A 115343-nucleotide genomic window follows, 5' to 3' on the forward strand; every position below is an offset into this window, starting at 1 on the left:
TCGCCAGGTTCAGCACACCCCGGACCCCGGTGTCGAAGAGCGCGTCCCACTGCTCGTCGGTGGTCTCCCACAGCGGCGCTCCGCCGGCCATCACGGCCGCCGCGGCCACGGCCGCGTCGAGGCCGCCGAACTCCTGTTCCGCCAAGGCGACCGCGGCGTCCACCGCGGACTGGTCGCGCACGTCGGCGACGACGTCGAGCACCTGCCCCGGCCACTTGCCCGCCAGCGCGGCCAGCTCGGCGCGGGTGCCCAGGGGGTAGTCCACGCCGGGCAGGTCGGCGCCCACGTCGACCGCGACGACGTGCCAGCCCTGGTCCGCCAGCCTCCCGATGACGGCCGCGCCGATGCCGCGCGCCGCGCCGGTGACCACTGCCACGCGCCCGGTCACGGCAGGTACCCGTGCTCGGTGAGGAACGCCAGCAGCTCGTCGGCGGCGGCCTGCGGGGTCTGCGGCGTGACGACGCGGGAGCGCACCTCGGCGCCGGACGCCCCGATGAAGGCGTGGATGCGCTCCCGGGGCGATTCCACCGTCGCCCCCGGCAGCTCCCGGGGTCTCGGCCGGTACGGGCGCACGGAGGTGACCGTCACCCTGGTGTCGTCGGACACCGGGCAAGGCAGGACCGGGATCACGGCGTCCTGGGCCGCGAGCACGGCGGACAGGGCGCCACGCCGCAGTCGCACGCCGGCGGGCTCCACCGAGCACACGGCGGGGTACCCGATCCGCAACCGCTCGCGCCGACCTCCGTCGAGTCGCCGGACGCCGTGCAGGGTGCCGTCCGTCAAGCTCAAGTCGGTGAGGCCGAGCGCCTGGTGGGCGTCGAGGTAGGCGGCGAGGAACGCCGGGGTGGTCCCGGTGCCTCGGTCCGACGAGCGGTCGCCGCACAGCACCACGTCCGGGGTGCCCACCGCCCGCAGCCCGGCGAGCAGCGCTGCCGCCGTTCGGCTGCCGTCGTCCGTGTGGTCGTGCACCGGGCCGTCCACCCGCAGCACCTCGTCCACGCCGACTTCGAGCGCTTCCCTCAGCACGCTGTCCGCTCCGGGCGGGCCGATCGTGACGGCGACGCTGCGGGCGTCCGGGAGCGCGGCGGTCAGGCGCAGGGCGTGTTCCAGCGCGCAGCGGTCGGCTTCGGACAGCCCGCTGGTGAGCGGGTTGTGCCGGACCTGCGCGGTGAGCCGGTCGACCGAGGCGTGGCGGTCGGTCCAGCGCAGCGCGGCGGCGACGAGCATCGTCCTCATCCCTTCGTGAAGACGACGCCCTGGCCGCCGTCCGGGTAGGTCCAGGTGATCGCGCCGGGACTGTCGCACACGAGGTAGCAGGTGCCGCACTCGAAGCAGTGCTCGTAGTTGAACAGGATGCCGCCGTCCGCGGTCGGCACGAACAGGTCAGCGGGGCAGGCGTGCACGCACACCTGAGAGGTGCAGGAGGCGCAGATGTCGCTGTCCACCTCGATGTGCGCCCGTTCGCCGACTCGGAACTCCACAGTGGACATGACGTCGTCGAGCGATCGGCCGGTGTAGCGCTCGTTCATCCGAATCCCCGCATCCCGGTCACGGCGTCGCGCACGAGTTGCCGCAGCCGCAGGCCGTTGTCCTTCGCGCTGCGCCGCAGCAGCCGGCGCAGTCCCGGCTTGGGCCGGGGGTTGTCGACCTGGAACATCGACTGGGCCAGGTCGCACACCATGCCCGGGTACTGGTGCTGCATCCGCTCGGACGTCACCAGGCCCGGGATGTCGCGCAGCTTGCGGTGGTCGGCGAGCACGAAGGAGCGTTCCAGCGCCTTGCGGTAACCGGCGAGCCCGCGCTTGGACGTGTCGCCCGCGGCCAGTGCCCCGACCGCGCTGCGCCCGGCCTGCGCGCCCGAGCCGATGGCGAAGTTCACGCCTTCCAGCCAGATACCGGCCGCCAGGCACAACCCGGCCGCGTCACCCGCGATGAGCAGGCCGTCGTCGGCGAGCCGGGGCAGGTTGCGGTAGCCGCCCTCCGGGATGAGGTGTGCCGAGTACTCGACCACCTCGCCGCCCGCGACGAGTGGCGCGATCGACGGGTGCCGCTTGAGGTCGGCGAGGACGGTATCGGGGCGGATGCGCGCGGCGGCCAGGCCGGGCAACGTCAGCACGACACCGATCGACACCTCTTCGCGCTGGGTGTAGAGGAAGCCGCCGCCGGGGACGGCGCCGGTGCAGCCGAGCATCTCGATGTCCACGCCCTCGTCGCCGCGCACCGCGAACCGCTGCTCGATCGTCCTGCGCGGCAGGGCGATGGTCTCCTTGACCCCGAGCATGGTGTGCTTCGCCTGGCCTTTGACGTCGAACAGACCGGCTTCCTTGGCGAGGAAGGAGTTCACGCCGTCGCAGGAGATCACGACCCCGGCGCGCACATCGCCGTCCGGCCGGTCCGTGCGGATGCCGGTGACCTCGCCCCGGGGGCCGCGCAGCAGGCCGGTGGCGACGGTGGAGGTCACCAGCACCGCGCCCGCGTCGACCGCGAGCCCGGCCAGCCAGCCGTCCAGGTCGGCGCGGTGCACGGTGGCGCCGTTGTAGGGCGGTCGGCCCCAGTCCTGGGTGCGGAAGTCGATGGTGAGGGCGCGGTCCTCGGTCATGATCATGGTGGAGCGGCGGGTGACCCAGCGCTGCACCGGCATGTGCTCCCACCAGTTCGGCACCAGGTCATCCAGCACGCGGCCGTAGACCACGCCGCCGTAGACGTTCTTCGAGCCGGGGAACGGTCCCCGCTCCACCAGTGCGACCGAACGACCCGACCGCGCCACCTCCAGGGCTGCCGCCGACCCCGCCGGTCCCGCGCCGACCACCACCACGTCGAAGTCGTTCATGCGCCCAACCTCGCGGCCAGTTCGGACAGCACCGCCGGCGCATCGGCCACGATGCCGAGGTGCGCCATGGCCGTCATCGGACAGGATCGGTCGCTGTTCACGCTCACCACGTGCTCCGGCGTCCCGAGCCCACTCGTGTGCTGCACCGCGCCGGATATCCCGAACGCCACGTAGAGCCGGGGGTTCACCACGACACCGGTGGTGCCGATCTGCCGCTCGGCGTTCATCCAGTCCGCGTCGGTGACCGCTCTGGTCGCGCCCGCGGACGCCCCGACCGCCTCCGCCACCCGTGCCATCACCGCCACGGCGTCCGCACCACCCACTCCCGCGCCGGCGCCGAAGATGCGCGGTGCGTCGGCGAGGTCCACGGTGGCGGGGTCGGGTGCCAGCACGTCCTCCACGGTCGGGTCGCGGCCGTCCTCGGTCCGGTGAGCCGTGGTCAGGCACACGACGTCGGGCGTGCCGTCGACTGCGGGGGCGTCGCGGACGCCGGGGAGGAGCGTGGCCACGAACGGGCCTTCGACGGTGAGGTCGACACTCACCCGGGCGTCCCAGCGCACGACCTCCGCTCCACGGTCGGACACCCGTGCCGCACCGGGCAGCAGCGGGCGGCCGAGCGCGACGGCCAGTCGCGGGGCGAGGTCACGGCCGTCGGGTGAACCCGGCAGGATCACGCAGTGGTGGGCGGCCAGCTCGGACACCAGTTCCCGCGCCCACCGGCAGGGTGCGAACGCCCCGGCCTCGACCAACCTGCCTGACCGCAGTGTCCGCAGCCCTTCAGCCGCGGCGCGGGTGCCGGTGCCGACCACCAACGCCACCCCACCCGCCTCGGCGACGGCTTCGTCCGCCCCGAACGGCAACGCGCCGTCGCGGACCGGCACCACGGCAACCCGCCGGGCGCCGGCCTCCACCTCCGGGGCGCCGTCCTGGCCCGGTGCCGCCGCGACCTCCGGACCGCCATCCCGCCGCGACACGGCCGCGACCTCCTGTCCGCCCACGGCCGCGTCCTCTCCGAGCGCACCGCGAACAGGGGTGCCGCCGCACTCGGGCGCCATCGGCTGCCGCCCGCTCACAGCGCCACCGCCGTCCGGTACCCCTCGGCCACCGCCGAGTCGGCCCGACGCGGGGTGAGGCAGTCGCCGATCCGGTGCACCTCGAACGGCGCGTTGTCGCGCAGGTCGTGCCACAGGCCGTCCTCCGGGTCCTGGTGCACCGCGCACACCACCCAGTCGTACCGCTGCCGCTCCGTCGCCCCGGTGGTGTGCGTCATCACCTCGACCAGCACCCCGCCGTCGTCCACCGCGTCCGCCCCCATCACCACCTCGTCGGTCCCCTGCCCGATGCCCTTGGCGTGCGCGCGAATCGTGAAGGTCTCCAGGTCCAGGGTCAGGCCGAGGTCCTGGCCGACGACCATGCCCGGCGTGCTGATCCGCACCGCCGCCCCGCGATCAGCGAGGAGTTCGGCGACGGACGTCGCCTGGTGGAAGCCCAGCTCGTCCACCACCAGCACCTCGCCCGTCGGGTCCGCCCGGCCCTCCAGCACATCCCGCACGTCGACCACCCGCGCCAACTCCCCCGCCCACCAGGGCCGCTTGGGCCGGGCGCCGGTGGCCAGCACGACCACCTCCGGCGCCTCCGCCCGCAACCACCCCGCGTCGACCGCCACGTCCGTCTTGATGTCCACCCCGGACCGCCTGCACTCGGCAACCAGCCCGCGCACCAGCTCGCCGAACTCCACCCGCCCCGGCACGGTGGCCGCGACCGCGACCTGCCCACCCACCTCGCCGGCACGTTCGAGCAGCGTCACGTGGTGCCCGCGCTGCGCCGCGGTCGCCGCCGCCTTCAGCCCTGCCGGACCACCGCCCACCACGTGCACCCGCCGCCCGCGCCGCCGGGGAGTCGGCAGCACGACCGTCTCCCGACCGGCACGCGGGTTCACCACGCAGCCCAGCCAGCGCCCCATCCCGACCCGGCCGACGCACTCCTGGTTGCACGACAGGCACGCGTTGACGTCGCCCGCGTGCCCGGCACGCGCCTTCGCGGCGAAGTCCGGGTCCGCGACCTGTCCCCGCACCACCCCCACCAGGTCGCACCGACCCTCGGCGAGCGCGCGTTCGGCCTGCGTCGGGTCCTTGATCCGCCCCGAGCCGACGACCGGCAGCCGCACCGCCTCCCGGATCGCGCTCGCGATGAACAGTGCGTACCCCGGCGGGATCGCCATCGAGGCTTCGATCATGAACAACGTCGAGGTCGCCACGCCGATCGAGGTGTTGACGTAGTCGACCGAGCCGGTGGCCTCGACCATCCTGGCGACCTCGACGGCCTCCTCGATCGTCGTGCCGTGCTCGATCAGCTCGTCACCGCACAGCCGCACCCCGAGCGCCCGGTCGGGCCCGATCGCCGACCGCACCGCGTCGATGATCTCCAGCAGGACGCGGGCGCGGTTGCGCAGCGATCCGCCATAGCCGTCCGTGCGCAGGTTCGTCGCGGGCGACAGGAACCCGCGCACGATCGACGAGTGCGAGCACTGCAACTCGACCCCGTCGAACCCGCCTTCCACGCACTGCGCGGCCACCGTCCGGTAGCCGGCGACGACTTCGGCGATCTCGCCGTGGTCGATCGCCTTGGGCACCTCGCGGAACAGCGGGTCGGGCACGGCGGACGGCGCCCACACCGGCAGCCGGGAGTACATCGAGGACGCCTGGCCGCCGTTGTGGTTGAGCTGCGCGAAGATCGGGACGCCGTGCGCGTGCACCGCGTCGGTGATCCGCCGGTAGCCGGCCACCGCCTCACGCCGGAAGCCGTGCACCAGCTTCTCGTACGGCCAGTCCGTCGGGTGGGTGGAGTGCTCCTCGGTGATGATCAGCCCGGCGCCGCCCGCGGCCCGCGCGGCGTAGTACTCGGCGTGCTCCTCGCCGGGCAGCCCGTCGCGGGCCTGGTTGGTCAGGTGCGCGGCGAACACGATCCGGTTGGGCACCACGACCGGTCCGATCCGCAAGGGCGAGAAGAGGTAGCGGTAGCGCGACACGTCACACCCGTTCCGGGACGGCCGCCGGCCGGGTGGCGACGGAGCTGATCAGGGTCAGGGCGGTGCGCCGGCCTTCGAGGATCGCCTGGTACGCCGTGCGCGGCGCGACGCAGTCGCCCGCGGCGGGCCACCCGGGCGCGAGCGGGTTCGGCAGCCGGTGGCCGCAGTGGACCACCACGCCGCACTCCACCGAGGACGTGACGCCGGTGAGGGGGTTGACCAGCTCGGCCTGCCCGTCCCGCACCTGCCGCAGCACCGCGCGCTTGAGCAGCCGCACGCCCGCGCGCTGGAGCCGGACGTTCGCCGCGGCCAGGTCCCCGGTGAGGGAGAGCTGGGTGCCGATCACGGGGTCCTGGCTCGCGATGGCGGTGTCCCGACCGGCGGCGGCCAGCAGTTCCGCGACGCCCGCGCCGGTCCAGTCGCCGACCGGGTCGACCACGAGCACCGGCCCGGCGGGCACCACGTCGTCCACGACCGCGCCGGCTGCGAGACCGGCGAGCAGGTCACGCGCCTCCACCACAGGTCCGTCGGTCGAGTAGCCCCGGGGCCCGGCGACCGAGCCGGTGGCCAGCAGCACGGCGCGGGCGTCCAGATCGGCGGCCCCGAACCTCGTCCCGGTCTCGATCCGCACACCGAGCCGCCGCACTTCCCGTTCCAACCAGTCCACCAGCGCCGCGAGCCTGGACCGGCCGGCGAGCTGGGCCGCCACCAGCAACGTGCCGCCGACCCGGTCCTCCTGCTCGACCACCCGCACGGCACGCCCGCGCAGCGCCAGCACCCGCGCCGCCTCCAGCCCGGCCGGACCCGCGCCGACCACGAGGACCTCGTCCGACGCGGGGGACGCACTCCCGTCGTCCACCGGCTCGTCCTCGGTCTCGTGGCCGCTGCGGGGGTCGGCCACGCAGCTCACGATCGGGTTCCGGCTGTCCCGCACCCGGCAGAACTGGTTGCACAGCACACAGGGCCTGATCCGCTCGGTCGTGCCGGCCCGGACCAACGACACCAGGCGGGGCTCGGCGATCTGGGCCCGGGTCATCTCGACCAGGTCCGCCGTGCCGTCCGCCAACGCCGCACCGGCCGCGCCGGGGTCGACCACGCTGCCCTGCAACACCACGGCGGCACGTCCGGACACCGCCTCGCGGACCGCACGGCACAAGGCGGTGTTGAAGCCGGACCCGGTGTGCAGGTCGGGCCGCGTCGCCGACACGTTCATCGCGGACCCGCGCACCGGCACGACGTAGTCGACGGCCTCGGCGACACCGGCGGCGAGCCCGACCGCGGCCTCCGGCGTGATGCCCGCCCACGGCGCCAGCTCGTCGCACGACAGCCGCAGTCCCAGCACCCGCCCCGCACCGACCTCCGCGCGCACCGCCGCCAGCACCTCGGCCAGGAGCGCCGTCCGGTCCTGCCCGTACCGGTCGTCGCGCTGGTTCGTCAGACCGGAGAGGAACTGCCGCAGCAGCGAGTGCTGCCCGGCGTCGACCTCCACGCCGTCCAGGTCGCACGCCACGGCAACGGCCGCGGCGGACGCGAACCCGTCCACCAGCGCGGAGATGTCCGACGACTCCATCTCGACCGGCAGCTCACGGCTCACCACGTCGGCCACCCGCGACGGCGCCCACAGCGCGCGCTGGCTGAACGCGGAACTCCCCTGTGAACCCGCGTGACCGAGACCCGCCAGCACCAACGTGCCGTGCGGGCGGCACGCCGAGACCACCGCACGCCAGCCGTCACCGCAGTCCGCCGCCAGCGGCGCGCGCTCGTACGGCCAGTCCGAGCTGTGCACGCTCGCGGTCTCGGTGACCAGGAGCCCGGCGCCGCCCGCCGCCCGCCGCCGGTAGTACGCGACGTGCCGGTCGGACAGCCCGCGCCGGTGCCCCAGGTTCGTCTCGTGCGGCCCGAACAGCACGCGGTTCGGCGCCGTCCTCCCGGCCAGCACGACCGGGTCGGTCACCCCGTTCACCGCGACACGTCGAATCGGCTCAGCGGGCTGGTGTCACAGGGCCGGTCGGCGGGTGCCGGGACAGCCGGCGGCCCGAACGTGAGCTGCAACGGCACGGGCTTGCGGCGGGAGTGGTCGACGTCCGAGCGGGGCGCCGAGCCCACGGCCGCCAGTGCCGGTTCGCCACGCCCCTTCACGCACTCGGGGTCGGGCCCGTCGAGCGGCAGGCCGGTGAAGAACTTCGCCGCCATGCACCCGCCCTGGCACGAGTCGTACGCGGAGCACGACGAGCACGCGCCACCACCGGAAGGCAGGCGCAGGCGGGCGAACAGCTCGGACTCCCGCCACACGGACGTGAAGCCGCCGGGCTCGCGGACGTTGCCCGCCAGGAACTCCTGGTGGATGGCGAACGGGCACGCGTAGACGTCGCCCACCGGGTCGACCAGGCACACCACCCGACCGGCGCCGCACAGGTTCAGGCCGGGCAGCGGCGTCGCGCCGAGCGCGTTCAGGTGGAAGAACGAGTCGCCGGTCAGCACCTTCTCGCCGTTCGCCACCAGCCAGTGGTACAGGTCCACCTGCTGCCCCGCGGTCGGGTGCAGCTCGTCCCACACGTCCGCGCCACGACCGGACGGGCGCAGCCGGGTGATCCGCAGCTGGGCACCGTACTCATCCGCGATGGCCGCGAAGTCGTCCAGCTGACCGACGTTCTGCCTGGTCATCACCACGCTGATCTTGAAGTCCCGGAAGCCTTCGTCGCGCAGGTTGCGCATCGCCCGCACGGCCATGTCGTACGAGCCGGGGCCGCGCACCGCGTCGTTGACCTCGGCGGTCGCGCCGTCCAGTGAGATCTGCACGTCGACGTAGTCGGACGCGGCCAACGCGCGCGCACGCCGGCGGTCGAGCCGCACGCCGTTGGTGGAGAACTTCACCCCCACCTGGTGGTCCACCGCGTAGTCGACCAGGTCCCAGAAGTCGGCGCGCACGGTCGGTTCGCCGCCGCCGATGTTGACGTAGAAGATCTGCATGCGCTGGAACTCGTCGATCAGCGCGCGGCACTCCTCGGTGCCCAGCTCGCGCGGGTCCCGCCTGCCCGACGACGACAGGCAGTGGACGCAGGCCAGGTTGCAGGCGTAGGTCAGCTCCCACGTCAGGCAGATCGGGGCGTCCAGGCCCGACTTGAAGTGCTCCGACAGTCTCATCGTGGGCCTTTCAGCGCGGTTCCCCGCTCGGTGGTCGGCGTTCGATGGTCCCTGCTTCGGCGAGCCGCGCGAGCGCCGCCAAGTACGTGCCGTACTCGTTCGGCGGGACACAGGCCACCTCTAGCGCGGCGGTGGCCGTGGGCTGGCTCTCCAGCGCCCGCACCACTTCGACCAGCTTGACCGACTTGAGGAACGACAGCCGACGGGTGCCGAAGTGGTAGGCGAGCGCACCGAACGGCTCCGGTCGCAGTGCGAGCGCGGGCGCGCAGCGGTACGGCCGCTCCGGGTGGAAGTCCATCTCTAGTAGACGCCGCACATGCCGTCGATCGACACGTCCTCGACCAACAGGTCGGCTTCGACCAACGGGTTCTCCGAGTCGGGCGGCGGAATCGGGGTGTCCTGGGTGCTGCTCATGACTGCGCTCCCTCACGACCGGCGCTGCTCAACCGTTCATCACGGACGGTAATGACGACGCGATGGCCGCGTAGCCCCTAGCGCCCCTTAACCCACCCCACCCGATCCCTGGTCCGCGTCCGGGCCGGGCCGGAAACCGGGTGCGCGCGGTCGACCCGGTGGTGTGTGATCGCGGATATGGCGATCGTGCTGGGCGAGCCTGGGGTCGACGGGCTGGGTGACGCTGTGGGCGTGCTGCGGGAGTGGCAGCACGACGGGGCGCCGGTGCAACTGCACCCGGGCGACCTGGGCTGGTTCTGGCGGTTCGGCGCGGAGGCGACGGCCGCGGCGGTGCGGACGTGGAGCGGCGGCGGACGGATCCTCGCCGTCGGGCTGCTGGACGGACCCGCGCTGGTGCGGCTGACGATCGCGCCGGACGCCCGGCGGGACGCGGAGCTGGCGCGGCAACTGGTCGCGGACCTGACCGGGCGCGGTGTGCTGCCGGCGGGCAGGGTGTGCGTCGAGGCGCCGATGGACGCGCTGGTCCAAGACCTGCTGGCCGACGCCGGCTGGCGCGCCGACGAGCAGTGGACGCCCCTGCGCCGCGACCTCGCGGAGCCGGTGGAGGACCCGGGCGTGCGGATCGAGGTGGTCGGGCGGCCGGAGCGAGCACAGGCGCGGGCCGAAGTGCAGCGGGCGTCGTTCGACGGTTCGACGTTCACGGAGGAGCGATGGCGGGCGATGGCGGCCGGGCTGCCGTACGCCGACGCCCGGTGCCTGGTCGCGCACGACGACCGGGGCAACGCGGTGGCGGCGGCGACGGTGTGGTCGGCCGGTCCGGGCAGGCCGGGGCTGCTCGAACCGATGGGCGTGCACCGGGACCACCGCGGTCACGGCTACGGCAAGGCGATCACCGTCGCCGCCGCGGCCACGCTCCGGGAGCTGGGCTCGTCATCCGCGGTGGTCAGCACCCCGAGCGTCAACGTCGCCGCCGTCGCCACCTACGAGTCAGCCGGCTTCCGCCGACTCCCCGAGGTCCGCGACCTCTGCCGGCACGCGTAAGGCGGTGCCGTTCACGCCTCCTTCGCCACGTCGTGCACCCGGCAGCACAGTTCCTTCGTGCGCAACGCGTCGGCGTAGTCGCACACCACCAGGCTCGGGTCCTGGTCGCGCACGGCGGCGAGGAGTCGTTCGTCGGCGATGACGAGCGGGTCGCGGCCGATCGGGGTGTCGTGGCTGCCCTCGGCGTCCTCACGGCGCAAGGACTTGTGCCTACAAGCCGATCGACACCCAACCGGACCAGGTGACCCAGGTGGTGTTCGGGTTCACGGAGGACTGATCAGCGGCCGGCGGGCTTCGGGACCGGTGTGGCGGACGCCCGTCCGCCACACCGGTCCGGCGTCAGCCGGGGGTCACCGCGTCCGCGGAGGTGAGCACGGCGGTGGACAGGCGCGCGAGGATGGCCGCGCCGTTGGTGGTCAGGATCGACTCGGGGTGGAACTGGGTGGAGGCGAAGAACGGACCGCGCAGGGCGTCCACCTCGCCGGTGCGGGCGTCCCGGGCGACCTGCACGGTGAACCCCTCGCACAGCAGCACGTCGGTGTCGCTGCGCGCCGCGTAGGTGTTGTAGAAGCCCACCTGCTCGACGTCGCCGAACAGGTCGACCTCACGCTGGACGCCCTGGTTCGGCACCTGCCTGCGCACCACGTCCAGCCCCAGCCGGGAGCTGAGCACCTGGTGGCTCAGGCAGACCGCGAGGAACGGGCGGCGGTGGGCCAGCAGCCGGTCCACGGCGGCACGCAGGTGGGCGGTGCGCCGCTCGTCCTCGGCCCGCGGGTCGCCGGGACCGGGGCCGAGCACGACCAGCTCGTGCTCCTCAGGGTCGTGCGGCTCGTCGAACCGGCGGACGGCCACGTCCATACCCGCCGAGCGCAGCAGGTGGTCGATCATGGCGGTGAACGTGTCCTCCATGTCCACGACCAGCACCCGCCGCCCGGCCACGGCCGCGACCGGTGCCGCGCGGTCGTCGGCATCGGTCAGCCAGAAGTCGGCGAGCGTGAGGTTGCGGCGGGCCAAGGCGGAGCGGATCTCCGGGTCACCCGCGAAGGACGCACGACCGGTGGACGAAGCACCGGCGATCGAAGCCGGACCTGCCGGAGTCGCACGTGTCGGAGCCGGACGTGCCGGAACCCGGCCTCCCGCGACCGCCGGTGTCGCACAGCCGTCCGCCTGGAGCGGTGTGAGCAGGCTCGCGGCCTTGGCCCGGGTCTCGGCGGCCTCGGAGCACGCGTCCGAGTGGCGCACGAGCGTCGCGCCCACGGAGATCCCGACGTGTCCGGTCCGGTCGATGTCGGCCGTGCGGATGAGGATCGCCGAGTCCATGACGTCGTCACCGTGCTCGTCCACCCCGATGAGCGCCACGACACCGCTGTAGTACCCGCGACCGGCCGGTTCGTGCCGTGCGATCACCCGACAGGCGTTCTCCAGCGGGCTGCCGGTGACGGTCGGCGCGAACATCGTCTCCCGCAGGATGTCCAGCGGCCCGCGGGTGGTGCGGCCCTCGATCAGGTACTCGGTGTGCGCGAGGTGGGCCATCTCCTTGAGGAACGGTCCCACGACCCGACCGCCGCGCTCGCACAGCCGGGCCATCATCTTCAGCTCCTCGTCGACCACCATGTACAGCTCGTCGGTCTCCTTGCGGTCGGCCAGGAACTCCAGCAGCTCCTCGCAGGTGGGGCCGCCGGGCGGGTACCGGTAGGTGCCGCTGATCGGGTTCATCACCGCGACTCCGCCGCGCAGGCTGACGTGCCGCTCCGGGGTGGCGCCGACCAACGTGCGTTCACCGGTGTGGACCACGAAAGTCCAGTAGGCGCTCTGCTCCCGACCCAGCAGGCGGCGGAAGAACGACAGCGCGCGGTGCGGGCCGTAGTCGGCGATGTCCGCCGTGTACGACCGCTTCACCACGAAGTTCGCGCCCTCCCCCGTCCCGATCTCCTCGGCCACGACCCGCCGGACGATCTCGCCGTAGCCGTCGTCGTCGGGCTCGTAACGCCCGTTCTCCAGGTGGATCGGCACGTCCGGCAGCGCGGCGGCCACCTCGGCCAGGGACAGCGTGGTCTGCTCGGTGACGGTCATCGCCACCAGCGGAGCGCCGTCGTCCACGCACGCGTACCCGCGCTCGGCGATCTGCCGGTACGGCACGAGCACCAGCGCGCGGTGCGCCGCCTGACGCGACCCGCCCGGCATCGGCACCGCTCGCGCCGGGTCTGCGTGCGTCGGCACACCGGCGAGCGTGTCCGGGGTGGTGACTTCGCCGATGATCAGGTCCACGGTGTCCGCGCCCGAGGTCGCGGGGCGGTGCACCAGGGCGAACGGTGGCGGCTGGTCCGCCAGCACCCGGGCGAGGAGCGGGTTCACGATCCTTCGTCCATTCGCGCCAGCAGTCCCTTGGCGGTGTCCACGACCGCGCAGCGCTGCGCCGCGTACTCCACGGCCATCCGGTGGTGCGCCTCGGTGAAGTCGGCCACGGCGTCGGCGACCACGAACGTCTCGATGTCGTTGGTGAACGCCTCGACCGCCGTCATCAGGATGCCGACGTGCGCGTACACACCGCACACGATCAGCTGGTCCCGGCCCGCCGCACGCATCCGCTCCAGCAGGTCCGAGCGGAAGAACGCGCTGTAGCGCCACTTCGTGAGCAGCCAGGCGTCGTCGCCGGGCGCGAGTTCGTCCACGATCTGCCGGTCGACCGGGTCGACCCGCATCCCCGGTCCCCAGAAGTCCTTGAGCAGACCGCGTTGCTCGTCGGTCATCCCGCCCGGCTGGGCGGTGTGGGCCACCGGCACGCCCAGTTCGAGGCAACGCCGTTGCAGCGCCACGCAGTTCTCCACCAGCTCCTGGCGCAGCGGCTCGGCGAACGGCCGCAGGAAGTACCTCTGCATGTCGTGCACGAGGAGGACCGCACGGCTGGAGTCCGCGTGCCAGGGCGCGGTGTTCCCCGGCAGGTCGCCCGCTGTGGGCATCGGGTACGGCTCGATCGCAGGGATGCCGGTCATCTGGGCTCCTGTCGGTGGGTACCCCGGCGTTCACGCCGGGGAGGAAACCGATGCTCTCGACCGCATCGGCAAGGCTCACTTGCTGGATTGCTAATGTGCAGGGCATGTCGTCGGTATCGGTGGTGAGGCGGGCGTTCCGGTATCGCTTCTATCCGTCTCCCGTCCAGGAAGTGGAGTTGTTGCGGACGTTCGGGTGTGTGCGTCTGGTGTATAACCGGGCGTTGGAGGCCCGCACGCAGGGGTGGTACGGCGAGCATCGTCGGGTGAACTACGCGCAGACCTCGGCGCTGTTGACGGAGTGGAAGCGCTCGGAGGGGTTCGGGTTCCTCAACGAGGTGTCGTCGGTGCCGTTGCAGCAGTCGCTGCGGCACCTCCAGACCGCGTTCACCGCGTTCTGGGAGAAGCGGTCCCGCTATCCCCGGTTCAAGTCCCGCAAGCGGGGCAGGGTGTCGGCGGAGTACGCCCGGTCGGCGTTCCGCTTGCGCGACGGCCGGCTGACGTTGGCGAAGATGGCCGAGCCGCTGGACGTCGTGTGGTCCCGGCCGCTGCCCGAGGGTGCCGAGCCGTCCACCGTGACCGTCTCGCGTGACCCGGCCGGCAGATGGCACGTGTCGATCCTGGTCGAGACCACCGTAATTTACGCCCCACCCACAGATCACGTCGTGGGTGTCGATGCGGGGATCACTTCCCTGGTCACGCTGTCGACCGGCGAGAAGATCACCAACCCGAGGCATGAGCGACGGGACCGGGAACGGCTGGCCCGCGCCCAGCGGGCGCTGGCCCGCAAGCAGAAGGGCTCGGCGAACCGGGCGAAGGCACGGCTGCGGGTGGCGCGTGTCCATGCCCGTATCGCCGATCGCCGGCGGGATCTGCTGCACAAGCTGACCACTCGACTCGTCCGGGAGAACCAACTGGTCGTGATCGAGGGTCTGGCGGTCCGCAACATGCTGCGCAACCGGTCGTTGGCGCGCGCGATCTCCGACGTGTCGTGGTCGGATCTGCGGTCGATGCTGGAGTACAAGTGCGACTGGTACGGCCGGGACCTCGTCGTGGTCGACCGCTGGCTGCCCAGCTCGAAGACCTGCTCGCACTGCGGGTTCCTGCTCGACACATTGCCGCTGCGGGTGCGCGGGTGGACGTGCCCCGGCCGTGGGGTTTCGCACGATCGCGACGTCAACGCCGCGCGCAACATCCTGGCCGCCGGGCAGGCGGTCACGGCCTGTGGAGCCGGAGTGAGACCGACCCGACGCTAGTCGGCGAGGCATCCGGCGAAACCTCCCTTCCGGGGGAGAAGAAGCAGGAACTGCCGGGCGCGAGCCCGGCGGAGAATCCCCACCCTCAGGGCGGGGAGGTTGTCGAGCTCGTCCTTCCTGGACGGACTGGACTCTTCGTGGTCACGTGCCGAGGGTGGCGCCGCCGTCGACGGTCAGCTCGTGCATCGTGATGTGGCCGGCGTGGTCGGACAGCAGGAAGGCGACCGCGCGGGCGACGTCGACGGGCAGACCGATCTTGCCCAGGGGGATGCCGTTCTTGTAGGTCTCCAGGCTGCCTTCGACGGTGTTGCGCGCGCCGTCGTCGTCGTGCCACATCGACCGCAGCATCGCGGTGTCGGTGGAGCCGGGGGCCACCACGTTGCACCGGATGCCGTACCTGGCCAGTTCCAGGCCCAAGCACTTGGTGTACATGGTGGTGGCGGCTTTCGACGCCGCGTAGGCCGCCATGAACATCCGGGGCGTGTGCGCCGCGTTGGACGCCACCGTGACCACGGAACCCCTCCCGCGCGCCACCATCCGGTTCACCACCGCGCGCGACACGTGGAACACGCCGGTGGTGTTGACCGCGAACGTCTCCGCCCAGTCCACGTCCGTGATGGCGCGCGCCTCGGCCAGCCGCAGCACGCCGGCCGCGTTGACCAGGAAGTCCACCGGACCGAGCACGGCCTCGACCGCCTCGACGGCCGGTTCCACCTCCTCGGCCCGGGTGACGTCGACCGGGAACGCCTCCACCCGCAGGCCGTCCGCGACCATCTTGTCCACGACCTCGCGCAACGCCAGGGCGTCGCGGTCCAGTGCCGCGACCGCGATGCCGTCCTCCGCCAGCGCGCGGACCACGGCCGCACCGATCCCCCCGGCAGCGCCCGTGACGACGCCGACCTTGTTCTGCATGTGAGTGTTCCCTCCACGTGAGCCGCACGGCGGACGAGCAGGTCAGTCCAGGATCAACTCGGGGCGGTACAGGTCGAACCAGGCGTCGAAGTCGAGCACCCGGTCCAGGTTGGTGCGAGTGGTCGGGGGCATCGTCGCCGGGTCGAGTTCCACCGTCGCCTGCAGCCACGAGCGCTCGACGAGGGCGAACACCGGGTTGTCCGGCGACAGCAGCAGCTCCTTGGCCTGCTGCTGCAGGGCCGCCGCGTACTGCGGGTCCTGGGTGGACGGGTAGGGGCTCTTGACCCGGTCGGCCACCGACTGCGGCAGCACGTGCCGGGTGGCCTCGCGCAGCAGCGACTTCTCCCGCCCGTCGAAGGACTTCAGCGACCACGGCGCGTTGTAGACGTACTCCACCAGCCGGTGGTCGCAGAACGGCACCCGGACCTCCAGGCCGACCGCCATCGAGGCGCGGTCCTTGCGGTCGAGCATGATCCGCACGAACCGTTGCAGGTGCAGGTAGGACATCGTGCGCATGGTGCGCTCCAGGTCGCTGTCGCCGTCGAGGTGGTCCACCTCCCCGACGGCGGTGGCGTACTGGTCGGCGATGTAGCCCTCCACGTCCAGCGCGGCGGCGAGCCCCGCGGGCAGGTGGTCGGGCTCGGTGTTGAGCGGGCTGGGCGCGGCGACCCAGGGGAACGTGCCGGCCCGGCGCACCGCGTCCAGGTGGAACGAGCGGTAGCCGCCGAACACCTCGTCGGCCGACTCGCCGGACAGCGCGACCGTCGACTCCTCGCGGATCGCCTTGAACAGCAGGTACAGCGAGGTGTCCATGTCGGACAGACCGACCGGGATGTCCCGCGCGGTGATCATCGCCCGGCGGACGTCGGGATCGGTCAGGTCACGGGCGTCCAGCACGATGTCGCGGTGCTCGGTGCCCACGTGCCGGGCCACGTCCCGGATGTAGGGCGAGTCGGGCGTGTCCCGCATGACGTCCGGGCGGAACGCCTGCTCCTGCCCGGCGAAGTCGACCGAGAACGTGCGCACCCGCTCGCCGTCCTCGGCCAGCCTGCGCGCGGCCAGTCCGGTGATCGCGCTGGAGTCCAGACCACCCGACAGCAGCACGCAGCGCGGCACGTCGGCCACGAGCTGGCGGCGGACGATGTCGTCCATCAGCTCGCCGACCCGCGCGATCGTGGTGTCCCGGTCGTCGGTGTGCTCGGTGGTCCGCAGCTCCCAGTACCGGTGCGTGCGGATGCCTTGCGCGTTCACCGTGACCACGGCGCCCGGTGGGACTTCGGTCATGCCGCGCCAGAGCGACCAGCCCGGCGTCTTGACCCACCCGAACAGGCCGCGCAGACCGTCCATGTCCACGGCCCGGCCCGCCAGCGGGTTGGCCAGGATCGCCTTCGGCTCCGAGCCGAACAGCACGCCGTCCGGGGTTGGGTAGTAGTACAGCGGCTTGACGCCCAGCCGGTCGCGCACCAGGAACAACGCCCGCTCGTGCGAGTCCCACACGGCGAACGCGTACATCCCGTTGAGGTGCTCGGCGACCTCCACACCCCATTCCAGGTAGCCGTTGAGCACCACCTCGGTGTCGCTGTCGGTGTGGAACCGGTGGCCCCGGCGGCGCAGCTCGGCGCGCAGCTCGGTGAAGTTGTAGGCCTCACCGCTGTAGGTCAGCGCCACCTCGCGGTCGGGCGTCCGCCACGACATCGGCTGGACGCCGCCGGGCAGGTCGATGATCGCCAGCCTGCGGTGGCCGAGCGCGACGTGGTCGCGCACCCACGTGCCCGAGTCGTCCGGGCCTCGGCACGCCATGGTGGCGGTCATCGCCGCCACGGTGTCGTCCTGGGTGGTCAGGTCGGTCTGGTAGCCGACCCAGCCGGTGATGCCGCACATGCGCAGTCAGCCCCTTGCCGGTCGTGTCGTGACTGGGTTGCGCCGTCCACTCGGGACGGTCATGGGACGAGGCCGCCGTCGACGCCGAAGACCTGGTTGGTGATGTAGCCGGCGCGCGGGGAGACCAGGAACGACACCAGGTCGGCGACGTCCTCGGGGGTACCGGCGCGGCCGAGCGGGATCTGCTTGAGGTGGCGCTTGCGGTCCCGCTCGGAGAGGTCGGCGGTCATGTCGGTGGTGATGAACCCCGGCGCGACCACGTTGGCCCGCACGCCGAAGGGTCCGCACTCCTTGGCCAGGGCGCGGGTGAAGCCGATGATCCCCGCCTTGGACGCCGAGTAGTTGGTCTGCCCGGCGCTGCCGTACACGCCCGCCACCGACGACATGGTGACCACCGACCCGCGCGAGCGGGACATGAACGAGTAGACCGCCGCGCGGCACACGTGGTACGTGCCGGACAGGTTGGTGTCGATCACCTGCTGCCAGTCGTCCTCGGCCATCCTCGCCAACGCGCCGTCCCGGGTGACGCCGGCGCACGTGACCAGCGCCTCCAGCGGGCCGAGCTCGTCCTCGGCGGCGGTCACGAAGTCCTTGCACTGCGCCGCGTCGGCCACGTCGACCGCCTTGGCCAGCACCCGCGCGCCCGCCTCCTGCGCCAGCGCGGCCACTTCGTCGGCGGCGTCGGGGCGGCTGTGGAAGCAGAACGCGATGTCGTAGCCGTCGGCGGCCAGCCGGGTGACCACGGCCCGGCCGATCCCCCGCGACCCGCCGGTGACGAGCGCTACCGGTCGACCGGTCACGAGTCCGCTCCGCGCTTCAAGGCGACCAGGTCGCGCACGTCGGAGAAGGAGTCGACCGCCTTGAACTCCTCGTCGGTGACCTTGATGCCGTAGCGCTTCTCCAGGTTGATCACGATGTGCATCGCGCTCAGCGAGTCGACTTCGAGTTCGTCGATGAAGTGCGCGTCGTCGGTGACCTCGGCGACCGGCAGTTCCAGGATGTCGGCGATCAGCTCCCGCAGGTCCTCGGCGTCCTCGGCGAGTTGCTTGTCGTCGGCCATGGTGGGTCTTCCTCTCGGGTGTCGCGTCCGGATCAGCGGACGGGTGCGGTGAGCAGCAGTGCGGCCGTCTCGTCCGTGCCGGTGATGGTGGCGAGCACCGGCCGGGCGTCGTGGTCGAAACGGGCCGCGGCGGCGGCGCACTGCAGGACGCCGAGCGCGCCGGAGCACTTGCCCAGTCGGGCTTCGAGGTCGAAGCTGTCCACGTCGGACAGGCCGGGCACGGCGGCGTCGTCGTTGGTGAGCCACAGGCCGGGTTCGTCGTCACCCAGCGCCTTGGCGATCACGGCGGCGCGGTCCACGCCGTAGCCGTAGCCCTTCACGATGGCGCGTGCGCGTGCACCGCGTTCTGCCGACGCGTCCTCCAGCACCAGCGCGACCGCGCCGTCCACGACGCCGGCGCCGACGAACTTGGCCACCACGCCGTCCGCGGGCTCCACACCGACGACCACGGCCACCTGCGCCCGTCCGGCGGCGATCAGGGTGTGCGCCCAGTGCACGGCGTCCAGCCCGCCGGTCTCGCCGTTGCACAGGGTCAGGTTCGGTCCGCGCAGGCCGTACCGGATCGCCACCGCACCGGCGATGACGTTGCTGGAGGTCTGGGGCAGCACCAGCGGGTTGAGCGCCTCGACGGTCTCCTCGGCGATCAGGTCCGTCATCCGGCACACGCTGTCGAGGTTGCCCAGGTTGGAGCTGACGACCACGGCGATGGCGTCGGGCGACACGGTGAACGCGTCGTCCGCGTCGAGCAGGCCGGCGTCGCGCAGCGCCGGTTCGACCGCGCGCAGCGCGAGCCTGGTGGCCCGGTCCTTGTGCCGCAGGTCCCGGCCGACCAGGGCGGTGACCGGGTCGAACCCGCCCTCGCGCCGGGCGCCGAGCAGTTCGTCGGCGGCGGTCAGGCCGGGCACGGCGAGGCCGGTGCCGGTGAGCGCCACGTCGGTGCGGGTCTTCATCGTGCCGCCTCCAGGATCGCCACCGCGTTGATGCCGCCGAAGCCGAACGCGTCGACCTGGGCAGTGCCCACCCGTGCGTCCAGCGCGGCGTCGCGGACCAGCCGCAGAGCGGCGGCCTCGTCGATGGGGTCGTGCAGCCCGAGCACGGGCGGCACCCGGCCCTCGCGCATCGCCAGCGCCGCGACCACGAGGCTGAGCAGGCCGGAGCCGCCGAGCGTGTGGCCGGTCATGGACTTGACGGCCGTCATCAGCGGCCCCGCGCCGGCGTCGGCGAACACCTCGGCGAGCACGCCCGCCTCGGTCTCGTCGTTGCGCGGGGTTCCGCTGCCGTGCAGCATCACCAGGTCGATGTCCCCCGGTCCGACACCGGCCCGCCGGTGGGCGTCACGCATCACCGCCGTCACGGCCGACGCGTCGGGTGCGGTGGCGTGGAACCCGTCGCAGTTGACGGCCACCGAGCGGACCCGTGCCCGCACCCGGGTGGGGTCCGCGCCGGCGCGGCGCACCACGACCGCGACGGCGCCCTCCCCCATCACCATGCCCGCGTGCGACTTGTCGAAGGGCCGCAACGACTCCGGCGTCTCGTTCTGGACCCGGTCCAGGGTGCCGAACGCGCTCTCGGTGATGGAGTCGGTGCCCGCGACGACGACCGCGTCTGCCAGGCCCAGCTCGATCATGTCGGTGGCCATCGCCAGCGCGTACAGCGCGGCGGCGCAGGCGTTGGCGAAGGTGTAGGTGCGGGAGAAGCCGAACTCGGCGCGCAGTGCCCGCCCGAAGTCCAGGTCGACCGGGTCGAACCCGGCGCCCTCGCGCCACCACAGCTCGACGCTGCGCTGCTCGCGCAGCGTGGTGCCGACCAGCACGGGCACGTCGCCCAGGTCGTCCAGCCCGGCGTCCGCCACCGCTTGGGCGACGGCCGTGCGCAGCCAGGACGAGGCGCGCAGCACGGTGTCCTTGCCGGGTTCGGGCCGGTCGTCGACCTCGTAGGCGTGCCGCATCCGGTACTTGCTCGCGTCGAACGCCCGCAACGGCGCACGGGCGTCGCGCGCGGCGCACAGGGCTGCGTAGATCTCGTCGGGGTCCGCGCCGACGTTGGCGACCGCACCCCATCCGGTGATGTCCCAGCTCACGTCCGAGTCACCCGTTCCCTCAGCTTGTACTTGGCGACCTTGCCGGTCGTGGTGACCGGCAGGGTGTCGAGGAACTCCAGCCGGGCGGGCCGCTTGAAGGCGGCCAGCTCGGTCCGCAGCCGGCCGCGGATCGCGCGGCGGACGTCGTCCTCGGCGACGCCGGCCGCGGGCACCACGTAGGCCACCGCCTGCTCCAGGCCGTGTTCGTCGGCGCCGCCGACCACGGCGCACTCGCGCACCCCGTCGGTGCCGCGGATCACCGTCTCGATCTCGGCGGGCGCGACCTTGTAGCCGCCGAGGTTGAGGATGTCGTCGGCGCGGCACAGGTACTCGAAGACACCGTCGGCGGTGCGGCGCACCAGGTCCCCGGTGTACGCGCCGCCGTCGGCGAACGTCCGCGCCGCCGCGTCGGCCTGCCCGATGTAGCCCATGGCGACCGTGGGGCCCGCGACGTGCAGGCGGCCGGGCTTCCCGTCGCGCACCGGCTCGCCGTTCTCGTCGCGGACGGTGGCGGTCACTCCCGGCGCGGCCACCCCGACCACGCCGTGGGGCGGGCGGTCCGCCGGCGACGCCAGGACCACGTGCATGACCTCGGTGGCGCCCAGGCAGTTCATGAACTCCGCGCCGAACGCGGCGGCGATGCGCTCGCTCAGGCGCGGCGGGCAGTTCTCGCCTGCCGAGACGCAGAGCCGGGGCGAGTCGAACGCGGCGGGTTCCTGCTCGGCCAGTTCCACCAGGTCGGCGTAGAGGCGCGGCACCGAGCACAGCACGGTGGGCCGGTGCCGGCGCAGCGCCGCGGCCACCGCGTGCCGGTCGACCGCGCCGCGGATCAGCACGACGCCGGCTCCGGCCGAGAGCGCGCACAGCACGGAACTGCCGAAGCCGTAGCCGAAGGACAGCCTCGCGGTCGCGAGCACCAGGTCGTCCGGGCCGATGCGGTCGACGCTGCCGAAACCTTCGAGCATCGCCGCGACACCGCCCGCGCTGTGACGCACGCCCTTGGGCATCCCGGTGCTGCCGGAGGTGTACTGCACCAGGGCTTCCTCACCGGCGGCCCGCGTCGACGGCCCGGGTGCAGCGGTGGAGGTCGTCAGGAGGTCGGCGCGGACCTCGTCACCGGTGCGGACCAGCTGCCAGTCGCGCGCCTCGCGCAGGGCGGACTGCTTCGCGGCGGGCAGGTCCAGGTGGACCAGCCGGGCGTCGCTGTCCTCGGCCACGTACCGCAGTTCGGCCGCTGTCAGCGCCGGGCTGACCAGCACCGGGACGCACCCCGCCCACCACAGGCCGAGCACGGCGACCACGGTGGCCACGGAGTCCTCGGCGACGACCAGTCCGCGGGTGCCCGGTTCCACGCCTTGGGCGCGCAGGGCTGTGCCGTAGGCGCCGACTGCGGCGTGCAGCCGGACGTAGTCGACGTCGCCGACGTCGGGGTCGAGGTAGGCGCGACGGTTCCCGGCGTTGGTACGGACGTGGCGGCCGACGAGCAGGTCGACCAGGTCCACCTCCGTCGTCGGTGTCCCGGTCCGGTGGGCCAGCAGCGCCGCCACGTCGTCCACGTTGTGGACCGAGGTGGCCTCGGCGTCACCGATCGACACCCCGAACTCGCGCTCGAAGCGGGTGATCATGGCGACCTTCTCCAGCGAATTCGCGCCGAGTTCGTCGTAGAAGGAAGCGTCGAAACCGATTTGGTCCACCTCCATCTCCAAAATGGAGGCCACGATCTCACGAACACGGTCGCGGGTTACCGGAATAGGGTCGGGCGACATTGCGATGAACTCCTCGTCGCGGTCCCGAACACGGCCGGGAAGACGGCCGAGCGTCTGCGATGAGCAGGGAAAGCCGCTCGGGAACGAAGCTACACGGCAGGTCAGGGCCGGACACTACCTGGACAGGTAGAAATCACCTACCGGAGCGAGTAGTCCCGAATTCGCATATTTCCGGTACCTTCCGATGGCGGCTACGGCCGACCCGGCGGAATTCATCACCACATCCGAGGCAAGGTGGACAATGGGACCGAGTCACCGCACGATGATCGACCCTCGGCTGCGCACCGAGCTCGCGGAGCGCACTGATTTCGGGGGTGGGAACGCGTGGCGCGTCGCGCTGGAAACGAGCCCTTCGCCCGACGCGACGCTCGTCCGCACGGACCGGCCGCTGGTGGACCAGGACGGACGTGACCGCACGGAGTTCAGCATCCGCGCGCTGGTCGACCTCGCCGACGCGTGGTCGGCGTGGTACCTGGCGCAGGGTGTCGGCCCGCGCGACCGGGTCGTGGTCTGGTTGGACGACTCGTTCGAGGACCAGGTGCACCTGGCCGCGTTGGCCCAGATCGGCGCGATCGGTGTGCTGATCAACGGCCGGATGCCGGCGGACCTGGCGCTGGGGCTGATGCGCCGCACCGCGCCGGTGGGCGTCTACACCGACGAGCGGCACCGACCGGTGGTGGACGGCAGCGACGGTCGACTGCCCGACGTGCGGTGGGTGCGCACCCGTGCCGAGATCGGCGCGCTGACCGCCACCCTGCCGGAGTCCGCCCGCTACGCCCACGGTGACGACGACCCGGTGGTCATCTGCCACACCTCGGGCACCACCGGCAACCCCAAGCCGGTGATCTGGGCGCACCGGCAGAGCGTGGCCGGCGTGCAGTACCGACTGGCCAACCACCCCGAGCCGGACGACGCCGTGATGCTCTCGGCCGCACCGCACTCGCACTCGGGCGCCATCGCGTTCACGCTCTACGTGCTGCTGGCCGGTGTGCCGCTGGTGGCGATCTCCGACATCACCGGCGAGGGCCTGGCACGCGGTATCGCGGAGCACCGCCCGACGGCCGTGCTGTCGTTCAACCAGACGCTGGTGGAGTTGCTGGACACCGATCCCGACCCGGCCGACCTGGCCTCGGTGGCGGTGTGGGTGAGCATCGGCGACTCGGCGCACGACGCGCACAACCGGGCGCTGATCCGGTTCGGCAGCCACGTGGTCGACGGCGAACGCGTGCCCGGCTCCATCGTGGACGACGGCCTCGGTTCGTCGGAACTGGGCTGGGCCGCGCTGCGGCACGTCGTCACCGCCGACACCCCGCCCGACCCTCGGCACCTCGGCACCGTCGTGCCGATCGCGGAGGTCGCGGTGCTGCGCCCGGACGGCACCGAGGCCGACGCCGACGAGGTGGGCCTGCTCGGCGTGCGCAGCCCGTCGCTGGCGCACGGCTACTGGAACGACTCCGACACTACCTACCGCAGCCAGTTGGCGGGCTACTTCCTGTCCGGTGACCTGGTGTACCGGACGGCGGACGGCGACTTCTACCAGGTGGACCGCGCGGTGGACGCGATCCGCACGGAGCGCGGTGACGGCTACTCCATCCTGATGGAGGAGGTCCTGCTGCTGAACCTGCCGGAGATCGTCGACTGCGCGGTGGTCGCGGGGCGGCACGAGGGCGCGACGGTGCCGGTGGCCGTGGTGCGCCCGCGTGACGGCGGCGGCCCGACCGACCTCCTGCCGCGGGTGAACAAGATCCTGCGGGAGGCGCGTCAGCCGGAGGTGGCGGTGCTGGAGGTCGCGCAGTCCGAGGACGACATCCCGCTGGGTGCGACCGGCAAGATCCTCAAGCGGCGGATGCGGGACAAGTACGCGGACCTGGGGACGTACCTGGCGACCCGCACGGCCGCGACGACCGCGACGACGCTGGGCGACCTGTCATGATCACGACGATTGGACCGAACTGCATGGACGTGGCCGACGAGGTCAACCGGGCCGGGGCGACGACCCTCGCCGAACGGCTGGGCATCCGCTTCCTGACCGCGTCCGCCGAACTCGTGGTGGCGACCATGCCGGTGGCGGGCAACACGCAACTGCACGGGATGCTGCACGGCGGCGCGTCGGTGGCGCTGGCGGAGTCGTTGGGGTCGATCGGCGCCGCGCTGCACGCCGGCGAAGGCCGGATGGCGCTGGGCGTGGACGTCAACGCCACCCACCACCGCGCCGTCCGCGGCGGCATCGTCACCGGAACCGCGAAGCCGCTGCTGCTGGGCCGGTCGATCGCGACCTACGAGGTGGTGATCCACGACGAGGAGGGCGCCCGCGTGTGCACCGCCCGGATCACCTGCGCGATCCAGCACAAGGGCCGCAGACCACGCCACTGATCACGGGCGGGAGCGGGCGAGGGCGCCTTCGGGCAGCCGTTCCAGGAGGTCCGCGACCGTGACCCCGCGCAGCGAGTCCCGCCACGCCTGGTGGGCCGCGGTCATCACGGAGTTGACGGTGCACGGCGTGGTGCACAGTTCCGGTGGAGCGGCGCCGCGTCCGCGCCTGCGGATCTCCTGGCAGGTGAACGGCGGCGCGGTGCCCTCCACCGCCTCCACGACGTCCAGCGCCGTGATGTCCGCGGCCGGACGGGCGAGCCGGAACCCGCCGTTGGGGCCCGAAGTGGACTGCAGGATGCCCGCCCGCACCATCGAGTGCAGGTGTTTGACCAGGTAAGCCTCGGGCAGGTCGTACTCGGCGGCCAGCTTCTGCCGCGACACCGGCGGACCGTCCGGCGTCACCGCCAGCAGCACGGCGCAGTGCAGGCCCCATTCGACACCACGGGAGAGCTTCACGGTGACAGCTTAACCGCCCTATCGTGGACATTGAATGTCTTCTATAGTCGGCGCGTCGAAGATCCTCCGCCCGGCTCGGTCCGGGCCATCGTGAAGGAGCGTCATGACCAAAGCGGTCTCCCAGGGGCCTGCGGAGGTGACCGAGTCCCGGGGCAGCTACGCGGTGATGCTCGTCGTGCTGCTGTCGGCGACGTTCATCGTGCAGTTCGACTTCTTCGTGGTGAACGTGGCGGCCCCGTCGCTCGGCACGGACCTGCGGGCGAGTGCCGCGGCCCTGGAGCTCATCGTCGGCGGCTACGCGTTCGCCTACGCCAGCGGCATGATCACCGGTGGCCGGCTCGGCGACCTCCACGGCCACCGCAAGCTGTTCGTGATCGGCGTCATCGCCTTCACGGTCACCTCGCTGCTGTGCGGCATCACGGTCACCGCCGAGCAGTTGGTGCTGGCCCGGCTGGCCCAGGGCCTGGCGGGCGCGCTGATGGTGCCGCAGGTGCTCGCCGTGATCACCTCCGACTTCCCGGCCGAAGCCCGTGGCCGAGCGTTCGCGGGCTACGGCATGGCCGCGGGCCTGGGTTCGATCGCCGGGCAGGTGCTCGGCGGCGCGATGGTGCAGGCCGACGTGGCCGGGCTCGGCTGGCGGCTGATCTTCCTGATCAACGTGCCGATCGGCATCGTGACGGCGATCGTCGCGGCCAAGGTGCTGCCCGAGAAGAGGAGCAACCCGCAGACCGGGCTGGACCCGCTCGGCGCGATCGGGCTGTCGGCGGCCTTGGCGCTGCTGCTGGTGCCGTTGGGCATGGGCCACAGCGCGGGCTGGCCCGCCTGGACGTGGATCTGCATGGTGCTGGCCGTTCCGGTGGCAGCGGCGACGCTGCGCTGGGAGCAGCTGCTCGGCCGTCGCGGCAAGAGCCCGATGCTGGACCTGGCGCTGTTCCGGGTGTCGTCGTTCCGCGCGGGGCTCATCGCCGGTGTCGCGTTCAACATGTACTTCGGCAGCCTGATGTTCACCCTCACGTTGTTGTTGCAGTCGGGCCTCAACCTCAGCCCGTTCATGGCGGGTGTGGTGTTCTCGCCGATGGGCGTGTTCTTCTCGCTCAGCGCCATGTACGGCGGCAAGCTCACCGCCCGGTACGGGATGAACTCCTTGGTGTGGGGCAGTTTGGTGACAGCGGCAGGGCTCGTGCTGCTGGCCGTGGGCCTCAACGTGTCCGGAGCGGACATCGGCCTGGGGTGGCTGCTCTTCTGCCTCGCACTGGTCGGCCTCGGCAACGGCGCGGTGCTGCCGTCGCTCATGGGCGCCTCGCTGATCAAGGTGCAGCCGCAGGCCGCCGGTGTGGCGTCCGGTGTGCTCACGACCTCGCAGCAGTTCGCCATCTCCGGCGGCGTCGCGGTGATCGGCGCGCTCTACTTCAGCCTGATCGGCGACCGGACCGGCGGCGCCGTCCACGCCTCGGCCATGCAGTGGGCGTTGTGGATCAACCTGGCGCTGGTGTTCGCGGTGATCGGCATGGTGCTGGTGCTGAAGCGGATCGAGAAGGAGGCGCAGGCTTCCTGAAGGGCGGACCCCGGTCCAGCGGCGCGCACCGCTGGACCGGGGTCTTTCACGTCCCGACGATCCCCGTCCGCACCGCGTACGCCGCGGCCTCGGCCCGGTTGCGGACCTGCAACTTGCGGTACGTGTTCTTCAGGTGCCACTTGATGTTGTCCGACGTGCAGCACAGGGTGCGCGCGATCTCGGAGTTGAGCGCCCCGTCGCACACCTGCTCCAGGATGTCCCGTTCGATGGGTGTCAGCATCGGGTCCGGGTGGGCCGACCTGGACAGGAACCGCACCAGGCCGCTGCCCAGTCGCGGCGGCAACCAGCTGCCGCCGCGGTGGGTCTCCACCACGGCCAGCGCCACCTCGTTCACGTCGTCGGCCGAGGCGAAGCCCCGCACACCGACCCTGGCGGCGGCGTAGACCTGGTCGTCCCCCATTCTTTCCGCCGCCAGCACGACTTTCGCATTGGCGCCGATCACCAAGCGGAGCACCGGATCGGTGACGTCCGACTCGGCCATGAGCACCACCACCACGTCGCATTTCGCGCGGCGCAGGTCGGCGAGCCGGACGGAAGTCCCCGACCTGCCCGTCAAACGGAGCACGACCCGCAACCCGGACCGCTCGGCCAAGTCGTCCGCCAGGTCGTCGCCCGATTCGGAATCCGTGCACACCACAGCTGTTCGAATGTCACGCATGTCCGCCAGCCCTCGAGTCACTCCGCCGTGGACGACCGCCGGTGTTCCGCCAGCCGTCCGGCATCACAGTGCTGCCCAGTTCACAAACCGTTAAAGGATGTAACCTGATCTTGACCACGAATGGCATCCGCCATCTGCCGCAGGATACGGGCATCCCACCGCAGCACATGACGATCCGTGATCGACCTGGTAGTCCATTCGATTTATGTCGCACCCCGGGGACCACGACAGCGGCGCGGTGATCAACACACAGTAATGGAAAGGAATGTGAGCAAACCCCTGGACGGAGTAGCCCGGACGAAACACGAGCGCTTCAGCTTCCCGAAACACGTGACAATACAATCCGGTATCCCGAACGCGTTTCCGGATGACCGTAGCCATCCGGCCGCGTCCCGCTCCACCGTTTATCCCACCGGGCAGGGCATCCCGCCGCCATGCCGATCCCTGGACCGATCCGGGCACCGGACCCTCGGCCGCCACCGGCCGGAACCCGACTGTTCACGACGACCCGGTGGACGAATTCACCAATTAACAGCTCATCGCCGGGTGCTTGTGCGAATCACGGCATCAGTCGTACTTGTCCTGGTTCAGGAACCGGGCGAAGCCGCGCCACGAGTTCGCCCCCATCACGCCGTCGATCGGGCCCGTGTAACCCCACCGTGCGGCCAACCGCTGCACGGCCGCCCACGTGTTGGTGCCGGGCACCCCGTCGATCGGGCCCGTGTAGCCGTACGCCCGCATGGCCCGCTGCAACGCCGCGTAGGTGCTCGCGCCCGGCACACCGTCGATCGGGCCGGTGTACCCCTGCTCGATCCGCAGCCAGTTCTGCGCGCGCTTCCACAGGACCGTGCCGGGGATGCCGTCCTGCTCCGTGGTGGTCTTCGGCAGGCCCGTGCCGCCGCCCATGAACGTCAGCGGGTTGATCCGCGTGCCGCTCGGGTTGATCATGTGCCAGTGCAGGTGCGGGCCGGTGGACGAACCGGAGCCCGGTGCGCCCGCCGCGCCGCCGGAGAGTCCGACGACCGCGCCCATGCCCACCCGGGTGCCGTTGGCGAGCAGGAACTGCGACAGGTGCAGGTACTGGGTGCGGTAGCCGTTGTCGTGCTGGATGGTGACGGTGTGACCGCCCGTGCCGTTGTACGGGATGTTGGTCACCACGCCGCCACCCGCCGCCGGCAGTCGCGTGCCGACCGACATGCCGTAGTCGATGCCGCCGAGCGAGCCCCTGTTCAGGTGGTCCTGCCAGGTCCCGGTGATCCGGTAGGCGCTGAACGGGTTGTAGAACCCGGCCGGGGCCGCCCCGGCCGAGCCCGCCCCCACGCCGAACGCGGTGACGACACCGACCCCCACCGTTCCGTGCAACAACGCCCGCCTGCTGATCCCGTCGTCGGCCATTGATCGACTCCCACGTTCGAGGGGTGTGTGAGCCGAGCGTCAGGGACGGCGCGGACCGGCGACAGGGTGCGTTCGACCGACGGCCGTTCGGGTGGACCCCCGCGGGGTCACTTCTTCCAGGTGATCGGAGACTTGAGGTAGTCGTCGCCCTTGTCGTACGTCGCGCCCGAGACGCCGGCCCCTTCACGGGCGCCTTGCAGGACGCAGGTCTCGTACGTCGCCCCGGCGGTGGTGAAGTCCTTGCCGGCCGAGTTCGAGTCGCACTGGGCCGTCTTACCGCTGATGATCACGCCGGTCGACTTGCCGTCCATGCCGATCGCCCGCATGCTCACCGACGTGTGGGCCAGGTCCGTGCCGCCGACGTTCTCCACGGAAACCCTGATGTAGTAAGGCGTGATGCCCTTGGCCTTCTCGCCGAACGCGGCCAGGTCGGCGTTGTCGCCCTGGTCGATCGCGGTGACGACGAGCGCGATCGTGCCTTCCTTGTCGGTGCCGTACTTGTACGGCACGACCGCGCGCTCGCCGACCTTGAGGGTCGAGCCGGGCGCGGTGATGTCCCCGGCGGGGGCGTTCGTCGGCGTCGCGGCGCTCGACTTGGTGCTGGACTTGGGCGTCGACTTGGACGTCGTCCCGGTCGACTCCTCGGTCGAGGCAGTTGCGGTGGAGGCGGGTGCGGCGGTGCCGGCGGTGCTCCCACCGCAGGCCGAGAGCAGCAGGGCGACCGCGCCCACGGCAGTGATCAGTGCGCCATTGACGTGCAGCATGGCCGCACCCTATCCGCTGTCCGGCCGGTGCACTGTGGTCCGTTCGTACCACAGTGGTCACGATTCGCCCGGTGGCCGCGGAACATCAGGTGGCCGCGGAACATCAGGTGGCCGCGGACAGTCCGGGCGATCACGGACAGTCCACGTAGGTGGTCACAGGTCGTCAAGGTGGACCAGGCCGTCCTGGATCGCGCGCGCCACCAGGGCGGCCTTCGTCGGCGCCTCACGACCGCTCATCGCGTACTTGACCCGGATACGCTCCAGGTGGGAGTTCACGGTGCTCAACGAGATCCCCAACTGCTGCGCCACGAAGTCCTTGGACTCCGATTGGAACCACTGGACCAGCACCTCGGTCTCCCGCGCCGACAACGCCGGCCGGTGGGCGGAGCGGTCGCCGGCGAGCGCGCCCGCCAAGGCCGGTGGCGTGTACGGCACACCGGCCGCCGCCGCCCTCGTGGCCTGGAGGATGTGCTCGGCGCCTTCCGCCTTCGTCAGGTAGCACAACGCGCCCAACTCCAGGCACTGCAACGCGATCTCGTCGTCGGCGCGCATCGAGTAGACGACGACCCTCCGTCCCGCTTGGACCAACCGGCGCAGGTCGCCCAGTGCCGGGTTCGGTCCGCTCAGGTGGAGGTCGAGGATGACGACGTCGGCCTCCGCCCCGTCACCGACCCACGCGACGCGGACGTCCTCCCCCGCGGCGGCCACCCGGATGGGCGGAGTGCCGGACGACAACCAGTGGGCCACCCCGGCCCGCACCGCCGGGTGGTCGTCCACGACCACGGCACTCAGCTGCTGGTCCGCCGCCACCTGGCCTCCATTCGCACGTGCCCACCATAGGTGCCGCAGTCGACCTCGACCCTCGGCGACGAGGCGGCGGCCACCTCGGCGGCGGCGTCCGTGACCACGGCGACCCGCACCTCTTCGTCGGTGCGCAACACGCTCACCCGTGCGCGCGCCCGCGCCGCCGACAACGCGGTGACGACCGGGCCGGTGAGTTCACGGCGGACGTCCGCCGGCACCGGCGTGGACGTGCCGCTGACCGCCAGGGACACCTCGACACCGCGCCGCTCGGCCACGTCGACGCACGCCGCGACCTCGTGCACCAGCGGGTCGGGGACGTCGTCGTTCTCGGCGAACAACCGGCGGAGCTGGGTCGCCGCGAGCGCGGACCGCCGCCGGGTCTCGTCGTCGCGGGGGTCGAGCACGCCGTCGGCCATGTCCGCCAACAACGGCAGCGTCACGCCCAACTGCCCGGCGAAGATGTCGCGCTGCCCCTGTTCCCACTGCTCGGCCATCGCCACCCTGGTCACCATCCGGTCCCGCTCGGCGGCCACCTCCATCGCCTGGCGGGTGCTGCGGCGCAGCAGCTCGGTGATCATCAGGACCGCCAGCTGGACGCTGACTGTGCCCAGCGCGACCGCCCCCGCAGCGCCGACCTCCGTCCGTTCCGGCATTCCCGCCACCAGGAACTGGGCGACGCTCGCCGCCATGTGCGCGGCCAACGCGGTGAGCAGCACCGCGACCCGGTCGAGCAGGAGCAGCATCAGGTGCCACCCCACCAGGCCGAACGACCAGTGGGGTGGGTGGAAGAACCCGTCCGGTGGCAGAGCGGCGGCGACTCCGACCGAGGCGACCAGCACCACCACCGTGCCGACCACCGCAACGACCGGCGGCAACGGCTTCCGGCGCACCACCCACGCGCCGCAGGTGGCGGTGACGGCAGCCAGTGCGGTGAACGCGGCCACGGCGACCCACTCCGGCCGGTACTGGGGCGCGTGCCCGACCAGCGGCCCCAGGCACAGCCCGAACTGCACCACGCCGACGATGCTGAGCAGCGCGATCCGCATCGTGGCGTGCACGTGGCCGGCGGCGGCGCGGTTCTCACCCACCGGGCCACTCCAGTCGCACGGACGTCCCCGCACCGGGACGCGAGGTGACGGTAGCGGTGCCACCGACGCCGGTCATCCGTTCGACCACGGACCCGCGGATGCCACGGCGGAAGTGCGGGACTTCGTCGAGGTGGAACCCCAGACCGGCGTCCCGCACCTCCACGACGACGCGCTCGCCGTCACCGTGGACGCTGAGCGCCGCGTTCCGCACGCCCGCGTGCCGCTCGACGTTGGCCAGCGCCTCGCGCACCGCGCGCACCAGCGCGAGTGCCACCGACGCGGGAACCACCGATCCGGTCCGCCAACGGGCGTGGACGGTCAGCGGGCTGCGCTCCACGACGGCACGCAGCGAGGCGGTCAGGTCGACCGGGCTGTCCTGGGGCGTGGGGCCGCCCGAGGAACCCGTGAGCACGGCCAGGTCGCGCTGCGCGTACTCGGCGACCTGCGCCGGATCGGTGTCACGACCGTGCACGGCGACGAGGAGGAAGGTCGCGGAGGCCGTGTCGTGCAGCAGCGCGAGGTACTCCCGTTCCCGCCGATGCCGTTCCAACGCCACCGCCTCGGCCCGTTCCAGCGCCGCCCGGCGTTCCCGCAACACGTCCACCCGCTTGCTCGACCGCCGCATCAGCACGAAAGCCAGGCGCGTCAGGCCGACCTCGACCACCAGCCGCAGGACGGTCGCGCTCCCGTCACCGAAGCCGACCACCGCGAGGTCGACCGCGAGCAGCCCGGCCGTGGCCGGCAGCGCGATCCTCGGCGGCCATTCCCACTGGAAGGTGATCGCCGTCGTGGTGAGCGCGTGGAGCGCCCACTGGTGGGGAGGTCCGCCGGTCCACTCCTGGGTCGCGCAGATCGCCGCGACCCGCGCCACCGCGAACGCGAGCGCCAGTGGCCTCGCCCGCCCGGAAGCCCCGACCCAGCAGTCCACCACGGCTCCGACCACCACCAGCCCGAGCAAGGCGAACCCGAGCGGCAGGGCGTCACCGGGCACCGCCAGGAGCCCGAACACGCTGATCAGCACCAGTCCGACCCCGCGCACCGGTGCGGCGAACCTGCGTGCGGTAGCCAGGAACTCGGCCTCCACGCCACCCCGTGGTGAACGCGGCGGCACCGGGCTCTTCGGCCGGCGCCATGCCGACAGTCGCACCACAGGTCCGCGAGCGGTGCCGACAACCACGCGTGAACCCTAACAACGCAGGACGGCCCGGGTGGTCGGCTCGCGGCGACGGCGTCGAACTCGAACGGCGTTCCGGGCAGGGCGGGGTGGCGACGCCGAGGAGGGCCTGCGACCCGACGTCCGCCGCTGCCGACCGGAATGCGGACACCGGAGCCCCATTTGTTCACGAGTGTGATCAGCACCCTTCGATTCTGTTCACAAGTATGACTGCCCCATTGATCCGGTAGCAGGTTGATGATCGGCTCGAATGCCTCCCACCTCGGTGTTCGATCGCATTCGACACTTACCTCGGCGGGCGCGGGAAAACCGTTGTTGACCAGCCACTTCCGCACCATCTAACATCCGCAGGAAAGCGATTTCCACCACAACGACGTGAGGAAGCGCCCTGGACGCACGGTATTGGCCATCGCGCGCCGGCGGATTCTTGCCCCACCGGCTTCCGTCGCGCGTGAATAGTCGCCGATGCCAGTTCCGACGTCCGGGCGAGTCAGAAGCGGAGTAGTCGATGAGCATTCAACCTCCAACCACGCGGGCCGCACGGCCGCGCGGCGCGCGATGGCGGGCGGGCTTGGCCGCCGCGGCGGGTGTGACGGCCGTGGCCGCCACGCTCGTCGTCTGGCCGATCACGTCCGCCTCGGCGGCGATCGGCGCGGGCACCTACACCGTGAAGAACGCGGGCAGCGGGCACTGCCTGGACGTTCCCGGTGCGACTTCCGCCGCGGGCGTGCAGCTCCAGCAAGCGGCGTGCGGCACGGCGAGCAGCCAGCAGTGGAAGCTCACGGCGGTGAGCGGCGGGTACCGGATCAGCTCGGTCGCCACGGGCCTGTGCGTCGGCGTGCAGGACTCGTCGACGTCGGCGGGCAAGGCGGTCCAGCAGGCCGCGTGCACCGGCGTCGCCGGCCAGACCTGGACGTTGACCGCGAGCGGCAGCAACTACCGCGTGGTCGACACCAACGGCGGCAAGTGCATGAACCTCAAGGACAACTCCACCTCCGTCGGCGCGGTGGTGCAGACCAACTCCTGCGACAGCGTCGCCACCAAGCAGTGGACGTTCACCCCGGTGAGCGGCGGACCGACGTCGACGTCCACCGCGACGTCCACGTCCACGTCGACCACCACTCGGACGACCACGACGACCACGTCCCCCGGTGGTGGCGGTGACGGCAGCGGCCCGTGGCCCGGCGACACCGGCAGCGTGCACCAGACCACCACCCGCAACGTCGGCACCTACTTCGACGGCGGCATGAAGCGCTACTACGGCATCGGCGACGGCGGCCAGGGCGAAGGCCAGGACCCCATGTTCGTCGTCGCCAACGGCGGCACCATCCAGAACCTCCTCATCGACGCCCCCGCCGGCGACGGCATCCACTGCGAAGGCTCCTGCACCATCCGCAACGTCTGGTGGAACGACGTCGGCGAGGACGCGGCGACGTTCAAGTCCTCCAGCTCCTCCGCCACCTACCTCGTCGACGGCGGCGGCGCCAAGTCCGGCACCGACAAGGTCTTCCAGCACAACGGCGCCGGCACCGTCACCATCCGCAACTTCCAGGTCCACGGCTCCGGCAAGCTCTACCGCGCCTGCGGCAACTGCTCCACGTCGTACCAGCGGCACGTCGTCATGGACGGCGTCACCGCCCGCAGCACCAAGGTGCTCGCCGGCATCAACACCAACTGGGGCGACACCGCCCGCTTCTCCCGCATCACCGTCTACGGCAGCACCGTCATCTGCGAGAAGTACCAAGGCGTCCCCAAGGGCTCCGAACCGAAGAAGATCGGCGAAGGCGCGGACGGCAGGAACTGCTTCTACTCACCGTCCGACATCACCCAGCGCTAGTGGACGATCGGTGGATCCGGGGTCGGGGCCGCGGCCCCGACCCCGGATCCACCGATCGTCCACGGACGTGCCGCCCGAAGCGCTATGGTCCTGATCAACACCACGTGCGATCAGGGGGGATCCTGGCGATGTCGGGCGACGATCGAGCGCGCCTCGAAGCGCGCAACGCCGCCATGAAGGAACAGGTCAACGGCCTGTTGGACACCTTCAACCGGCAGGCCGAGATGCTGCGCGACGCTCAGGCCGCGGCTGCGCGGACCACCGCGTCGCTGACGTCCAAGGACGGGTTGGTCCGGGCCTCGGTCGACTCCAGCGGCGTGCTCACGCACTTGGAGTTCGCGCCGTCCGCGTTCGAGCGGTCCACCCCCGAGGCGCTGGCCAGGTCCGTGCTCCAGCTCGCCCGTGACGGCGCGAGCCAGGTGAAGCAGCAGGTGAACGACCTGATGTCCCCGCTCACCGAGGGACTGCCCGACTTGTCCGACCTGGTCGAGGGCGCGCCCTCCCTGTCGGCGCTGCTCCCCCGGTTCGACGCGCCCCCACCGCCGCCGGTCACGCCGGACGACGGCTCGTTCGAGGACCGCAGCGCGCTCGCCGCCCGGACCGAGCCGGCACCGCCGCCTCCTCCGACTGCCGCACGCAGGCGCACCGCGTCGTCCGATGACGACGACCAACCCCACACCTGGCTCAAGGGGAGCTACTGATGGGCGCGGGCGGCGCGGGCGGCTTCGGCATCAACCCGGAGGCCGCGACCACCGCCGCGTCCGACCTCGCTTCGGCGGCGGACCAGTTGGAAGCCGCCGGCAGCGCGCTCGCCAACGCCCTCTCCGCCGCCGGCGCGTGCTGGGGTGGCGACGAGTCCGGCCAGGAGTTCGCCAAGGACTACGTGCCCGGTTCGGAGGGCGCGGTGCAGGCGTTCACGTCGTTGGTGGAAGGGCTGCGCGGGATGCGCGGCAGCGTGGTCGACGCGATGACGACGTACCGGGCCGTCGAGGACGCGCACGCCGAGACGTTCACGCGCGGGATCTGAACGGCGATGCAGACCGGTTCGGGGCCGAAGACGGCGTGGCGGGGGTAACGCTCAGTGGGCATGGAGATACCCGACGAGGTCAAGTGGCTGCTGCCGATCGTGGTCGGCGAGAGCTGGCCGGAGGGCGACGAGGACAAGCTCCGCGAGCTGCGTGACGCCTGGCACCGTGCGGCGGGGGCGATTCCGCAGGTCGGCTCGACCGCCGACCGGGGTGCGACGTCGATCATCGGTGAGTGGACCGGGGACAGCGCCGAGGCGTTCGAGGCGGCTTGGGGCAAGTACGTCGACGGGGACGAGGCGTACTTCACGTCGCTCACCGAGGCGTGCCAGGCCCTGGGGGACTCGTGCGACGCGACGGCGCTCGACGTCGAGTACACCAAGTACATGATCATCGCGTCGCTGATCATGCTGGCGATCTCGATCGCGGCCATGATCGCTTCGGCGGTGGTGACGTTCGGCGCGTCGACCGCCGGCATCGTGCCCGCGCAGATCGCGACGCGCATGACCGTGCAGATGATCTTCCGGCAGCTGTTGCAGAAGCTGATGCAGCAGGGGTTCAAGAAGGTCGCGCAGCAGGTGTTGCAGCGGGTGCTGCGGGAGGTCGCGACGAACGTGGCCACCGGGGTGGCGCTGGATGCCGGTATCCAGGCCGTGCAGGTGGCCAGTGGGGACCGGAAGTCGTGGGACTGGGGCAAGACCGGGGACGCCGCCGTCGGTGGTGCGGTGGAGGGCGTGGTCGGCGCCGCGTCGAACGCCGTGCCGGCGGGTGCGACCAGGGGGATGACCGACAGCGTCGGTGGTCAGGTTGCCGACGGTGCCGTGCGTGCGGCGACGCGTGGTGCGGTGGAGGGCGCGGTCACCACCGTTGGCGAGGCGGCGGTGACGGGTGAGCTGGACCAGCTGTCGGCGAAGGACGTGCTGATGGGCGCGTCCGGCGGGGCGGTCGATCGGGGTGTGAGCGGGGCGACCGATTCCCTCGGTGCGGTCAGGGATCTGAACGCCGACACTCCGGCCTCCCCCGGTGCGGGCCGTTCCACTCCGGACACGGGTCCTGGTCCGTCGCGGTCCGGTGGCGGTGTGGACGACCTGCCGGGTCGGGAGGCGTCGACCCGGACTTCGGGCTTGTCACCGAGCGTCACGGACCGGACGGACGGCGCTTCGCTCGGCGGGCAGGCCGGTGCGGGTCAGGCCGGTGCCGGTCAGGCCGGCGCGGGTCAGGCCGGTGCCGGTCAGGCCGGCGCGGGTCAGGCCGGAAGTCAGACGTCCAGCCAATCCCCCGCCTCCGCCCCGGCGTCCCAGGCGTGGGTACCGCCCGGCGGGACAAGCCCTTCCGGCGCAACGCCGCCCAGCAGCACCACACCGTCCAGCAGCAGCACCGCTGCGAGCCAAACCTCCACCCAACACCCGGCCGCCCAACACACCGCCGGTTCCCCACCACCGGGCAGCGCAAGCCAGCCCACACCCTCTGCCGCGCCTGGCCAAGGATCACCCGCGCCAACCGGGACCAGTCCCGGCAGCGCCGCCACACCTGGCAGCGCCACCAACTCCACCGCCGCACCCAGCACCGGCACCAGTCCAGGCACCGCCACCAGCCCAAGCTCCACCACGGGCACGGGCACGGGCTCCAACTCCAGCACCGCCGCCGGCACGGGCACGGGCACGGGTTCCAGCCCAGCAACCTCCACCGGCGGTTACGGGAGGGCACCCGCACCAGGCGGCGGGCACGGCACGGCTCCCCCTTCCCCCGGTGGTTTCGGCCCCCAGCCGGGCGGCTACCCCGTCGACCCCGGCCGCCGGCATCCGCCCCACGGCAACGTTTTCGCCGCAGGAACCACCGGCCCCCAGTTCCCGCCGCGTTTCGACACCCCACCTCCGCCACGCCACGACGCCCCACCCATCCCGCAGCAGCACAGCGCCCCTCCACCGCCGATGCCCGGACATCAGCCCGGCGGCACACCTCCGCGTTCCTTCAACCAGGGACCGCCGTCACGCGGACCGCAAGGCACACCGCCACCACGCGGCCCGGTCCCACCACCACAGCGCAGCCCGCACGGCTCGCCACCACCTCACGGCGCTCCGCCACCCCGCGCCGACATGCCACCAACCGGCCGCCCCACGCCGCCGCCCTACACACCAGCACCGCCGCCGCCACGGACCCCGATGCCGCCTCCCGCGCGGCCGATGGGTCCTCCGCCGCCACACCGCCCACCCATCGGTCGCGCGCCGATGCCCCCACAGGGCTACGCACCGAACGCCCCTCATCCCCAAGGCCCGCCACCCCAGCGCCACCCTGGGCCTCAACCGGCCTTCCCACCACCCAACGCACCCCGACCACAAGGCCCACCCCCGCCCGGCCCGAGCAGGCCGCCTGCCGGCACGCGTCCAGCCGGCCAGCCGAACCCGACTCACACTCCCGAGCCGCCCAGCCCGCCCAAGACCTGGGCTCCCGCGCCGGTCACGCCGCCCGACTCTGCGCGCGCCCCCGAGCCGTCGACCCCACCCGAGCCCTCGCGCGACCCCGAACGCGCACCAGCCGCACCACACCGGAACCCGACGCCCGCCCCCGAACCGACGCCGGACCAAGCGCACCCCAAGCCACCGGCAGACCAAACGATCGACACCGAACCACCCCGCACCGAACCGGACAGCGCCGAACCGACCAGCGCGAACCTCGACCGTGCCCGACTAGATCCTGCCGAGCGGAACCACACCTACCCCGACCGCACCGGCAACGACCCCGTCGACACAGGTGCCGTTGACACGGACCCCGTCGATCCGGATCCCGTCGATGCAGGCCCTGTTGACGCGGCCCCCGCCGCCGACCCGGTCGACACGGACCCCGGCCAGTCGGACCCCGGCCAGGCGGATCGCGTCGACACCGATCTCGGCGAGGACTACCTGTTCGACCCGGACCACCGCGCCACCGTCGCCGACACCGCCGCGATCGCCGCCGGTATCTCCAGCGACGCCCGCCGCCTCCAGATCACCCGAGACGCGCTCGCGCACCGGGACGCCTCGAAGTCGCTCTCCCGCCTGTCCGACGAAGGCGCGATCGCGCTGCACGCCTACACCGGCCACGACCTGTTCGCCTCGACCAACACCGCGCAACGACTGGGCCCCGACGGCAAGCTCGCGGACGACAAGCCCGTCGACTTCCAGCGCGCCCGGCACCAGGTACGGGCGATCGTCTCGGCGATCAACGAGTTGGACCCGATCGAAGCCGAGCTGGTGCGCGGCATCGACGTGATGGGCAGCCCGGTCCTCGCCAAGATGATCGCGGACCAGTACGTGCCCGGCCGCACGACCGTCGAGCCGACCGTCGTCAGCGCCTCGATCAAGGAGTCGCCGGACTTCGTGTCCAAGTTCGGCGACGACGTCGAGATCCACATCCAGGCCAAGACGGCCCGTGACATCCACGAGCTGTCGCAGAACAAGGACGAGCGCGAAGCGGTCTCCAAGCCGGCCACCCAGTGGTACACCCACGCCAAGGAGACCTTGGAGGTCCGGCAGGGCGAGCACGTCAAGCAGAAGACGATCATCCGGGTCGAGGAGGTCCTGCCCGGCGACCCCCGCTACCTCGACCGGACCGCGGCGGAGCAGGAGATCGCCGACCGGCGTGCCGCGAACAACGCCAACGCGAAGACCTTCGACGCGCTGATCAAGGAAGCGATCAGAGAGCGGCTGGAGGGTCGCAAGTCCGACCAGCCCGAACGGTCGAAGCCCGCCGAGAGCACCATCACCACCCGACTCGGCGGCGGCAACAGCAGCAGCTACGCGGGCGCGGACCCGATGCTCGACGGCGGACCGCTCGACGTCGACACGACCGGCAGCCACGACTGGTCACCGCTGTCCCGAGCCACCAACCCGCCCTCCGAGCCCGCGATCCACGCCGACACCGCCAACGCGAACCAGTCGGCCAAGTACGTCGCCGAGCGACACCCGCACCTCGCCGGCGTCAACCCGCGCTTCCACGAGGCGGACGCCTTCGAGCAGGGGTACCAGACCAACTGCACGCGTGGTGTCGTGGCGAGTGCGCTGCGGCAGTCGGGCATCGACACCGAAGCCGGACCGCTGCGTCCCGACCAGATGGAGTCCCTGGGCACCCTGGACCACGTCCAGGAGCAGCTGGGCGGAGAGTGGCGGTCGCACAACGACTACGACGACGTCATCCGCGCGATGCGAGACCTGCCAGTGGAGTCGCGCGCCGTGATCGCGGTCAAGTACATCGGGCCGGACGGCGTCGAGTACGGCCACGTGGCGGAAGTCGTGCACACGCGCGAGGGCGTCGCGTTCGTGGACCCGCAGACCAACTCGCTGATGAGCCTGCCCCACCCACCGGTGAAGCTGGACCTGCTCCCCTACGACCTGGCCGAAGTAGCCGACCGCCAAGCACCACGCGCCGACACCGAGGCGTCCACGAAGGACACGACGGCCGCCGGTGACACCGGCTACGGCGCAGCGGAGCCGAACCAGCGAAGCGACGACCGCCCACCCCCGACCCGCGAGGAAATCGGCCGCTACCTCCAGGAGCCGCGCGTCCAGGAAGCCATGCGGCTGGCCGATGCCATCAGCCAACGCGACCCGGACTCCCGGATCGCGGTCGACGGCCGGAAACTGCACATCGGCGAAGCCATCGCCGCCCTCCTGCCGCGCCATCCCGAGATGGCCGCGCTCCTGCGCGACGTCCCGTTCCTGGAGAACTCGCTCCTCGCCCGACCTCAGACGTTGGCCAACCTCCTGAGGCACCCGCAGGCGATCGAGGTGCTGGACGACTGCGTCCGGGAGGTCCGCGAGCACGAGGACGGCCCGGAAGTCCTCGCCGACCACTACGACGCGGAACCGGCCCCAGGCCCCGCGCTACTCACGCCCGAACAAGCGGAACTGTCCGAACGTGCCCAGAATCTCGCCGACGACAGTCCCGCTTCGCACCGGGTGCAACCCGACTTCATCATTGCGAACCAGGACACCGGTTATCTGGCCCAGTACCTCGAAGGACTCTACCGCGACTGGTCAGTCAAACAAGGGCAGTTGCACGCGCTTGCTGACGAGGTCGCCACGGCGACGGGAGGCGAAGCCTTCTCCCGGAAGACCGAGAAGAGCAGGGTCCGGGCGATGGACAAGATCGCCGGGTACAAGGGTGACGCGGCCAAGCTGGTCGACCTGGTCGGGTCCAAGATCCAGTACAGCACTGTCGCCGATGCCTACAAAGGCTTGAGAATCTTGCTGGACAAAGTGGAACAGGACGACTCCAAAATCAGCGTCGTCGACTTCGACGACCGGTTCCTCACTCCGCAGAAGAGCGGTTACCGCGATCTCCAGTTCAACGTGCGCCTCCAACTGGCAGACGGCACGTCCCACGTGGCGGAACTCCGACTGCACTTGAAGGCGATCGACGACGTCGCTGATTTCGAGCACGCGCTGTTCGAGGTCCGCCGGGACTTCAAAGCACTCGCCAAGGAGCAGGGCCGTACGATGACGCCGGAGGAACGTGCGCTGACCGGGTCGATCCTGGCCAGGGAGCAGGAGTTGTTCGGTGAAGCGTTCAGGCAGGGGCGGGGAACCGTCCAGGATGGTGATCGGTAATGGTGCAAACCCCAGCCTACTTCAAGTACTACGGATCCACCTTCGTCCTCGACACCGACCCCGAAGGCAACTGGATCGGCCACCTGCTCAACACCGAAACCGGTGAATTCGAACTGGACAACAGGCCGATAGTCGAGGTGCTACTGGCCACTTCGACCAGCGATGTCACGGTGATCGACCGGGAGAGGTTCATCTGGCGGACAGAGGAGGAGCGAGGTCGACTCCGTGGGGACGGGCCGGTCTTCGCACTCTACGAGACGATCGACGCCATGTACGAACAAAAGGAACGGGAAGGCCGCAAGGCGTTCACCCCCGAAGAACGCGCATTGATCAGATCCATCCGACGCCGCACGTTCACGATGTGGGAAGACGAAGCCGCCCGACGCGCAGCGGGTGAACCGCCGACGTTCACCGTCGAGCGGTCGCGATGACGACAGGGAAGGGTTGAGCAGGGGTGGAGACCGCGGAGGCGGTGGCCAAGGTCGAGGAGTGGCTCCGGGCGGTCCACGGGGCGCGAGGGCTGCGGGTCGATTACGGGAAGGTGCGCCGGGTGCCCGAAGGGTGGTCGGTTCCCTACAACTCCGTGGCCTACCTCGACGGGGGCGATGCGGGCAAGGAGATCTTCCCCCCGCCACGGCTGATCGTGCGCGAGCCGGACGGGCAGTTGCGTGAGGCGAGCCCTCGGCCCGGCGGGCTGAGCGTCCCCGCCCGCACTCCCGGCGAGGGGTACTGGGCCGAAATCGTCGATCCCGAGTTCGCGGCGTCCGGTCTGGGCTACCTCGGTGTGCCGGGGAGGGCGCTCGGCGGCTGGAAGTGGATCGAGCCCGATGGCACGCCGACCACCCGGGAAAGCGCCAACAAGAACTACCGCGCCGGTCCGATGCGGATGGGCTTCCTCCCCCCGGCCAACCAGCTGGAGTGGATGCTGCTGTTCGCCGCCGTCGGCTGGATGGACGACGACCGGCTGCTCACCGGCCTCACCCAGGCGGAAGTCCTCGTCCCCCACACCGGCCTGGTCGGCAAGCGGACCTCGGACTGGTACCCCGTCTACACCTCCACGCAGCACCTCCCCGAGGACACCACCCAGTGGCGGCGGGTCGATCTCGCGAGCCTCGTGGCGAGCCTCCCCGAGCCGACCACGCTGACCTTCACCAGCCCCGCCGGGACGACGGACGTGTCCACGGCCGACCTGGCAACCGCGCTGCGGGAGTTCCCCCGCCTGCGTCCCCCCGTCGACGTGGCGGAGGCGAGGTTCGAGGTCGGCGAGGAGACCGCCCGTCTCACCGCGGACATGGCGGCGAAGCTGGGACTCCGCTCCCCCGCCGACATCCCGGTGCACGAGGCCCGCTACGCCCGCGCGAACGGCTTCGAGCTCACCGACGACGAGATCCGCCGAACCGTCGTCGGGAAGTCCTGGGAACAGCTGGTCCACGAGACCGGCGACCCGCAGCGATGGCCCGCCGAAGCCGACTACGCCGCCAACGGCCTCCAACCCGTCTACAGCGACGACGGCCGGATCACCCCGCAGGTCAACGCGTTCGGCAAGTACTGCGTTCACGCACCGACAGGCTTCAAGTACGGCTACGGGCGCGTGACGGGCGCGATCGTCGGCTTCGCGCTGGGCGAGGCACTGGGCCAGGCGGTGGACGCCCTCAGCTGGGACGAGATCCAGGCCCGCTTCGGACCGCACGGCGTCGGCGACCTGGTCTCCGGCGAGATCGGCTCGCTCACCCAACGCCTGCTGTTCCTCGTCGAAAGCGTGATCCGCAGCCACCACAACCGCCCACCGGACGGGGAGGCGATCCTCGCCGACGCCGCCACCGGTGGCCTGCTGCGCTGGCTGCACACCCAGGGCGACACGGTTCCGCGCGAGATCGACGGGTGGCTCGTCAGGGTCGCCGGCCTCTACGCCGACCGGCTGCCCGATCCCGACGAACTGGCCGCCATCCGCGACCTGGCCCTGGGCCGAGCGGGAACGGGCTCCGGTCCGGCCGCGCTGCTCGCCGCACTCCCGGCCGCGCTCACCGAAGGCGGTCCCGGCACCGGGCTCGCACAAGGCCCGAGGACGGCCGCACGCGTCATCGCCGGCCTGACGACGCAGTCCGAAGAGGACATCGCCGCCACCGAGTACCTGACGGGCGTCTTCCGGATCGTCCTGGACAAGAAGGCCAACCCGACACCGCTGTGGCTGGCGGGCCGCGACGTCCAGGTGGAGGGCGTGGACGTGGTGTCGGCGCTCCCCAACTACAACAAGTTCGGCCTGGTGGACGCCTTCAACCCCGAAGAGATGGGCGCCGGGCGCGACACGACCACCGTGCTGCGGCAGGCGTTCTCTGCGGTCGCCGGGCACGAGAACCCCAGGGCGGACAGAGCGTTGTTGCGCGCGGTCAACCACTCCGGGCGCAGCGCGTTCACCGGTGCGGTGGCGGGTGCGCTGCTCGGTGCGCGCGTCGGCATCCCCGGCCTGCCCGCTGCGTGGCTGGAGCGGTTGGAGCTGCGCTACCTGGTGGAGAACCTGGCCACCGACGCCTTCCGGCACTTCAACCGCGCCTCGCCGCTCAGCGGCGGCACCGGCGACTGGACGACGAGATACCCCAGGACGTGAGCATGTCAGGCGATTTCCTGTCCGATGCCGACCTCGCGGTGCTGGCGGACCTGGTGCGCCGGCAGCACGCGGCCGACGCCCAACCGGCACGGCCACCGCGCGACGTGCTGCGGGTCGAGCTGCACATCGGGATCGACGAGGCGGGCCGCAAGTTCATCACGCGCGCGCCCGCACCCGCCGGTCCGGACGCGTTCCTACCGGTGGTGTCCGGAGTGGACCCGAGGCGCTGGCGGGGCTGCGTGCTGGCCGGCGCCGTGGCGGACGCGCTGGGCGCACCGATCGAGTCCAAGCCGATGGACCAGATCCGGGAGCTCGCCGGGCCGCTCGGCGTGACGGGCATGATCCCGGCCTACGACGGCGTCGGGCGGATCACCGACGACACGCAGATGACGTTGTTCACCCTGGAAGCGGTCATCCGCGCGCACGCCCGACAGCGGCGTGACGGCAACGGTGACGTCGTCCGCTCACTCCGGATGGCGTACCAGCGCTGGCTGCACACCCAGGGCACGGCGTGGGCGAGGGCACGCGGCCCTCAGCACACCTCGGAGTCACCCGACGGGTGGCTGGTGGGCGTGCGCGGGCTGTTCAAGCGGCGCGCGCCCGGGGCGACGTGCTTCTTCACGCTCCAGGACTACGGGCTCACCGGCCGCGCCGGCACGGTCGCGCAACCGGTCAACGACTCCAAGGGCTGCGGCGGCGTGATGCGGGCGGCCCCGATCGCGCTGTGGTCGCCGGACCCGGCGGTGGTGTTCGAGGTCGCCGCCGCCTCCGCCGCCATCACGCACGGCCACCCGAGCGGCTACCTGTCGGCCGGTGTGCTCGCCGTGCTGGTGCACCAGTTGCTGCGTGGCGTGCCGCTGCGGCCGGCCCTCGACGCCGCCCGGACCCACCTGGTCCGCTGGGACGGCCACGAGGAGACGTCGGCCGCCCTCGACGCCGCCGTGGCGCTGGACGGTCCGCCGACCCCGGAGAAGGTCGCCTCGCTCGGCAACGGCGCGGTCGGCGAGTCGGCGCTGGCGATCGCGGTCTACGCGGCGTTGACGACCGACACGCTGAACGCGGCACTGCTGGCGTCGATCAACCACGACGGCGACAGCGACTCGACCGGCGCCGTGTGCGGCAACATCGTCGGCGCCCTCTACGGCGAGGACGCCATCGACCCGACGTGGTTGGCGCAGCTCGAACTGCGTGACGTCATCGAACGGCTGACCGACGACGCCACCGCCGAGTTCGGCCCGAACGCCCCTGCGCACGACGACTGGCACGCCCGCTACCCCGGCGACTGAGGCGGATCGGGCCGCCGCCCTGCCCGAGCCGCTGCGGGGAGTTCGACCGGCACGTGCGGTGTTGGTTGCTCCCGGCCGGGTCGTCCGCGTGAACCGCTGATCACCCGGGCCGGCTCGTCGCGAGCACCCGGCGGCAGAGGGCGGCGAGTTCACGACCTCCCGGCACGCCCTGCACGGCGTCGAGGACCGCCGGCACCGCGTCGAGGCAACCCAGCGCCGCCCGCGCGAAGAGGGCGTTCGCCAGGTCCAGGTCCTCGTAGACCTCGTCTTCGCGGTCCTCGGCGAGCAACGCGGTGATCTCGCCCTCCACGTCCCGCTCCGGCAGGGCCATCACCTCCAGCTCGGCCCGGCTCTCCGGGTGGCACGCCTCGGCCACGACCTCGGCCAGGAACGCGAGCAGCTCGGCGCGCAGCCAGTCCGGCACGCGGTCGTCCGCCAGCAGCCCCGCCACGTGCACGACCACTTGCGGCGTGGCGAGCCAGGGCGTGCTCTGGTGGATGATCGCCGAGTTGAGGTGCCGCACCGCGGCTTTCCGGGCGTCGGTGTCGCCGTGGACGAGAGCGGCGAGGTGGTCGGGCGTGTCGGTGGCGGGACCGTAGGCGTGCAACACGGTGACCTCGGCTCCGTCCTCGCTCAGCCCCCGTGGCCGAGTCGCTCCCGAGCCTACGATCCGGCCGTCCCGGATCGGCGGGCGCCTGAAGCCCGGGGTGCGCGGACGCCGGAGAGACGACATCCGCGCACCGGAGGGGGAACAGGTCAACTCGCGGAGCAGGAGGCGCCAGCGCGCCGTTGTAGGCCGCGTTCCGGGCCGTCACGGTGGATCCGGTGCTGGTGACCGTGGGCGGGATCGTCCTCGACGGGCTGGTCGCGCGCCACGAGTTCCTGCACTGGACCGACGTCGTCGACCCGCAGAAGGTGCTGCTCACGGGCGACGGGCTGCCGCTGTACGAGGTGGCGTCGAGGCTCGTGCACGACCGCATCGAGGACACCTACGAGGACGACCCGGACCTGATCGAGCTGGACGTGCAGCCGTTCGACTTCAGCGAGTGGGCGCGGTCCGGCGCGGCGCTCGCGGTCAAGGCCACGATCACCGGGTCCATCCGCGACCAGCCCCATCCCCACCCCTCGACGCGTCGGACGCCGTTGACGTCCCTCGAATGGCGGAACCCGGACACCGGTGACCGCGTCGGACGGATCATGGCAATCAGTCGGGTGGCGTCCCGGATGGCGGTCGTGGCGGCGCTCGCCGCCACGATGGTGGCAGTCGACCCGGCGATGTCCGGCGCGTGCGCCTGCGGGGCGTTCGTCGCGAACGAGAAGCTGTCCGCGCAGCAGGAGACCGCGCTGGTGGAGCTGACCGGTCGCACGGAGTCGATCACCCTCTCGGTGCAGGCGCACTCCGAGGCGACCCAGGCGGCGTTCCTGATGCCGGTGCCCGCCCGCGCCCGGTTCGAGGTGGCAGACGGGGAGCTGTTCACCGAACTCGACCGGATCAGCCGCCCGGACGTCGAGGTGCGGACCGTGACGGTCTACGGCGACGGCGCGGGCAGCGCACCCGGGTCCGAGGGCGCCACCGTCGTCGACCACGTCGAGGTCGGGCCGTACGAGGTCGCCCAGCTCGCCGGGACCGACGCCACCTCCGTGACGCAGTGGTTGGGGGACCACGACTTCACCCTGCCCACCGCCCTCGAAGGCGCGCTCTCGCCGTACCTCGCGGAGGGCTGGCTCGTCGTCGCCGTCCGCCTGGCCCCGACCTCCGGCAGCCTGGCCGAAGGGCTGCCGCCGATGCGGCTGGCGTTCGAGACCGACACCCCGGTCTACCCGATGCGCCTGTCCGCCACGGCCGAGACCCGGCAGCCGCTGCGGCTGTACGTGCTGGCCGACCACCGGGTGGACGTCAGCAACCCGGCGCCCGAGGGCAGCGCGCCCGAGCTGGCGTTCGCGGGTGAGGTGAAGCCGGACCCGCGGTACCCGGCGCTGTCCGCCGCGTTGACCGGTTCGCGTTTCCTGACCCGCTACGACGCCGAGTTCCGGCCGGAGGAGATCACCGACGACATCCGCATCACCCGCGCCGCCACCGACGACCACCACCGCGCGGTCGTGACCGTCGTGAAGGCCGTCCACTCGGTGTGGCCGTTCCGGGAAGCGCCGTGGATCCTGCTGGCCCTGGTCCTGGTCGTCAGCGCCTTCCTGATCACCCGCGGGGTCCGGTCCCGCCGCTCGCGCGTCTCGGCCGAGGCCTGACGCTCACCGCACGACCAACCCCCGATGGTTCACCCTGGCCGCAGCCACCGTGTGCGGTCGTCGTACGGGAGGGGGAAGAGTGCCTCAGGTCGATCCGACGTCCGGGCGGCGGACGTCTTGCGGGTCGCTGTCGGCACGGAAGCCACGCCAGGACGGATGCCGGAGACGCCGGTCGGTGGTCCACTGGCGGAACTCGACGGCGCCGACGAGAACGGGGTCGACCCAGAGGGCGTCGCGGGCGTACTCGCGTGGGACCGGCGTCGCGAACGGACAGGTGGAACGTCGCAGCCCGGCCAGACGTCGCTGCACGTCGACCAGTGCCTCGTCGGTGAAGCCGGTGCCGACGTGACCCACGTAGATCAGGCCCGGCTCGTCGTAGGCGCCCAGCAGGAGTGACCCGACGGTGCCGGAACGACGGCCCTGCCCGGGTTTCCAGCCGCCGATGACGACCTCCTGCGTGCGACGCAGCGGCGTCTTGATCCAGGCGGCCGAACGTCGTCCGGCCTCGTAACGGGAACCGGCACGTTTGCTGACGATGCCTTCCAAACCGTGCTGCTCGGCGACACGGAGGATCGTCGCGGGCTCGGTGTCGGGGAAGCTCGGCGGGACCTGGATCGGGTGATCGCCGGGCAGCTGGAGCGCGATGAGCATGGCCCGCCGCTCGTGATACGGGAGGCCCTGCACCGATCGCCCATCGAGTACCAGGAGGTCGAACACGTAGTACGCGACGGGCGCGGTGCGCAACACCCGGACACCGGCGGTGCTGCGAGAGCGCCGTTGGAGCAACCCGAAGTCCGGGCGCTGGTCGGACCCGAGGGCGACGATCTCGCCGTCGAGCACGGCGGTGCGCCCGTGCAGCAAGTCCGGCAGGATCCGCAGCTCCGGGAACCGGTCGATCAGATCCAGGTGGTTGCGGCTGAGCATCCGCACCCGGTCGCCCGCGCAATATGCCACGCCGCGGTAACCATCCCACTTGAACTCGACCGCCCACCCGTCCCCCGTCGGCGGCTCACCCGCGGTGGCCAGCATCGGCGGGACGAACGGCAGGTCACCGACCACGACGGCTGCGTGCCCCACCTCCTACCACCTCCTGGGGACCGACAGGTATTCATCCTCACCGGGAATCTGCCGGGACGCGACCGGAGAGGGTCGGTCGACCGTGCGCACGGGCCCCGGGGCAGGCGCGACGTGACACGCGCAGTCGTCGGCACGACTACTACGCCACCCCGGGCGTCACGCGAGGTGATCCGCGCACCGGACACCGTGGACACCACGTCGAACGCCACGCCTCCGACCTGCGCCGCAGCCCGATGGGCGGGAAGTCGGACTCACGTCCACGGCTGCGACGACCGCCGCACCGGGCCGCAGGGGCGCGTCCTTGTTCGTCGTGCCCGGTGGCCGACTAACCTTGGTCCGGTGTCCGGGTCTTGACGGGCCGGTGCACGGCGAGCAGGGGAGGCGGCAGGTGACCCGGGCAGAACTGGGCAAGGCGGTGCTTCTGTCGAGGGAGATCGCCCAAGACGTCGTGGCCCCGCGGGCCCGGGCCGTCGACGAAACTCAGCAGTGGCCCGCTGAGGGGATAGCCGCTCTGCGCAGCGCGTTGGGTGGGTTGGTGGTGCCCGAGCGGTTCGGCGGGATGGGCCAGGGGCTGTCGGCGGTCGTGCAGGTCGGTGAGGCGACCGGCCGGGCGTGTGCCTCCACGTCGATCTGCTTCGGCATGCACCTGGTCGGCTCCGCGGTGATGGCTGCCAAGGCCACGGGCTTCCACTCGGAGCGGTACCTCACCCCGATCGTCGAAGGGCGGCACCTGACGACGCTGGCGTTGTCGGAGCCGGGGGTAGGCGGCGAGTTCTGGCTTCCCCAGACCAGCATGGAGCGCAGCGGTGCGGACGGGTTGCGCTTGACGGGCGTCAAGAGCTTCGTCACCAACGGTGGTCGAGCCGACTCCTACGTCGTCTCCACCGTCGCGACCGACCCCGGGGTACCGCCCGGCGAGTTCTCGTGCACGGTGGTCGACGCCGACACCCCCGGCATGGTCTGGGGCGAGCCGTGGAGCGGCTTCGGAATGCGTGGCAACGAGTCGCGGACCCTGGAACTGCGAGGCGTGGAGATCGGCCGGCCGCACCTGTTGGGTGAGCAGGGCGAAGAGATCTGGTACGTGTTCAACGTCATCGCCCCCTACTTCCTGATGGCCATGTCGGGCACCTACCTGGGGGTGGCGGCCTCCGCGTTGGACGAGGCGCGCTCCCACGTGCTGGCACGCCGGCACGCGCACAGCGGTCGTGCGCTGGCCGCTCAGCCGCTGGTCCAGCACCGGCTGGGGGTCATGTGGGCACGGGTCGAGCGGACGCGGCGGCTGCTCTACCACGCAGCCGCGGCGGCGGAAGCCGGTGATCCCGATGCCTTGCCCGCGCTCTGCTCGGCCAAGGCGGAGGCCGCGGAGTCCGCGGAGGCGGTGGTCAATGACGCCCTGACCCTGACCGGAGGAGTCGGCTACGCCAACGACTCGGCGTTGCACCGCCTCCTGCGAGACGCCCGCGCCGCTCACGTGATGTCCCCGGTCACCGATGTGCTGCGCGTTTGGGTTGCCAAGGCCCTACTCGGTGAACCCCTACTCGGTGACTGACGAATCGGCCGTGCCCCTCGTCCTGCTGATCGGCGCAGCCGAGGAAGTCGCACTGAACCTGCAGACCGAGCTTCGCGACGAGGTCGAGACCGCCCGCGCCACCGTCGAGGACCTCCTCACCCTCACGGCGGAAGCGTCGCGCGGGTCCCGTCCGGTTCTCGTCGTGGTCGGCGACGAGCTGCCGGCCCCGGCGGGTCTGGTGCACTCCCTGAGACCCGACGGGGTCGACGTGACGGTCGTCGTGGTGTCCGCGCCCGGTGCCGAGGGCGGGACGGCGATGTTGCCGCTGCTGTTCTCGGCCGACCAAGTCCGCCGCCTCCCTGCCGGATCCAGCGACCGGCTCGGGGACGTGGTGCGGAACGTGCTGGAGTCCATGGCGCGCCGCCGCGCCTACACCGCCTCGCTCGACGCCGCCCAACGGCAGTTGGCCGATGGCGCGGTGATCGTCCGACAGGTCGGTGACCGGGTGTTCGGCCGGTTCCTGGCCGAAGCGCCGATCGGTGCTGTGGTGGTGGACGACGCCGAAACGCTGACCGGGTGGAACCACAGGGCCGCAGCCATCCTGCACCTGACGGATCCGGCATCGCTCGGACTGCCGCTGCACACGCTGTTCCCGGCACGAGTCCACGACGATCTGCACGCGTTCCTGTCCAGTCGAGACGCCGCCGAGGCGACGTTCACACGCACCGTCGGGGCGGAAACGGAACAAGTCCTCCGTCTCGCCACCCAACAGGTGATGGACGCGAACGGGGCCGAACGCACCCTCGTCCTCGCCGAGGACGTCACCGCTTCCGTGCACGCCCAACGCCGGTTGGCGGAACGCACCAAACACGCCCTGCTCACCGCGGACGTCGCCGCGGCCATGACCGCACCCGGTGAGCTGCCCGAACACCTGCGCCGGTGCGCCCAGGCCATCGCGGGCCACCTGGACGCGGCGTGCGTGCACATCTGGACCGTCGGGCCACGTGGCACCCAGCTGACCGCCGCCGCCGAGGCCGGGGAGTGCCCGCGCCTCGACGACGCGCAGCACGCCCACGAGCCGCCCGGACCTGTCATCGCGGAGATCGCGGCACAACAGCGCCCGCACCTGGACAACCCGCAGCAGGACCACACCGATTCCGCCCGGGAGCGCTCGACCGGCTTCGCCGGCTACCCGCTCATTTTCGGCGGTCAGCTCATGGGCGTGCTGCTCGTCACCACCGCACAACACCTGAGCCAGGACGCGCTCACCACACTGGCGGGGGTCGCCGACCAGGTCGCCGTGGGCATCCGGCAGGACCTCCTGCTGCGCAGGTTGCGGAGCACCGCCGAGGCGCTCCAACGCCCCCTGCTGCCTCCTCGCCTGCCCGAGCTGCCCGGATTCGACCTCGCGGCCCGCTACCACCCCTTCGGTCACGACGACCAGATCGGAGGTGACTTCTACGACGCCTACACCACTCCGGACGGGCGCCACGTGCTCGTGCTGGGTGACGTCTGCGGCAAGGGCCCGAAAGCAGCCGCCGTCACCGGTCTGGTGCGTCACACCTTGTGGACCGCGGCCCAGCACAGCACCGAACCGGACCACGTCCTGTCGCTGGTCAACCAGGCACTGCTGCGTCAGAACAGCCCCTTCTGCACCTTGGTCTACGCGGTGCTCGACACCTCCGACCGACCCACGCGCCTGCGCATCGCCTGCGCGGGCCACCCGCTGCCCCTGCTGCGCCACGGCGACGGCCGCATCACGCAGCTGCCCGTGGGCGGCCCCGTGCTCGGCGTGCTGGGCGAGGTCCGGCACGAGGTGATGGAAGTCCCGCTGCACCCCGGCGACACGCTGGTGCTCTACACCGACGGCTTCACCGAAGGCGCGGGTGGGTACCGGCAGCGCGAATCCCAGGACCTCGCGGCCGTCCTGGACACCTTCCGGCTCCGGACGGGCGCTGACCACCCAGCCGACGAGATCGCCGAGGCCTTGCTCACCGACGCCCGGCAGTGGTGGGGTGAACGACTGCGCGACGACATGGCACTGCTCACTCTCACCGCCCTACCCGTCACCCACGGCGACCAAACCGACCACCAGCGCGAGTTCGCCCTCGACACCGACCTGCCGCCACTGACCGAGGTTCGAACCTGGACCCGCGAGTTCCTGGCCGACCTCGACGAGGACGTGGTCGGTGATGCCGAACTCATCGTCACCGAACTGCTCACCAACGCCTACGAACACGCAGTCGGACCACGTGCCCTGAGGTTGCACCGCAGCTCCGCAGAACCGGTCGTGCGCATCGAGGTCGACGACGCCACGCCCCATGGGCTGCTCCAGCCCGGCACGTCGTCCCTGAGCCCGTTCCGGGGCCGCGGTCTGCTCTTGATCGACACCATCAGCACTCGATGGGGCGTCGAGAACCACCGGAGCCACAAGACCGTCTGGGCCGACATCCCCGCGGGTGCCGCGCCGGCTGACGTCGAGCCCGCCGGCGGATCGGCGCGCTGAAGAGTCGGGCCATCCGTTCCGTCGGTCGCCGCGCAGCCGCTGCGGAGCACCCCGGGGAACCGGACCGCGACAACCCCCGGGCTGGCCTCGCGCCGACCAGGCACTCCAGGCCCGGCCGTGCCGTTCCCGCCTGGGTCCCCGGTCGCGAGGGCAGCGCACGAGCACCCGTTCACCACGAACGTCACAACGCACCAAGCACGCCCCCGTGTCGGGAGGTGAGCGGCTCGTCAGGGTCATCCGGTCGTCACATCCAGTGAACTATCACCGATGATGTTCCGCGTCCCGAACGCACGCCGCTAAGGTCTGGCCGGCTCGCACGCCGAATCTGACCCGTACGGAGGTGGCGCATGACGGCCGAAGTGGTGCTGGGACCCGGCTCCGTCACCTGGGACCGCCTGGGGCAGTGGCGGCTGCTGTTGGTGATGCACCGGTCACTGGTGCTGCAAGCCGCCCATCCGGCGGTCGGTGCGGCCGTGAGTCGCTTCTCCGTCTACAACGCCCGGCCCTGGCGGCGGTTGTTCCGCACGCTCGCGAGCCTGCAGACCTACGTTTACGGCAGCGCCTCCGAACGACGCCGCGAGTTGGAGCGCTTGGAACGCCTGCACCGCCGGATGCAGGGCATCGACGACCACGGCCGCGTGTTCACCGCCGCGGACGTGCAGGCGCGGGCGTGGGTCCACCTGACCCTGTTCGACGCCGTGCTGACCATGCAACGGCTGGGTGGAGACCCCTTGTCACCCGAGGAGACCGAACGCTTCTACGAGGAGTGGCGGCGTCTCGGTCATGCCTTCGGCTTGGCCGACGACGACATGCCCGCCACCACGGCTGATTTCCGCGACTACTTCGACAGCACGGTCGCCGACGTGCTGGAGGACAACTCGACGGTTCGCGACCTGCTGTCGGGCAGCATCCACCGGATCCCGCCACCGCCGGGGCTGCCGATCCCAGCCCTGGTCTGGGCGCCCCTGCGGTACGTCGTGGTCTCCGCCGCCGTGCAGGCCACCACCGCCACGCTCCCCGAGGTCTACCGCGAACGCCTGCGCCTCACCGTGGTCCCCGGCGCGGACCTGCTCGTGACCGGCCTGCACCACGCGGCACGGGTGGCCACGAACCTGCTGCCGCGGCAATCGCGCTACATGCCGTTGGCCTCGGTCTCGATCCGGGCTGCCGCGGTTCCCGCGACCCCCCGCGTCACGCCCACCCCCGAGTCGTTCTTCACCACCGTGCTCGACCAGACCGGCGACGGCGTGCTGCGGTGGAGCGACCTGCTGGCCATGGCGCGCGAGATCAGCACCCATCTCGACCTCGGCGAGGAGGCGGAGAACGCCGTCCACGACGCCTTCGAGTCCTGGTGGACCCAACTGCGCACCGCCACCGGCACCCCCGAGGACGGTGCCCTCACCCTCGCCGCCTACCGCGCGGCGCTCGCCGAGAACCGCTACCCCGGCCCGCCGGACCCGGAACACGGCTACGGCGCCGTCGCCTCCACGATCCGCCACCTGATCGACCGGGACGCCAACGGCGAGGTCGGACTCGCCGAGTACAGCCGCCTGCTCGACCACAGCCCACGCCGCCACCAGATCGTCGCCGCCCTGCGCGACCTGGACCGCAACGGTGATGGCACTCTCCACAGCGACGAATTCGAAGCGGCTCTCCAGGAGTTCCTGACCGGCCACCGCGACCTCGACGCTGCCCGCTACCTGCTCGGCCGCGTCTGACCCCGTACGCGATGGCCCGAGCCGCAGCCGAAGCGGCCGAATCCACCGAGGGCGAGGTCCGGCTGCGCAAGGTGCGCGAACTGGCGCGCAAGGAGCCATCACCGGGCGACCAGGGCTGGGCCACCCACGTCAGGCAACCGCAGGACGTCCCTCGGCCGGCACTGCGGCAACCCCTACGGCACGAGCCACGTCTCCGACGACGGCCAGACCCCCGGACGGCGCGAGCCGGAGGCGTCCGCGGCCTGGGACCTGGCGCGCCGAACCAGTCGCTCCGATCTCGGTACGCCAACGGCCGGTACCGCGTCGGCGCCGGTTTTCCGACCGAGCACTACACCGGCAACCACTACTGGGTGGACGTCGACGTCACACAGTGACCCGCCGCAGTGACCCCCAGCCGGGCACCTCGCTGTCCGCACCCACGGCGATTCCCGGGACGGCGCGTAGGTGCCCGACCCGGACCAGGCATCCCGGTGTCAGACGGGATCGAGCGGGTATGCCGATCCCATGTTCCCCAAACGGCCAGTGGAAGGCCGGGTCGTGCTGGTGACGGGCGGTTCCGCCGGCATCGGGCGGTCGATCGCCGCGCGCCTCGCAGCCTCCGGCGCGACCGTCGTGACGTGCGCCCGTGACGAAGCGCGGTTGCGGACAGCTGCCCGGCACCTTCCCTGGGAGGTCGACGCGGTCGCTTGCGACCTCACCGACGACCGGCAACGCCGCCAGTTGATCGACCACGTCATCGAGCGCCACGGTCGCCTCGACGCGCTCGTCAACAACGCCGGCACGGGCCGAGTGGGACGGCTCACCGACCTGGACGCGAACTCCACCCGCGACGTGTTGACGCTGAACGTGATCGCGGTCGCGGACCTGACCCGGCAGGCTCTGCCACACCTCGTGGAACGGCGCGGCGACGTGGTGATGATCGCCTCCGTCGCCGGATGGGTGCCGGTTCCACCCCTGTCGCTGTACTCGGCCTCCAAGGCAGCGGTCGACGGACTCGTCCACGCGCTGCGGCGAGAATCGCCCGGTCTCCACATCCACAGCGTCAACCCGGGTCCGGTGCGCACGGAATGGCTCCTCCGCGCAGCCGGCCTGCGCCCGAGCGACGACGAGGGCCGACGAGGGCGCTCGTTCGGCACCCGGCCGGAGCGCGTCGCCGATGAGGTGTACCGGTGCCTCACCGGGCACCGACACCGCACGGTCACCGTGCCTCGCTGGCTCGGCCCCGTGCGGTTGGCCGGCGCTCCGCCGCTGAGCAACGCCCTCGACCTCGTCCTGGCGCCGGTCGCGCCCCTGGTGGTGCGGTGGGCCCGTCACTACCAGGACACGCTGGTCGACCGCGCCCGCGGCAGGGGGCACGAAGGCGATGAAGGGTCAACCGGCCGCACGACGAACCGAGCAACGTAGCTCACGGGACGACTCTGCCCGGTTCCCGAGGGCCGGCAGACGTGGTGGACTTCGAACCTCATCGGGCATGCGCGATCGGACCGCCGCCGCCGTTCGTCGCCGTCCGCCGCTGCGGATCACGTCAACCGGTGGTGCACGCGCAAGGTCGTACCGCTGGACGCGACTCGCAACTCCAGCAGGTCGCAGAGCTGGTTCACCAACCACAGCCCTCGTCCGCCGGGCACGTCGGGCGCGGGCAGGCGGCGCCCGATCAGCGGGTGCGCGACGAACCGCCCTCCGTCCCGCACCTCGCACAGCAGCGTGTCGCCGTCCCGCCACAGCCTCAGGACACCGCCGCCGGCGCCGTGCACGGTGCTGTTGGTGACCAGCTCGTTCACGGCCAGGACCAGCCGGTCCACCGTTCCACCGTCCCCGCCGAGCTCCACAGCGTGGCGTCGGACGAAGGACCTGGTGGAGGACAGCGACCCCGGGTCGGGACCGAATCGGACCACCGCCGCCGCGGGTGGCGGTGGCGGCAGTGGGTGGTCGAGCGGTGCGGCGCCGTCCCGGTAGTCGGCGCTGTCCTCGCGTACCCCGTCGGTGATCACGGTCGGGTGGCTGCGACGTGCTTCGGCCACCACGCGGGCGTCCAAGCCGGCCACGTCGTACGGGCACAGCAACGGCCACGGCGGACCGTCGGCGAAAGCGACGTTCAGCAGCGCCTCATGGGTCTGGCACTCCACCACCTCGGCCGGGCCCCGCCCCGGCCACAGCGGCTCGCCGATCCCGCGGGCGGACCGTCCAGCGGACCGGCAGTCGTCGAGGAACCGCTGCCACCGGGGGATGATGCGCGCGGGATTGCGGCCCACGACCGCCATGTCCGCGAAGTCCACGCGGTCGGCCCGAGGCCCGAGCGCCGCGCGCAGGAGGTCGATCTTCCCCTCGTCGACCACCACGAGGATCGACTCGTCCCGCGCCAGACCCTCGCGGATGAACGGCACCGTCCCGGCGAGGAATTCGTCCTCGTTCCCGTAGAGCAGGGCTGCGTGGGCGAACCCCGGAGCCGCGACCGGGGCGCTCACCGACCGCCTCCCGTCGGCTCCGGTCCGCCCGCGGGCCGCACCACCACGGCGGGGGCTCGTCGCCCGAACTCGCACACGTCCCAGCAACGGACCAACGAGTCACAGGCGTTGTCGACCACGAGGCTCAGGTTCGGCCGCGCGGCCGCGACCGACGCCAGGGCCGAGACGCCCGCCAACGCGACGAAGTCCAACCCTCCGGTGCGCAACCGCAGCTCGGTGACGCCCCGTGCGGCGGTCTCCAGAGCCCGCCGGAACGGTCCCGCGTTGTCGATGTCGATCTCCCCGGCGAGCTGCCACTCGCCCGGCGCGACATTCCACATCCGGAACCCCGGCGCTACGGCGACCCGGCCTGCGGCGACCGGATGCACCGCGACGACCTCGGCGACCGTCTCGGCGTCGAAGTTCCCGGTCCGGTACGCGCACACCACGGTCGCGTCCAGCTCTCGAACCACCTCGTCGAGCACCAGTTCGAAAGAGGCGATGTCCGCGGTGCGCGTCTCGGCCGGCAGCCAGTCCATGTCGGCGACCAGCCGGAGGCCGCTGTACCCCTCCCGCCGGGCGAGCGCGCTCTGCTCGCGGAACATCGCGTACATGACCTCCGGGTCCAGCGCCTCACCACCGAGGAAGCTCGTCCGCGGATCGGCGACCACGACCGGTCGGTCGGCGGACAGCCCGCGCAATGCGTCCTCCGGGCCGAAGCGGAACAGCTTCTGCCCCTGCCGCAGGCCTTCGTCGAGGCAGTCGACGGTCCAGGCCTCGAACGGGGTCGCGGCGTCCACGACGCAGCACACGTGTGAACCTGGTCGCAAACCGACCAGGTCCGGCAGAACGCCCGCTTGGCGCTCGGCTGTCTCCACACCCCTACGATAGGGCCTGGCGTGCGGCCCACCAAGGTCGTACCCGCCTCTAGTACATCCGCGCAGGTGAGAGGCAAGGCACGGGGCCGCCTCGCCACGAAGCTGATCGACGCCGCGCGTGCGTGTTCGGCGGGAGTCTCCGCAGGAGCCGGGAGGCTTCGAGCCCGGAAGTCCCCGCCTGCGCGGTCGACGAGCCCACCAGCTGCGATGTCGGCCCACGTCCGCATCCTCGCGCCGACTTGACGACCCGCAGGCTCCGATAAGTCGATTGCGGTCGCTCCGCTGTTCCCCCACGATGCGACAACGGTCGGACGAGCGAGGGATTTTCACGTGGTGGAGCACACCTACCGGGTCACGGTGCGCGGTCGGTTCACCGACCTCGACGACGCCGGACGCGATCGGCTGCTGGCCGAGGTCGAGCGGCACGGGTTGCTCACCAACGGCTTCTCGGAGCAGGGGGCACTGTCCTACGACAGGTCGTTGGACTTCTTCAGCTTTCGCGTGCAGCTGCGCGCGGAGGTGGAGACGACCGACCGCGCCGTGTGCGATCGCGCGCGTGCGCTGGCGGCCCGCGCGATCGAGGATCTCGGCGCGGACTTCCGCGACATGCGCGCCTCCGCCACGGACATGGACCTGATCAAGATCCGCCGCCCCCGGTAGCACGACGCCGCCGGGCACCGGTTCGTCCGGCGTGCTCGGCCACGCACCGGACCCGACGAACCAGCCTGGGGATCGTTGCGCCGTGCGCCCGTTTCAGCTCGAAGCACTGTGGACTGACACCGCGTAGTCGCCGCCGGTGAACGGTTCGCGGTCCCAGGTGGCGAACCGCTCGACCAGCCGCAGCCCGGCCGCGGCGGCGTGCGCGTCGTAATCGGCGACGGTGTACCCGCGGTCGAGGCTGAACCCGGCGATCAGCAGCCGGCCGACGTGCCGCGCCACGCCGGCGACCAGCGCCCGCTCCGTGCCGGGCGGGGTGAACAGGGGGACGTTGCCCGCCATGACCACGACGTCGAACACCCGGCCGAGGTCGAGCCGGGCGAGGTCGGACTCCACCCAGGTGATCGTCGGCTCCAGCCGGCGGGCCGTCGCCAGCATGGACGCGTCCACGTCCGCCCCGACCACCTCGATCCCGTGCCTGGCCAACTCGACCGCCACCCGCCCGGTGCCGCAGCCGGCGTCCAGCACGCTCGCCGGCCCGTACGCGCGGACGAAGTTCGCCTCGCCGTGGACATCGGCGCCGGTCGCGGCCAACTCGTCGAACCGGCGCTGGTACTCGTCGCCATCCCACCTGGTCTCCGTCACGCGGCCAGTATGGGTCGATGCCTGCGGACAGGGTCGGGTGGCATCACCCCGGCAGGCTCCGCGTGATCCGGTCACGCACCCCCGTGCACCATCGGCCCCAGCGTGACGCAGACGGACACCGCGGTGTTCGGGTCCAATGAACGACACCCGCACCGGCGGCCTGGGCATCGACACGATCGCCGGCAGCGCCGGCGACGACACCCTCGTCGGGGCTTCCAACGACGGCAGCCAGGACAGCCTCGACGGTGGTCTGGGCACCGGCGCCGGGGGCACTGCCGGTTGGACGGGGTCGGCGCGCCGCCGGCCGGCTTCGCCGTCGTCCGAACTCAAGCGCGCAACGTCCGCTCCACCCGCTCAACCAGGTCGTCCTCCGTCACCCAGGCCCCGACCTCGATCACGGGCAGGGCCCACTGCTCCGCTTCCCGGCGCAGGCGTTCGGTGAACATCCGATCGCGATCGAGCAGGTTGCGCAGCGCGCGCTCCGGGTCGCCGGTCCGCCGGGGTATGTCCCACAACGTGCCGCGGCTGTCGAACGCGGCCCGGCGGAAGTCGGGGGTCGGGAGCAGCCACACGGCTTGGCCGGGGCCGGTGAGGTGGGGCGCGACGAGGTGCGGCAGGAGCCGGAAGCCCTCCACGATCACGCCGGGTTCCGCGGGGAGTCGGAGGAGGTCTTCCACGATGAGGTGGAAGCCCTCGCCCTGGAACCAGTGGAACGTCCCGAGCATGGCTTCCGGCGAGCGCCGCACCCACCGCTCGTCCATGTCCATGGCCGCGAACCCACGCAGGAACGGCGCGTCTTCAGCCGTGCAGCGACCGGCGTGGTCCGACATCACGTCGTCCGTCGAGTAGACGCGGAGCCCGTGCCGATCCGCCAGCCGCCGGGCGACGGTCGACTTCCCCGCGCCGCTGCCACCGCCGATCCAGCGGACGTGGCGGAGTCGGGCGCGGACCTCGGCGGCGTCAGTCATCGTGCATGGGTAGCAGAGGCGCCAGACGGGTGAGGCGCTCGGCCAGGTGGTCCAGGTCCACGGAGGGTTTCCGCAGTTCCTCGTCGACCACCTGGCGGATGAGGCCGACCAGGTATTCCAGGGTGACCTCCCGCCTCGCGGTCCGGGGCCCGGGTTCCAGGTGCCCCAGGGCGAACTCGGTCAGCCTGCCCCTGGCTCGCAGGACCACTCCGCGCAGGCGCGGGTCGGCGGTCCCCCAGTCGCACCAGTACAGCCGGGCCTGGTCCGGGTGGGCGGCCAGCCAGTCCACGACCGACGCGACGATGGCGGTGAAGCGCTCGTCGCACCTGCCACGGCCCACCCGGTCGAACCGGCGGTGGAGGTCGTCCACCGCTCGGACGAACACGGCAACGGTGTCGTCATGTACCACTTCCCGCATCGCGCACGCACCAGGTAGAGGGTCCACTAGCATCAGGCGGTCCAGCCCGAGCCGATCACGACCGGTCAACGAGGAACGTGGGTAGCAAGTCACGGAAACCGCACCAGTTGCCGCCCGGGAGGCACGGCCTCAGCAGTGACTTCGTGGCGGGCAACCAGCGTGAGCGCATCCTGACGGCGCTGGCCGGAGCGGTCAGCGAGAACGGCTACGCCAACACCTCGGTGGACTCGATCATCAAGTTGGCCGGCGTCTCGCGGCGCACGTTCTACGAGCACCACTCCAGCAAGGAAGACGCGTTCCTGGCGGCGTTCGACAACGCGGTCGGGCGCATCACGTCCGAGGTCGTCCGCGCCTACAGCGGCCACGACGACTTCGTGGAAGCCGCCCGCGCGGGTCTGGAGTGCTGCCTGCGGGTGCTGGCCGAAGACCCCGCCGTGGCCGGGATGGTGATCGTCGAGGTGCTGTCCGCCGGCCCGGAGGCGCTGCAACGGCGCCGTGAAGTGCTCAGCGCGCTGACCGACCGGATCGTGCAGGCCTCGCAGGCCCTCCCCGAGACCCCGATCGGGCCGGAGCTGACGGCCGAGACGATCGTCGGCGCGGTGCTCCAGGTGATCTACAACCGGGTGTCGCGCGGCGAGGCCGACCGCCTGCCCGACCTGCTGCCCGACCTGCTCTACAACGTGCTGGTGCCGTTCCTCGGGCACAGGCGGGCCGCCGAGGAGCGGGCCAAGACCCTGCCGAGGTCGGTCTCCTAGCGCTTCCGGACATCGAGCGGAAAGCGCCTACCCACGGCTACCCCCACCACCGTTTCGGCGGAGTTCGGAAATCGAATGGCGGCATGGAGATTCCCTTTCCCGAGCCGAAAGTAATCGGTGTGGAGGCTTCTTGACACCCTAGAAACAGTGCTGTTTCTATAAGGGCCCTGCACCCCACGGGGATGACGAAAGGAGCACTTCGATGAAGAAGATTGCCACCTTCGGGCTGACCGGGCTTTCCCTGCTCGCCGCGGTCGCCCTGATCGCTCCGGCCGCCGGCGCCGCCGCCGGGACCACCATTCGCGCTGATTCCGCGACCGGTGCGGCCTATTCGGGCAATGTCAGGGGGACGCTGATCTCGTCCGCCGTGAGGTTCGCCAGCTCGGGGGCAATGCCACCTGCAACCGGTCGACGCTGACCGCGTCGGTGCGGTCCGACGGGATCGCGTTGACCGTGTCCGCCCTGTCGTTCAGCGACAGCGGCTCGACCAACGGCTCGTGCCCGAACGACCAGGGCGGCCGGACCACCATCACGCCGACCAACCTGCCGTGGAGCGGCGGCAACGTCGCCTACGCCCCGGTGGCGGGCGGCCGTGACGGCACGATCACGCTGAACGACGTCACCGCGCGAGTCGACTCCTCCAACTGGCTGGGCATCAGGATCACCTGCTACTTCGTCGGCGCGGGCGCCGGCAACAGCATCACAGGCGAGGTCTACAACAAGGACAACGCCAACCGCCCGGTCGCCTCGGTCGCGGACGCCCAGGCGTCGCTCTCCGGCGCGAGCCTCCGGTTGACCAGCGGCAGCTCGCCGTGCCCCGGCACCGCCACGCTCACCGCGGTCTACCGGCTGCTCGGCGAGCAGGCAGCCGGGTCGGGCACCTTCGACCGGGCGCTCTACGTCACCGGCTGATCGACCCGACGACGGACGAGCCACGCCTGGCGTCGGGCGCGTGGCGGACGTGTGCGGGGCCGGACCCCCGGTCCCGCACACCGGGCTGAACCGCCGCCGACACCGCACTGGAGCGGGGCTCTCACGCGGCCCCGCTCTCCTCGGTCACCCGGTGCCCGGTGACGCGGTGCGGAACAACTCGTGATCGTCACGGTGATCGGAGACCGCCGTGGCCACGTCGCTCAGCTTCACGTTGTGACCGCGCGCGTAGTGGCGCAGGGCGGCGAACGCCGTGTCCATGTCGACGCCGAGGCGTTGGGCGATGAGCCCTTTCGCCTGCTTGATGACCACTCGGCTGTTCAGCGCGCTCTGCAGCTGCTCGGTCAGCACCTCCTGGTGCCGGATGCCGCGCTGCTGGAGCAGCCCGATGGTGGCCACGTCGACCAACGCGCGAGCGGTGCGGGACGCGGTGTCGTCCAGGTCCCCGGGGCTGGTGCGGAACAGGTTGAGCGCGCCGATGACGTCACCGCGCAGGCGCATCGGCAGGGCGTCCACGGCGGCGAACCCGCTCTCCGAGGCGGCGGCGGCGAACCGGGGCCACCGCTCCCCCGCGGTCGCCAGGTCCGGGTGGCTGACCCGGACGCCGGTGGCGAACGCTTCCAGGCACGGGCCTTCGTCGGACTGCACCTGGAACAGCTCCAGCAGCCGGACCCGCTCGTCGGAGGTGGCGAGCAGCCGGAGGTTGCCGTGCCGGTCGGCCAGCAGCAACCCGGCTGCGTCGATGTCGAGCAGTTCGACGCAGCGGTCCACCAGCAGGTGCAGGAAGTCGATCACGTCGAAATCGGCGACCAGGGTGTCGGCCAGTTCGACGAACGTCCTGAGCAACCGGTCATCACCCACCGGGCGTCACCTCCGGCCGTTCACGATAGGGCAACTCCGCCGGCGGCGGCACGTCGTCTCCCGGATCACGATTCAGTCCTTTGTGGACGAGCTTTCTTACTGGCCCTTCACCTGGACGGCTGCATGGTGGAGGACCGGACGACCAGCTCGGTGGCCAACTCGACGCGGTCGGCTTCGGGCGGGCGACCGGCGATCAGGTCGGCCAGCATCCAGCCCGCCAGCCTGCCCATCTCCGCGAGCGGCTGGCGGACGGTGCTGAGCGCGGGTGAGGACCGCCAGGCCGTCGGCAGGTCGTCGAAGCCGATGACGCTCAGGTCGTCCGGCACCGACAGACCCCCGAACCGGGCCGCCTCGATCACGCCGAGCGCCTGCTCGTCGTTGGCCGCGAAGACCGCCGTCGGTCGATCGGCCAGGCGCAGCAGCTCGTGCGCCTCCCGGCAGCCGCCCTCACGGGTGAAGTCCGCGTGGCGCACCAGCGCGGGGTCGAACGCGACACCGGCGCGGTCGAGGGCGACGCGGTAGCCGTCCAAACGGGCACGGCTGCACAGCACGTCACGCGGACCGCCGACGAACCCGATCCGGCGGTGGCCGAGTGACAAGAGGTGCGTCGTGGCCGTCACGCCGCCCGCCCGGTTCGTGGCGGCGACGCTCACCAGGTCGGGCGTGGTCGCGTCGACCGGGTCGATGTGCACGAGCGGCATCCCGGCGCGGGCGAGCACGGTCCGCTCGGCGGCGCTGATCGGGCACGTCACCAGCAGCACGCCGGCGCGACGGGCGTTGACGACGTCGACGGCCCACGACGCGCCGCGAGTGGTCGCCGCCGACATCACGACGTCCACCCCGGAGGCGACGACGCCGCACATCACTTCCATGGCCCACGCGGTGTTCAAGGCGGGGAAGACGAGCTCCACCAGCGGCGCGGTGCGGCGCCCGGTCGGCAGTTCCGGCGTCCGGCTCTTCGGCGGCCGGCGCACGTGGCACTTGCGCTCCAGGACCCTGGCTGCCGTGGGCGGTGACATCCCACCGGCGGCGGTGACGCCTGCCCATCTCGATCGACTCACGGTCCGACACTATCGACATTTCTGCGAAACACAATCGAACCGCTGAACTGCAACGATTCACCTCGCGCCCCGTGAAGGTCAGGGGCGGAAGAGCGGATCCCCGCGAATGCGAGCGAATACTTTCGCGGAAGTTTCGAAGCCTTGCGCACAGTCCGCGCGAGTACGTGTGCCGGTGTCGAGTCCGATGTGGACAGGTTCGCCGCCCTGCCGGGCAGGCCCGGCGCACACCGCGGAAAGCGGGGGCTTGCCGGGGAAGGCCCAGTAGGCTGGGGGAAGACTTCGGATCCGCCGACCCAAGGGACCACGCATCGTGAACGTCGAGTCGATCCGCGAGGACTTCCCGATCCTCCGTCGCCGGCTGGCCGACGACCAGCCCCTCGTCTACCTCGACAGCGCGAACACCTCGCAGAAGCCCTGGCAGGTCATCGACGCCGTCGCGGAGCACTACCGGTGCCACAACGCGAACGTCGCGCGCACGGTGCACCAGCTGGGCGAGGAGGCGACCGCCGCGTACGAGCTGGGGCGGACGAAGGTCGCGGAGTTCGTGCGAGCCGACCCGGACGAGATCGTGTTCACCAAGAACGCGTCCGAAGCGCTCAACCTGATGGCCAACGTGCTCACCTGGAAGTCCCCGTACCAGGTCGGCCCCGGTGACGAGATCGTCATCACGGCGATGGAGCACCACTCGAACATCGTGCCGTGGCAGCTGCTGGCGGAGCGGACCGGCGCCCGGCTGCGCTGGTTCGGCCTCACCGACGACGGCAGGCTCGATCTGTCCACAATGGACGACCTGATCAACGAGCGGACCAAGGTCGTCGCGCTGGCGCACGTGTCGAACATGCTGGGCACGGTGAACCCCGTGGCGCGGATCGCCGAACGGGCGCACCAGGTCGGCGCGCTGGTCGTGCTGGACGCGTCGCAGGCCGTGCCGCACATGCCGTACGACGTGGCCGCGACGGGCGCCGACGCCGTCGCGTTCACCGGGCACAAGATGGGCGGGCCCACCGGCATCGGCGTGCTGTGGGGACGGCGTGACGTGCTCGCGGAGCTGCCGCCGTTCCTCGGCGGCGGCGAGATGATCGAGTCGGTCCGGCTGGAACGCAGCACGTACGCCCAGCCCCCGCACCGGTTCGAGGCCGGCACGCCGCCGATCGCCCAAGCCGTCGGCCTCGGCGCGGCGGTGGACTACCTGACGTCGATCGGCATGGACAACGTCGCCGAGCACGAGCGCGCCGTGACCGACTACGCGCTGCGCGGCCTGGCCGGGGTGCCGGGGCTGCGGATCCTGGGCCCGACGACGGTCGAGGACCGGGGCGGCGCGATCAGCTTCACGTTCCAGGACGTGCACCCGCACGACGTCAGCCAGGTGCTGGACTCGCTGGGCATCGCGGTCCGGGCTGGCCACCACTGCGCCGCGCCGGCCCACCAGTGGTTCGGCGTGCCGGCGACCACCCGTGCGTCGTCCTACCTCTACACGACGTTCGCCGAGGTGGACGCGCTGATCGAGGGCCTGGAACGGGTTCGCGGCTTCTTCGTCCGCTGACTCCCGCGGTGAGGCGGCGCGCGGTGGCGCGGCGACCCGATGGCCGCCGCGCCACGTTGGCGGGTTGGACTGGGGGGTTCAGCTCACGGTGATGTTGGAGTTGCCACTGCTCTGGTAACCCTCGGTCGCCATGATCATGTAGTACCGGAATCCGCCGAGGTTCATCCCCGCGCGGGCCCACGCGTCGAAGTGGTTGCCGGTGGTGATGGTCCCGCCCGTCTTCTTCGACGTGCGGACGCTCCAGAACTGCGGGAACGTCTTGGTGCCTTCCACCGAAGGCGCGTTGTACCGCATCGTCTGGTAGATGTCGTACGTGCCGCCGTCGCTGCTGACCGAGCCCTTGCGCGTGCCCGTCGGCCGGTAGGTGCCCCAGTTGTCGACGATGTAGTACTCCACGAGCGGGTTGGACGTCCAGCCGTAGAGGCACAGGTAGCCGTTGCCGGACGGGTTGAAGCTGCCCGAGTACCGGACCGTCCGGCGGCTGCCGGTGCTCCACCCCTTGCCGCACACGAAGTTGCCGGTGTTGCGCCAGGAGGTGCTGTACTGGCCGCCCGATCCCATGGTCATCGAGACGGTGCCGTTGGCGTCGGTCCAGAACGAGTAGTAGTAACCGTTGTGGGTGCCTGTCTGGTTGTTGGTGACGGTCTGCGCGTGGGCGGTGCCGGGCAGCAGCAACGCGGACGTGGCCAGAGCCAGGCTACCGGCGCCACCGAGGAACAATCTCCGGCTGAGCGGGTGCGCGGGTCGGGCTTGGGCGTCGTCGTCCATGTGCATGCTTCCTCCTCGTTGAGGCCGGCAGGGGTCAGGCGGCGGGATACACCTGGCAGGCCTTTCGGCCGAATTCGACAGCGGGTCGAGGCTTGTCGATGCGGACAGTGTTCGTCCGACTCCGAGGCGTTGTCAACGATTCTCGAAAGCTTTCGAAAACGTTCGTCGTGCCTTTCGGCTACATCCGGCTGAGGATCAGGTTGTTCCACCACAGGTCCAGCCGTTCCAGCGTGTCCTTGGTCGCGCCGGGAGCGGTGGTCAGCACGCCGGTGGTGAGGGTGTCCACGTCCGTCCACACCAGACTGCCGATGTCGGCGTCCAGGTAGCAGGTGGTGAACTCGCCGTCGAGCGGGCCGGACGTGTCGCGCCAGTACGTGGAGTAGTGCAGGGGGTGGGTGGTCGGACGGCAGCCGCCCTGCGAGTCGTCACGCGGGATGCCGCGGGTGGTGACGATGCCCTGGAAGTGCGCGTCCTGGGCGGCTCGGGTGGTGAAGAGGCGGAACTCGGCGCGGGTCGGTGGGGGGAACCGGTCGTGGCGCTCGTTGGCTTGGGTGCACACGACCTTCGCGGCGACGCCGTCGCCGTCGGCGGGTTCGGTGACGCAGGACGTGTTGCCGCGGTAGACGCCGGGCAGGGCGCCGAGGAGTTTCTGCTCCTCGGGGTTCGGCGCAGACGCCGTGGTGGCTCCCGTCGTGGTGGTCGAGGTCTTGGTCCTGGACGACGTGGTGCTCTTCGACGGCTCGGTGGTCCCGGAGCCGGAGGTCTGCGAACCGGCGGTTTGCGAGCCGGTGGTCTGGGAGCCGGTGGCCGCGCCGGACCCGCCGATGACGGTCTTGGCCGTGCCGCTGAGCATCGAGTAGACGACAGCGGCCACGGTCACCAGCACGACCACCGAGGCCGCCACCACGCCGAGCACGACGCTCCGGGCCCGCGACTGGTCCGCGTGCCGGGGCGGGACCGACGCGGACGGCACCGGACCGTGCGACCACGGGACTTGGGGTGTGCCACCGCGACCGGTGCCGTGCGCCGGGCCGGTGCCGGACCCGCCACCGGTGCCGGCCGAGCCACCGCTGCTGAGCGCTGGGCCGGGTGCGGCGGTGGTGCCGGTGCCGGATGCGGGGGTGGTGCCGGGCGCTGAGCCGGGTGCGGGGGTGGTGCTGCGGGGCGGTGGGACGGGCTCGGTCCGGGCAGGGGCTGCGGGAGCGATGTGCGGTGCGGGGGCGAGTGCGGCGCGGGCGGCGGTGGCCAGTGCGCCGGCGGTTTCGTGCCGGTCGGCCGGGTCCTTGGCCATGCCCCTGGCGATCACGTTGTCCAGGGCGGGCGGCACGGCCGGGTTCGTGGCGTGGGCCTTCGGCGGCGGTTCCTGCACGTGGGCCCAGATCTGGGCCGCGGTGCCGTCCACGTCGAACGGCCGGCGTCCGCTCAGGCACGCGAACAGCACGCACGCCAGCGCGTAGATGTCGGACCGCGCGTCGACCGCCACGTTCTCGAACCGCTCGGGCGCCATGTAGTCGACCGTGCCGATGACGTCACCGGACGCCGTGATCTGCGTGTCGTTCGCAGTCGTGGCGCGGGCGATGCCGAAGTCCACGAGGTACACGAAGTCGCCGGGCGTGACGAGGATGTTGGACGGCTTCACGTCCCGGTGCACGAGCCCGTCGGCGTGGGCCGCGTCCAGTGCGCCGGCCACCTGCTCCACGATCCGCACCGCGCGCTCGGGCGCGAGCGGTCCGCCGGCGATCAGGTCGGTCAGGTCCGCGCCCTCCACGAGGCGCATGTCGAGGTAGAGCCGGCCGTCGATCTCGCCGTAGGCGTGGATCGGGATGACGTGCGGCTCGCGCAGCCGCGCCACGATCTGCGCCTCCCGTCGGAACCTGGCCCGGAACGCGGCGTCGTCGTGGAAGGCGGGTGAGAGCCGCTTGAGCGCCACCGTCCGGTCGTGCGCGGTGTCGTGCGCGCGGTGCACCTCGCCCATCCCGCCGCGCCCGATCAGCGGCCCGATCCGGTAGGGCCCGAACATCTCGTCTGCCATGTCCCCCGCGTTCTCCGTGACGCCGTCCGTGCGATCGACGCAACGAGCGCCGTGACGGTTCCCCCGTCCCCGCGAGCGCGATTATCCGCAGCGGTGGAACGCGGTCGGCAACGGGCTCCGGGTCACCGGACTCGTCACGGTCGGCGAAGCCGCGTTCACCTGCTTCGGCGACCTCGCGGCACCAACGGGTCATCCCGGTTTCGGGCCGTTCTCCACGGCGGTCGCGGCACCTACGGTTGCCCGACCACACCAAGGAGTTGACGTCGATGTCCGGTGCCCCGCGAAGTCTGGTCCTCGCCGCCGCGATCGCCATCAGCGCGGCGGCGCTCACCGCCACGGAGGCGCGAGCCGCCGAACCGGCGCTGCCCGCCGCGGTCGTCTCGCTCGGCGACAGCTACATCTCGGGTGAAGCCGGCCGCTGGCGTGGCAACGGGCTGGAGAACTCGGGCGACAAGTGGGGCACCGACCTCGCCACCAAGTGCGACGCGAACGGCTGCACGACCACTCCGCAGTGGATCTACGGGGACACGCACACCGCCACGAACATGTGCCACCGCTCGACCTCCGCCGAGATCATCAGCGCCGCGATCCCCAACGCCACACCGGTCAACCTGGCCTGCTCCGGCGCGACCACCCACGACGTGCGCGACGGCGACGCCGCGCGCCACCAGCCCAACCAGCTCGACCTGCTGCGCGCCACCGTGCGGGAGTACGACGTGAAGCTGGTCGTGCTGTCCGTCGGGGGCAACGACCTCGGGTTCGGCGACATCATCGCCGACTGCGTCAAGGGGTACCTCCTCGGCTACGCGTGCGCGCCGACGTGGGACCCGAAGGTCACCGCGAAGCTCGACCAGCTCCGGCTCGACGTCAACGCCACCGTCAGGGCGATCAAGGAGGTGCTGAACGCCGCCCAGGGCGCCGGCACCTACCAGTTCGTGCTCCAGTCCTACCCCGCGCCGATGCCGGCCGCCCGGAACTTCCGCATCCCCGAGGAGGGGCCGCGGTTCTCGGTGGGCGGCTGCCCGGTGTGGGACGCGGACGCGAACTGGGCGCGGCAGCAGCTCGTGCCGACGCTCGCCGCGCAGCTCAAGAGGGTGGCCGCCGCCCGCGCCGTGCGGTTCCTCGACCTCCAGAGCGCCTACGACGGCCGCGGGGTGTGCGCGACGGATTCCCAGCAGGCGCAGCAGGGCAACAGCGCCGCCAACCCCCTGCCCGGCACCACGGCGGAGTGGGTGCGCTGGGTCGTCAGCGGCCACACGGCGCAGGGGGACCAGCAGGAGAGCATGCACCCGAACTTCTACGGCCAGCGCGCGCTCGGCGCCTGCCTGCGATTGATGCACGAGAAGACCACCGGCGACTTCACGTGCCACAACACGCGCGGCGCCGGTCCGGGGCGCATGACGCTGGCCCCGATCTCCGCGACGCGCGGCCTGTGACGCCTACGCGACGCTGCCGCGTCCGGGCAGCAGCACGCCGGGGTTGAGGATGCCGGCCGGGTCGAGGGCGGCCTTGGCGGCGGTCAGGGCCGCGGCGAACGGTTCCGGCCGCTGGCGGTCGTACCAGGGGCGGTGGTCGCGGCCGACGGCGTGGTGGTGGGTGATCGTGCCGCCGTGTGCGGCGATGGCCTCGGACACGGCGGCCTTGACCTCGTCCCACTGCGCGACCGTGCTGCGCCACCGGCCCGCGGCGTAGACGCCGAAGTACGGCACGGGACCGTCCGGGTAGACGTGGGTGAACCGGCACGCGGTCTCGAACGTCTCCACGACCATGCCGATCCGGGCCGGCGCGTCGCGCTGGTAGGGCATGCGCAGGAACGACGACCGCCAGTCGTCCGCGATCGCTGACGTGCGCCCACCGCCCCCGGCCGACTGGTCGGCAACGCCTCCGTGCGCGCGACGCAGTTCGACGGCTCGGGCCAGCGACGCGTCGACCGGGTGGTCGGCCGATTCGAACGCGAGGACCAGCACCCCTCCGCCGGCGCTCAGCCCGGCGTTGAGGAACGCCTCGGCCGCGTCGAGCAACCGGCAGTTCGACGGGTGCAGCCCGGACTGCGCGACGTCCCGGGCCACGTCCCGGAACGCCTTGCCATGGGTGTGGGCCGCGCGGTCGGTGGCGTCGTCGGAGCAGGAACCCGCCAGCGGAGCGGGTGGCCGCAGCCGTGCCGGAGGGAGGTCCAGGTCCACCGGGTCCGGCGGCTCGTGGCCGGTGAGGTCCTGCCCGGGCAGCAGGGCCGCCACCCGCTCCACCAGCGCGGCCGCTCAGCGCCCGTGACCACGCCCTCGACGGTGCCCCAACCCCACCACGACCTCGTCATCCGGACCTTACCCACCATTTCAGGGGTCGGATGTCCGAAGTGCCCGCGCGTATCGCTGAACCGCATTCCGGGACCCGACGTACCCAGGGCATGGCCATTTCACAGAAGGCGTGTATTGACAATTTAACACCTCCGGTCGTTCTTGACCGGTTAACTGCGGACAGCGGCGTGGTGGTGGTCGCTCGCGAGGACGTTCTCCCTGGTGGGACGAAGCAGCGGGCGATCGGCCCGTACCTGCTGGACGCCTTGGACCGCGGTGTCTCGACATTCGTCTACGCCAGTCCGGCGCCGGGGTTCGCGCAGGTGGCCCTCGCATACACGAGTCGCTTGCTGGGCGCCGAGTGCATCTTGTTCTGCGAGTTGCTCGGCGGTGATTTCCACGAGTTCTCGCTGCTCGCGGAGTCTTACGGCGCAAGAATCCACGCCTGCGACTCCCTCTACGACGCCGAGGAGGCGGCGGAGGCCTTCAGGGGTGACGACCAGCGGGTGCTCAAGCTGCCGCTGGGCTTCGGGTGCGCGGAGTACACGTCGCACCTGCGCCGGGCGCTCACCCGCGAGTGGGCCACCGTCGTCGCGGAACTGGGGACGGCGCCGCGCCGGCTGTGGCTGCCCGTGGGCAGCGCGACGCTGGCGACCGCGTTCCGCGAGGTGCTGCCCGCGACCGTGGAGCTGCACTGCGTCGACGTGCGGATCCTGGAGGAGAGCGACGAGCGGATCAAGCAGCTCGGCGAGCTGCCCGGCGTCGTGCTGTACCGGAGTGACCAGGAGTTCCTGGAAGCCGCCACCACGCCGCCGCCCTTCCCCTCCAACGCCTTCTACGACGCGAAGCTCTGGCCGTTGATCAAGGAGCACGCGGCGGACGGCGACCTGTGGTGGAACGTGGCGCGGTGAGCCGCCCTCGGTCGATCACGCGCTGATTGCCGACTATCGGCGGGCTGACACTTTCGGGTGACGCGAGGACCATCACATCGTGTGACCATCCCTGCTCACAAAGTGAGGTGACATCAGTGCGGAGAACCCTGCAACTCCTCGCTGGCGCCTTGCTCGTCGTGCCCCTGCTGGTAGTCGGAACCGCGTCCGCGGCTCCCGGGCTCGTCGAGCAAGTCCAGAAGGTCGGCGAGGACGAGGTCGTCTCGACCGTCCTCGGCGGCAAGAACCGCTCCACGACCGTCGAGCGACCCGGTTCGTGGTACCTGAAAGCCCACTTCGCCGGCCTGCGGCTGATCGCGGGCGACGTGCTCACGGTGGCCGACCCGACCGGCGCCGAGGCCTACCGCTACACCGCCGACGTGACCGCGTCGGGCACGGCCACCGTGGACGCGACCGGTTTCTGGGCGATGTCCGTGACCGGTGACCAGGCCGTGATCAGCCTCAGCGGTCGGGACGGCGGACCGGCGCACCCGGCCAGCCGGGTGACCCTCGACAAGATCACGCGCGGGTACACCGACGCGGAGATGACCGCGGCGGCGGAGATCGCGCCGCAGAGCATCTGCGGCACGAACGACTACCGCGACGCGGTCTGCTACCAGTCGAGCAACCCCACCGAGTTCGGCCGCACCAGGGCGGTGGCCAAGCTGCTGCGCAACGGCGGTTCGCTCTGCACGGCGTGGCGGGTCGGCCCGAACAACCGGATGCTGACCAACAACCACTGCTTCACCAGTGGCACCGGCATCGAGGTGTGGTTCAACTACCAGTGCCCGACGTGCGGCGGCACCACGTCCGCGACCGTCACCAAGGTGCTGGTGTCGTCCGTGCTCAGGACGAGCGCGGCGTTGGACTACACGTTGTTCAGCGTGACGAACTTCGCCGGGCTGGCGTCGTTCGGCTACCTGGAGCTGGACGCGCGGGTGCCGGCGGTCGGCGAGGAGATGTACATCGTCGGCCACCCGGCCGGGAAGCTCAAGAAGCTCTCCCTGCGCGACGACCAGAACGCCGGCGGGTACTGCAAGGTGTCGGCCGTCCGGGTGAACGGCAGTTCGTCGCAGTCGGACATCGCCTACCGGTGCGACACCGAAGGCGGCTCGTCCGGTTCGCCGGTGCTGTCCCGGCAGACCCATAAGGTGATCGGGCTGCACCACTACGGCGGCTGCCCGAACCAGGGCGTCCGCATCGACCTGGTCCACGCCCAGATCAGCTCGCTGCTGTAAGCGGTCGGGTCGCGTTCGGACTTCCGAAGGCCGGACGCGGCCCGTCAATGTTAATAATTCACTGCTCACCTAAATGGCTGGTGATTTCTTACCCGGCGTGTCGACACTGGGACGGTCCTGCAACCGCCTTTCCCTGCGGAGGCTGCCATGATCCCTCGCCTGCTCGTCGGGGCGTCCGTCGCCACGTTGCTCGCCGCCACACCGCTCCTGTCACCCACCGCGGTCGCCGCCGCGCCGAAACCCGACGACCTCGACTCGATGGTGGTCGCGGAGATGCGGGAACGCGGCGCGGCGATCGCCGACACCAGCCGGACCGCCAAGGTCAACGCCACCAGGAAGGCCGGCGAGTGGGCGTTCGGCACCGCCGTGCTCACCACCGCGCAGGGCTCCGACGAACACCCGGAGGGCTGGCTGTTCGTCGCCCAGCGGGTCAAGGGCGCGTGGACGGTGGCGCTCGAGGGCGAGCCGGCGTTCGCCGACCTGACGGCGCGCGCGCCGTTCGTCGGCGACGAGGAGCGCAAGGTGCTGGCCGAGCAGGACGGCCGCCAGATCGGCGCCACCAGCGCCGGCGACGGTCGCACCGGCATGGCGCTGCCGTGGGCGGTCGGGCAGACCTGGGGCATGCCGGGCGGTCCGCACGGCTGGTCCGGCACTGCCGCGCCGTGGAGCTCCCTCGACCTGGCCGGCGGTGACCAACGCGTGCTCGCCACCCGCGGCGGCACCGCGTACACGATGTGCACCGGCTGGATCCGGGTGATCCACGACCGGGGCTACTCCACCGACTACTACCACCTGTGGAACAGCATCAACGTCAACGGCGCCGGCGTGAGCCAGGGAACCTTCCTCGGCCACACGGGCACGGACGTGACGTGCGGTGGCTCGGCATCGGGCCGGCACGTGCACTTCGGACTGCGGCAGAACGGCGTCTACATCGGCATCGCCCAGCACAACATCGGCAAGTGGGTCCTTCAGAACGGCGGGTCGGCGTACCAGGGTTCGGCGTTGCACGGCAGCGCACGCGTCTACGCCGGCGGCTCGCTGTACAACTACGGCGCGCTCGGCTTCACGCAGGGCTTGATCGACGCCAACGGCGGCGGCTCCGTCAACAAGCGCACCGGACCGGGCACCGGCTACGCGCTCGCGGGCTCCGTGGGCGACGGCGCCACGGTGACGGTCTCCTGCTCCGCCAACGGGACTTCGCACAGCGGCCGATACGGCGCCACCAGCCTGTGGAACCGGCTCACCGACGGCACCTGGGTCACCGACGCCTTCATGTGGACCGGCGTGAACGGCCCGATCAACGGCTGGTGCTGATCCGCTCCGCGCACCGCGCCGCCCGGCGACCACCCGGGCGGCGCGGTGCGCTGTCGACGGGAGACCCCCATGACGATCAGCCGCCTGTCCCCCATCCTCGCCCTCGCCGTGGCAGTGGCGACCACGGTGATCCCGACCCCCAACGCCGACGCACGACCGGACTCCCCCACCCTGGCCACGGTGGTCGGAGAGGCCGCGCGGGCACGCGCGGCGACGGAACCCGCCGCGACCACGTGGACCGGCACCAAGGTCACCGTCCTCCGCTCCGAGGACGATCGCTGGACCTTCGGCTCCGTCGTCCTCGTCGCCCCTCGGCAGGACGACGCCCGACCACGTGACTGGCTGTTCCTCGCCGAGAAGCACGGCGGGCGGTGGCGCGTCGGACTGGACGGCCAAGCCGCGTTCGCCGAGCTGGCGGCGTCCTCACGCGTGGTGACCGACGAGGAGAGAGCGGTCTTCGCCGCACACGGGAGCACGCCGTCGACCACGGTCGCCGGCGACTACCGCACGGGCATGCAACTGCCGTGGGCGGTCGGCCAGTCCTGGTCCATGCTCGGCGGTCCGCACGCGCACGACGCGGGCAGCGGACCGTGGAGTTCACTCGACCTGGCAGGCGGTGACCAGCGGGTGCTGGCGGCGCGCGCCGGCCTGGCCTACACGACGTGCGTCGGCCTGGTCAGGGTCCTGCACCCCGATGGCTACGCCAGCCGCTACTACCACCTCTGGAACCACGTCCAGGCCGACGGGCTCAGCGTCGCCGCGGGGACGTTCCTCGGCTACACCGGCACCGAGACGGGGTGCGGTGGCGTCGCGCGGGCCCGGCACGTGCACTTCTCGTTGATGCACAACGGCTCTTTCACCGCCATCGCCCACCACATCATCGGCAAGTGGGTCCTCCGCAACGGATCCGCCCAGTACGGCGGGTCCGCCCTCCACGGCAGCACCCGGGTCGACGTCGGCGGCGCGCTCCACAACTACGGAGCGCTCGGCCGAACCCAGGGCCTGGTCGACGCCAACGGCGGCACGGTCGTGAACCGCCGCTCAGGCCCCGGATCGAACTACCCTGTGGCGGGCACGGCGGCGGACGGGAGCACCGTGGACGTCCGGTGCTCGTCGAACGGCACCACCCACACCGGCCGCTGGGGCACGACCGCGTTGTGGAACAGGATGTCCGACGGCACCTGGATCAGCGACGCCTTCACCTACACGGGCATCGACGGACCGGTCAACGGCTACTGCTGAGCCCCACGACCCGCTCACCCCCGCCCGGAACTGCACGTGACGTCCGGGCGGGGTGTGCCGGGGCCGTTCGCGGTGAAGCCGAACGTCGTGGAACCGTCCACGGGCAGTGTCGCGTTGTGGTCGGCGTTGACCACCCTCACCGACCCCCCTTCCGCCGTGAACCTGCCGTTCCACAGGTTGCTGATCACGTGCCCGGCCGGCTGCGGCCAGGTCACGACCCACTCGGTGAGCGCGCGCTCGGCGGCGTTGCGCACCGTCACCAGGGCCTGATAACCGCCCGGCCAGGAGTTGGTGATCGTGAAGTCGGCGTCGCAGTCGACTGAAGACGTCACGGGGTCGGGCTCTGCGGGGCTGGTGACGTCGGGAGCGGGGGCAGCCGTGGTGGTGGTGGTGGTAGTAGTAGTAGTGGTTGCGGCGGAGGAAGGGGCAACCGCCGACGTGCTGGTGCCGCTGCTCTGACCGGGCAGAGCCCGGTCACCCCGTTCGCCGCCCCGCAGGGCGTCGACGACCACCACACCACCGGCGACCAACGCCGCGGCAGCGGCCAGTGCCCCGGCCACCAGCGCGGCCCTCCGCCACGGCGTCCGACGCGGCATGACCAGCGGCATCGTGTCCCGGACCGGTTCCGGGTCGGGCACCGCGCCGGACACCGCCCGGCCCTCCACCACCGCGCCCAGCAGCCCGTGCAGCTCGGCCATCGTCGGCCGTTCCGACGGCTCGCGCCGCAGCACGTCCATCAGCACGTCACCCAGCGGCCCGGGGAACCGCAGCGGCGCCACCTCCGCCTCCGACACGCGGCGCAACAGCGCATACGGGTTGTCGGTGGTCCCGAACGGCGGGTGGCCCTCCAGCGCCGCGTACAGCGTCGCGCCCAACGAGTACACGTCGGACGCGAACACCGCGTCCTCCCCCGCCGCCACCTCGGGCGCCAGGAACGCTGGCGTCCCGACGATCGCACGGGCGTCCGTCACCGTGCCCTCGCCGATCGCCCGCGCGACGCCGAAGTCGGCGATCTTCGCGGTGCCGTCGTCGGCCAGCAGGATGTTGAACGTCGAGACGTCCCGGTGCACGATCCCGGCCGCGTGCGCCGCCGCCAGCGCCGACGCGACCTGCCACCCGACGCCCGCCACCAGCTCCTCGGGCAGCGGACCCCGCTCGTCGACCAGCTCGGCCAACGTCCGTGACGGCAGGTACTCCATCACCAGGCACGGCTTGCCCCCGTGCTCCACCACGTCGTGCACGGTCACCGCGTGCGGGTGCCGCAGCCGGGCCGCGACCCGACCCTCCCGCAACGTCCGGGCCACCGCGTCCGCCGAGCCGCCGGCGCCGAGGAACTTGACCGCGACCGCCCGCCCCAGCCGCTCGTCGTGCGCCCGCCACACGACACCACCGGCCCCTCGGCCGACCAACGCCACGAGCCGATACCGCCCGGCAATGACCTCGTCCCGTTCCGTCACGACCAGACGCTACTTCGCCACCCGACCCACCGGCCACCTCCACCGACCAGTAATACGGGATTGCTCACTGCGCGTGACCGGCCGGTGCGAGCGGTCGGGGTGTCGCTCCGCACGACTCGCTACGTACAGTCCGAGGCAACCGACGCGACACGACCGCGCAACCCGCCCGACACCCCCGCCGTCCTTTGTGGAGAATCCCGGCACGGGACCCGGCCCTCAAGATTGTGGTGTTCGACTCTCCGCCGTCATCCGCACTTCAGTACGGTGTGGTGACCATTATCGTACTGGGAATATCGCGCCGACTGTGCGCATGGATTTCGCAAGCACACCCCCTGGAGGCTTCATGAGCGGCTCACGCCGGTGGTTCGGTCTAGCTGTACTGGTGTTGCCCTGCCTGCTCGTCTCCATGGACGTCAGCGTCCTGTTGCTCGCCCTGCCCTTCATCAGCGCCGAACTGGGGCCGAGCGCCACCGAGCAGCTGTGGATCATGGACGTCTACGGCTTCGCGCTCGCCGGGCTGCTGATCACCATGGGCGCCATCGGTGACCGCATCGGCCGGCGCAAGCTGCTGCTGATCGGCGCCGCGGCATTCGGTGCGGCCTCGGCCGCCGCCGCCTACTCCGGTTCGGCCGAGATGCTGATCGCGACCCGGGCGCTGCTCGGCATCGCCGGCGCGACGCTGATGCCGTCGACGCTGGCACTGGTCCGCGCGCTGTTCACCGATCCGACCGAGCGCAAGACCGCCATCGGCATCTGGACGGCCGGGCTGACCGTGGGCGCCACCATGGGCCCGATCGCCGGCGGCCTGCTGCTCGACGACTTCTGGTGGGGCTCGGTGTTCCTCATCAACCTGCCGGCGATGGCCCTGCTGCTGATCATCGGTCCGTTCCTGCTGCCGGAGACGCGGTCCGGCGAGACCGGCCGGTTCGACTGGCTCGGTTCGGCTCTGTCACTGGTGTCGCTGTTCGCCCTGGTCTACGGGATCAAGCAGGCCACCGTGCACGACCTCGACCTGGAATCGATCTCGGCCATGGTGATCGGCCTCGGGCTCGGTTGGTGGTTCATCCACCGGCAGCGCACGATCTCCTACCCGCTGATCGAGATCGGGCTGTTCCGCAACCCGGCGTTCAGCGCGGGCGTGTGGGTCAACATGATCGGCATGTTCTGCTCGCTCGGCATGGCCCTGTTCACCAACCAGTACCTGCAGCTCGTGCTCGGCATGCGCCCGTTCACCGCCGCGCTCTGGTCGCTCACCGTCATCCCCGCGATCGCGGTGGCGATGGCGGCGTCCGCGATGCTCGCCAAGAAGGTCCGCGTCGCGGTGATCGTGGTCAGCGGGCTCGTCGTGCTGGCCGCCGGTTTCGTCGTGCTGACCCAGGTCCGGGTGGACAGTCCGCTGTGGCTGGTGCTCACCGGGTGGGCGGTGGTCGCCGCGGGCATGCTCGTGACCGTCTCGCTCGCCGCCGAGTTGATCCTCACGGCGGCGCCCGCCGAACGGGCCAGCACGGCGTCGGCGATCTCGGAGACCGGCAGCGAGCTCGGTGGTGCGCTCGGCATGGCCATCCTGGGCAGCGTGGGTGCGGCGGCCTACCGGTCGACCATGACGTCCGAGGTCGAAGGCCTGCCCGCCGAAGCCGCCCGCATCGCTGAGGACACGCTGGGCGGGCTCGTGGCGATCGCGCAGGAAATCGGCGCGGACGCGTTGGTGGCGGTCGGCAAGGAGGCCTTCACCGACGGGCTGAACGTGACCGCGATCGCGGGCTGCGCCGTGGCACTGGTGGCCGCGATCCCGGCGTACCTCGGCCTGCGGCACGTGCCGGTGACCACGAAGGAGTCCACTGAGGCGGTCGAGGCCGGCAAGGGCTGAGCCGACACCCGGGGCACCCGGAGCGCACCGCCGAGGGGTGCGCTCCGGTCGTCTACTCCAAGACGTCCCCAGTAGTCACGGTGAACCGCTGGTCACGCGCCCAGCCGGAGCGGCAGGCTCTCCAGCCCGCGCACCAGGATGCTGTCCCGCCAGACCACCTTCTCCGGCTCGACCGCCAGTTCGATCTTCGGGAACTTGTCCAGCAGCGCGCCGATCACGATCGCGGCCTCGGCCCGGCCCAGCATGGCGGCGACGCAGTGGTGGATGCCGAAGCCGAACGCCAGGTGCCCGGCGGCGTTGCGGGTGATGTCCAGGCGGTCCGGGTCCGGGAAGCGCTCCGGGTCGCGGTTCGCCGACGGCAGCGCCAGCACCACGAACTCGCCCTCGGGAATCGTCGTCCCGCTCAGCGTGAGCGGCGCGACGGTGAAGCGGAGGGTCGCCATGTTCAACGGACTCTCGAAGCGCAGGAACTCCTCGATCGCGTTGGGCATCAGCGAGCGGTCGGCGCGCAGCTTCTCCAGCTGGTCCGGCGCGCGCAGCAACGAGTACACGCCGCTGCCGATGAGGTTCGCGGTCGTCTCGTGCCCGGCGATCAGCAGCAGGAAAGCGATCGAGACGACCTCTTCCATGCTGAGCTTGTTGCCGTCCTCGGACGCCCGCACCAGCTCGGTGAGGATGTCCTCGCCGCCGTTCTCCATCTTCGCCATGACCAGCCCGGCGATGTACCCCGCGATGCCCTCCTCCGCCTCGGCCATCGCCTCCGGCGAGGAGTTCCCGGCCAGGGTGAACGTCCAGTCGCGGAACTTGTCGCGGTCCTCGACCGGAACGCCGAGCAGCTCGCTGATCACCGCCATGGGCAGCGGGTAGGCCAGCTCCTCCATCAGGTCCACCGGACCGTCCGCGCCCTTCACCGCGAGGTCGTCGACCATCTCGGTGGCGATCTCCTCGACCCGCCCGCGCAGCCGCGCGACGGCACGGCCGGCGAACGCGCGGTTGACCAGCTTGCGCAGCCGGGTGTGGTCCGGCGGGTCGCTGTTGAGCATGTGCGAGTTGAGGTCCGCGCGGAAGTCCGCCGCGGTGCCCTCCGTGTGCCGCTCGTACAGGTGCGCCGCCGAGGCGTGGTCGTTGCTCAGGGCGGGCGAGGCGAACGCGGTGCGCACGTCCTCGTAGCGGGTCACCAGCCACACCTTCAGGCCATCGGGCTGGCGGATCTCGCGGACCGGCTCCGTCTCCCGGAGGCGGGCATAAATCGGGTAGGGGTCTTGGAAGAATTCTGGAGTGAGTCGCACGTTCTCGACCATATCCGAAAGTCGTTACCGGTGGACCCTTCACCGCCCCCTGCCGGCCGCCGAACAACTTGCGACGCCAAGCAATCCCTATGCACGACCGTCCATTCAGGCCTGATGGCACGGGGAGCCGAGCGCGCGCCTTCGGCTCTCCGCAGAGCCCCGAACTATTCCGTGTTTGACATTCACAGACCTGAAATCCGCCAGGCCCGACGCACAACGGCCGGATCGGAACAGGAATCCTTTCGGACTCCGTTCCGATCCGGCCGCATCAGGGTCCACGCCGGGTCGCGCTTACGTCCGCCGTGGCACCGGCACGACGTAGCGGCCGAACACCAGCTCGCGCAGCACGTCGTCCCCACCCTCGACGATCGAGACGTAGCGCATGTCCCGCATGAGCTTCCCGATCGGCATGTCGTTGGTGTAGCCGAGCCCGCCGAACATCTCGGAGCCGACGCTCGCCACGTCCCAGCCCGCCTGACCGCAGAACATCTTCGAGGTCAGCGCCGACTTCACCGTGCCCTGCCGGGTGAACAGGGCCGGCGCGTCCGGGTCGGCCATGATCTTGTCGAAGTCACGGGCCGAGCGGAGCAGGTGGCTCTTCATGACGTCGATCTGCATCTCCATCTGGCCCAGCCGCTGCGCGAACACCGGGCTCTCCAGGAGCGTGCCGTCGCGGAAAGGCTTCGTCTTGGCGTAGTTCATGCAGTGGTCGCGGATGCGGCGCGCGATGCCGAGCGCCGTCGTGGCGATCAGGATGCGGCTGGCGTTCAGGCCGATCTCCAGCAGGCGCAGGCCGGAGCCCGCGAGCTGGTTGCCGGCCGGCACCCGGACGTCCTTCAGCGACACCTGGTAGGTGTGCGACGCGCGCAGGCCGATGACGTCCCACCGCTTGACGATCTCCACGCCCGGCGTCCCGCGCGGCACGACGATCGCCGGGTAGTCCTCCGGGTCGTCCGCCGAGCGGGCGATGACGACCAGGAAGTCGGCGAAGTCCGTGTTGGTGGAGAAGAACTTCTCGCCGGTGAGGACGAGGTCTCCCCCGTCCTTCCGGACCACGGTCTCGATCTTGCCCAGCTCGCTGCCCGCGGTCCGCTCGCTGCCCAGGGACGCGCAGAACGTGCCGCCCGCCGCCATCGGCGCCAGGTACCGCTGCTTCAGCTCGTCCGAGCCGTACAGCTGCACCATCGTGGTGCCGAGGATCGAGATGAACAGCGTGAAGGCCACGCCCGCGTCGCCGTAGGACAGCTCGTTCACGATCTCGACGCTGTCCTCCAGCGTGAGCCCGCGCCCGCCCAGCTCTTCCGGGAGCCACCAGTTGGCCAGCCCGGTCTCGCGGAACTTCTCGTACACCTCCAGCGGCTTCTCGGTCAACGCGTCGAGTCGCGCCTCGTCCGCGCCGAGTTCGTCCCGGACGAACCGGCGCACGGCCTTCAGGTCTTCTGCCCTCATCGGTCCCACCACTTCATTCCGAGAACGCGCGATTGATGAGGTCGTCGAGGTCAAGGCCGTCGATCTCCTCGTCCAGTTCGTCCTCTGCCGTGTTGTCGTCCGGTTCCCCCGGCTCGGACCCGTCCTCGCCGAACAACTTGTCGACCAGGTGGTCGGCCAGTGCGGCGGGCGTCGGGTAGTTGAAGATGATCGTAGCGGGGATCTCCACGCCGGTGTCCTTCTTGACGTGGTTTCGGAACTCGACGCCGCTCAGCGAGTCGAAGCCGATTTCCTTGAACGACATGTCGGCTTCGATGTCGTCCGTGGACGGGTATCCGAGCACCAGGGCCGAGGTGGACAGCAGCATCCGGAGCATCTCGTCCGTCCGCTCCGACACCGGGAGGTCGGCCAGCCGCTGGACGAACGGCGGCACGCCACCGGTTTCCACGACCTTCGGCTGCCGCGGCGCGACCATGCCGTGGAACAGCGCGTGCACGGTCTCCTGCTCGCGCAGCCCGGCCCGGTCGACCACCGCCGCCACGACCAGCGCGGAGTCCAGACCCAGCGCGGTGTCGAACAAAGCCGTCCCCGTCGCGGCGGGCAGCGGCACGAGCCCGGCACGGCGGAACCGCGCCAGGTCGGCTTCACCGAGTTCGCCCGCCATGCCGAGTTCCCACGGGCCCCAGGCCAACGAGACCGCCGGCAGACCCTCCGCGCGGCGTTGCGCGGCCAGCGCGTCCAGGAACGTGTTGGCGGCGGCGTAGTTCGCCTGGCCCGCCGTGCCGAAGACACCGGCGACGGACGAGTACAGGACGAACGCCGACAGCTCCAGGCCCGCCGTCAGCTCGTGCAGGTGCCACGCGGCGTCGACCTTCGGCTGGAACACCCGGTCGAGCTGGTCCGGCGTCATGGTCTCGACGCCGGCGTCGTCCAGCACGCCCGCGAGGTGCACCACCGCGGTCAACGGCGCTTCCGCCGGGATGCGCGCGAGCTCCGCCGCCAGCGCCTCCCGGTCGGACACGTCGCACGCGGCCTGCACGACCTCGGCGCCGAGCGCGGTCAACTCCTCGGCCAGCACGCTCGCGCCGGGCGCGGCGGAGCCACGTCGGCTGAGCATCAGCAACCGCCGCGCGCCGTGCGTGGCCACCAGGTGCCGGGCGAACAACGCGCCGAGGCCACCCGTGGCGCCGGTGAGCAACACCGTGCCGTCAGTCCACTGAGGACGATCGGCGGACGGTGCCGGGGCCGCCGCCAGGCGCGGCACGTGCACCACGCCACCGCGGATGGCCACCTGCGGCTCGGCCGGGTCCAGCTTCTCCAGCGCGGCCAGCGACGCCTTGTCGCCGTCGATGTCCACCAGCACGAACCGGTCCGGGTGCTCGGCCTGCGCGGACCGCACCAAGCCCCACACCGGCGCGAGCGCCAGGTCCGGCTTCTCGTCCTTGCCGACCGCCACGGCACCACGGGTCACGACGACCCGACGCGTGCCGTCGTCCAGCCACTTCCGCACCTGGCCCAGCATCTCGTGCGCGGTGGCACGGGCCGACGAGGGCAGGTCCGCGCCCACGCCCGCCATGACGTGCGTGAACTCGGCATCCACCGCGCCGGAACCCGCGGCGCCCGGCAGAGCCGTCCAGTCCACCGTGAACAGGGCGTCCGCAGTCGCGCCGGCGGTCAGCTGCTCCACCGACGCGGGCATCAGGGCCAGCGAGTCGACGGACAGCACCAGCGCGCCGTCCGGCCGGGTGATCCGGAGCGACACCTCGTTGACGCCGATCTTCGCCACCCGGACCCGCAGGTCCGGACCGCCGACCGCGTGCCGGGACACCCCGGACCACGCGTACGGCAGCAGCGCCTGCTTCGAGTCCGCACCGGCCAGCAGCGACAGGATCGGGTGCAGCGCGGCGTCGAACAACGCCGGGTGCACGACGAACCCGGACGAGGCGTGCGGGACGTCGTCCGGCAGCCGGACCTCGCCGAACACCTCGTCGTCGCCCGAACGCCACAGCCCGCGCAACCCTCGGAACGCGTGCCCGTAGCCGTAGCCGCGGTCGGCCAGCTCCGGGTAGAACGCCTCCAGGTCCACCGGCTCGGCACCCGCCGGCGGCCAGACGTCCGAACTGGATTCGGGGGCAGGCGCGGCGACGGCCAGCACACCGGCGGCGTGCCGGGTCCACGTCCGCGACCCGGCCGCCCGCGAGTGCACGCCGATCTCCCGCGCGCCCGCGTCGTCGGCCCCGCCGATGGTGATCTGGAGCTGGACGGGATCGGCCGCGAGCGTCAGCGGCTTCTCCAGGGTCAGCTCGGCGACCCGGCCGCACTCGGCCACGTCCATCGCCCGCATCGCCATCTCGACGTAGGCCGCACCGGGGAAGACCACACCGTCGAAGATGCGGTGGTCGGCCAGCCAGCCGTCGGTCGAGGGCGAGACGTGTCCGCTGAGGACGATCTGGTCGCCGACCGCCAGCTCGGTGGCCGCCGACAGGAACGGGTGGTCGATCGCGGTGAGACCGGCGCCGGTGACGTCACCGCGCGGAGCCTCCGCCTTCACCCAGTACCGCTGCCGCTGGAACGCGTAGGTGGGCAGGTCGACCGGACGCCCGTGGATGCCGACGGCGGCGAAGTACGCGCGCCAGTCCACAGCCACACCGACGACGTGCAGCCGGGCCAGCGCCTCGGCCAGCGAACGGGCCTCCGGCCGCTTCTTGCGCACCACCGGCACGGCCGTCACGTCCGGCGCGACCTCAGCCAGGGTCTCCTGCGCCATGGCGGCCAGCACGCCGTCCGGCCCGACCTCCACGAACACGCCGACACCGGCGGCCACCGCGGCGCGCACACCGTCCGCGAAGCGCACCGCCTCCCGCACGTGGCGCACCCAGTACTCGGGCCGCTCCAGCTCGCCCTCGCCGGCCAGGGCGCCGGTCACGTTCGAGATGACCGGCAGGCGCGGCGGCGCGTAGGACACCGACCGCGCGACCTCCTCGAACTCCGCCAGCATCGGCTCCATCAGCGGCGAGTGGAACGCGTGCGAGACCCGGAGCCGCTGGGTCTTGTAGCCGGCGCCGGAGAACATCCCCTCGATGTCCAGGACGGCGTCCTCTTCACCGGAGACGACCGTCGACAGCGGACCGTTGATCGCGGCGATCGAGGCGGTGTCCTCGTACCCCTCCAGCGCCTCGCGGATCTCGTCCTCGTCGGCCTGGATGGCGACCATCGCCCCGCCGCGCGGCAGCGCCTGCATCAGCCGGCCGCGCGCGGCCACCAGCTTCACCGCGTCGGAGAGGGAGAAGACGCCCGCCACGTGCGCCGCGGCCAGCTCGCCGATCGAGTGCCCGGTCAGCACCGCCGGGACCACGCCCAGCGACTCGACCAGCCGGAACGCCGCCACCTCGAAGGCGAACAGCGCCGGCTGCGTCATCGCGGTCTCGTCCAGCAGCGCGGCCTGGTCCGAGTCGGGCTCGGCCGCGACGACCTCGTCGATGGAGTGCTCCAGCAGGGGCGCGAACTCCGCGCACACCGCGTTCCACGTCTCGGCGAACACGGGGAACCGCCGCACCAGCTCGCGGCTCATGCCGAGGCGCTGGCTGCCCTGCCCGGAGAACAGCACGCCGACCTCCGGCACGCCGTTCGCGGAACCCGTGACCAGGCCCGCCGCGCGCTCGTCGGCCGCCAGGGCTTCCAGCGCGGGCAGCAGCTCCGCCCGACCGGACCCGAAGACGACCGCGCGGTGGTCGAGGACCGCACGGCCGGTGGCCAGGGTCGTCGCCACGTCCGCGGTGCGCGGCGCCGGGTCCTCGGACACCGCCGCCAGCAGCCGTTCCGCCTGCCCGGTCAGGGCCGGGGCGTTGCGCGCCGACAGCAGCCAGGGCACGACGGCCTCCGGCTCCGCGTCGTCGGCGGCCGGCTCTTCGACGTCACCCTGCTCCAGGATCACGTGCGCGTTGGTGCCGCTGATCCCGAACGAGGACACACCCGCGCGGCGAGGCCGGTCCGCGTCGGGCCAGGAACGCCGGTCCGTCAGCAGCTCGACCGCGCCCGCCGTCCAGTCGACGTGCGGCGTCGGCTCGTCCACGTGCAGCGTCCGGGGCAGCACCCCGTGCCGCATCGCCATGATCATCTTGATCACGCCGGCCACGCCGGCGGCGGCCTGCGTGTGACCGATGTTCGACTTGACCGACCCGAGCCACAGCGGCTCCGGCCGGTCCTTGCCGTAGGTGGCCAGCAGGGCCTGCGCCTCGATCGGGTCGCCGAGCTGGGTGCCGGTGCCGTGCGCCTCGACCGCGTCGACGTCCGCCGTGGACAGGCCGGCGTTGGCCAGCGCCTGCCGGATGACCCGCTCCTGCGAGGGGCCGTTCGGCGCGGTGAGCCCGTTGCTCTCGCCGTCCTGGTTGACCGCGCTGCCGCGCAGCACGGCCAGCACGCGGTGGCCGTTGCGCCGGGCGTCGGACAGCCGCTCCAGCACCAGCATGCCGACGCCCTCGGACCAGCCGGTGCCGTCGGCGGAACCGGAGAACGCCTTGCAGCGGCCGTCGGCGGCCAAGCCGTTCTGCCGGGAGAACTCGATGAAGATGCCGGGCGTGGACATGATCGTCACACCGCCGGCGAGGGCGAGCGAGCTGTCACCGGAACGCAGCGACTGCGCCGCCATGTGCAGCGCCACCAGGGACGACGAGCACGCGGTGTCCACGGTCACGGCCGGGCCCTCGAAGCCGAGGGTGTAGGCGACGCGGCCGGAGACCACGCTGGACGCGGTGCCGGTCAGGGCGTGGCCGGCCACTTCGTCGGGCACCTCGCCCAGCCGCGGCAGGTAGTCCTGGCTCATCGCGCCCAGGAAGACCGCGGTCGGGGTGCGGCGCAGCTCGGCCGGGTCCTGCCCGGCGCGCTCCAGGGCCTCCCAGACCACTTCCAGCACCAGCCGCTGCTGCGGGTCCATGGACAGCGCTTCACGCGGGCTGATGCGGAAGAAGCCCGCGTCGAAGTCACCGGCGTCGTGCAGGAACCCGCCGACCGAGGCGTAGTCGCCCCCGGACGTCGGCCAGCCGCGGTTGTCCGGGAAGGGCGTGATCGCGTCGGCGCCCTCGGCCACCAGCCGCCACAGGTCCTCGGGTGACGCCACGCCACCGGGGTACCGGCAGCTCATGCCGATGATCGCGATCGGCTCGTCGTACCCGGCGGCACGGGCGGGCGCGACCTCGCGCTCGTCGGCCCCCGAGCCGGACAGCTGGTCCTGCATGTGCCGCACGACCGCGCTGGGGGTCGGGTGGTCGTAGAGCAGCGAGGTCGGCAGCTTCAGGCCGGCCGCGGCGTTGAGCCGGTTGCTCAGCTCCACCGCCGTCACCGAGTCGAAGCCCAGCTCCTTGAACGTGTTGTCGGCGCCGACCGCCTTGGGGTCCGACAGGCCGAGCACGGCGGCCGAGTGCGACCTGACCAGCGTCCACAGGTCCTGCTCGGCGAGCCGCTTCGCGGTCCGCTCGGAGTGCGTCTCCACGGGCTCGACCGCGGGCGTGCCGACCGGCCGCGGCGCCTCGCGCTCGACGCGGTCGCCGGAGACCCAGAACGACTGCCGCTGGAACGCGTAGGTGGGCAGCGGAACGCGGCGGGCGCCCTCGAAGAACGGTCGCCACTGGACCGCGACACCCTTGGCGCACAGTTCGGCCATCGACAGCAGCAGGCGACGGGACTGGTCCTCGTTGCGGCGCAGCGTGCCCTGCACCACCGCGTCGCCCACGGTGTCCTGGATGGCGGCGGTCAGCACCGGGTGCGGGCTGAGCTCCACGAACGTGTTGTGGCCGGCGTCGGCCAGCGCCTTGACGGTCTCGCTGAACCGCACGCGCTCGCGCAGGTTCCGGTACCAGTACTCGGCGTCCAGCTCGGCCACGTCGACCAGGCCGGCGGTCACCGTCGAGAAGAACGCGATGCCGCTGTCCGTCGTCGCGATGCCGTCGGCGACCCGGAGCACCTCGTCCCGGACGGACTCCACGTGCGTCGAGTGGGACGCGTAGTCGACCGGGATCACCTTGGCGCGGATGCCTCGGGACTCGCAGTCGGCCACGACCGCGCGCACCGCGTCGACCGCACCGGAGATCACGACGGAGTTGGGGCCGTTCACCGCCGCGACGGAGACCTCGTCCTGGTCCACGTCCTCGGCGGGCATGGCCAGCGACGCCATCGTGCCGCGACCCGAAAGGCCCGCATCGATGGCCTTGCTGCGGCCGACCACGAGCCGCAGCCCGTCGGCCGGCGAGATGATGCCCGCCGCGCAGGCCGCCGCGATCTCGCCCTGGGAGTGACCCACGACGGCGTCGGGCACGAGGCCGGCCGAACGCCACACCTCGGCCAGCGACACCATCACCGCGAACAGCGCGGGCTGGACGACGTCCACCCGGGCCAGCGCGGCTTCGTCGGCCAGCACGTCGCGCAGCGACCAGTCGACCAGACCGCCCAGCACCTGCTCGCACTCGGTCATGCGGGCGGCGAACACCGGCGAGGAGTCCCACAGCTCAAGGGCCATGCCGACCCACTGCGAACCCTGGCCCGGGAAGACCCACACCACACCGGAGCCGGGGGTGGCGGAGCCCGTCACGACGTTCGCGGCGGGTTCGTCCGCCGCCAGTGCGGCCAGGCCGGCCATCAGCTCCATGCGGTCCGCCGCCACGACGACGCCGCGGTGCTTCAGCATCGACCGGGTCGTCACGGTGGAGTAGCCGATGTCGGCGGGGCGGGCGTCGGCGTCGGCCGTCACCCAGTCGCGCAGGCGGTCGGCCTGGGCCCGCAACGCGGCGGCGGAGTCACCGGAGAGCACGACCGGCACCGGGCGGGGAACCCCCGGCTCGACGGCCGGGGCTTCGACGGGGGGAGCTTCGACGGCGGGCGGACCCGCGACGACGACGTGGCAGTTCGTGCCGCCGACGCCGAAGGAGCTGACACCGGCCAGCTTGGGGCCGTCGCCCGGCCACGCGCCGGAGGCGGCGTTCACCGCGATGTTCCACTCGTCCATCGGGATGGACGGGTGCGGCTCGGTGAAGTTGAGGCTCGCCGGGAGCACGTCGTGCTTGATCGCCAACGCGACCTTGATCAGGCCCACGACGCCGGCGGCGGCGTCCAGGTGCCCGATGTTCGTCTTCACCGACCCGACGAGCAGCGGCCGGTCGGCGTCGCGGACGGAACCCAGCACGGAGCCCAGCGCGCCCGCCTCGACCGGGTCGCCGGCGCGCGTGCCGGTGCCGTGCAGCTCGACGTACTGCACGTCGCCGGGGTTCACGCCCGCACGGGCGTACGCCTCGCGCAGCAGCGCCTGCTGCGAGTCGCCGTCGGGCACGGTGAGGGCCGAGCCGTCGCCGTCGTGGTTGACCGCGCCGCCGAGCAGCACGCAGTGGATTTGGTCGCCGTCGGCGATCGCGTCCTCAAGGCGCTTGAGGACGACCATGCCGGCGCCCTCACCCCGGACGAAACCGTTGGCGCGGGCGTCGAACGTGTAGCTGCGGCCGTCCGGGGACAGCGCGCCCGCACGGGCCAGCGCCAGCGTGCTCTCCGGCACCAGGTTCAGGTGCACGCCACCGGCCACGGCCAGCCGCGCGGCGCCGGACAGCAGGGTCTCGCCGGCCAGGTGCACGGCGACCAGCGAGGAGGACTGCACGGTGTCGACGGTGATGCTCGGACCGTGGAAGCCGAACCGGTGGGACACCCGGTTGGCGATCACGCCGCGGCTCAGGCCCGCCAGGGAGTGGTGGGACACCGCGTCCGTGCCGTGCCGCTGCACGAGGGACGCGTAGTCGTCACTCGCCGCGCCGAGGAACACGGCCGTGTCGCTGCCGCGCAGGTCTTCCGCGGCGACGCCGGCGTCTTCCAACGCCTCCCAGGTCAGCTCCAGCGCCAGGCGCTGACGCGGGTCCATCGCCGCGGCTTCGCGCGGTGAGATGCCGAAGAAACCGGCGTCGAAGCCGGACACGTCGTCGATGAACCCACCCCGGCGGTACGGGGCCAGGTCGGGTAGGTCGTACCAGCGGTCCGCGGGCGCCTCGGTGATGGCGTCCACGCCGTCGCGCAGCAGCCGCCAGAAGGCCTGGACGTCCTGTGCCCGCGGAACTCGGCACGACATGCCGACGACGGCGACGGCACGCCCGACCGTGTCGCCCGATCGCTCGGCCTGATTCCCGTACATCACTTCACACCTTCCCCAGCAGTGCGGCGGCAGTTCATCAATCCCGTGTCGGCGACCCGGACGTCGACCGGCAGCGGTAACCCGTCCGGCGTGGCCGGACCGCGGCCGACCGGCTCGTCGCGGACGAAGCGCTGCACGTCGAGCAGCTGCTGGGGCGCGATCATCTTGTCCTCTTGTCGGGTGGTGTCCCGGCCGGGAACCGGCGCGGGACCAGGGTTGTCACAGGCGGCGACGAGCCGTCGCACGTCGCCGCGGCGGCCGGCCTGCTCAGTCGGAGGTCGTCGAGCCGACGGACGTGCGCGAGGCGGCTTCCTTGCGCACCGCGCGCACCTTCCCGTCCATGTACCAGCGCATCACCGGCGCGATGACACCACCCCAGCGGAGCATCACCTTGCTGAAGCCGTCGAGGCAGATCACCGGCTTGCCCCGGTCCAGTCCGCGCAGGATCCCGCGCGCGACCACGCCCGGCTGCAACGGCTTGATGGCCCCGGTGATCGCGGCGGTCTCCGCCGGCTTCCACCGGTTCTCCTCCTCCAGCTGCGGGGTGTCGACGTCCGGGGGGAACACGCCGGTCACCCGCACGCCCTGCGGCACCAGTTCGTTGCGCAGCGCCTCCGTCAGACCCCGCACCGCGAACTTGGCCGCACCGTAGGCCGTGTAGCCGTACACCCCGGCCAGCCCGGCCGTCGAGATGATGGTGACCACCGTGCCCCGGCCCCGGCTCGTCATGCCGGGAGCCACCGCGCGGACCGCCCAGAGGGTGCCGAAGTAGTCGACCTCCATCATCGTGCGGAACACGTCGTCGGACATCTCCATGAAGTGCCCCGGCCGGGCCTGGCCCGCCGACGTCACCAGCACCGCGCAGGGACCGGCCTCCGCTTCGAGCTCCTCGATCGCGACCGCCAGCGAGGCCGGGTCGGTGACGTCCACGCTCCGCGTGTGCACCTTGCCCCCCTTCGCCCGCAGTGATTCCGCCGCCGCGTCGAGCCGGTCCTGCCGACGCGCCACCAGCGACACGACCGCGCCCCGTGCGACGAACTCGGCGGCCAGCGCGAGCCCGATCCCGCTGGACCCCCCGGTCACGACGACGTGCTCGCCCGGTCGCAACCAGTCCGTACTAGCCATTGTCTCCGCCTCTTTCCACCAGACGACGTGCTGTCCCGAGCAGCTGTCGGCCTGGAATCGGTGCATCCGCCAGGACCGGGAGTGCCTTCACCGGCGGGTTACAGGTAACCCTCGTTGCGCAGCTTCTTCGACACCTCGAGGAAGTTGTCGATCTGCTCGTCGGTGTGCCCCGCGTTGACGATGATGCGGAGCACCGCCTGGCCGCGCCGGGCCGCCGGGTACAGGTACGGGGGAACGCGGATCCCGTGCTCCAGGTACTTGCCGTACAGCTCCACGCACTTCCGCTCGTCGCCGACGATGACAGAGGTGAAGCAGGTCTCCGTGTCGGTGATCGGCAGCTCGATGTCGAGCATCTTCTTGCGGAAGTCGGCGACCTTCGACAGGTAGTTGTCGACGATCTCCGGCTCCTCGTACGCGAGGAGCCTGGTGATGTACGCCGTGCCCGCCGCCGCGGGGGCCAGCATTCCGGCGGTGAAGGACCCGGTGCCCGAGAGCAGTTCGAACGACTCGATGGCGTCGCGGTCACCCGCGATCAGGCCGCCTTCGAGACCGACGGCCTTCTTCATCGACACCATGATGAACGAGGACCGGAGCATCCCCTCGTACTCCTGGTGGAAGTTCCGGTGTGCCGGGCCGTAGACGAGGAAGCCGTTGGCGTCGTCCGCGAAGGAGAGTGCGCCGTACTTCTCGCACATGTCGACGATCTCGTGCATCGGCGCGACCGTGCCGTCGATCGAGTACACGGACTCGAACACCACGACCACGCGCTTGCCCTGCAACTGCTTGAGGACCTCTTCGAGGTTCTCGACGTCGTTGTGCCGGAACGTGAAGATGCGCTCGCCGAACTTCATGCCCTCGGCGGCTTTCCACAGCGACCAGTGCGCGTCCCGGTCGTACACGAAGACGACGTCGCGGTTGACCATGGCGACGCCCTGCATGAACGACTGCGTGCTGGACATCGCGTTGATGAAGCCGATGTTCGCGACCGTGCCGGTGGCGAAGCTGATCGCCGCTTCCTTCTTGAGGTACTCCGCGACCGTCTGCTCCATGTCGAGGTGCGCGGGAGTGATGCCCTGGATGACCCGGGTGCCGCCGCTGCCGAGGCCGTACTGCCTGGTGGCGGCGACGAGGCACTCCATCACGTCTTCACGGCGCTGGAGGTTCAGGAAGTTCACCGAGGCGAAGTTCGTCACCATGGCGTTCTCGTCCGTGCCGTGCAACGCCCCCGGGATCACCCCGGACACCGGCACGTTGTTGATGCCGAGCGCCCGGATCCCCTGGGCGAACTTGTCGAAGTTCCAACCTGGCATAGATGTCATCGTCTTGCGACCTCGTCCTTTTCTAGAGCTTTCGAATGTGGTGGTGCGCCGGGCGGTCAGGTGTACTTCGGCCAGTTGCGGCCGATCGACCGGACCAGCTCCGGGAGCACCAACGCGCGTCGGAAAGGCTTGATCGCGGTCATGTAAGCCTTGCCGAGGGCCCCGTTGGGCTTGACCAGGACGGTCATCTGGCCCTGGTACCCGCCCTTGCCGTCCTCGATCCAGCCGAGGTGCATCAACGTGTGCACGGTCCGGTTGGCCATCTCGGCCACGAACTCCCGCTCGGTCTGGTAGACGGGGTGGAACGGGACCACCTGGAACTCCGGGCCGCGAGGTCCGTCGCGCAGGTCGTCCGGCAGCCGCTCGCGGAGCGACTTCACCCGCTTGCCGAGACCCGCTTCCTTCTTGTCCAGCCCGAGCAGCCCACCGAGCTTCCAGCGGAGCTCGAACAGAGCCCGGATGACGGCCCCGGAGATCTCGTCGTCATCGTCCGACGTGAACTGCCGCACCAACCGGTCGAGGTCGTCCGGGCCGCCTGGTGTCGGCAGCACCCACACGTCCTCGACCTCGAAGTCGTCGGTGAATTCGTGGACACGCCACTGCTGTTCGGCGTACGTGCTGTCCGGAACCCTCATTGCGCGGCGTTCCCGGCCAGGCTGGGTCCCTTCACCCGAGGCTTGAGCGCCACGCGCGCGCCGTACTTGGACGTCATGGTGACGGTGCGGCTCTTGGGCGGCTCCGGCTTCTGGTCGGGGCGGTGGAGTTCACAGGTGGACAGCACCGCGCGGAGCACGGCCTTCATCTCCATGACCGCGATCCGGTCGCCGAGACAGCGGGTGTGGCCGCCCCCGAACGGGATCCACGTGTAGGCGCCGGGCTTGACACCGACGAACCGCTCGGGGTTGAACGTGTCGGGGTCCGGGTAGACGTCCGGGTCGTGGTGCATCAGGTAGCCGCTCGCCCACAGCTGCATGCCCGGCTCGTAGCGCACGCCGCCGATCTCGATCGGCTTGACGACCTCGCGGGGGATGATCTGCGGGGTCGGCGGTCGCATCCGCAGCACCTCGTGCACCGTGGCGGTGAGGAAGGTGTCGTCGGCGCCCTCGTCGATCTCGGCGACGAGCCGCTCGCGCACGGCGTGCTCCCGGCTGAGGAACTCGAGCGCCCAGGTGATGCCCGCCGCGGTCGTCTCGGTGCCGGCCAGGAACATGGTCATCATCTCGTCGCGCAGCTCGACCGCGCTCAGCGGAGTGCCATCCGAGCGGGTGATGCCGAGCAGCACGGACAGCATGTCGTCGCTCGCTTCGCCGGACTCCATGCGCTCGGCGACCGCCTGCGCGATCAGCGCGTCCGAGCGCACCTTGTTCCGGAAGAAGCGGTCGAAGCCCAACGGCTTGATCGCCCGGAGCACGCCCACCGCGCGCGGCGACATGTTGTGGGTCTCGATCATCGACGTGAACATCTCGTTGAAGTCGAGCATGTCCCAGATGATCTCGAACAGCTCGTCCCAGACCTTCGGGACGTTCTTGCCGAACACCATCTCGCGGATGACCTGGATGGTGAAGCGGTGCACGTGCGGGCGCAGTGCGACGACCTCGCCGCGCGGCCACGTCGCCACGATGCTGTCGGCCATCTCGTCGATGGACGCCTCGATCCGCATCAGCGCGCTGCCCTTCACCACGGGCATGAGCTGCTTGCGGCGGGCCAGGTGCTCCTTCTCGTCCAGCCACGCCAGTCCCGTGTGGCCGATGAACTTCTCCAGCGCGGCGCTGCCCTTGCCGGTGTGCAGGACGTCCCTCGGGGCGAGGAACATCTCCTTCACCTCGGCGGGGTCCGAGAGCACGAAGAGCGGCGCCTCGGGGAAGATCTTCAGCGCGAACTTCTTGCCGTACTGGTCCCGGCACTTGCGCATGAACTTCGCCGGGTTCGAGAAGAGCTGGATGCCCTGGACCAACCCGGGCGTGCGGGGTCCCCGCAGCGATGTGGCCGGCACGGCGGACTTCGCCGTCGTGGCCTCCGTGCCGGCGTTCTCCTCGCCGGCCGTGCCTCGCGTGGTGTCGCGAGTGTCCATGTCGGTGCTCACTCCTCGTTCGTGGTTGCCGCGACCCGCCTGGTCCGCGTCACTGGCCGTCATTCGCCGGTGCTCCCGGCCGCGGCCGTCGCGACGGCCCGCTCGGCGCGGCCGTTCGCCAGGTCGCGCAACGTGTCGAGCAGCCCGGTCGAGCGCAGGTCGTCGAGCGGGATCGACGCGATCATGGTGCGGATCTCGTCCTCCTCCGACCGGGGCGCCGCGTTCTCGTCGGACGTCTTCCCGGACCCCGCGGTGTCCGCCGCCACCAGCGTGAGCAGGTGCGACGCGATCGCCTGCGGCGTCGGGTGGTCGAACACCAGCGTGCTTTCGAGGTGCAGCCCGGTGAGGCGGGTGAGCCGGTTGCTCAGCTCCACCGCGCTCAGGGAGTCGAACCCGTACTCGTGGAGCTCACGGTCCGCTTCGACCGCCTCCGCCGAGTCGTGGCCGAGGACCGCGGCGGTCTGGGTCAGCACCAGCTCCAGCACGATCCGGCCGTGGTCCTCCTGGGCCACGCCCGTGAGGCGCCGCGCCAGCGACTCGGTCACCTCGGTCCGGTCGGACCTCCGCACGAGCCCGCGCAGCATCGCGGGCAGCATCCCCGCCGCCGCCTGGCCGCGCAGCGCGGTGGCGTCGAGCCGCACCGGCGCGAGCAGCGCCTGGTCGAGCCCGAGCGCCTGGTCGAACAGCTCCAACCCCACCTCGGCCGACAGCGGGCGGACGCCCATCCGCTGCAACCGGGCCAGGTCGTTATCGCCGAGCTGACCGGCCATGCCGGCCTCGTCCGCCCACAGACCCCATGCCAGCGAAGTCGCCGGCAGGCCGTCGACGCGCCGCCTGGTGGCGAGTGCGTCGAGTGCGGCGTTCGCCGCCGCGTAGTTGGACTGGCCGGGGCTGCCGATCAACGAGGCCACGGACGAGAACATCACGAACGCGGACAACTCGGTGCCGGCGGTCAGCTCGTGCAGGTGCAGGGCCGCGTCGATCTTCGGCCCCATCACCCCGGCGAGCTGGTCGGAGGTCATCGACTCGACCACGCCGTCGTCCAGCACACCGGCCGCGTGGATGACCGCCGTCACCGGCGTCTCCGCCGAGGCCAGCAGTCGTGCGACCTGCTCGCGGTCGGAGACGTCGCAGGCCTCGACCCGCACCGACGCGCCGAGCGCCTCCAGCTCGGAGACCAGCTCGGCCGTCCCTTCGGCGTCCGGGCCGCGACGGCTCGCCAGCAGCAGTCGCCGCGCGCCGTGCTGCTCCGTGACGTGCTTCGCGAGCAGCGAGCCGAGACCGCCGGTGCCACCGGTGATCAGGACCGTGCCGTCCGACTCAGCACCGAGCAGCTGACCGGTGGCACCCGGCCGGGTGGCCGTGCGCGCCAGCCGCGGCGCCAGCAACCTGCCGCCGCGCATCGCCACCTGCGGCTCGTCGAGGTCGACGACCGTGCCCCAGTCCGGCTCGCCGCTGCCGTCGACGTCCACGAGCAGGAACCGCCCGGGACGCTCGGACTGGGCGCTGTGCACCAAGCCCCACACCGCGGCCTGCGCGACGTCGGGCTGCTCACCGCCGACCGCGACCGCGTTCCTGGTCAGCACGACCAGTCGCGAGTCGGCCAGCCAGTCGATCATCAGCCACCGCTGCACGAGGTCCAGCGCGGTGGACGCGGCCGTGCGCGTGGCGTCGGCCGCGCCACCGGTGGGCGTGTCCACCATGGCGAGCACGATCTCCGGCGCCGGCCCACCGTCGTACGCGGCTTCCTCCAGCAGGAACAGGTCCGCGTACCGGTCTCCCGACGCGGGGAGGTCACCGAGGACCGCGACGCGCACCTCGCGCCCCGCGGCACCGGACACCGGCGTCCAGTCGACCTGGAACAGCGAGCGCTGCGTGGTCTCCTGCGCCCGCGCCAGCTGCGCCTGCTCCACCGGCCGCAGGGCGAGCTTGTCCACGGTCAGCACCGGCTCGTCCGCGTCGGTGGTGACGACGAGCCGCACCGCGGTGTCGCCTTCCGCCTTGACGCGCGCGCGCACCGAGGTCGCGCCGGCCCGGCCGAGCCGGACGCCCGACCACGAGAACGGCAGCAGCACCGGGTCACCGGGGTTCTTGTCGAGCAGCCCGATGTGCAGGGCGGCGTCGAACAGGCCGGGGTGGATCCCGAACCCGCTGCTCACCGCGCCCTCGGGCAGGGAGACCTCGGCGTACAGGTCCTTGCCGATGCGCCACACCGCACGCGCGTCGCGGAACGTCGGACCGTACTCGTAGCCGATGTCCTCCAGCCGGTCGTACCACCCGTCCACCGACACCGCTTCGGCGCCGGCGGGCGGCCACTCCTCCGCCGCGAACGGCATCGGGTCCGTGTCCGCGGCGAGCCATCCCCGCGCGTGGCACGTCGCCGGCTGCGGCTCGTCGTCGGCGCCGGCCTCCGCGCGGGAGAAGATCGCCACTTCGCGGCGGCCTTCGGCGCCGGCGTCGCCCACGGTGATCTGCACCTGGCGCGGGACGCCCTCGTCCAGCAGGAGCGGCGACTCCATCAGCAGTTCGTCCACCACCGGGCTGCCGACCCGCCGACCGGCCGCGAGGGCCAGTTCGACCAGGGCCGTGCCGGGCACGATCGTCACGCCGAGGACCACGTGGTCCCGGGTCCACGGCTGCGAGTCGGTGGAGATGCGACCGGTGAACACCCACTCGTCCCGGTCACCCACCTGCACCGCGCCGACCAGGAACGGGTGCTCGACCGGGCCGAGCCCGGCGGCGGTCGCGTCGCCGACCCCGATACCGGCCATCTGCCAGTACCGCTGGTCCTGGAACGCGTACGTCGGCAGGTCCGCGCGCCGCGCGCCCGTGCCCGCGTAGAACGCCGACCAGTCGACGCCGACACCGGCGAGGTGCGCCTGCCCGAGGAACCCGGCGAACGTCTCCTCCTCGGAGCGGCGGGCACGCAGCGCGGGCACCACCACGGCGTCGCGCTCGTCCAGGCCTTCCAGGCACTGGCGGACCATCGCGGTCAGCACGGCGTCCGGTCCGAGTTCCAGCATCCTGCGGACGCCCAGTCCGTGCAGCGTCTGCACGCCGTCGGCGAACCGGACCGCGTGCCGCACGTGCGCCACCCAGTAGTCGGGCTCGCACATCTCGGCCGAGACCAGCTTGCCGCTCACGTTCGAGACGATCGGGATCTGCGGCTCGGTGAACTTCAGCCCGGCCGCCACCTCCCGGAACTCGGCCAGCATCGGCTCCATGCGCGGCGAGTGGAACGCGTGGGACACCCGCAGGCGGGTCGTCTTGCGGTCCTGCCACTGCGGCAACCACTCGTCGATCGCGTCGGCGTCGCCCGAGACCACCACGGCGCGCGGGCCGTTGACCGCGGCGATCTCCAGCCGACCCTCGAAGCCGGCCAAGGACGCGGCCACCGCGGTCTCGTCGGCCTGCACGGCCACCATCGCGCCGCCGGTCGGCAACGCGCCCATCAACCGACCGCGCGCGACGACCAGCGCGCACGCGTCCGCCAGCGACAGGACGCCCGCGACGTGCGCGGCGACGATCTCGCCGACCGAGTGGCCGATGAGGAAGTCCGGGCGGATGCCGAGCGATTCCACCAGCCGGTACAGCGCCACCTCGACGGCGAACAAGCCGACCTGCGTGAACTCGGTCGAGTCGAGCAGCGCCGCCTCGGCGGAACCCTCCTCGGCCGTCAGCAGGTCCCGCACCGGCCGGCCCACCAGCGGGTCGAGTTCCGCGCACACGTCGCCCAGCGTCTCGGCGAACACCGGGAACACGTCCGCCAGTTCGGCGCCCATCCGGGCGCGCTGGGAACCCTGGCCGGTGAACAGCACCGCGGTCTTGTCCCCGACCGGGCGACCTTCGGCCACGTTCACGGCGGACTCCCCCGCCGCCAGGGCGGTCAGCCCGGCCAGCAGCGCGTCCCGGTCGGACGCCACGACGACCGCGCGCTGGTCGAGCTGCGCCCGCGTCGTGACTTCGGAGAACCCGACGTCGAGGGGGGAGAGCTCGGGGCGTGCCTCCAGGTGGGTCCGCAGCCGTTCGGCCTGGGCGCGCAGTGCTGCGCCGCCACGGGCGGACAGGATCACCGGCACCGCGCCGAGCGTCCGCTCCACCGCGGTCTCGACCGGAGCCACGTCCTGCGCCGGGGCTTCTTCCATGATCACGTGCGCGTTCGTGCCGCTGACGCCGAACGACGAGATGCCGGCGCGACGCGGCCGCTCCGACACCGGCCACCGCCGGGCCTCGGTCAGCAGCTCGACTTCACCGGAGTCCCAGTCGATGTGCGGCGACGGCTCGGCCGCGTGCAGCGTCGGCGGCAGCGTCTCGTTCCGCATCGCCATCGCCATCTTGATCACACCCGCCACGCCCGCCGCGGCGGAGCTGTGCCCGATGTTCGACTTGATCGAGCCCAGCCACAGCGGCTCGCCCGACCGCTCCTGGCCGTAGGTCGCCAGCAGTGCCCGCGCCTCGATCGGGTCGCCCAGCGTCGTGCCGGTCCCGTGGCCCTCCACCGCGTCGACGTCCGCCGCGCTCAGACCGGCGTTCGCCAGGGCCGCGCGGATCACGCGTTCCTGCGACGGGCCGTTCGGCGCGGTCAGGCCGTTGCTGGCGCCGTCCTGGTTCACGGCGGTGCCACGCACGAGGGCGAGCACCTTGTGGCCGTTGCGGCGCGCGTCCGACAACCGCTCCACGATGACGAGTCCGACACCGTCGGCGAAGCCCGTGCCGTCCGCGGCCGACGAGTACGACTTGCAACGCCCGTCCGGCGAGAGACCGCGCTGACGGCTGAACTCCACGAACAGGAACGGACCGGCCAGCACCGTCACGCCGCCGACCAGCGCCAGCGAGCACTCACCGGCGCGCAACGCCTGCGCCGCCATGTGCAGCGCCACCAACGACGACGAGCAGGCCGTGTCCACCGACACCGCCGGCCCTTCCAGGCCGAGGGTGTAGGAGATCCGGCCGGACACCACGCTGGTGGACTTCCCGGTCAGCTGGTAGCCCTCCAGCTCCGGCAGCGCCGCGCCGCCGTAGTCCGAGGTGATGACGCCGCAGAAGACGCCGGTGTCGCTGCCGCGCAAGGAGGTCGGGTCGATGCCCGCGTCCTCCAGCCCCTCCCACGCCGCGCGCAGCATCAGCCGCTGCTGCGGGTCCATCGCCAGTGCCTCGCGCGGGCTCAGACCGAAGAACTCGGCGTCGAACTCGGCGGCACCGTCGATGAAGCCACCGCCCCGGGTGTTCACCGTGCCCGGCCGCTCCGGGTCCGCGTCGTACATCGCGTCGGCGTCCCAGCCGCGGTCGGTCGGCATCGCCGAGATGCCGTCACGACCGGAGGCCACGAGCTCCCACAGCTCCTCCGGCGACGTCACGCCACCGGGATAGCGGCAGCTCATGCCCACGATCGCCAGGGGCTCGCTCGACTGGGCCAGCAGCCGCCGGTTCTCCTGGCGCAGGCGGTCGGTTTCCTTCAGCGATGTCCGAAGTGCCTCGACGAAGTCGTTGTCATCGACCGTCATTACTGGTTTTCCTCCACGTCGGTGCGCCGCCAGGCGACCAGGTTCCGGGTGCTGCGGGCCAGTCCATGTCCTGGACAAGTCATGCGTGCTCCCCACGGGCCATCCTGAGGAGGGCCATGGGATCCATGTCGTCGATCGAGGTGGGGGCTTCGTCGGCCGCGGGCGCCGCCACGAGCGGATCGCCGTTCGCCAGGGTGCGCAGCGTGTCGAGCAACCCAGCCTGACGGAGTCGGGCGACCGGGATCGACGCCACCATGGCGCGGATCTCGTCTTCCTCCGACCGGGCCGTCGTCGCGCCGGGATCCGGCGTGACGACCGAGACGACGTACTGCGCGATCGCGTCCGGAGTCGGGTAGTCGAACACCAGGGTGGCGGGCAGTCGCACGCCGGTGGCCTGGGTCAGCCGGTTGCGCAGCTCCACCGCGCTGAGCGAGTCGAAGCCGAGGTCCTTGAACGCCCGGCCGCGGTCGATCGCGTCCGCGGAGGCGTGGCCGAGGACGGCGGCGACCTGTCCGCGCACCAGCTCCAGCACGACTCCTTCGCGGTCGGCCTCGGCGACTCCGGCGAGCCGCTGTGCCAACGACCCGCCCGCTTCGGTCCGCCGGACGGGCGCCAAGCCGCGCATCAGCGCGGGCAGCGTGCCCGCACGGGCCTGGGAGCGGAGCACGGCCAGGTCCAGTCGCACCGGCGCGACCAGGGCCGCGTCGACCGCGAGGGCCTGGTCGAACAGCGCGAGCCCGGAGTCGGCGGAGATCGCGCCGATGCCCATCCGCTCCAGCCGGGCGAGGTCGGCCTCGGCCATCCCGCCCGTCATGCCGGTGGCGTCGGCCCACAGGCCCCAGGCGAGCGAGGCCGCGGGCAGCCCGTTCGCACGCCGCGTCGCCGCGAGCGCGTCGAGGGCCGCGTTGGCCGCGCCGTAGTTCGCCTGGCCCGGGCTGCCGATCAGCGCCGCGGCCGAGGAGAACAGGACGAACGCCGAGAGGTCCATGCCCGCGGTCAGCTCGTGCAGGTGCAGCGCGGCGTCGACCTTCGGCCGCATCACCCGCTCGACCTGCTCCGGCGTCAGCGACTCCACCACACCGTCGTCCAGCACACCGGCCGCGTGGATCACCGCGGTCAACGGCCGGTCGACCGACGCGATCAGGTCCGCCACCTGGCCCCGGTCCGCCACGTCGCACGCCGCGACCCGGGCCTCGCAGCCCAGCGCGTCCAGCTCCACGAGCAGCTTGTCCACGCCGTCGGCCGCCGAGCCACGACGGCTCACCAGCAGCAGGCGCCTCGCACCGTGCCGCTCGGCCAGGTGCTTGGCGAAGATCGCACCCAGACCACCCGTGCCACCGGTGATCAGCACCGTCCCGTCCCGGTCGAACGGCACGTCGCCCGAGGAGTCCGTCACCCGCGCCAGTCGCGGCGCCAGCACCCGGTCGCCGCGGACGGCGATCTGCGGCTCGTCGAGGTCGGCCAGCGCACCCCACCAACCGGGCTCGGTCGTCCCCTCGAAGTCCACGAGCAGGAACCGACCGGGGTGTTCGGCCTGCACGCCGTGCAGGAGACCCCAGACCGCGCCTTGTGCGACATCCGCCGTCTCGTCGCCCACGGCGACCGCTCGGCGGGTGACCACGACCAGCTTGGCCTCGGCGAGGGATTCGCTTGCCAGCCACCGCTGCACCAGCTCCAGCGCGCGGACCGCCGTGTCGCGCGCCGAGTCGACGCCCTCCTCGGCCGCCGGCACCGACGCGAGCACGATGTCCGGCGCCGCGACGCCGCCACCGAGCGCCTGCTCCAGCGCGGCGAGATCGGCGTACCGCTCACCGGACGCGTCGAAGCCACCCAGGACGGCGACGCTCTCCGCCCGCGGCGCACCCACGGTCAGGGTGGCCCAGTCGAGCCGGAACAACGAGTTCGGCGTGACGCGCTGCGCGTTCGCCAGCTGCGACGGCTCGACCGGGCGCATGACCAGCCGGTCCATCGTGAGCACCGGCTCGCCCAGCTCGCCGGTGATCTCGACGTGGAGCGCGGACTCGCCGGCCGGCGAGATGCGGGCCCGGACCCGGGACAACCCGGTCGCGCCGATCCGCACGCCGGACCACGAGAACGGCAGCATGGCCGAGACGTCGTCGCTCTGCTTGAACAGGCCGCCGTGCATGGCGGCGTCGAACAGCGCGGGGTGGATGCCCCAGCCCTCGCCGTCGGTGTCCTCCGGCAGCGACACCTCGGCGTAGACGTCGTCGCCCACCTGCCACGCGGCGCGGACGCCCTGGAACATCGGGCCGTAGTCGTAGCCGAGGTCGGCCATGCCGCCGTAGAGCGTGTCCACGGACGCGGGCTCGGCGCCGGCGGGTGGCCACTCCGCGGGCCATGCGACGACGGGAGCGGACTCCGGTGCGAGCACGCCACGCGCGTGGCAGGTCGCCTCGGACCGCTCGTCCCCGCTCGTCGCCAGGCGGGTGTAGATCGCGACGTCACGCTTGCCGTCGTCGCCGGCCGCGCCGACGGTGACCTGGACCTGGCGGGTGACGCCCTCCTCCAGCAGGAGCGGCGCCTCCAGCACCAGCTCGTCCAGCACGGGGCTGGCGGTGTGGCGTCCGGCCGCGACGGCCAGTTCCACGAGACCCGTGCCGGGCACGATCGTCACGCCGAGCACGACGTGGTCCCGCGTCCACGGCTGCGTGTCGGTGGACAGGCGGCCGGTGAACACCCACTCGTCACGGTCGCCGACGGACACCGCGGCGGCCAGGACGGGGTGCTCGACCGCGCCCTGTCCGGTCGCGAAGGCGTCCCCGCCTCCCGCGTCGGGCGCCAGCCAGTAGCGCTCGCGCTGGAACGCGTACGTCGGCAGCTCGACCGCCCGGACGCCGGTGCCGGCGTAGAACGCCTGCCAGTCGACCGGCAGGCCGGCGATCGCGGCCGCACCCAGGAACCCGGCGAACGTCGCCGCCTCCGCGTGCTTCGCCCGCAACGCGGCGACGAACGCGACATCCGTCTCGTCGTCCAGGCACTGGCGCGCCATCGCGGTGAGCACGCCGTCGGGGCCGAGCTCCAGGAACCGGCGCACGCCGAGGTCCCACAGGGTCTTGACACCGTCGGCGAACCGCACGGCCTGCCGCACGTGCCGGATCCAGTACTCCGGCTCGGTCACCTCGTCGGTGACCAGCGCCCCGGTCAGGTTCGACACGATCGGCAGCCGCGGCGGCGCGAACGCCAGCCCCTCCGCCACCCGGCGGAACTCGGCCAGCATCGGCTCCATCCGGGGCGAGTGGAACGCGTGGCTGACCCGGAGCCGGGTCGTCTTGTGCCCGTCCCACCGCGGCAGCCACTCGTCGGCGGCGTCGGCGTCACCCGAGACGACCACCGCGCGCGGCCCGTTCACCGCCGCGATCTCCAACCGGCCTTCGAAGCCGATCAGCGACGCGGCCACGTCCGCCTCGTCCGCCTGGACGGCGACCATCGCGCCGCCGGCGGGCAGGGCGCCCATCAACCGGCCGCGCGCCACGACGAGCGTGCAGGCGTCGGCCAGTGACAGCACGCCGGAGACGTGCGCGGCGGCGATCTCGCCGACCGAGTGGCCGATCAGGTAATCCGGCCGCACGCCCAGCGACTCGACCAACCGGAACAGCGCCACCTCGACCGCGAACAGCGCGGCCTGCGTGAACTCGGTCCGGTCCAGCGAACCGTCCTCGGCGGACAGCAGCTCGCGCACCGACCGGCCCAGCAACGGGTCCAGCTCGGCGCACACCTCGTCCAGCGCCTCCGCGAACCGCGGGAACGCCGCCGCCAGCTCCAGGCCCATCCCGGTCCGCTGCGACCCCTGACCGGTGAACAGGAACGCCGTCTTGCCGACCACCGCGCGACTCGCGGTCCCGCCGTCGGCCAGGGCCTTCAGCCCGGCCAGCAACTCGTCCCGGTCGGACGCCACGACGGTGGCCCGGTGCTCCAGCAGCGCCCGGGTCGTCACCTCCGAGAAGGCGACATCCGCCAGAGCCAGGTCGCGCCGGGCGGCCAGGTGCTGCCGCAACTTGTCGGCCTGCGCCCGGAGCGCGGTCTCGCTGCGCGCCGACAGCACGACCGGCACGACCGGCAGCGGCGCGGACTCGACCGGCTCACCGGCGTCCTCGGCCGGGGCCTGCTCCAGGATCACGTGCGCGTTCGTGCCGCTCACGCCGAACGACGACACACCGGCGCGGCGCGGACGGCCGGACACCGACCACTCGCGCGGCTCGGACAGCAGTTCGATCTCACCCGACGCCCAGTCCACGTGCGGGGACGGCTCGTCGACGTGCAGGGTGGGCGGCAGGACCCCGTGCCGCATGGCCTGCACCATCTTGATCACGCCCGCGACACCCGCCGCGGCCGAGCTGTGGCCGATGTTCGACTTGATCGAGCCCAGCCACAGCGGACCGTCCGCCCGCTCACGGCCGTACGTCGCCAGCAGCGCCTGCGCCTCGATCGGGTCACCCAGCTTGGTGCCCGTGCCGTGGCCCTCCACCGCGTCCACATCGGACGGTCGCAGGCCGGCGTTGACCAGCGCCTGCCGGATCACCCGCTCCTGCGACGGGCCGTTCGGCGCGGTGAGGCCGTTGCTGGCGCCGTCCTGGTTGATCGCGCTCCCGCGCACCACGGCCAGCACGCGGTGGCCGTTGCGCCGGGCGTCGGACAGCCGCTCCACCACGAGCAGGCCCAGGCCGTCCGAGAACCCCGTCCCGTCGGCGGACGCCGAGTACGCCTTGCACCTGCCGTCCGGCGCGAGACCGCGCTGACGGCTGAAGTCGATCAGCAGGTCCGGCCCGGTCATCACGGACACGCCGCCGACCAGCGCCATGGAGCACTCACCGGAGCGCAGCGCCTGCGCGGCCAGGTGCAGTGCGACCAGCGACGACGAGCAGGCCGTGTCCACCGACACCGCCGGGCCTTCGAGGCCGAGGCTGTACGCGATGCGCCCGGAAGCGACGCTCGTCGTCGTGCCGGTCAGGAAGTACCCCTCGGTGGCCGGCCGCAACGAGGCGCCGTAACCCGAGGTGACCGTGCCGCAGAAGACACCGGTGTCCGAGCCGCGCAGCGACGTGACGTCGATGCCCGCGTTCTCGAACGCCTCCCACGCCGCCTCCAGCAGCAGGCGCTGCTGGGGGTCCATGGCCAGCGCCTCGCGCGGGCTGATGCCGAAGAAGCCCGCGTCGAAGTCGCCGACGCCGTCGATGAACCCGCCGCCCCGCGTGTAGAGGGTGCCGGGGTGCTCCGGGTCCGGGTCGTACAGCCGCTCCAAGTCCCAACCGCGGTCGGCGGGCAGGGCGGACATCGCGTCACGACCGGACGCCACCAGCTCCCACAGCTCCTCCGGTGACGACGCACCCGGGTACCGGCAGCTCATGCCGACGATCGCCAGCAGGTCGTCGGCCTCGGGCTTCGGCGCCGGACGCGTCCGCACCACCGGACGCGACGACTCGACGCTGCCGCCGAGCTCGGTGACCAGCATCCGCGCGACCGCCACCGGGTTGGGGTGGTCGAAGATCAGCGTCGCGGGCAGCCGCAGGCCGGTGGCCCGGGTGAGCCGGTTGCGCAGCTCGACCGCGCTCAGCGAGTCGAACCCGAGTTCCTTGAACGCCCGTTCGGTGTCGATCGCGGCCGGTGAGGCGTGCCCGAGCACGGACGCGATCTGCGTCCGGACCAGGTCGAGCACGATCTGCTCGCGGTCGGCCTCCGGCACGCCGGCGAGCCGCCTGCCGAGCGACCCGCCCGACTCGGCCCGACGAGCCGGAGCCCGGACCAGGCCGCGCAGCAGCGGCGGCAACATGCCCGCGCGTGCCTGCGCCCGCAGCACGGCCGGGTCCAGCTTCACCGGCGCCAGCAGCGCCGAGTCGGCGCCGAGGGACAGGTCGAACAGCTCCAGCCCGGACTCGGCGGACAGCGCGTTGACGCCCATCCGCTCCAGTCGTGCCAGTTCGGCCTCGTCCAGCTCACCGGTCATGCCGGTGGCGTCGGCCCACAGGCCCCAGGCGAGGGACAACGCGGGCAGCCCGTCCGCGCGCCGCTGGTGCGCGAGCGCGTCCAGGGCGGCGTTGGCCGCGGCGTAGTTGGCCTGGCCGGGGCTGCCGATCAACGCGGCCACGGAGGAGAACAGGACGAACGCCGAGAGGTCCATCCCGGCGGTCAGCTCGTGCAGGTGCAGCGCGGCGTCGACCTTCGGCCGCATCACCCGCTCGACCTGCTCCGGCGTCAGCGACTCCACCACACCGTCGTCCAGCACACCGGCCGCGTGGATCACCGCGGAGATCGGCTGGTCGAGCGACGCGACCAGCGCGGTCAGCTGGTCCCGGTCCGCGACGTCGCACGCCGCCGCCCGTACCTCCGCGCCCAGCGCCTCCAGCTCGGTCACCAGCTCGCCGGCTCCCGGCGCGTCCGCGCCACGGCGGCTCAGGAGCACCAGGTGCTTCGCGCCGTGCCGCCGCACGACGTGCTTGGCGAACAGGGCGCCCAGGCCGCCGGTGCCACCGGTGATCAGGACGGTGCTCTCGGGGTCCAGCGGAGCCGGGACGGTCAGCACGACCTTGCCGACGTTGCGGCCCTCGCGCAGGAACCGGAACGCCTCACGACCCCGGCGCACGTCCCACGCCCGGGTCGGCGAATGCGTCAGCACACCGCGCTCGAACAGCGCGGTGATCTCCAGCAACATCTCCTGGACCCGCTCGACACCGGCCGCGTCGAACATGTCGAACGCCTGGTACCGGACCCCGGCGTGCTGCCGGGCGACGACCTCCGGGTCGCGGAGGTCGGCCTTGCCCATCTCGATGAACCGGCCACCGCGCGGCAGCAGCTCCAGGGACGCGTCGACGAACTCGCCGGCCAGCGCGTCCAGGACGACGTCCACGCCGGCGCCGTCGGTCGCGTCCAGGAACGCCTGCCGGAAACCCAGGTCACGCGATGACGCGATCCGGTCCGACGACACACCCAGGGCGCGCACCGCGTCCCACTTCGGCGCGCTCGCCGTGGCGAACACCTCCGCACCGAAGTGGCGGGCCAGCTGCACCGCGGCCATGCCCACACCACCGGCGGCGGCGTGGATCAACACCCGCTCGCCCGGCCGCACCCCGGCGAGGTCGACCAGGCCGAAGTACGCGGTCAGGTAGGCCACCGGCACCGACGCCGCTTGCGCGAAAGTCCAGCCGGCCGGCATCGGCATGACCATCCGCCGTTCCGCCACCGCGACCGGGCCGAACCCGGCGGGGACCAGGCCGAACACCCGGTCACCGGGCTCCAGGTCGGTCACCTCGGAGCCGACCTCCAGCACCACGCCCGCGGCCTCGCTGCCCAGCGGCGCGTCACCGGGGTACATGTTCAACGCGATCAGCACGTCGCGGAAGTTCACCCCGGCGGCGCGGACGCCGATCCGGACCTCACCGGCGGCCAGCGGGCGCGCGCCCTCGGACGGGACGATCGCCAGGTCCTCCAGCGAGCCCTTCCGCGAGATCGACAGCCGCCACGCTTCGTGCGACGACGCCGCCGGCGCACGACCCAGCCGCGGCGCGAGCACCCGGCCTTCCCGCACGGCCAGCTGCGGCTCGTCCAAGTCGAGCAGTGAGCCCCAGTCCGGCGCGGTGCCACCGTCCAGGTCCACCAGCACGAACCGGCCGGGGTGCTCGGACTGCGCGCTGCGCACCAGACCCCAGACCGACGCCTGGGTCATGTCCGGCGACTCGTCGCCGACCGCGACACCGCCGCGGGTCACCACGACCAACCGGGCGTCGCCCAGTCGTTCGCTCTCCAGCCAGCGCTGCACCAGTGCCAGCGCGCTGATCGCGGCCGAGGCCGCGTCACCCGCCCTCGCGTCGTCCACCGTGGCGACGACCGCCTCGGGCATCGCCGCGCCGACTGCCAGCGCGCCCTCCAAACCTTCCAGGTCCGCGTGCTCCTCGCCGAGGACCACCACCGCTGCCGCCCGGGGCGAGGCCGCCAGCGTGGTCCAGTCGAGCCGGAACAGCGAGTCGGACCCGTTGCCCTGCGCCCGTTCGAGCTGCGCGGGCTCCACCGCCCGGAACACGAGCTTGTCCATGCTCATGACCGGCTCGCCCTGCTCGCCGACCACGTCGACGCGCAAGGTGGACTCCCCCGCGTTGCCGACGCGCACACGGGCCCGGGTCAGACCGGTCGTGCCGAGCCGGACGCCCGACCACGAGAACGGCAGGACGACCGAGTCGCCCGGCTCCTTCTCCAGCAGACCGCCGTGCATCGCCGCGTCGAGCAGTCCGGGGTGGACGACGAACCCGCCGTTGTCGGCGTCGTCCGGGAGTGCGATCTCCGCGTACACCTCGTCCTGCGTGCGCCATGCGGCTCGCACGCAGTGGAACAGCGGCCCGTAGTCGTAGCCGAGGTCCGCCATGCCGGCGTAGAGCGCGTCCACCGACGCGGGCTCGGCGTCCTCGGGCGGCCACACCTCGTGCCACCCGGCGGTCTGCGCGGGCTCGCCCTCCGGCGCCAGCCAGCCGCGTCCGTGGCAGACGGCCTCGGTCGGCGCGTCGTCCGCGCCGGAGTCGGGACGCGAGTAGATCGCCACCTCGCGGCGGCCGTCGTCCCCGGCCTGGCCCACCGTGATCTGGACCTGCCGCACCGCGGTGTCGTCCAGGACCAGCGGCGACTCCAGCACCAGCTCGTCCAGCACCGTGCAGTCGAGCCGGCGGCCGGCGGTCAGGACCATCTCGGCCAGCGCCACACCCGGCACGACCACCGTGCCGAGCACCACGTGGTCCCGCGTCCACGGCTGGGTGTCGTCGGAGATCCGGCCGGTGAACACCCACTCGTCCCGGTCACCGATCGGCACGGCCGCGGCCAGGACCGGGTGCTCCACCCGACCTTGCCCGGCCGCACCCGCGTCTCCCGAGCCGGTCCCGGGCGCCGCCCAGAACCGCTCGCGCTGGAACGCGTAGGTCGGCAACGGCACCCGCTGCACGCCGGTACCGGCGTAGTAAGCGGACCAGTCCACCGCCACGCCCGAGACGTGCGCCTCGGCCAGCGAAGCCGCGAACCGCCGCATCCCACCCTCGTCGCGGCGCAACGACCCGACCACACCGACCCGATCCGCCGCACCGTGCGCGGCGATGGTCTCCTCCACCGCCATCGTCAACACCGGGTGCGGAGACATCTCCAAGAAGTTCCCGGCACCGTTGTCGATCAACGCCCGGACCGCCGGCTCGAACCCCACCCGGCCACGCAGGCTGCGGTACCAGTACGAGGCGTCCAGGATCTTGGTGTCGACGAACTCGCCCGTGACGGTCGAGAAGAACGGCACGTCGCCGGACTTCGGCGTGAGCGGCGCGAGCACCTCCAGCAGCTCGGCTTCGATCGCCTCGACGTGGACCGAGTGCGACGCGTAGTCCACCGCCACCCGGCGGGCCCGGACACCGTCGCGCTCGCAGACCGCGAACAACTCGTCCAGGGCATCCGGTTCGCCGGCCACCACCACGGAGGCAGGACCGTTCAGGGCCGCCACCGACACACGGCCGCCGTAGGAGGCCACCAGCTCTTCGACCCGCTCCACCGGCAGCGAGATCGACATCATCCCGCCGTGACCGGCAAGCCGGTCCCGCACGAGACCACTGCGCAGAGCCACAACCCGGGCACCGTCCTCAAGGGACAACGCACCCGCGACGCACGCCGCCGCGATCTCGCCCTGCGAGTGACCGACGACCGCCGAAGGCTCGACGCCGTAAGACCGCCACAACGCCGCCAACGACACCATCACCGCCCACAACGCGGGCTGCACCACATCCACGCGCTCCAACGACGGCGCACCATCGACACCCCGGAGCACGTCCTCCAAACTCCAGTCCACAAAGGACCTCAACGCATCGCCGCACTCCCCCACACGAGCCGCGAACACCGGCGAGGAGTCCAACAACTCCACCGCCATGCCCACCCACTGCGCACCCTGACCCGGGAACACGAACACGACGTCGCCGGCGGCGGCACGGTCCTCGACCACACCGTCCACGGGGTCGCCGGCGGCCAGCGCGCCCAGCCCGGTCAGCAGCCGCTCCCGGTCCGTCGTCACGACGGCCGCGCGGTACTCCAGCTGAGCCCTCGTCGTCGCCGACGAGAACGCCACGTCCGCGAGGGACAGCTCCGGCCGCGCGGCCAGGTACGACCGCATCCGCTCGGCCTGCTCGCGCAGCGCGGCGGCGCTGCGCGCCGACACCAGCACCGGCGCCACGGCCGGCGGAGCGGTGGGCTCGGCCACGACCTCCGCCGGAGCCTCCTCGGCAGGCGCCTCCTCCAGGATCACGTGCGCGTTGGTGCCGCTGACACCGAACGACGACACGGCCGCGCGCCGGGGCCGTCCGTTCGCGGTCCACTCCCGCGCCTCGGTCAGCAGCTCGACCTGCCCGGACTCCCAGTCCACGTGCGGGGACGGCGAGTCGACGTGCAGCGTCGGCGGGAGGACCCGCTCGCGCAGCGCCATCACCATCTTGATCACGCCGGCGACGCCCGCGGCGGTGGAGCTGTGCCCGATGTTCGACTTGATCGAACCCAGCAGGAGCGGCCCGCTGTTCTCCCGCTCGCTGCCGTAGGTCGCCAGCAGCGCCTGCGCCTCGATCGGGTCACCCAGCTTCGTGCCCGTGCCGTGGCCCTCGACCACGTCCACGTCCGCCGGGCTCAACCTCGCGTTCGCCAGGGCGGCGCGGATCACGCGTTCCTGCGAGGGGCCGTTCGGCGCGGTCAGACCGTTGCTGGCGCCGTCCTGGTTCACCGCGCTGCCGCGCAGCACCGCGAGCACCGTGTGCCCGTTGCGGCGCGCGTCCGACAGGCGCTCCAGCACGATCAGGCCGAGACCGTCGGAGAAGCCCGTGCCGTCGGCGGAGGCCGCGTACGACCGGCACCGCCCGTCCGGCGACAGCGCCCGCTGCCGGCTGAACTCCACGAACAGGAACGGGCCGGACAGCACGGTCACGCCGCCGACCAGTGCCATCGAGCACTCACCCGACCGCAGCGCCTGCGCGGCCAGGTGCATCGCCACCAGCGACGACGAGCACGCCGTGTCCACCGAGACCGACGGGCCTTCCAGCCCGAGGGTGTAGGAGATCCGGCCGGACACCACGCTCGACGTCGAGCCGGTCAGCCGCATGCCCTCGATCTGCGGCAGGCTGCCCGCCGGGCCGACGGCGTAGTCCGAGGCGCCGACACCGCAGAACACGCCGGTGTCGCTGCCGCGCAACGACGTCGGGTCGATCCCGGCGTCCTCGAACGCCTCCCACGCGGCCTCCAGCAGGAGCCGCTGCTGCGGGTCCATCGCGGTGGCCTCACGCGGGCTGATGCCGAAGAAGTCCGCGTCGAAATCGCTGACCCGGTCGATGAAGCCGCCGACCCGGGCGTAGGACTTGCCGAGCTGGTCGGGGTCCGGGTCGTAGAGCCCTTCCAGGTCCCAGCCGCGGTCGGTGGGCATCTCGGTCATGCCGTCGCGTCCGGCGGCCACGAGTTCCCACAGGTCCTCGGACGAGGTCACCCCGCCGGGGTAACGGCAGCTCATGCCCACGATCGCCAGCGGCTCGTTCGCCCGGTCCTCGTACTCACGCAGCCGGGCCTGGGCATCGTTGAGATCGACGGCCATCCGCTTCAGGTAGCGGAGTAGCTTCTCCTGCTCGGACTCGGTGCTGTCCACGCTCATCTTCATTTCCCTCGTCACGCATCGCCGAACTTGGCGTCGATCAACTTGAAGATCTCGTCCGCGGTGGTCGCGGCCTCGATCCGGGACGCCGCCGTCGGCCCCTCGGAGAGCGACGTCAGCAGGGCGCGCAAGCGACCCGCCACGCGCTGCTTCTCCTCCACCGCGGCGTCGGCGAGCATGTCTTCCAACTTCTTCAGTTCCACGTCGATCGGCGGTTCCTGGTGGGCAGCCTTGGCGCCACCGACCTTCGTCAGCAGGAACCGCGTGATGGCGATCGGCGTCGGGTGGTCGAAGACCAGCGTCGCCGGCAGCCGCAACGCGGTGGCCTGGGTCAACCGGTTCCGCAACCCGACCGCCGCCAACGAGTCGAACCCGAGGTCCTGGAACGGCCGGTCCGGTGCGACCGCGGCGGACGACGAGTGGCCGAGCACGGCCGCGACGTGCGTCCGCACCAGGGCCAGCACGACCTTCTCCCGCTCCGACTCCGGCACCTCGGCGAGCCGCTGCTCCAGCGACCCGCTCGCGGTGGGCTCGGTCCGCTGCTGCTCCGGCATCCGGACCAGCCCGCGCAGGAGGTGCGGCAGCATGCCCGCACGTCCCTGCACCCGCAGCGCGGCCGGGTCGAGCTTGACCGGCGCCAGCAGCGCCGCGTCCACCCCGAGGCTCTGGTCGAACAGGTCGAGCCCGGTCTCGGCGGACAGCGCGACGACGCCCATCTTCTCCAGCCGCGCGAGGTCCGTCGCGTCGAGTTCACCGGTCATGTCGGTGGCCTCGGCCCACAGGCCCCACGCGAGCGACGTCGCGGGCAGGCCCTCTGCCCGCCGCTTCGCCGCCAGCGCGTCCAGCACCGCGTTCGCCGCCGCGTAGTTCGCCTGACCGGGGCTCCCGATCAAGGCCGCGACCGACGAGAACAGCACGAACGCCGACAACTCCAGCCCCGCCGTCAGCTCGTGCAGGTGCAGCGCGGCGTCGACCTTCGGCCGCATCACCCGCTCGACCCGCTCGGCCGTCAGCGACTCCAGCACACCGTCGTCCAGCACGCCCGCCGCGTGGACCACCGCGGTCAACGGCTGGTCCAGCGAGTTCAGCAGGTCGACCAGCTGATCCCGGTCGGAGACGTCGCACGCCGCGACCCGGACGTCGCAGCCCAACCCCTCCAGCTCGGTGACCAGCTTGCCCGCGCCCGTCGCGGCCGGACCGCGACGGCTCACCAGCAGCAGGTGCTTCACGCCGTGCCGCTCGGCCAGGTGCCGGGCGAACAACGCGCCCAGACCGCCGGTGCCACCGGTGATCAGCACGATGCCGCCCGCGTCCAGCGGCCGTCCGGGGACGGGCTCGTCGGCCTTCGCGAGCCGTGGCGCCAGCGCCCGGCCCGACCGCACCGCGATCTGCGGTTCGCCGGTGTCGAGCAGCGCGCCCCAGTCGGGCTCGGTGCTCCCGTCGAGGTCCACGAGCAGGAACCGGCCCGGGTGCTCCGACTGCGCGCTGTGCACGAGACCCCACACCGGGGCCTGCGTGATGTCGGCGGTCTCCTCGCCCACGGCGATCGCGCCCTGGGTCAGCACGACCAGTCGCGCTTCGCCGAGCCGGTCACTGGCCAGCCACTGCCGCAGCAGCTCCAACGCCTTCACCGCCGCGCCGCGCGCCGCCTCGGCCGCACTCCCCGAGGGCGCGTCGACCGTGGCGATGACGACGTCCGGCGCCGAAGCGCCCTCCGCCAGCTTCTGCTCCAGCGCGGCCAGGTCCGCGAACCGCTCACCGGAGGTCAGCCCCACCTCGCCCAGGATCGCGACCCGCGAGGACATCGTCGCGACGACCGGGACGGGCACCCACTCCACCTGGTACAGCGACCGCGGCCCGTTCCGCCGTGCGGCTTCGAGGTGCGCCTGCTCGACCGGACGGACGTCCAGCCGTTCGACGTTCGCGATCAGCTCGCCGTCGTCGCCCACGATGGTGAGGCGCAGCGCGGCGTCACCGGCCAGCCCGATGCGCACCCGCAGGCGGGTGTGCCCGGTCCGGTCCAGCCGCACGCCGGACCAGGAGAACGGCAGGCCGCCCGAGTCGTCGCCGCTGCCGCCCAGCATGCCGAGCCCGCCGTGCAGCGCGGAGTCGAACAACGCCGGGTGCAGGCCGAAACCGTCGGCGGGGCCGGCCACGTCGGGCAGGACCAGCTCGGTGTAGACGTCGTTCCCGACCCGCCAGGCGGACTGCACGGCGCGGAACGCCGGGCCGTAGTCGAAGCCCAGGTCGGTCAGCTTCGCGTGGTCGCTCACCCTGGCGTACAGGTCCTCGACCGTGAGCTGCTCGGCGCCCGCCGGCGGCCACTGGAGCGGGAACGGCTCCGCCGGAGCCGCGTTCGCGGCCAGCCAGCCGCGCCCGTGGCAGGTGGTCTCGCGCTGCTCGTCGTCGCCGCCCTCGGGCCGGCTGTAGACCGCCACCTGACGGCGACCGCCCTCCACGGCCGGGCCCACCGTGACCTGGACCTGGAGCGTGACGTCGTCCTCCAGCAGGAGCGGCGACTCCAGCACCAGCTCGTCCAGGACCGTGCACCCGACCTGGCGACCGGCCGTCAACGCCATCTCGACCAGCGCCGTCCCCGGCACCAGGACGATGCCGAACACCACGTGGTCCCGCGTCCACGGCTGGGATTCCTGCGAGATCCGGCCCGTGAAGACCCACTCGTCGCGGTCCGCGACCTGCACGGCCGCCGACAGGATCGGGTGGTCGACGCCGACCTGCCCGGCCGAAGCGACGTCACCGGAGCCGGACCCCGGCGTGAGCCAGAAGTGCTCGCGCTGGAACGCGTAGGTCGGCAACGGCACCCGCTGCACGCCGGTACCGGCGTAGTAAGCGGACCAGTCCACCGCCACGCCCGAGACGTGCGCCTCGGCCAGCGAAGCCGCGAACCGCCGCATCCCGCCCTCGTCGCGGCGCAACGACCCGACCACACCGACCCGGTCGGCCGCACCGTGCGCGGCGATGGTCTCCTCCACCGCCATCGTCAACACCGGGTGCGGAGACATCTCCAGGAAGTTCCCGACACCGTTGTCGATCAGCGCCCGAACCGCCGGCTCGAACCCCACCCGACCACGGAGACTGCGGTACCAGTACCCGGCGTCCAAGATCGCGGTGTCGATGAACCCGCCGGTCGCCGTCGAGAAGAACGGCACGTCGCCGGACTTCGGCGCGAGCGGCGCGAGCACCTCCAGCAACTCGGCCTCGATCGCCTCCACCTGGACCGAGTGCGACGCGTAGTCCACCGCCACCCGACGGGCCCGGACACCGTCCCGCTCGCACGTGGCGAGCAACTCGTCCAACGCGCCCGGCTCACCGGCCACCACCACGGAGGCAGGACCGTTCAGAGCCGCCACCGACACACGGCCTTCGTACCGGTTCACCAGCTCTTCGACCCGCTCCACCGGCAACGAGATCGACATCATCCCGCCGCGACCGGCAAGCCGATCCCGCACCAGACCACTGCGCAGCGCCACCACCCGAGCACCGTCCTCAAGGGACAACGCACCCGCCACACACGCCGCCGCGATCTCACCCTGCGAATGACCCACAACCGCCGAGGGCTCCACACCATAAGACCGCCACAACGCCGCCAGCGACACCATCACCGCCCACAAAGCGGGCTGCACCACATCCACGCGCTCCAACGACGGCGCACCGTCCACACCCCGGAGCACGTCCTCCAAACTCCAGTCCACAAAGGACCTCAACGCATCGCCGCACTCCCCCACACGAGCCGCGAACACCGGCGAGGAGTCCAACAACTCCACCGCCATGCCCACCCACTGCGCACCCTGACCCGGGAACACGAACACGGTCTTGCCGCTCATCGGACGGCCCTCGACCACACCGTCCAGCGGCTCGCCCACGGCCAGCGCGCCCAGACCCGCCACCAGGCTCTGGCGGTCGGTCGCCACCACGGCCCCGCGGTGCTCCAGCTGCGCCCGTGCCGTCGCCGACGAGAACGCCAGGTCCGCGAGGGACAGCTCCGGCCGGGTGGCCAGGTAGGCGCGCAGCCGGTCGGCCTGCGCCCGCAGCCCCGCTTCGGTCCGGGCGGACACCAGCACCGGCGTGACAGCCGGACCGTCGCCGGTCCGCTCCGCCGGCGTCTCGGCCGGCGCCTCCTCCAGGATGAGGTGCGCGTTCGTGCCGCTCACGCCGAACGAGGACACACCGGCCCGGCGGGGCCGCCCGTCGGTCTGCCACTCCCGCGCCTCGGTCAGCAGCTCGACTTCGCCCGACTCCCAGTCCACGTGCGGGGACGGCGAGTCGACGTGGAGCGTGCGCGGCAGCAGGCCGTGCCGCATGGCCTGCACCATCTTGATCACACCGGCGACACCGGCCGCGGCCGACGTGTGGCCGATGTTCGACTTGATCGAGCCCAGCCACAGCGGACC

At 71.8% G+C, this 115343-nt stretch carries 79 protein-coding genes and 1 pseudogene (2 of these 80 cut by a window edge); 29 read left to right on the forward strand and 51 right to left on the reverse strand.

All coding sequences use genetic code 11. The features are described from left to right. The 10 genes from ACRAKI_RS23165 to mftA all read right to left on the reverse strand — a co-directional run. On the reverse strand, positions 1-388 hold the 5' end (the start) of the coding sequence (locus ACRAKI_RS23165) for a mycofactocin-coupled SDR family oxidoreductase (protein ID WP_447002601.1). It extends 398 nt beyond the left edge of the window; only the first 388 of its 786 coding nucleotides appear in the window; its start codon is at positions 386-388; its stop codon lies beyond the left edge, outside the window. Next, on the reverse strand, positions 385-1227 hold the full coding sequence (locus tag ACRAKI_RS23170) for a mycofactocin-associated electron transfer flavoprotein beta subunit (protein ID WP_447002602.1): 843 nt from the start codon (positions 1225-1227) through the stop codon (positions 385-387). The genes ACRAKI_RS23165 and ACRAKI_RS23170 overlap by 4 nt, the downstream gene beginning before the upstream one ends. A 5-nt stretch (positions 1228-1232) precedes the next feature. Further along, the gene (locus ACRAKI_RS23175; RefSeq protein WP_447002603.1) at positions 1233-1529 is read right to left on the reverse strand and encodes a ferredoxin family protein; all 297 of its coding nucleotides are present in this window, start codon (positions 1527-1529) and stop codon (positions 1233-1235) included. Next, positions 1526-2830: an FAD-dependent oxidoreductase gene (locus ACRAKI_RS23180; protein WP_447002604.1), complete on the reverse strand. Its 1305-nt coding sequence runs from the start codon at positions 2828-2830 to the stop codon at positions 1526-1528. Before ACRAKI_RS23180 ends, ACRAKI_RS23175 begins: the two co-directional genes overlap by 4 nt. Beyond that, the gene (locus ACRAKI_RS23185; protein WP_447002605.1) at positions 2827-3828 is read right to left on the reverse strand and encodes a mycofactocin-associated electron transfer flavoprotein alpha subunit; all 1002 of its coding nucleotides are present in this window, start codon (positions 3826-3828) and stop codon (positions 2827-2829) included. The genes ACRAKI_RS23180 and ACRAKI_RS23185 overlap by 4 nt, the downstream gene beginning before the upstream one ends. Positions 3829-3899: 71 nt before the next feature. After that, on the reverse strand, positions 3900-5858 hold the full coding sequence (locus tag ACRAKI_RS23190; RefSeq protein ID WP_447002606.1) for a mycofactocin system FadH/OYE family oxidoreductase 2: 1959 nt from the start codon (positions 5856-5858) through the stop codon (positions 3900-3902). 1 nt (position 5859) lies between these two features. Further along, positions 5860-7812, reverse strand: a complete 1953-nt coding sequence (locus ACRAKI_RS23195; RefSeq protein WP_447002607.1) for a mycofactocin system FadH/OYE family oxidoreductase 1 — start codon at positions 7810-7812, stop codon at positions 5860-5862. 5 nt (positions 7813-7817) lie between these two features. Next, positions 7818-9002 carry a mycofactocin radical SAM maturase gene (gene mftC / locus ACRAKI_RS23200; RefSeq protein WP_447002608.1) on the reverse strand — a complete coding sequence of 395 codons (1185 nt, stop codon included), beginning with the start codon at positions 9000-9002 and terminating at the stop codon, positions 7818-7820. A 10-nt stretch (positions 9003-9012) separates the two neighbouring features. Beyond that, positions 9013-9300, reverse strand: coding sequence for a mycofactocin biosynthesis chaperone MftB (gene mftB, locus ACRAKI_RS23205; RefSeq protein ID WP_447002609.1), 288 nt, complete (start codon positions 9298-9300; stop codon positions 9013-9015). Between the two features lie 2 nt (positions 9301-9302). Beyond that, positions 9303-9416, reverse strand: coding sequence for a mycofactocin precursor MftA (gene mftA, locus ACRAKI_RS23210; protein ID WP_447002610.1), 114 nt, complete (start codon positions 9414-9416; stop codon positions 9303-9305). Between the two features lie 177 nt (positions 9417-9593). Here mftA and ACRAKI_RS23215 point away from each other — a divergent pair, with 177 nt between their 5' ends. Further along, positions 9594-10457 carry an N-acetyltransferase family protein gene (locus ACRAKI_RS23215; protein WP_447002611.1) on the forward strand — a complete coding sequence of 288 codons (864 nt, stop codon included), beginning with the start codon at positions 9594-9596 and terminating at the stop codon, positions 10455-10457. 11 nt (positions 10458-10468) lie between these two features. Here the strand turns inward: ACRAKI_RS23215 and ACRAKI_RS23220 are convergent, their stop codons facing one another. From ACRAKI_RS23220 to ACRAKI_RS23230, 3 genes are all read right to left on the reverse strand, one after another. After that, positions 10469-10657, reverse strand: coding sequence for a hypothetical protein (locus ACRAKI_RS23220; protein ID WP_447002612.1), 189 nt, complete (start codon positions 10655-10657; stop codon positions 10469-10471). A 139-nt stretch (positions 10658-10796) separates the two neighbouring features. Then, on the reverse strand, positions 10797-12812 hold the full coding sequence (locus tag ACRAKI_RS23225; RefSeq protein WP_447002613.1) for an anthranilate synthase family protein: 2016 nt from the start codon (positions 12810-12812) through the stop codon (positions 10797-10799). Then, a complete protein-coding gene (locus ACRAKI_RS23230) occupies positions 12809-13450 on the reverse strand; it encodes an isochorismatase family protein (RefSeq protein WP_447002614.1) in 642 nt (213 codons plus the stop codon). Before ACRAKI_RS23230 ends, ACRAKI_RS23225 begins: the two co-directional genes overlap by 4 nt. A 104-nt stretch (positions 13451-13554) precedes the next feature. Between ACRAKI_RS23230 and ACRAKI_RS23235 the strand changes: the two genes are divergently transcribed. Further along, complete coding sequence (locus ACRAKI_RS23235; RefSeq protein WP_447002615.1) at positions 13555-14703, forward strand: RNA-guided endonuclease InsQ/TnpB family protein; 1149 nt, start codon at positions 13555-13557, stop codon at positions 14701-14703. Between the two features lie 141 nt (positions 14704-14844). On the opposite strand, the gene ACRAKI_RS23240 is transcribed toward ACRAKI_RS23235, so the two are convergent. The 7 genes from ACRAKI_RS23240 to ACRAKI_RS23270 are packed head-to-tail and all read right to left on the reverse strand — an operon-like array spanning position 14845 to position 22402. Beyond that, positions 14845-15615: a 2,3-dihydro-2,3-dihydroxybenzoate dehydrogenase gene (locus ACRAKI_RS23240; protein WP_447002616.1), complete on the reverse strand. Its 771-nt coding sequence runs from the start codon at positions 15613-15615 to the stop codon at positions 14845-14847. A 42-nt stretch (positions 15616-15657) separates the two neighbouring features. Next, the gene (gene asnB, locus ACRAKI_RS23245; protein WP_447002617.1) at positions 15658-17496 is read right to left on the reverse strand and encodes an asparagine synthase (glutamine-hydrolyzing); all 1839 of its coding nucleotides are present in this window, start codon (positions 17494-17496) and stop codon (positions 15658-15660) included. Between the two features lie 59 nt (positions 17497-17555). Then, positions 17556-18296, reverse strand: a complete 741-nt coding sequence (fabG, locus tag ACRAKI_RS23250; protein WP_447002618.1) for a 3-oxoacyl-ACP reductase FabG — start codon at positions 18294-18296, stop codon at positions 17556-17558. Beyond that, positions 18293-18556: an acyl carrier protein gene (locus tag ACRAKI_RS23255; protein ID WP_447002619.1), complete on the reverse strand. Its 264-nt coding sequence runs from the start codon at positions 18554-18556 to the stop codon at positions 18293-18295. Before ACRAKI_RS23255 ends, fabG begins: the two co-directional genes overlap by 4 nt. Before the next feature lie 32 nt (positions 18557-18588). Beyond that, on the reverse strand, positions 18589-19506 hold the full coding sequence (locus ACRAKI_RS23260; RefSeq protein ID WP_447002620.1) for a beta-ketoacyl synthase N-terminal-like domain-containing protein: 918 nt from the start codon (positions 19504-19506) through the stop codon (positions 18589-18591). Further along, on the reverse strand, positions 19503-20636 hold the full coding sequence (locus ACRAKI_RS23265) for a beta-ketoacyl-[acyl-carrier-protein] synthase family protein (protein WP_447002621.1): 1134 nt from the start codon (positions 20634-20636) through the stop codon (positions 19503-19505). Before ACRAKI_RS23265 ends, ACRAKI_RS23260 begins: the two co-directional genes overlap by 4 nt. After that, positions 20633-22402, reverse strand: a complete 1770-nt coding sequence (locus ACRAKI_RS23270; protein WP_447002622.1) for an AMP-binding protein — start codon at positions 22400-22402, stop codon at positions 20633-20635. The genes ACRAKI_RS23265 and ACRAKI_RS23270 overlap by 4 nt, the downstream gene beginning before the upstream one ends. A gap of 262 nt (positions 22403-22664) precedes the next feature. Here ACRAKI_RS23270 and ACRAKI_RS23275 point away from each other — a divergent pair, with 262 nt between their 5' ends. Together ACRAKI_RS23275 and ACRAKI_RS23280 are read left to right on the forward strand one after the other, a co-directional pair. Next, positions 22665-24335, forward strand: coding sequence for a class I adenylate-forming enzyme family protein (locus tag ACRAKI_RS23275; protein WP_447002623.1), 1671 nt, complete (start codon positions 22665-22667; stop codon positions 24333-24335). Continuing rightward, positions 24332-24775, forward strand: a complete 444-nt coding sequence (locus ACRAKI_RS23280; protein WP_447002624.1) for a hotdog fold thioesterase — start codon at positions 24332-24334, stop codon at positions 24773-24775. Before ACRAKI_RS23275 ends, ACRAKI_RS23280 begins: the two co-directional genes overlap by 4 nt. Here ACRAKI_RS23280 and ACRAKI_RS23285 read toward each other — a convergent pair whose 3' ends face one another. Next, a complete protein-coding gene (locus ACRAKI_RS23285) occupies positions 24776-25231 on the reverse strand; it encodes an RrF2 family transcriptional regulator (RefSeq protein ID WP_447002625.1) in 456 nt (151 codons plus the stop codon). It abuts the gene before it with no gap. 103 nt (positions 25232-25334) lie between these two features. Here ACRAKI_RS23285 and ACRAKI_RS23290 point away from each other — a divergent pair, with 103 nt between their 5' ends. After that, positions 25335-26786 (forward strand): MFS transporter, encoded by a 1452-nt coding sequence (locus ACRAKI_RS23290; RefSeq protein WP_447002626.1) that lies wholly within the window; start codon positions 25335-25337, stop codon positions 26784-26786. Between the two features lie 46 nt (positions 26787-26832). On the opposite strand, the gene ACRAKI_RS23295 is transcribed toward ACRAKI_RS23290, so the two are convergent. The 6 genes from ACRAKI_RS23295 to ACRAKI_RS23320 form a co-directional block, all read right to left on the reverse strand. Beyond that, positions 26833-27465 carry a helix-turn-helix transcriptional regulator gene (locus ACRAKI_RS23295; RefSeq protein ID WP_447002627.1) on the reverse strand — a complete coding sequence of 211 codons (633 nt, stop codon included), beginning with the start codon at positions 27463-27465 and terminating at the stop codon, positions 26833-26835. Positions 27466-28032: 567 nt separating this feature from the next. After that, positions 28033-28860, reverse strand: a complete 828-nt coding sequence (locus tag ACRAKI_RS23300; RefSeq protein WP_447002628.1) for a peptidoglycan DD-metalloendopeptidase family protein — start codon at positions 28858-28860, stop codon at positions 28033-28035. Between the two features lie 107 nt (positions 28861-28967). Next, positions 28968-29624, reverse strand: coding sequence for a hypothetical protein (locus ACRAKI_RS23305; RefSeq protein ID WP_447002629.1), 657 nt, complete (start codon positions 29622-29624; stop codon positions 28968-28970). A 153-nt stretch (positions 29625-29777) separates the two neighbouring features. Further along, a complete protein-coding gene (locus ACRAKI_RS23310) occupies positions 29778-30434 on the reverse strand; it encodes a response regulator (protein WP_447002630.1) in 657 nt (218 codons plus the stop codon). Continuing rightward, positions 30413-31516: a hypothetical protein gene (locus tag ACRAKI_RS23315; RefSeq protein ID WP_447002631.1), complete on the reverse strand. Its 1104-nt coding sequence runs from the start codon at positions 31514-31516 to the stop codon at positions 30413-30415. The genes ACRAKI_RS23310 and ACRAKI_RS23315 overlap by 22 nt, the downstream gene beginning before the upstream one ends. Further along, positions 31509-32600 (reverse strand): sensor histidine kinase, encoded by a 1092-nt coding sequence (locus tag ACRAKI_RS23320; protein ID WP_447002632.1) that lies wholly within the window; start codon positions 32598-32600, stop codon positions 31509-31511. Before ACRAKI_RS23320 ends, ACRAKI_RS23315 begins: the two co-directional genes overlap by 8 nt. Positions 32601-33198: 598 nt before the next feature. Between ACRAKI_RS23320 and ACRAKI_RS23325 the strand changes: the two genes are divergently transcribed. The 7 genes from ACRAKI_RS23325 (at position 33199) to ACRAKI_RS23355 (ending at position 45028) form a co-directional block, all read left to right on the forward strand. Further along, positions 33199-34527: a pectate lyase gene (locus tag ACRAKI_RS23325; RefSeq protein WP_447002633.1), complete on the forward strand. Its 1329-nt coding sequence runs from the start codon at positions 33199-33201 to the stop codon at positions 34525-34527. Between the two features lie 128 nt (positions 34528-34655). Next, on the forward strand, positions 34656-35228 hold the full coding sequence (locus ACRAKI_RS23330; protein WP_447002634.1) for a YbaB/EbfC family nucleoid-associated protein: 573 nt from the start codon (positions 34656-34658) through the stop codon (positions 35226-35228). Continuing rightward, complete coding sequence (locus ACRAKI_RS23335; RefSeq protein ID WP_447002635.1) at positions 35228-35554, forward strand: WXG100 family type VII secretion target; 327 nt, start codon at positions 35228-35230, stop codon at positions 35552-35554. The genes ACRAKI_RS23330 and ACRAKI_RS23335 overlap by 1 nt, the downstream gene beginning before the upstream one ends. A gap of 60 nt (positions 35555-35614) precedes the next feature. Beyond that, the gene (locus tag ACRAKI_RS23340; protein WP_447002636.1) at positions 35615-41137 is read left to right on the forward strand and encodes a WXG100-like domain-containing protein; all 5523 of its coding nucleotides are present in this window, start codon (positions 35615-35617) and stop codon (positions 41135-41137) included. Continuing rightward, positions 41137-41568, forward strand: a complete 432-nt coding sequence (locus tag ACRAKI_RS23345; RefSeq protein ID WP_447002637.1) for a hypothetical protein — start codon at positions 41137-41139, stop codon at positions 41566-41568. Before ACRAKI_RS23340 ends, ACRAKI_RS23345 begins: the two co-directional genes overlap by 1 nt. Positions 41569-41591: 23 nt before the next feature. After that, complete coding sequence (locus ACRAKI_RS23350; RefSeq protein ID WP_447002638.1) at positions 41592-43742, forward strand: ADP-ribosylglycohydrolase family protein; 2151 nt, start codon at positions 41592-41594, stop codon at positions 43740-43742. Between the two features lie 2 nt (positions 43743-43744). Next, complete coding sequence (locus ACRAKI_RS23355; protein ID WP_447002639.1) at positions 43745-45028, forward strand: ADP-ribosylglycohydrolase family protein; 1284 nt, start codon at positions 43745-43747, stop codon at positions 45026-45028. A 100-nt stretch (positions 45029-45128) separates the two neighbouring features. Here the strand turns inward: ACRAKI_RS23355 and ACRAKI_RS23360 are convergent, their stop codons facing one another. Next, positions 45129-45638, reverse strand: coding sequence for a hypothetical protein (locus tag ACRAKI_RS23360; protein ID WP_447002640.1), 510 nt, complete (start codon positions 45636-45638; stop codon positions 45129-45131). A gap of 215 nt (positions 45639-45853) precedes the next feature. Here ACRAKI_RS23360 and ACRAKI_RS23365 point away from each other — a divergent pair, with 215 nt between their 5' ends. Then, positions 45854-47272 carry a DUF2330 domain-containing protein gene (locus ACRAKI_RS23365; protein WP_447002641.1) on the forward strand — a complete coding sequence of 473 codons (1419 nt, stop codon included), beginning with the start codon at positions 45854-45856 and terminating at the stop codon, positions 47270-47272. Between the two features lie 84 nt (positions 47273-47356). On the opposite strand, the gene ligD is transcribed toward ACRAKI_RS23365, so the two are convergent. Further along, entirely contained in the window at positions 47357-48349 is a 993-nt protein-coding gene (gene ligD, locus ACRAKI_RS23370; protein WP_447002642.1) for a non-homologous end-joining DNA ligase, read from the reverse strand. A 388-nt stretch (positions 48350-48737) separates the two neighbouring features. Here ligD and ACRAKI_RS23375 point away from each other — a divergent pair, with 388 nt between their 5' ends. The 5 genes from ACRAKI_RS23375 to ACRAKI_RS23395 all read left to right on the forward strand — a co-directional run bounded on the left by ACRAKI_RS23375 (position 48738) and on the right by ACRAKI_RS23395 (position 55487). Further along, on the forward strand, positions 48738-49898 hold the full coding sequence (locus ACRAKI_RS23375) for an acyl-CoA dehydrogenase family protein (RefSeq protein ID WP_447002643.1): 1161 nt from the start codon (positions 48738-48740) through the stop codon (positions 49896-49898). Next, positions 49891-52365, forward strand: a complete 2475-nt coding sequence (locus ACRAKI_RS23380) for a SpoIIE family protein phosphatase (protein ID WP_447002644.1) — start codon at positions 49891-49893, stop codon at positions 52363-52365. The genes ACRAKI_RS23375 and ACRAKI_RS23380 overlap by 8 nt, the downstream gene beginning before the upstream one ends. A 347-nt stretch (positions 52366-52712) precedes the next feature. Beyond that, a complete protein-coding gene (locus tag ACRAKI_RS23385) occupies positions 52713-54083 on the forward strand; it encodes an oxygenase MpaB family protein (protein ID WP_447002645.1) in 1371 nt (456 codons plus the stop codon). 11 nt (positions 54084-54094) lie between these two features. Then, entirely contained in the window at positions 54095-54457 is a 363-nt protein-coding gene (locus ACRAKI_RS23390) for a hypothetical protein (protein ID WP_447002646.1), read from the forward strand. Positions 54458-54587: 130 nt separating this feature from the next. Beyond that, positions 54588-55487, forward strand: coding sequence for an SDR family oxidoreductase (locus tag ACRAKI_RS23395; RefSeq protein ID WP_447002647.1), 900 nt, complete (start codon positions 54588-54590; stop codon positions 55485-55487). Between the two features lie 116 nt (positions 55488-55603). Here the strand turns inward: ACRAKI_RS23395 and ACRAKI_RS23400 are convergent, their stop codons facing one another. Together ACRAKI_RS23400 and ACRAKI_RS23405 are read right to left on the reverse strand one after the other, a co-directional pair. Then, on the reverse strand, positions 55604-56548 hold the full coding sequence (locus ACRAKI_RS23400) for an anti-sigma factor RsbA family regulatory protein (protein ID WP_447002648.1): 945 nt from the start codon (positions 56546-56548) through the stop codon (positions 55604-55606). Continuing rightward, the gene (locus ACRAKI_RS23405; RefSeq protein ID WP_447002649.1) at positions 56545-57405 is read right to left on the reverse strand and encodes an MEDS domain-containing protein; all 861 of its coding nucleotides are present in this window, start codon (positions 57403-57405) and stop codon (positions 56545-56547) included. The genes ACRAKI_RS23400 and ACRAKI_RS23405 overlap by 4 nt, the downstream gene beginning before the upstream one ends. Before the next feature lie 330 nt (positions 57406-57735). On the opposite strand from ACRAKI_RS23405, the gene ACRAKI_RS23410 reads away from it, so the two are divergent. After that, the gene (locus ACRAKI_RS23410) at positions 57736-58065 is read left to right on the forward strand and encodes a DUF6204 family protein (protein WP_447002650.1); all 330 of its coding nucleotides are present in this window, start codon (positions 57736-57738) and stop codon (positions 58063-58065) included. A 93-nt stretch (positions 58066-58158) separates the two neighbouring features. On the opposite strand, the gene ACRAKI_RS23415 is transcribed toward ACRAKI_RS23410, so the two are convergent. The 3 genes from ACRAKI_RS23415 to ACRAKI_RS23425 form a co-directional block, all read right to left on the reverse strand. Further along, a complete protein-coding gene (locus ACRAKI_RS23415) occupies positions 58159-58707 on the reverse strand; it encodes a class I SAM-dependent methyltransferase (RefSeq protein ID WP_447002651.1) in 549 nt (182 codons plus the stop codon). A 326-nt stretch (positions 58708-59033) separates the two neighbouring features. Continuing rightward, positions 59034-59675: a hypothetical protein gene (locus ACRAKI_RS23420; RefSeq protein ID WP_447002652.1), complete on the reverse strand. Its 642-nt coding sequence runs from the start codon at positions 59673-59675 to the stop codon at positions 59034-59036. After that, positions 59668-60093 (reverse strand): hypothetical protein, encoded by a 426-nt coding sequence (locus ACRAKI_RS23425; RefSeq protein WP_447002653.1) that lies wholly within the window; start codon positions 60091-60093, stop codon positions 59668-59670. The genes ACRAKI_RS23420 and ACRAKI_RS23425 overlap by 8 nt, the downstream gene beginning before the upstream one ends. 143 nt (positions 60094-60236) lie before the next feature. Here ACRAKI_RS23425 and ACRAKI_RS23430 point away from each other — a divergent pair, with 143 nt between their 5' ends. From ACRAKI_RS23430 to ACRAKI_RS23440, 3 genes are all read left to right on the forward strand, one after another. Beyond that, complete coding sequence (locus ACRAKI_RS23430) at positions 60237-60848, forward strand: TetR/AcrR family transcriptional regulator (protein ID WP_447002654.1); 612 nt, start codon at positions 60237-60239, stop codon at positions 60846-60848. 202 nt (positions 60849-61050) lie between these two features. After that, positions 61051-61266, forward strand: a complete 216-nt coding sequence (locus tag ACRAKI_RS23435; protein WP_447002655.1) for a hypothetical protein — start codon at positions 61051-61053, stop codon at positions 61264-61266. An 8-nt stretch (positions 61267-61274) separates the two neighbouring features. Further along, the gene (locus ACRAKI_RS23440) at positions 61275-61760 is read left to right on the forward strand and encodes a hypothetical protein (RefSeq protein ID WP_447002656.1); all 486 of its coding nucleotides are present in this window, start codon (positions 61275-61277) and stop codon (positions 61758-61760) included. A 144-nt stretch (positions 61761-61904) separates the two neighbouring features. Here ACRAKI_RS23440 and ACRAKI_RS23445 read toward each other — a convergent pair whose 3' ends face one another. After that, positions 61905-62639: a GAF and ANTAR domain-containing protein gene (locus ACRAKI_RS23445; protein ID WP_447002657.1), complete on the reverse strand. Its 735-nt coding sequence runs from the start codon at positions 62637-62639 to the stop codon at positions 61905-61907. Between the two features lie 107 nt (positions 62640-62746). After that, the gene (locus ACRAKI_RS23450) at positions 62747-63700 is read right to left on the reverse strand and encodes a substrate-binding domain-containing protein (RefSeq protein WP_447002658.1); all 954 of its coding nucleotides are present in this window, start codon (positions 63698-63700) and stop codon (positions 62747-62749) included. A 310-nt stretch (positions 63701-64010) separates the two neighbouring features. Here ACRAKI_RS23450 and ACRAKI_RS23455 point away from each other — a divergent pair, with 310 nt between their 5' ends. Then, positions 64011-65243 carry a cysteine desulfurase gene (locus ACRAKI_RS23455; protein WP_447002659.1) on the forward strand — a complete coding sequence of 411 codons (1233 nt, stop codon included), beginning with the start codon at positions 64011-64013 and terminating at the stop codon, positions 65241-65243. Between the two features lie 78 nt (positions 65244-65321). Here ACRAKI_RS23455 and ACRAKI_RS23460 read toward each other — a convergent pair whose 3' ends face one another. After that, on the reverse strand, positions 65322-66017 hold the full coding sequence (locus tag ACRAKI_RS23460) for a glycoside hydrolase family 11 protein (protein ID WP_447002660.1): 696 nt from the start codon (positions 66015-66017) through the stop codon (positions 65322-65324). A 172-nt stretch (positions 66018-66189) separates the two neighbouring features. After that, positions 66190-68043, reverse strand: coding sequence for a serine/threonine-protein kinase (locus ACRAKI_RS23465; protein ID WP_447002661.1), 1854 nt, complete (start codon positions 68041-68043; stop codon positions 66190-66192). Between the two features lie 266 nt (positions 68044-68309). Here ACRAKI_RS23465 and ACRAKI_RS23470 point away from each other — a divergent pair, with 266 nt between their 5' ends. After that, a complete protein-coding gene (locus ACRAKI_RS23470) occupies positions 68310-69479 on the forward strand; it encodes a GDSL-type esterase/lipase family protein (RefSeq protein ID WP_447002662.1) in 1170 nt (389 codons plus the stop codon). 3 nt (positions 69480-69482) lie between these two features. Here the strand turns inward: ACRAKI_RS23470 and ACRAKI_RS23475 are convergent, their stop codons facing one another. After that, the gene (locus ACRAKI_RS23475) at positions 69483-70280 is read right to left on the reverse strand and encodes an FAD-linked oxidase C-terminal domain-containing protein (protein ID WP_447002663.1); all 798 of its coding nucleotides are present in this window, start codon (positions 70278-70280) and stop codon (positions 69483-69485) included. A gap of 245 nt (positions 70281-70525) precedes the next feature. Here ACRAKI_RS23475 and ACRAKI_RS23480 point away from each other — a divergent pair, with 245 nt between their 5' ends. From ACRAKI_RS23480 to ACRAKI_RS23495, 4 genes are all read left to right on the forward strand, one after another. Beyond that, complete coding sequence (locus tag ACRAKI_RS23480; RefSeq protein WP_447002664.1) at positions 70526-71248, forward strand: hypothetical protein; 723 nt, start codon at positions 70526-70528, stop codon at positions 71246-71248. Positions 71249-71364: 116 nt separating this feature from the next. Further along, the gene (locus ACRAKI_RS23485) at positions 71365-72504 is read left to right on the forward strand and encodes a trypsin-like serine peptidase (RefSeq protein ID WP_447002665.1); all 1140 of its coding nucleotides are present in this window, start codon (positions 71365-71367) and stop codon (positions 72502-72504) included. Positions 72505-72651: 147 nt separating this feature from the next. Beyond that, positions 72652-73818 carry a peptidoglycan DD-metalloendopeptidase family protein gene (locus tag ACRAKI_RS23490; RefSeq protein WP_447002666.1) on the forward strand — a complete coding sequence of 389 codons (1167 nt, stop codon included), beginning with the start codon at positions 72652-72654 and terminating at the stop codon, positions 73816-73818. A gap of 69 nt (positions 73819-73887) precedes the next feature. After that, on the forward strand, positions 73888-75060 hold the full coding sequence (locus ACRAKI_RS23495; protein ID WP_447002667.1) for a peptidoglycan DD-metalloendopeptidase family protein: 1173 nt from the start codon (positions 73888-73890) through the stop codon (positions 75058-75060). A 14-nt stretch (positions 75061-75074) separates the two neighbouring features. Here ACRAKI_RS23495 and ACRAKI_RS23500 read toward each other — a convergent pair whose 3' ends face one another. Then, positions 75075-76517 (reverse strand): serine/threonine-protein kinase, encoded by a 1443-nt coding sequence (locus tag ACRAKI_RS23500; protein ID WP_447002668.1) that lies wholly within the window; start codon positions 76515-76517, stop codon positions 75075-75077. 343 nt (positions 76518-76860) lie between these two features. Here ACRAKI_RS23500 and ACRAKI_RS23505 point away from each other — a divergent pair, with 343 nt between their 5' ends. Further along, positions 76861-78384 carry an MFS transporter gene (locus tag ACRAKI_RS23505; protein ID WP_447002669.1) on the forward strand — a complete coding sequence of 508 codons (1524 nt, stop codon included), beginning with the start codon at positions 76861-76863 and terminating at the stop codon, positions 78382-78384. Between the two features lie 92 nt (positions 78385-78476). Here the strand turns inward: ACRAKI_RS23505 and ACRAKI_RS23510 are convergent, their stop codons facing one another. The 11 genes and pseudogenes from ACRAKI_RS23510 to ACRAKI_RS23560 all read right to left on the reverse strand — a co-directional run. After that, positions 78477-79673: a cytochrome P450 family protein gene (locus ACRAKI_RS23510; RefSeq protein WP_447002670.1), complete on the reverse strand. Its 1197-nt coding sequence runs from the start codon at positions 79671-79673 to the stop codon at positions 78477-78479. Between the two features lie 291 nt (positions 79674-79964). Continuing rightward, positions 79965-81122 carry an acyl-CoA dehydrogenase family protein gene (locus ACRAKI_RS23515; RefSeq protein ID WP_447002671.1) on the reverse strand — a complete coding sequence of 386 codons (1158 nt, stop codon included), beginning with the start codon at positions 81120-81122 and terminating at the stop codon, positions 79965-79967. 13 nt (positions 81123-81135) lie between these two features. Next, positions 81136-89262, reverse strand: coding sequence for a type I polyketide synthase (locus ACRAKI_RS23520; RefSeq protein ID WP_447002672.1), 8127 nt, complete (start codon positions 89260-89262; stop codon positions 81136-81138). Then, on the reverse strand, positions 89262-89426 hold the full coding sequence (locus ACRAKI_RS23525) for a hypothetical protein (RefSeq protein ID WP_447002673.1): 165 nt from the start codon (positions 89424-89426) through the stop codon (positions 89262-89264). Before ACRAKI_RS23525 ends, ACRAKI_RS23520 begins: the two co-directional genes overlap by 1 nt. Positions 89427-89529: 103 nt before the next feature. Next, complete coding sequence (locus ACRAKI_RS23530) at positions 89530-90387, reverse strand: SDR family oxidoreductase (protein WP_447002674.1); 858 nt, start codon at positions 90385-90387, stop codon at positions 89530-89532. Positions 90388-90485: 98 nt separating this feature from the next. Continuing rightward, positions 90486-91697, reverse strand: coding sequence for an aminotransferase class I/II-fold pyridoxal phosphate-dependent enzyme (locus tag ACRAKI_RS23535; protein ID WP_447002675.1), 1212 nt, complete (start codon positions 91695-91697; stop codon positions 90486-90488). 65 nt (positions 91698-91762) lie between these two features. Continuing rightward, positions 91763-92341 (reverse strand): DUF2867 domain-containing protein, encoded by a 579-nt coding sequence (locus tag ACRAKI_RS23540; RefSeq protein ID WP_447002676.1) that lies wholly within the window; start codon positions 92339-92341, stop codon positions 91763-91765. Beyond that, a complete protein-coding gene (locus ACRAKI_RS23545) occupies positions 92338-93777 on the reverse strand; it encodes a cytochrome P450 (protein ID WP_447002677.1) in 1440 nt (479 codons plus the stop codon). Before ACRAKI_RS23545 ends, ACRAKI_RS23540 begins: the two co-directional genes overlap by 4 nt. Positions 93778-93836: 59 nt before the next feature. Next, positions 93837-99248, reverse strand: a pseudogene (locus tag ACRAKI_RS23550) (type I polyketide synthase); the annotation flags it as partial. Positions 99249-99360: 112 nt separating this feature from the next. Then, complete coding sequence (locus ACRAKI_RS23555) at positions 99361-110931, reverse strand: SDR family NAD(P)-dependent oxidoreductase (protein ID WP_447002678.1); 11571 nt, start codon at positions 110929-110931, stop codon at positions 99361-99363. A gap of 14 nt (positions 110932-110945) precedes the next feature. Beyond that, on the reverse strand, positions 110946-115343 hold the final stretch of the coding sequence (locus ACRAKI_RS23560) for an SDR family NAD(P)-dependent oxidoreductase (protein WP_447002679.1). 6213 nt of this gene lie beyond the right edge of the window; the window shows 4398 of its 10611 coding nt (coding positions 6214-10611); its start codon lies off the right edge, out of view; it ends in the stop codon at positions 110946-110948.

The sequence above is a fragment of the Saccharothrix isguenensis genome, assembly GCF_052936305.1.

Excerpts from the sequence above, each read along its gene's own strand:
- ACRAKI_RS23170 (WP_447002602.1), bottom strand. The coding sequence starts at position 1,227 with ATGCTCGTCGCCGCCGCGCTGCGCTGGACCGACCGCCACGCCTCGGTC.
- ACRAKI_RS23175 (WP_447002603.1), bottom strand. The coding sequence starts at position 1,529 with ATGAACGAGCGCTACACCGGCCGATCGCTCGACGACGTCATGTCCACT.
- ACRAKI_RS23180 (WP_447002604.1), bottom strand. The coding sequence starts at position 2,830 with ATGAACGACTTCGACGTGGTGGTGGTCGGCGCGGGACCGGCGGGGTCG.
- mftC (WP_447002608.1), bottom strand. The coding sequence starts at position 9,002 with ATGAGACTGTCGGAGCACTTCAAGTCGGGCCTGGACGCCCCGATCTGC.
- mftB (WP_447002609.1), bottom strand. The coding sequence starts at position 9,300 with ATGGACTTCCACCCGGAGCGGCCGTACCGCTGCGCGCCCGCGCTCGCA.
- mftA (WP_447002610.1), bottom strand. The coding sequence starts at position 9,416 with ATGAGCAGCACCCAGGACACCCCGATTCCGCCGCCCGACTCGGAGAAC.
- ACRAKI_RS23215 (WP_447002611.1), top strand. The coding sequence starts at position 9,594 with ATGGCGATCGTGCTGGGCGAGCCTGGGGTCGACGGGCTGGGTGACGCT.
- ACRAKI_RS23230 (WP_447002614.1), bottom strand. The coding sequence starts at position 13,450 with ATGACCGGCATCCCTGCGATCGAGCCGTACCCGATGCCCACAGCGGGC.
- ACRAKI_RS23235 (WP_447002615.1), top strand. The coding sequence starts at position 13,555 with ATGTCGTCGGTATCGGTGGTGAGGCGGGCGTTCCGGTATCGCTTCTAT.
- ACRAKI_RS23240 (WP_447002616.1), bottom strand. The coding sequence starts at position 15,615 with ATGCAGAACAAGGTCGGCGTCGTCACGGGCGCTGCCGGGGGGATCGGT.
- asnB (WP_447002617.1), bottom strand. The coding sequence starts at position 17,496 with ATGTGCGGCATCACCGGCTGGGTCGGCTACCAGACCGACCTGACCACC.
- ACRAKI_RS23255 (WP_447002619.1), bottom strand. The coding sequence starts at position 18,556 with ATGGCCGACGACAAGCAACTCGCCGAGGACGCCGAGGACCTGCGGGAG.
- ACRAKI_RS23260 (WP_447002620.1), bottom strand. The coding sequence starts at position 19,506 with ATGAAGACCCGCACCGACGTGGCGCTCACCGGCACCGGCCTCGCCGTG.
- ACRAKI_RS23270 (WP_447002622.1), bottom strand. The coding sequence starts at position 22,402 with ATGTCGCCCGACCCTATTCCGGTAACCCGCGACCGTGTTCGTGAGATC.
- ACRAKI_RS23275 (WP_447002623.1), top strand. The coding sequence starts at position 22,665 with ATGATCGACCCTCGGCTGCGCACCGAGCTCGCGGAGCGCACTGATTTC.
- ACRAKI_RS23280 (WP_447002624.1), top strand. The coding sequence starts at position 24,332 with ATGATCACGACGATTGGACCGAACTGCATGGACGTGGCCGACGAGGTC.
- ACRAKI_RS23290 (WP_447002626.1), top strand. The coding sequence starts at position 25,335 with ATGACCAAAGCGGTCTCCCAGGGGCCTGCGGAGGTGACCGAGTCCCGG.
- ACRAKI_RS23295 (WP_447002627.1), bottom strand. The coding sequence starts at position 27,465 with ATGCGTGACATTCGAACAGCTGTGGTGTGCACGGATTCCGAATCGGGC.
- ACRAKI_RS23300 (WP_447002628.1), bottom strand. The coding sequence starts at position 28,860 with ATGGCCGACGACGGGATCAGCAGGCGGGCGTTGTTGCACGGAACGGTG.
- ACRAKI_RS23305 (WP_447002629.1), bottom strand. The coding sequence starts at position 29,624 with ATGCTGCACGTCAATGGCGCACTGATCACTGCCGTGGGCGCGGTCGCC.
- ACRAKI_RS23325 (WP_447002633.1), top strand. The coding sequence starts at position 33,199 with ATGAGCATTCAACCTCCAACCACGCGGGCCGCACGGCCGCGCGGCGCG.
- ACRAKI_RS23330 (WP_447002634.1), top strand. The coding sequence starts at position 34,656 with ATGTCGGGCGACGATCGAGCGCGCCTCGAAGCGCGCAACGCCGCCATG.
- ACRAKI_RS23335 (WP_447002635.1), top strand. The coding sequence starts at position 35,228 with ATGGGCGCGGGCGGCGCGGGCGGCTTCGGCATCAACCCGGAGGCCGCG.
- ACRAKI_RS23340 (WP_447002636.1), top strand. The coding sequence starts at position 35,615 with ATGGAGATACCCGACGAGGTCAAGTGGCTGCTGCCGATCGTGGTCGGC.
- ACRAKI_RS23345 (WP_447002637.1), top strand. The coding sequence starts at position 41,137 with ATGGTGCAAACCCCAGCCTACTTCAAGTACTACGGATCCACCTTCGTC.
- ACRAKI_RS23355 (WP_447002639.1), top strand. The coding sequence starts at position 43,745 with ATGTCAGGCGATTTCCTGTCCGATGCCGACCTCGCGGTGCTGGCGGAC.
- ACRAKI_RS23385 (WP_447002645.1), top strand. The coding sequence starts at position 52,713 with ATGACGGCCGAAGTGGTGCTGGGACCCGGCTCCGTCACCTGGGACCGC.
- ACRAKI_RS23390 (WP_447002646.1), top strand. The coding sequence starts at position 54,095 with ATGGCCCGAGCCGCAGCCGAAGCGGCCGAATCCACCGAGGGCGAGGTC.
- ACRAKI_RS23395 (WP_447002647.1), top strand. The coding sequence starts at position 54,588 with ATGTTCCCCAAACGGCCAGTGGAAGGCCGGGTCGTGCTGGTGACGGGC.
- ACRAKI_RS23420 (WP_447002652.1), bottom strand. The coding sequence starts at position 59,675 with ATGACTGACGCCGCCGAGGTCCGCGCCCGACTCCGCCACGTCCGCTGG.
- ACRAKI_RS23425 (WP_447002653.1), bottom strand. The coding sequence starts at position 60,093 with ATGCGGGAAGTGGTACATGACGACACCGTTGCCGTGTTCGTCCGAGCG.
- ACRAKI_RS23435 (WP_447002655.1), top strand. The coding sequence starts at position 61,051 with ATGAAGAAGATTGCCACCTTCGGGCTGACCGGGCTTTCCCTGCTCGCC.
- ACRAKI_RS23460 (WP_447002660.1), bottom strand. The coding sequence starts at position 66,017 with ATGCACATGGACGACGACGCCCAAGCCCGACCCGCGCACCCGCTCAGC.
- ACRAKI_RS23465 (WP_447002661.1), bottom strand. The coding sequence starts at position 68,043 with ATGGCAGACGAGATGTTCGGGCCCTACCGGATCGGGCCGCTGATCGGG.
- ACRAKI_RS23470 (WP_447002662.1), top strand. The coding sequence starts at position 68,310 with ATGTCCGGTGCCCCGCGAAGTCTGGTCCTCGCCGCCGCGATCGCCATC.
- ACRAKI_RS23490 (WP_447002666.1), top strand. The coding sequence starts at position 72,652 with ATGATCCCTCGCCTGCTCGTCGGGGCGTCCGTCGCCACGTTGCTCGCC.
- ACRAKI_RS23495 (WP_447002667.1), top strand. The coding sequence starts at position 73,888 with ATGACGATCAGCCGCCTGTCCCCCATCCTCGCCCTCGCCGTGGCAGTG.
- ACRAKI_RS23505 (WP_447002669.1), top strand. The coding sequence starts at position 76,861 with ATGAGCGGCTCACGCCGGTGGTTCGGTCTAGCTGTACTGGTGTTGCCC.
- ACRAKI_RS23515 (WP_447002671.1), bottom strand. The coding sequence starts at position 81,122 with ATGAGGGCAGAAGACCTGAAGGCCGTGCGCCGGTTCGTCCGGGACGAA.
- ACRAKI_RS23520 (WP_447002672.1), bottom strand. The coding sequence starts at position 89,262 with ATGTACGGGAATCAGGCCGAGCGATCGGGCGACACGGTCGGGCGTGCC.
- ACRAKI_RS23525 (WP_447002673.1), bottom strand. The coding sequence starts at position 89,426 with ATGATCGCGCCCCAGCAGCTGCTCGACGTGCAGCGCTTCGTCCGCGAC.
- ACRAKI_RS23530 (WP_447002674.1), bottom strand. The coding sequence starts at position 90,387 with ATGGCTAGTACGGACTGGTTGCGACCGGGCGAGCACGTCGTCGTGACC.
- ACRAKI_RS23535 (WP_447002675.1), bottom strand. The coding sequence starts at position 91,697 with ATGCCAGGTTGGAACTTCGACAAGTTCGCCCAGGGGATCCGGGCGCTC.
- ACRAKI_RS23540 (WP_447002676.1), bottom strand. The coding sequence starts at position 92,341 with ATGAGGGTTCCGGACAGCACGTACGCCGAACAGCAGTGGCGTGTCCAC.
- ACRAKI_RS23545 (WP_447002677.1), bottom strand. The coding sequence starts at position 93,777 with ATGGACACTCGCGACACCACGCGAGGCACGGCCGGCGAGGAGAACGCC.
- ACRAKI_RS23555 (WP_447002678.1), bottom strand. The coding sequence starts at position 110,931 with ATGAGCGTGGACAGCACCGAGTCCGAGCAGGAGAAGCTACTCCGCTAC.